The 113084-nt window shown below is 71.3% G+C and carries 111 protein-coding genes and 2 pseudogenes (2 of these 113 cut by a window edge); 50 read left to right on the top strand and 63 right to left on the bottom strand.

Features of this window, described 5'->3' with window-relative positions; genetic code table 11:
* Together C8E84_RS00830 and C8E84_RS00825 are read left to right on the top strand one after the other, a co-directional pair.
* Positions 1–624 carry the 3' portion of a lycopene cyclase family protein gene (locus C8E84_RS00830; RefSeq protein WP_159898625.1) on the top strand. Its footprint begins 591 nt before the window's first position, so 624 of the gene's 1215 nt are visible here — the last part of the coding sequence; the start codon falls outside the window, past its left edge; it ends in the stop codon at positions 622–624.
* Between the two features lie 9 nt (positions 625–633).
* Positions 634–1416 carry a tyrosine-protein phosphatase gene (locus tag C8E84_RS00825; RefSeq protein ID WP_159898623.1) on the top strand — a complete coding sequence of 261 codons (783 nt, stop codon included), beginning with the start codon at positions 634–636 and terminating at the stop codon, positions 1414–1416.
* Positions 1417–1469: 53 nt separating this feature from the next.
* On the opposite strand, the gene C8E84_RS18305 is transcribed toward C8E84_RS00825, so the two are convergent.
* The gene (locus C8E84_RS18305; RefSeq protein ID WP_281348962.1) at positions 1470–1811 is read right to left on the bottom strand and encodes an amidohydrolase family protein; all 342 of its coding nucleotides are present in this window, start codon (positions 1809–1811) and stop codon (positions 1470–1472) included.
* The gene (locus C8E84_RS00815; RefSeq protein ID WP_159898621.1) at positions 1808–2272 is read right to left on the bottom strand and encodes a hotdog fold domain-containing protein; all 465 of its coding nucleotides are present in this window, start codon (positions 2270–2272) and stop codon (positions 1808–1810) included. The genes C8E84_RS18305 and C8E84_RS00815 overlap by 4 nt, the downstream gene beginning before the upstream one ends.
* 142 nt (positions 2273–2414) lie before the next feature.
* Here C8E84_RS00815 and C8E84_RS00810 point away from each other — a divergent pair, with 142 nt between their 5' ends.
* Positions 2415–2954 carry an NUDIX hydrolase gene (locus tag C8E84_RS00810; protein ID WP_159898619.1) on the top strand — a complete coding sequence of 180 codons (540 nt, stop codon included), beginning with the start codon at positions 2415–2417 and terminating at the stop codon, positions 2952–2954.
* Between the two features lie 38 nt (positions 2955–2992).
* Positions 2993–3364 carry a mycothiol transferase gene (locus C8E84_RS00805; protein ID WP_159898607.1) on the top strand — a complete coding sequence of 124 codons (372 nt, stop codon included), beginning with the start codon at positions 2993–2995 and terminating at the stop codon, positions 3362–3364.
* Positions 3365–3768: 404 nt separating this feature from the next.
* Here C8E84_RS00805 and C8E84_RS00800 read toward each other — a convergent pair whose 3' ends face one another.
* Both C8E84_RS00800 and C8E84_RS00795 read right to left on the bottom strand, forming a co-directional pair.
* On the bottom strand, positions 3769–4113 hold the full coding sequence (locus C8E84_RS00800; protein ID WP_159898605.1) for a hypothetical protein: 345 nt from the start codon (positions 4111–4113) through the stop codon (positions 3769–3771).
* Between the two features lie 154 nt (positions 4114–4267).
* Positions 4268–4810, bottom strand: coding sequence for a hypothetical protein (locus C8E84_RS00795; RefSeq protein ID WP_159898603.1), 543 nt, complete (start codon positions 4808–4810; stop codon positions 4268–4270).
* Between the two features lie 117 nt (positions 4811–4927).
* On the opposite strand from C8E84_RS00795, the gene C8E84_RS00790 reads away from it, so the two are divergent.
* Together C8E84_RS00790 and C8E84_RS00785 are read left to right on the top strand one after the other, a co-directional pair.
* The gene (locus tag C8E84_RS00790; protein ID WP_159898601.1) at positions 4928–5686 is read left to right on the top strand and encodes a hypothetical protein; all 759 of its coding nucleotides are present in this window, start codon (positions 4928–4930) and stop codon (positions 5684–5686) included.
* A gap of 204 nt (positions 5687–5890) precedes the next feature.
* Positions 5891–6115: a mycothiol transferase gene (locus tag C8E84_RS00785; RefSeq protein WP_159898599.1), complete on the top strand. Its 225-nt coding sequence runs from the start codon at positions 5891–5893 to the stop codon at positions 6113–6115.
* 3 nt (positions 6116–6118) lie between these two features.
* On the opposite strand, the gene lepA is transcribed toward C8E84_RS00785, so the two are convergent.
* A complete protein-coding gene (gene lepA, locus C8E84_RS00780) occupies positions 6119–7975 on the bottom strand; it encodes a translation elongation factor 4 (protein WP_159898597.1) in 1857 nt (618 codons plus the stop codon).
* Positions 7976–8226: 251 nt separating this feature from the next.
* On the opposite strand from lepA, the gene C8E84_RS00775 reads away from it, so the two are divergent.
* Positions 8227–8979, top strand: coding sequence for a phosphotransferase (locus tag C8E84_RS00775; RefSeq protein ID WP_343041799.1), 753 nt, complete (start codon positions 8227–8229; stop codon positions 8977–8979).
* On the opposite strand, the gene C8E84_RS00770 is transcribed toward C8E84_RS00775, so the two are convergent.
* The 3 genes from C8E84_RS00770 to C8E84_RS00760 form a co-directional block, all read right to left on the bottom strand.
* A complete protein-coding gene (locus tag C8E84_RS00770; RefSeq protein WP_159898593.1) occupies positions 8961–10028 on the bottom strand; it encodes an ABC transporter ATP-binding protein in 1068 nt (355 codons plus the stop codon). The two genes, C8E84_RS00775 and C8E84_RS00770, sit on opposite strands and share 19 nt — an antisense overlap.
* Positions 10025–11512 (bottom strand): ABC transporter permease, encoded by a 1488-nt coding sequence (locus C8E84_RS00765; protein WP_246196704.1) that lies wholly within the window; start codon positions 11510–11512, stop codon positions 10025–10027. Before C8E84_RS00765 ends, C8E84_RS00770 begins: the two co-directional genes overlap by 4 nt.
* 101 nt (positions 11513–11613) lie before the next feature.
* Positions 11614–12654, bottom strand: coding sequence for an extracellular solute-binding protein (locus C8E84_RS00760; RefSeq protein WP_159898591.1), 1041 nt, complete (start codon positions 12652–12654; stop codon positions 11614–11616).
* Positions 12655–12748: 94 nt separating this feature from the next.
* Here C8E84_RS00760 and C8E84_RS00755 point away from each other — a divergent pair, with 94 nt between their 5' ends.
* Positions 12749–13333: a type II toxin-antitoxin system PemK/MazF family toxin gene (locus C8E84_RS00755; protein WP_425495963.1), complete on the top strand. Its 585-nt coding sequence runs from the start codon at positions 12749–12751 to the stop codon at positions 13331–13333.
* Positions 13334–13415: 82 nt separating this feature from the next.
* Here the strand turns inward: C8E84_RS00755 and rpsT are convergent, their stop codons facing one another.
* Together rpsT and holA are read right to left on the bottom strand one after the other, a co-directional pair.
* Positions 13416–13676, bottom strand: a complete 261-nt coding sequence (gene rpsT / locus C8E84_RS00750) for a 30S ribosomal protein S20 (protein WP_159898589.1) — start codon at positions 13674–13676, stop codon at positions 13416–13418.
* Between the two features lie 186 nt (positions 13677–13862).
* A complete protein-coding gene (gene holA / locus C8E84_RS00745; RefSeq protein WP_159898587.1) occupies positions 13863–14852 on the bottom strand; it encodes a DNA polymerase III subunit delta in 990 nt (329 codons plus the stop codon).
* A gap of 234 nt (positions 14853–15086) precedes the next feature.
* On the opposite strand from holA, the gene C8E84_RS00740 reads away from it, so the two are divergent.
* On the top strand, positions 15087–15512 hold the full coding sequence (locus C8E84_RS00740) for a hypothetical protein (RefSeq protein WP_159898585.1): 426 nt from the start codon (positions 15087–15089) through the stop codon (positions 15510–15512).
* A gap of 39 nt (positions 15513–15551) precedes the next feature.
* The gene (locus C8E84_RS00735) at positions 15552–16112 is read left to right on the top strand and encodes a P-loop NTPase family protein (protein WP_211675325.1); all 561 of its coding nucleotides are present in this window, start codon (positions 15552–15554) and stop codon (positions 16110–16112) included.
* Between the two features lie 12 nt (positions 16113–16124).
* Here C8E84_RS00735 and C8E84_RS00730 read toward each other — a convergent pair whose 3' ends face one another.
* Positions 16125–18407, bottom strand: coding sequence for an ATP-dependent DNA helicase (locus tag C8E84_RS00730; protein ID WP_281348896.1), 2283 nt, complete (start codon positions 18405–18407; stop codon positions 16125–16127).
* Between the two features lie 134 nt (positions 18408–18541).
* On the opposite strand from C8E84_RS00730, the gene C8E84_RS00725 reads away from it, so the two are divergent.
* Positions 18542–20245 carry a formate--tetrahydrofolate ligase gene (locus tag C8E84_RS00725; RefSeq protein ID WP_159898581.1) on the top strand — a complete coding sequence of 568 codons (1704 nt, stop codon included), beginning with the start codon at positions 18542–18544 and terminating at the stop codon, positions 20243–20245.
* On the opposite strand, the gene C8E84_RS00720 is transcribed toward C8E84_RS00725, so the two are convergent.
* Together C8E84_RS00720 and C8E84_RS00715 are read right to left on the bottom strand one after the other, a co-directional pair.
* Positions 20238–22904: an MGH1-like glycoside hydrolase domain-containing protein gene (locus tag C8E84_RS00720; RefSeq protein WP_159898579.1), complete on the bottom strand. Its 2667-nt coding sequence runs from the start codon at positions 22902–22904 to the stop codon at positions 20238–20240. The genes C8E84_RS00725 and C8E84_RS00720 overlap by 8 nt on opposite strands.
* On the bottom strand, positions 22897–23460 hold the full coding sequence (locus C8E84_RS00715) for a TIGR03086 family metal-binding protein (RefSeq protein ID WP_159898577.1): 564 nt from the start codon (positions 23458–23460) through the stop codon (positions 22897–22899). Before C8E84_RS00715 ends, C8E84_RS00720 begins: the two co-directional genes overlap by 8 nt.
* 38 nt (positions 23461–23498) lie before the next feature.
* Between C8E84_RS00715 and C8E84_RS00710 the strand changes: the two genes are divergently transcribed.
* A complete protein-coding gene (locus C8E84_RS00710; protein WP_246196702.1) occupies positions 23499–25157 on the top strand; it encodes a cation:proton antiporter family protein in 1659 nt (552 codons plus the stop codon).
* A 48-nt stretch (positions 25158–25205) separates the two neighbouring features.
* Here the strand turns inward: C8E84_RS00710 and hflX are convergent, their stop codons facing one another.
* Positions 25206–26672, bottom strand: coding sequence for a GTPase HflX (hflX, locus tag C8E84_RS00705; RefSeq protein WP_159898575.1), 1467 nt, complete (start codon positions 26670–26672; stop codon positions 25206–25208).
* A gap of 76 nt (positions 26673–26748) precedes the next feature.
* On the opposite strand from hflX, the gene C8E84_RS00700 reads away from it, so the two are divergent.
* The gene (locus C8E84_RS00700) at positions 26749–27354 is read left to right on the top strand and encodes a class I SAM-dependent methyltransferase (RefSeq protein WP_159898573.1); all 606 of its coding nucleotides are present in this window, start codon (positions 26749–26751) and stop codon (positions 27352–27354) included.
* Positions 27351–28235 carry an LLM class flavin-dependent oxidoreductase gene (locus C8E84_RS00695; protein ID WP_159898571.1) on the top strand — a complete coding sequence of 295 codons (885 nt, stop codon included), beginning with the start codon at positions 27351–27353 and terminating at the stop codon, positions 28233–28235. Before C8E84_RS00700 ends, C8E84_RS00695 begins: the two co-directional genes overlap by 4 nt.
* On the opposite strand, the gene dapF is transcribed toward C8E84_RS00695, so the two are convergent.
* From dapF to def, 3 genes are read right to left on the bottom strand one after another with little or no spacing between them, the layout of a single operon-like run.
* On the bottom strand, positions 28213–29103 hold the full coding sequence (dapF, locus tag C8E84_RS00690; RefSeq protein WP_159898569.1) for a diaminopimelate epimerase: 891 nt from the start codon (positions 29101–29103) through the stop codon (positions 28213–28215). The genes C8E84_RS00695 and dapF overlap by 23 nt on opposite strands.
* Positions 29096–30058: a tRNA (adenosine(37)-N6)-dimethylallyltransferase MiaA gene (gene miaA / locus C8E84_RS00685; protein ID WP_159898567.1), complete on the bottom strand. Its 963-nt coding sequence runs from the start codon at positions 30056–30058 to the stop codon at positions 29096–29098. Before miaA ends, dapF begins: the two co-directional genes overlap by 8 nt.
* Positions 30048–30653, bottom strand: coding sequence for a peptide deformylase (gene def, locus C8E84_RS00680; protein ID WP_159898565.1), 606 nt, complete (start codon positions 30651–30653; stop codon positions 30048–30050). The genes miaA and def overlap by 11 nt, the downstream gene beginning before the upstream one ends.
* A gap of 3 nt (positions 30654–30656) precedes the next feature.
* Here def and C8E84_RS00675 point away from each other — a divergent pair, with 3 nt between their 5' ends.
* The 3 genes from C8E84_RS00675 (at position 30657) to C8E84_RS00665 (ending at position 31765) form a co-directional block, all read left to right on the top strand.
* Positions 30657–31016: a hypothetical protein gene (locus C8E84_RS00675; protein ID WP_159898563.1), complete on the top strand. Its 360-nt coding sequence runs from the start codon at positions 30657–30659 to the stop codon at positions 31014–31016.
* A gap of 208 nt (positions 31017–31224) precedes the next feature.
* The gene (locus tag C8E84_RS00670; protein WP_159898561.1) at positions 31225–31413 is read left to right on the top strand and encodes an antitoxin; all 189 of its coding nucleotides are present in this window, start codon (positions 31225–31227) and stop codon (positions 31411–31413) included.
* 157 nt (positions 31414–31570) lie between these two features.
* Positions 31571–31765 carry a hypothetical protein gene (locus C8E84_RS00665; protein ID WP_159898559.1) on the top strand — a complete coding sequence of 65 codons (195 nt, stop codon included), beginning with the start codon at positions 31571–31573 and terminating at the stop codon, positions 31763–31765.
* Between the two features lie 5 nt (positions 31766–31770).
* Here C8E84_RS00665 and miaB read toward each other — a convergent pair whose 3' ends face one another.
* The 4 genes from miaB to C8E84_RS00645 all read right to left on the bottom strand — a co-directional run bounded on the left by miaB (position 31771) and on the right by C8E84_RS00645 (position 36799).
* Positions 31771–33285, bottom strand: a complete 1515-nt coding sequence (gene miaB, locus C8E84_RS00660) for a tRNA (N6-isopentenyl adenosine(37)-C2)-methylthiotransferase MiaB (RefSeq protein WP_159898557.1) — start codon at positions 33283–33285, stop codon at positions 31771–31773.
* Positions 33286–33409: 124 nt separating this feature from the next.
* Positions 33410–34249 carry a transglutaminase family protein gene (locus C8E84_RS00655; RefSeq protein ID WP_159898555.1) on the bottom strand — a complete coding sequence of 280 codons (840 nt, stop codon included), beginning with the start codon at positions 34247–34249 and terminating at the stop codon, positions 33410–33412.
* A 1-nt stretch (position 34250) separates the two neighbouring features.
* Positions 34251–35177 (bottom strand): alpha-E domain-containing protein, encoded by a 927-nt coding sequence (locus tag C8E84_RS00650; RefSeq protein WP_159898553.1) that lies wholly within the window; start codon positions 35175–35177, stop codon positions 34251–34253.
* A complete protein-coding gene (locus C8E84_RS00645) occupies positions 35171–36799 on the bottom strand; it encodes a circularly permuted type 2 ATP-grasp protein (protein ID WP_159904286.1) in 1629 nt (542 codons plus the stop codon). Before C8E84_RS00645 ends, C8E84_RS00650 begins: the two co-directional genes overlap by 7 nt.
* 115 nt (positions 36800–36914) lie before the next feature.
* Here C8E84_RS00645 and C8E84_RS00640 point away from each other — a divergent pair, with 115 nt between their 5' ends.
* Both C8E84_RS00640 and C8E84_RS00635 read left to right on the top strand, forming a co-directional pair.
* Entirely contained in the window at positions 36915–37373 is a 459-nt protein-coding gene (locus tag C8E84_RS00640; protein WP_159898551.1) for a GNAT family N-acetyltransferase, read from the top strand.
* Positions 37374–37541: 168 nt separating this feature from the next.
* The gene (locus C8E84_RS00635; protein WP_159898549.1) at positions 37542–37784 is read left to right on the top strand and encodes a YccF domain-containing protein; all 243 of its coding nucleotides are present in this window, start codon (positions 37542–37544) and stop codon (positions 37782–37784) included.
* Between the two features lie 16 nt (positions 37785–37800).
* On the opposite strand, the gene C8E84_RS00630 is transcribed toward C8E84_RS00635, so the two are convergent.
* On the bottom strand, positions 37801–38430 hold the full coding sequence (locus tag C8E84_RS00630; RefSeq protein WP_159898547.1) for a regulatory protein RecX: 630 nt from the start codon (positions 38428–38430) through the stop codon (positions 37801–37803).
* Positions 38431–38456: 26 nt separating this feature from the next.
* Positions 38457–39521: a recombinase RecA gene (gene recA, locus C8E84_RS00625; RefSeq protein WP_159904284.1), complete on the bottom strand. Its 1065-nt coding sequence runs from the start codon at positions 39519–39521 to the stop codon at positions 38457–38459.
* Between the two features lie 267 nt (positions 39522–39788).
* Between recA and C8E84_RS00620 the strand changes: the two genes are divergently transcribed.
* Positions 39789–41552 carry a SulP family inorganic anion transporter gene (locus C8E84_RS00620; protein ID WP_246196701.1) on the top strand — a complete coding sequence of 588 codons (1764 nt, stop codon included), beginning with the start codon at positions 39789–39791 and terminating at the stop codon, positions 41550–41552.
* 160 nt (positions 41553–41712) lie between these two features.
* Complete coding sequence (locus C8E84_RS00615) at positions 41713–43107, top strand: IS1182 family transposase (protein ID WP_425495962.1); 1395 nt, start codon at positions 41713–41715, stop codon at positions 43105–43107.
* A gap of 212 nt (positions 43108–43319) precedes the next feature.
* On the opposite strand, the gene C8E84_RS00610 is transcribed toward C8E84_RS00615, so the two are convergent.
* From C8E84_RS00610 to C8E84_RS00590, 5 genes are read right to left on the bottom strand one after another with little or no spacing between them, the layout of a single operon-like run.
* Positions 43320–44279 (bottom strand): ornithine cyclodeaminase family protein, encoded by a 960-nt coding sequence (locus C8E84_RS00610; RefSeq protein ID WP_159898545.1) that lies wholly within the window; start codon positions 44277–44279, stop codon positions 43320–43322.
* 47 nt (positions 44280–44326) lie between these two features.
* Entirely contained in the window at positions 44327–45145 is an 819-nt protein-coding gene (locus C8E84_RS00605) for an ABC transporter permease (RefSeq protein WP_159898543.1), read from the bottom strand.
* Entirely contained in the window at positions 45142–45999 is an 858-nt protein-coding gene (locus C8E84_RS00600; RefSeq protein WP_159898541.1) for an ABC transporter permease, read from the bottom strand. The genes C8E84_RS00605 and C8E84_RS00600 overlap by 4 nt, the downstream gene beginning before the upstream one ends.
* Positions 45999–46964 carry an ABC transporter ATP-binding protein gene (locus tag C8E84_RS00595; protein ID WP_159898539.1) on the bottom strand — a complete coding sequence of 322 codons (966 nt, stop codon included), beginning with the start codon at positions 46962–46964 and terminating at the stop codon, positions 45999–46001. The genes C8E84_RS00600 and C8E84_RS00595 overlap by 1 nt, the downstream gene beginning before the upstream one ends.
* Before the next feature lie 21 nt (positions 46965–46985).
* Positions 46986–47207, bottom strand: coding sequence for a DUF3046 domain-containing protein (locus tag C8E84_RS00590; protein WP_159898537.1), 222 nt, complete (start codon positions 47205–47207; stop codon positions 46986–46988).
* Positions 47208–47253: 46 nt separating this feature from the next.
* Here C8E84_RS00590 and C8E84_RS00585 point away from each other — a divergent pair, with 46 nt between their 5' ends.
* Positions 47254–48228, top strand: a complete 975-nt coding sequence (locus C8E84_RS00585) for a nitrilase-related carbon-nitrogen hydrolase (RefSeq protein ID WP_159898535.1) — start codon at positions 47254–47256, stop codon at positions 48226–48228.
* Between the two features lie 25 nt (positions 48229–48253).
* A complete protein-coding gene (locus C8E84_RS00580; protein WP_159904278.1) occupies positions 48254–49279 on the top strand; it encodes an agmatine deiminase family protein in 1026 nt (341 codons plus the stop codon).
* On the opposite strand, the gene C8E84_RS00575 is transcribed toward C8E84_RS00580, so the two are convergent.
* Entirely contained in the window at positions 49254–50126 is an 873-nt protein-coding gene (locus tag C8E84_RS00575; protein WP_159898533.1) for a LysR substrate-binding domain-containing protein, read from the bottom strand. The genes C8E84_RS00580 and C8E84_RS00575 overlap by 26 nt on opposite strands.
* Positions 50127–50210: 84 nt before the next feature.
* On the opposite strand from C8E84_RS00575, the gene C8E84_RS00570 reads away from it, so the two are divergent.
* Positions 50211–51143: an EamA family transporter gene (locus C8E84_RS00570; protein WP_159898531.1), complete on the top strand. Its 933-nt coding sequence runs from the start codon at positions 50211–50213 to the stop codon at positions 51141–51143.
* Here the strand turns inward: C8E84_RS00570 and C8E84_RS00565 are convergent.
* The gene (locus C8E84_RS00565; RefSeq protein WP_159898530.1) at positions 51048–51542 is read right to left on the bottom strand and encodes a MarR family winged helix-turn-helix transcriptional regulator; all 495 of its coding nucleotides are present in this window, start codon (positions 51540–51542) and stop codon (positions 51048–51050) included. The genes C8E84_RS00570 and C8E84_RS00565 overlap by 96 nt on opposite strands.
* A gap of 114 nt (positions 51543–51656) precedes the next feature.
* Here C8E84_RS00565 and C8E84_RS00560 point away from each other — a divergent pair, with 114 nt between their 5' ends.
* The 4 genes from C8E84_RS00560 (at position 51657) to C8E84_RS00550 (ending at position 58231) form a co-directional block, all read left to right on the top strand.
* On the top strand, positions 51657–56357 hold the full coding sequence (locus C8E84_RS00560; protein WP_159898529.1) for an ATP-dependent helicase: 4701 nt from the start codon (positions 51657–51659) through the stop codon (positions 56355–56357).
* A 23-nt stretch (positions 56358–56380) separates the two neighbouring features.
* Positions 56381–56506 (top strand): hypothetical protein, encoded by a 126-nt coding sequence (locus C8E84_RS18300; protein WP_281348895.1) that lies wholly within the window; start codon positions 56381–56383, stop codon positions 56504–56506.
* A gap of 281 nt (positions 56507–56787) precedes the next feature.
* The gene (locus C8E84_RS00555; RefSeq protein WP_159898528.1) at positions 56788–57363 is read left to right on the top strand and encodes a PadR family transcriptional regulator; all 576 of its coding nucleotides are present in this window, start codon (positions 56788–56790) and stop codon (positions 57361–57363) included.
* Positions 57350–58231: an Fpg/Nei family DNA glycosylase gene (locus C8E84_RS00550; RefSeq protein ID WP_159898527.1), complete on the top strand. Its 882-nt coding sequence runs from the start codon at positions 57350–57352 to the stop codon at positions 58229–58231. Before C8E84_RS00555 ends, C8E84_RS00550 begins: the two co-directional genes overlap by 14 nt.
* On the opposite strand, the gene C8E84_RS00545 is transcribed toward C8E84_RS00550, so the two are convergent.
* From C8E84_RS00545 to rimO, 4 genes are read right to left on the bottom strand one after another with little or no spacing between them, the layout of a single operon-like run.
* Positions 58220–58528, bottom strand: a complete 309-nt coding sequence (locus C8E84_RS00545) for a helix-turn-helix domain-containing protein (protein WP_159898526.1) — start codon at positions 58526–58528, stop codon at positions 58220–58222. The genes C8E84_RS00550 and C8E84_RS00545 overlap by 12 nt on opposite strands.
* The gene (locus tag C8E84_RS00540) at positions 58525–59115 is read right to left on the bottom strand and encodes a CinA family protein (RefSeq protein WP_246196700.1); all 591 of its coding nucleotides are present in this window, start codon (positions 59113–59115) and stop codon (positions 58525–58527) included. The genes C8E84_RS00545 and C8E84_RS00540 overlap by 4 nt, the downstream gene beginning before the upstream one ends.
* A complete protein-coding gene (gene pgsA, locus C8E84_RS00535) occupies positions 59112–59891 on the bottom strand; it encodes a CDP-diacylglycerol--glycerol-3-phosphate 3-phosphatidyltransferase (protein ID WP_159898525.1) in 780 nt (259 codons plus the stop codon). Before pgsA ends, C8E84_RS00540 begins: the two co-directional genes overlap by 4 nt.
* Entirely contained in the window at positions 59888–61309 is a 1422-nt protein-coding gene (rimO, locus tag C8E84_RS00530; RefSeq protein ID WP_159898524.1) for a 30S ribosomal protein S12 methylthiotransferase RimO, read from the bottom strand. Before rimO ends, pgsA begins: the two co-directional genes overlap by 4 nt.
* 57 nt (positions 61310–61366) lie before the next feature.
* Between rimO and C8E84_RS00525 the strand changes: the two genes are divergently transcribed.
* A complete protein-coding gene (locus C8E84_RS00525) occupies positions 61367–62476 on the top strand; it encodes a dipeptidase (protein WP_159898523.1) in 1110 nt (369 codons plus the stop codon).
* Between the two features lie 23 nt (positions 62477–62499).
* Here the strand turns inward: C8E84_RS00525 and C8E84_RS00520 are convergent, their stop codons facing one another.
* Positions 62500–63201 (bottom strand): ion channel, encoded by a 702-nt coding sequence (locus tag C8E84_RS00520; protein ID WP_159898522.1) that lies wholly within the window; start codon positions 63199–63201, stop codon positions 62500–62502.
* 37 nt (positions 63202–63238) lie between these two features.
* Here C8E84_RS00520 and C8E84_RS00515 point away from each other — a divergent pair, with 37 nt between their 5' ends.
* Complete coding sequence (locus tag C8E84_RS00515; protein ID WP_159898521.1) at positions 63239–64243, top strand: MauE/DoxX family redox-associated membrane protein; 1005 nt, start codon at positions 63239–63241, stop codon at positions 64241–64243.
* A 1-nt stretch (position 64244) separates the two neighbouring features.
* Here the strand turns inward: C8E84_RS00515 and C8E84_RS00510 are convergent, their stop codons facing one another.
* The 3 genes from C8E84_RS00510 to dapA all read right to left on the bottom strand — a co-directional run bounded on the left by C8E84_RS00510 (position 64245) and on the right by dapA (position 69625).
* On the bottom strand, positions 64245–66932 hold the full coding sequence (locus tag C8E84_RS00510) for an FtsK/SpoIIIE family DNA translocase (protein WP_159898520.1): 2688 nt from the start codon (positions 66930–66932) through the stop codon (positions 64245–64247).
* A 114-nt stretch (positions 66933–67046) separates the two neighbouring features.
* Entirely contained in the window at positions 67047–68732 is a 1686-nt protein-coding gene (locus tag C8E84_RS00505) for a ribonuclease J (RefSeq protein WP_159898519.1), read from the bottom strand.
* Entirely contained in the window at positions 68729–69625 is an 897-nt protein-coding gene (gene dapA / locus C8E84_RS00500; RefSeq protein WP_159898518.1) for a 4-hydroxy-tetrahydrodipicolinate synthase, read from the bottom strand. Before dapA ends, C8E84_RS00505 begins: the two co-directional genes overlap by 4 nt.
* Positions 69626–69805: 180 nt before the next feature.
* Between dapA and C8E84_RS00495 the strand changes: the two genes are divergently transcribed.
* Both C8E84_RS00495 and C8E84_RS00490 read left to right on the top strand, forming a co-directional pair.
* Positions 69806–70615, top strand: a complete 810-nt coding sequence (locus C8E84_RS00495; RefSeq protein WP_159898517.1) for a thymidylate synthase — start codon at positions 69806–69808, stop codon at positions 70613–70615.
* Positions 70616–70624: 9 nt separating this feature from the next.
* Positions 70625–71092, top strand: coding sequence for a dihydrofolate reductase (locus C8E84_RS00490; protein ID WP_159898516.1), 468 nt, complete (start codon positions 70625–70627; stop codon positions 71090–71092).
* On the opposite strand, the gene C8E84_RS00485 is transcribed toward C8E84_RS00490, so the two are convergent.
* The gene (locus C8E84_RS00485) at positions 71066–71662 is read right to left on the bottom strand and encodes an SMP-30/gluconolactonase/LRE family protein (RefSeq protein ID WP_211675321.1); all 597 of its coding nucleotides are present in this window, start codon (positions 71660–71662) and stop codon (positions 71066–71068) included. The two genes, C8E84_RS00490 and C8E84_RS00485, sit on opposite strands and share 27 nt — an antisense overlap.
* 129 nt (positions 71663–71791) lie before the next feature.
* Positions 71792–72220, bottom strand: a complete 429-nt coding sequence (locus C8E84_RS00480) for an OsmC family protein (protein ID WP_159898514.1) — start codon at positions 72218–72220, stop codon at positions 71792–71794.
* Between the two features lie 124 nt (positions 72221–72344).
* Here C8E84_RS00480 and C8E84_RS00475 point away from each other — a divergent pair, with 124 nt between their 5' ends.
* Genes C8E84_RS00475 through C8E84_RS00460 form a run of 4 tightly spaced genes read left to right on the top strand, consistent with a single transcriptional unit; the run spans position 72345 to position 74786 of the window.
* Positions 72345–73076 (top strand): enoyl-CoA hydratase-related protein, encoded by a 732-nt coding sequence (locus C8E84_RS00475; RefSeq protein ID WP_159898513.1) that lies wholly within the window; start codon positions 72345–72347, stop codon positions 73074–73076.
* Between the two features lie 5 nt (positions 73077–73081).
* Positions 73082–73729: a GNAT family N-acetyltransferase gene (locus C8E84_RS00470; RefSeq protein ID WP_159898512.1), complete on the top strand. Its 648-nt coding sequence runs from the start codon at positions 73082–73084 to the stop codon at positions 73727–73729.
* The gene (locus C8E84_RS00465; protein ID WP_159898511.1) at positions 73726–74475 is read left to right on the top strand and encodes an AzlC family ABC transporter permease; all 750 of its coding nucleotides are present in this window, start codon (positions 73726–73728) and stop codon (positions 74473–74475) included. The genes C8E84_RS00470 and C8E84_RS00465 overlap by 4 nt, the downstream gene beginning before the upstream one ends.
* Positions 74472–74786: an AzlD domain-containing protein gene (locus C8E84_RS00460; RefSeq protein WP_159898510.1), complete on the top strand. Its 315-nt coding sequence runs from the start codon at positions 74472–74474 to the stop codon at positions 74784–74786. The genes C8E84_RS00465 and C8E84_RS00460 overlap by 4 nt, the downstream gene beginning before the upstream one ends.
* A gap of 369 nt (positions 74787–75155) precedes the next feature.
* On the opposite strand, the pseudogene C8E84_RS18295 reads toward C8E84_RS00460, so the two are convergent.
* The 13 genes and pseudogenes from C8E84_RS18295 to C8E84_RS00395 all read right to left on the bottom strand — a co-directional run.
* Positions 75156–75461, bottom strand: a pseudogene (locus tag C8E84_RS18295) (sirohydrochlorin chelatase); the annotation flags it as partial.
* Complete coding sequence (locus tag C8E84_RS00450) at positions 75458–76594, bottom strand: uroporphyrinogen-III synthase (RefSeq protein WP_159898509.1); 1137 nt, start codon at positions 76592–76594, stop codon at positions 75458–75460. The pseudogene C8E84_RS18295 and the gene C8E84_RS00450, both read right to left, overlap by 4 nt.
* Entirely contained in the window at positions 76587–77819 is a 1233-nt protein-coding gene (gene cobA / locus C8E84_RS00445) for a uroporphyrinogen-III C-methyltransferase (RefSeq protein ID WP_159898508.1), read from the bottom strand. Before cobA ends, C8E84_RS00450 begins: the two co-directional genes overlap by 8 nt.
* A complete protein-coding gene (nirD, locus tag C8E84_RS00440; RefSeq protein ID WP_159898507.1) occupies positions 77820–78194 on the bottom strand; it encodes a nitrite reductase small subunit NirD in 375 nt (124 codons plus the stop codon).
* Positions 78191–80779 (bottom strand): nitrite reductase large subunit NirB, encoded by a 2589-nt coding sequence (gene nirB / locus C8E84_RS00435; protein ID WP_159898506.1) that lies wholly within the window; start codon positions 80777–80779, stop codon positions 78191–78193. Before nirB ends, nirD begins: the two co-directional genes overlap by 4 nt.
* Positions 80776–82272, bottom strand: a complete 1497-nt coding sequence (locus tag C8E84_RS00430; protein WP_159898505.1) for an FAD-dependent oxidoreductase — start codon at positions 82270–82272, stop codon at positions 80776–80778. Before C8E84_RS00430 ends, nirB begins: the two co-directional genes overlap by 4 nt.
* Positions 82269–84401, bottom strand: a complete 2133-nt coding sequence (locus tag C8E84_RS00425; RefSeq protein ID WP_159898504.1) for a molybdopterin oxidoreductase family protein — start codon at positions 84399–84401, stop codon at positions 82269–82271. Before C8E84_RS00425 ends, C8E84_RS00430 begins: the two co-directional genes overlap by 4 nt.
* A 7-nt stretch (positions 84402–84408) precedes the next feature.
* Complete coding sequence (locus C8E84_RS00420; RefSeq protein ID WP_246196699.1) at positions 84409–85887, bottom strand: MFS transporter; 1479 nt, start codon at positions 85885–85887, stop codon at positions 84409–84411.
* Positions 85888–86064: 177 nt separating this feature from the next.
* Positions 86065–86811: a 4-hydroxy-tetrahydrodipicolinate reductase gene (gene dapB, locus C8E84_RS00415; RefSeq protein WP_159898503.1), complete on the bottom strand. Its 747-nt coding sequence runs from the start codon at positions 86809–86811 to the stop codon at positions 86065–86067.
* A 468-nt stretch (positions 86812–87279) separates the two neighbouring features.
* A complete protein-coding gene (locus C8E84_RS00410) occupies positions 87280–88188 on the bottom strand; it encodes a glycosyltransferase family 2 protein (RefSeq protein WP_159898502.1) in 909 nt (302 codons plus the stop codon).
* Between the two features lie 103 nt (positions 88189–88291).
* Complete coding sequence (locus tag C8E84_RS00405) at positions 88292–90697, bottom strand: polyribonucleotide nucleotidyltransferase (RefSeq protein ID WP_159898501.1); 2406 nt, start codon at positions 90695–90697, stop codon at positions 88292–88294.
* Positions 90698–90846: 149 nt separating this feature from the next.
* Positions 90847–91116 (bottom strand): 30S ribosomal protein S15, encoded by a 270-nt coding sequence (gene rpsO / locus C8E84_RS00400; RefSeq protein ID WP_159898500.1) that lies wholly within the window; start codon positions 91114–91116, stop codon positions 90847–90849.
* Positions 91117–91267: 151 nt separating this feature from the next.
* The gene (locus C8E84_RS00395; RefSeq protein WP_159898499.1) at positions 91268–92083 is read right to left on the bottom strand and encodes a DeoR/GlpR family DNA-binding transcription regulator; all 816 of its coding nucleotides are present in this window, start codon (positions 92081–92083) and stop codon (positions 91268–91270) included.
* Positions 92084–92218: 135 nt separating this feature from the next.
* On the opposite strand from C8E84_RS00395, the pseudogene C8E84_RS00390 reads away from it, so the two are divergent.
* From C8E84_RS00390 to C8E84_RS00355, 8 genes and pseudogenes are all read left to right on the top strand, one after another.
* Positions 92219–92359, top strand: a pseudogene (locus tag C8E84_RS00390) (acetamidase/formamidase family protein); the annotation flags it as partial.
* A gap of 189 nt (positions 92360–92548) precedes the next feature.
* Entirely contained in the window at positions 92549–93034 is a 486-nt protein-coding gene (locus C8E84_RS00385) for an NAD(P)H-dependent oxidoreductase subunit E (RefSeq protein ID WP_159898498.1), read from the top strand.
* Positions 93031–94572, top strand: a complete 1542-nt coding sequence (locus C8E84_RS00380) for an NADH-ubiquinone oxidoreductase-F iron-sulfur binding region domain-containing protein (RefSeq protein WP_159898497.1) — start codon at positions 93031–93033, stop codon at positions 94570–94572. Before C8E84_RS00385 ends, C8E84_RS00380 begins: the two co-directional genes overlap by 4 nt.
* Positions 94569–97415 carry a formate dehydrogenase subunit alpha gene (fdhF, locus tag C8E84_RS00375; RefSeq protein ID WP_159898496.1) on the top strand — a complete coding sequence of 949 codons (2847 nt, stop codon included), beginning with the start codon at positions 94569–94571 and terminating at the stop codon, positions 97413–97415. Before C8E84_RS00380 ends, fdhF begins: the two co-directional genes overlap by 4 nt.
* Positions 97412–97669 (top strand): formate dehydrogenase subunit delta, encoded by a 258-nt coding sequence (locus tag C8E84_RS00370; protein WP_211675319.1) that lies wholly within the window; start codon positions 97412–97414, stop codon positions 97667–97669. The genes fdhF and C8E84_RS00370 overlap by 4 nt, the downstream gene beginning before the upstream one ends.
* 71 nt (positions 97670–97740) lie before the next feature.
* Entirely contained in the window at positions 97741–98301 is a 561-nt protein-coding gene (locus C8E84_RS00365; protein WP_159898495.1) for a vWA domain-containing protein, read from the top strand.
* Positions 98283–98702 carry a hypothetical protein gene (locus tag C8E84_RS00360; RefSeq protein ID WP_159898494.1) on the top strand — a complete coding sequence of 140 codons (420 nt, stop codon included), beginning with the start codon at positions 98283–98285 and terminating at the stop codon, positions 98700–98702. Before C8E84_RS00365 ends, C8E84_RS00360 begins: the two co-directional genes overlap by 19 nt.
* A gap of 111 nt (positions 98703–98813) precedes the next feature.
* Positions 98814–99044, top strand: coding sequence for a hypothetical protein (locus C8E84_RS00355; protein WP_159898493.1), 231 nt, complete (start codon positions 98814–98816; stop codon positions 99042–99044).
* Between the two features lie 377 nt (positions 99045–99421).
* On the opposite strand, the gene C8E84_RS18290 is transcribed toward C8E84_RS00355, so the two are convergent.
* Both C8E84_RS18290 and C8E84_RS00345 read right to left on the bottom strand, forming a co-directional pair.
* On the bottom strand, positions 99422–99982 hold the full coding sequence (locus C8E84_RS18290; RefSeq protein ID WP_281348960.1) for a VOC family protein: 561 nt from the start codon (positions 99980–99982) through the stop codon (positions 99422–99424).
* Positions 99983–100284: 302 nt separating this feature from the next.
* Positions 100285–100860 (bottom strand): arsenate reductase/protein-tyrosine-phosphatase family protein, encoded by a 576-nt coding sequence (locus C8E84_RS00345; protein ID WP_246196697.1) that lies wholly within the window; start codon positions 100858–100860, stop codon positions 100285–100287.
* A gap of 130 nt (positions 100861–100990) precedes the next feature.
* Here C8E84_RS00345 and C8E84_RS00340 point away from each other — a divergent pair, with 130 nt between their 5' ends.
* On the top strand, positions 100991–101398 hold the full coding sequence (locus C8E84_RS00340; protein ID WP_159898492.1) for a hypothetical protein: 408 nt from the start codon (positions 100991–100993) through the stop codon (positions 101396–101398).
* Positions 101395–101655 (top strand): hypothetical protein, encoded by a 261-nt coding sequence (locus tag C8E84_RS00335; protein ID WP_159898491.1) that lies wholly within the window; start codon positions 101395–101397, stop codon positions 101653–101655. Before C8E84_RS00340 ends, C8E84_RS00335 begins: the two co-directional genes overlap by 4 nt.
* A gap of 82 nt (positions 101656–101737) precedes the next feature.
* Here the strand turns inward: C8E84_RS00335 and C8E84_RS00330 are convergent, their stop codons facing one another.
* Both C8E84_RS00330 and C8E84_RS00325 read right to left on the bottom strand, forming a co-directional pair.
* Positions 101738–101944: a PqqD family peptide modification chaperone gene (locus tag C8E84_RS00330; protein WP_159898490.1), complete on the bottom strand. Its 207-nt coding sequence runs from the start codon at positions 101942–101944 to the stop codon at positions 101738–101740.
* 77 nt (positions 101945–102021) lie between these two features.
* Positions 102022–102942, bottom strand: coding sequence for a nucleotidyltransferase family protein (locus C8E84_RS00325; RefSeq protein WP_246196696.1), 921 nt, complete (start codon positions 102940–102942; stop codon positions 102022–102024).
* Positions 102943–103121: 179 nt separating this feature from the next.
* Here C8E84_RS00325 and C8E84_RS17950 point away from each other — a divergent pair, with 179 nt between their 5' ends.
* The 3 genes from C8E84_RS17950 (at position 103122) to C8E84_RS00310 (ending at position 105955) form a co-directional block, all read left to right on the top strand.
* A complete protein-coding gene (locus C8E84_RS17950) occupies positions 103122–103829 on the top strand; it encodes a hypothetical protein (protein ID WP_246196695.1) in 708 nt (235 codons plus the stop codon).
* A gap of 158 nt (positions 103830–103987) precedes the next feature.
* Positions 103988–104932, top strand: coding sequence for an NAD-dependent epimerase/dehydratase family protein (locus C8E84_RS00315; protein WP_159898489.1), 945 nt, complete (start codon positions 103988–103990; stop codon positions 104930–104932).
* Between the two features lie 3 nt (positions 104933–104935).
* The gene (locus C8E84_RS00310; protein ID WP_159898488.1) at positions 104936–105955 is read left to right on the top strand and encodes an O-antigen ligase family protein; all 1020 of its coding nucleotides are present in this window, start codon (positions 104936–104938) and stop codon (positions 105953–105955) included.
* On the opposite strand, the gene C8E84_RS00305 is transcribed toward C8E84_RS00310, so the two are convergent.
* Entirely contained in the window at positions 105908–106897 is a 990-nt protein-coding gene (locus C8E84_RS00305) for a GNAT family N-acetyltransferase (RefSeq protein WP_159898487.1), read from the bottom strand. The two genes, C8E84_RS00310 and C8E84_RS00305, sit on opposite strands and share 48 nt — an antisense overlap.
* The gene (asnB, locus tag C8E84_RS00300; protein ID WP_211675316.1) at positions 106894–108813 is read right to left on the bottom strand and encodes an asparagine synthase (glutamine-hydrolyzing); all 1920 of its coding nucleotides are present in this window, start codon (positions 108811–108813) and stop codon (positions 106894–106896) included. Before asnB ends, C8E84_RS00305 begins: the two co-directional genes overlap by 4 nt.
* Before the next feature lie 79 nt (positions 108814–108892).
* Between asnB and C8E84_RS00295 the strand changes: the two genes are divergently transcribed.
* Positions 108893–110026 carry a glycosyltransferase gene (locus C8E84_RS00295; protein WP_159898486.1) on the top strand — a complete coding sequence of 378 codons (1134 nt, stop codon included), beginning with the start codon at positions 108893–108895 and terminating at the stop codon, positions 110024–110026.
* On the opposite strand, the gene C8E84_RS00290 is transcribed toward C8E84_RS00295, so the two are convergent.
* From C8E84_RS00290 to C8E84_RS00275, 4 genes are all read right to left on the bottom strand, one after another.
* On the bottom strand, positions 110002–110349 hold the full coding sequence (locus tag C8E84_RS00290) for a hypothetical protein (protein WP_159898485.1): 348 nt from the start codon (positions 110347–110349) through the stop codon (positions 110002–110004). The genes C8E84_RS00295 and C8E84_RS00290 overlap by 25 nt on opposite strands.
* A 227-nt stretch (positions 110350–110576) precedes the next feature.
* Positions 110577–111431: a polysaccharide deacetylase family protein gene (locus C8E84_RS00285; RefSeq protein ID WP_246196694.1), complete on the bottom strand. Its 855-nt coding sequence runs from the start codon at positions 111429–111431 to the stop codon at positions 110577–110579.
* Positions 111409–112797: a hypothetical protein gene (locus C8E84_RS00280; protein WP_211675314.1), complete on the bottom strand. Its 1389-nt coding sequence runs from the start codon at positions 112795–112797 to the stop codon at positions 111409–111411. Before C8E84_RS00280 ends, C8E84_RS00285 begins: the two co-directional genes overlap by 23 nt.
* Before the next feature lie 10 nt (positions 112798–112807).
* On the bottom strand, positions 112808–113084 hold the 3' portion of the coding sequence (locus C8E84_RS00275) for a CpsD/CapB family tyrosine-protein kinase (protein WP_159898483.1). 1331 nt of this gene lie beyond the right edge of the window; only the last 277 of its 1608 coding nucleotides appear in the window; its start codon lies off the right edge, out of view; its stop codon occupies positions 112808–112810.

Below are 113084 nucleotides of genomic sequence, written 5' to 3'. Positions count from 1 at the left end.
CCCGTCGGGCGTGGTGAGGTGCTGCTCGAGGAGACCTCGCTGGCCCGCCGTCCGGGGCTCCCCGTCCCCGTGCTGCGGCGCCGGCTGCTGGCCCGGCTCGCGCACCACGGCGTCGCGGTGCCGGACGGGGCCCGCACGGAGACCGTGCGCTTCCCCGTCGACCGGCCACGGCACGACGTCGACGGGGTGCTCGGCTTCGGCGCGGCGGCGCCGCTCGTGCACCCCGCGACCGGCTTCAGCATCGCCGCCGCCCTCGGGCTCGCCGGGCCGGTCGCGGATGCCGTGGCGGCCCACCTCCCCGACGGCCCCGACGCCGCGCTCGCGGCCGCCCGCGCCGTCGTGTGGTCGCCGTCGGCCCGGGCGGTGCACCGGTTCCGGCGCATCGGGCTCGAGGCGCTGCTGCGGATGCCGCCCGTCGAGGTCCCCGGATTCTTCGACGTCTTCTTCGCCCTCCCGTCGCACCAACGCTGGGCCTACCTGACCGGCCGCGACGACCTCGGGGGCACCATGCGCACGATGGGCGGCCTGTTCGCTGCCGCCGACTTGCGGCTTCGCCGCCGGCTCGTGCTGCCGGCCCTGCGTCGACCCCTGCCCAGCAACGACGGCGTCGGCGCCCCGACCTAGGATGACCGGGTGACTGACCGGTGGATCGAGCTCGACGGGCTCGTCAACATGCGCGACCTCGGGGGGTTGCCGACCCGCGACGGCGGGCGGACGGCATCCGGGCGGTTGATCCGTTCCGACAACCTCCAGGACCTCACCGACGCCGACGTCACACACCTCGTCCACGCGGTCGGGGTGAGCGACATCATCGACCTGCGCACCGAGGTCGAGGTGCACCTCGAGGGCCCCGGGCCGCTGCGCCGGGTGGAGTCGCTGACCCACCACCACCACTCACTCATCGCCGCGAAGGGCGAGGAGGACCTCGACGCGTTGGCGGCCAAGGCACTGGCGGTTCCGTGGAGCCCTGACGGCACCCGCCGCGACGCGTCCTTCTGGGCCGAGCACTACCTGGGCTACCTCGCAGCCCGACCCGACTCGGTCGCCGCTGCCCTGCGGGTGATCGCCGATGCGCCGGGCGCGGCCGTGGTGCACTGCGCCGCGGGCAAGGACCGCACCGGCACGGTCGTCGCGATGGCACTCGACGTGGCGGGGGTGCCGCACGAGGAGATCGTGGCCGACTACGTGCTCACGGCCGAGCGGATCGAGGCCATCATCGGCCGCCTCATGTCACGCCCGGCGTACGGGCATGCCCTGTCGCAGCAGTCGATCGACGAGCAGTCACCCAAGCCCGAGTCGATCGAGGCGATCCTGCGCGCCGTCGACGCCGGCTGGGGCGGAGCGGCCGGGTGGCTGCGCGACCACGGGTGGACCACCTCCGACGTCGAGGGACTGCGCCACCACCTCACCCGCTGAGGCGCCTCCCTGCTCGCGAATGTGGGTGAAAATCGTCGTCCAGCCGACGATCTTCACCCACATTCGCGGGAAGGGATGCCGCGGAGCCAGGTCCGCGCGGCTCGCACCCTGGCGAGCTCGCCGGGGTCGGTCAGCGCGAACGGGTCGCGGTCGAGCAGCACGAGGTCGGCGTCGTGCCCGACCTCGAGGGTGCCTGCTCGACGCCCGGCCTGGCACGCACTTCCCGCGGTGTAGGCCGTCAGCGCCGCGGTCAGCGACAGCCGCTCGTGCGGGGTCCAGCCCGGGGGCGGTCGGCCTCGTCGATGAGCTGCACGTGCGCGAGCACCGGGCGGCGGTACGGCGGTCCCCGTGCTCCGGGCACCGGACGCGCCCGTCGACGACCGTGATCGGCTCAGCGGGCGGGGCGCTCGGAGACATAGATCGTGATGATGCCATCGACGACGACGGTGCCATCGGTGCGCACCGCCCTGACCCGCACCGGCACGTCGCCGACGTCCTCCCAGTCGGCGGGGTCGGTCTCGGCGATGCACAGCAGGTCGGTCGTCGACTTCGCCAGGTAGGAGACCGTCATCCCCTTGGGGATCCAGCGGCGGTTCGGTGGCGTCGTGGCCTCGGCGAGCAGGCCCATCGCTGCCTCGAGCCCGTTGCACACGGCGATGGCGTGCACCGTGCCGAGGTGGTTCTGCACCGCCCAGCGCTTGCGGATCGTCAGCTCGGCGCGGTGCGGGCGGACCTCACGCACCTGTGGGCGCACGGTGCGAAAGTACGGGGCCTTGAGGGCGAACAACAACGAGAAGGCGCGCGTGCCGAACGGGCGGGCGGCGGCGCGGCGGTACAGGGCGTAGGTATCGGGCACCCGTCGATGCTACTCACGGGTAGGGATTCATCTTCTCCGCCGTCACTGTGATGACGGACAAGTTTCGCCATGGCGCTGATATCTCCGCCACGGTCAAGGTTCTCCGCCACGGGTGGGGCTGACGAGTGGCTAGCGTGTGGTCATGACCACCCCACCGGCCGCACGGCCCCGGATCCAACGCCGCGCGGTGCGGGTGTTCCTGTTCGACGACGCCGACCGGCTGCTGCTCTTCCTCGACTCCGACCTCGGGCTCGACCCGGTGCCCCACTGGTGGGTGACTCCAGGCGGCGGGGTCGACCCCGGTGAGAGCGACGTCGAGGCCGCGGTGCGCGAGCTGTGGGAGGAAACCGGGCTCGTCGTGGATGCCGGGTCGCTCGTCGGTCCGCTGCTCACCCGTGACGTCGTGCACGGCTACAGCGACCAGATCACCGAGCAGACCGAGGTGTACTTCGCGCTTCGCGTGCCGGCCTTCGAGGTCGACACGGCTGCTCACACGGTCGAGGAGCAGGCGACCGTCGCCGACATCAGGTGGTGGACGCTGGCCGATCTCGAGAGCACGACCGATGACGTCTGGCCGCGCGACCTGTTCACGCTGCTGGCGCTCGTGGACCAGCCGGATGCCTGGCGCGACGGCCCGGTCATCGGTGAACCCGTGGAGGAGTCGGTCGTCCCCGCCCCGTGACCGGCAGCGGTGACACTGCCTCGTGGCAGGCTGCCCCCATGGACGTCAAGGCCACCGTGTGGCACTACCTGAAGAACGCCCGCGAGCAGGTTCTGTGGAAGGTCGAGGGGCTGCCCGAGCGCGACCAGCGAATGCCGCTCACCCCCACCGGCACGAACCTGCTCGGTGTCGTCAAGCACCTGGCTGGCGTCGAGGCCGAGTACTTCGGCGTGTGCCTGGGTCGACCGTGGCCGGAGCCGATGGCGTTCTGGGCCGACGACGCGCAGCCCAACGACGACATGTGGGCCACCGCTGACGAGTCACCGGCGCACATCCTCGACCTCTACCGCCGCGTCACGGCCTTCGCCGACGAAGCCATCGCGCAACTCCCCCTGGACGCCAAGGCCCATGTCAACGGCGAGCCATTTTGAGATTTACCCGGGAGTACGAGACGGCGTGAGACAGATCGCGACTTCAGCGGTGGACTTTGAGACACCAGCCGCAGAAATTGAGACGCGGCCGACCTGTCACATCCCCATCTGCCGGTTGATCGCGGTCGCTCCGATCTCGACAGCGAGGTCGCGACCCGCGTTGCCGAGGTAGGCGGCGGTCTTACTGAACCAGCCCTTCCTGTCGGCGGGGAGCGATTCTGGGAAATACTCGCGAGTTCGGGACAGGTGGGACAGATCGGCCACTTCAGCGGCGGATTTTGGGACGAACCCTTCCCCCAGCCTCGACTCGGCGAGGCCGGCTTCAGGTTCCTGGTTGACTCCCCCCTGGACCGATCAGCGGCAGGAGCGCCTTACCTCTCCGCGGCATGAGCGGATGTCCGGGTTTAGTCGGTAACGACGGAAGCGCGGCTCGCTCCACCCACTGTTCGACGCCGAATGAGCAGCTCGAGCAGCGCGGCGTTGATCAGGACCGAGGTGACGTAGGCAAGTCCGAACACGAGGGCCGACCCCGAGAGGAACAACGGGTCACCCGCGGCGATGTTGCCAACCAGGTAGAGCGGGACGCCGGCAACGACGAGCGACGGCAGGGCTCCAATGAGCGCGAGGACGCCAAGAACCGTCAACACCAGTTCCATGGGTTGTCCGAAGTCCGATGTTGGAAGAATGAGGCTCGGGGTCAGGGCCAGCATGACGGCTGCATAGACCCGCGTTGGCCTGCTGATGCTCACGCCATCAGTTTCGCAGACGACGTCGGTTGCCAGCGTCGTGTTGTGGCCAACTGCCTGACGGTGTCACCCTCAGGCGGCAATTGAGGACGATCTAGGGTCGCCGACCGGTTCGCCGCGGGTGGTCGATCCACGTCGAGCCAGCCACGGCGTGCTGCTAGCCCGATTGCTCCGATTGACCGAATGGGCTAGGGCCAGCCTGTCGCGCAGTCCTGTCGAGGTCATCCCAGGTGTCCACGAGCCATTCGCTCCGCTGTGGTGTGCCCCTCGCTAGTTCGTCCTCCAGGTCGATGCGCTCGATGATGGCGAGTTGGCGCGAGACCCACGGCTCCTGCAACAGTTCGGCCGAACGGCAGCCGCGCTTGGTGCCACAGGTGCACGACCCGTTGCCCGTCATCGTGTGCAAGTAGCGCACCCGCATGACGAGGCGAAGTGCCCGCTCCCGCGCCTCATAGGCGTGGTGCATCTTGCCTTTGTACCGGTCACGGTCGCGTAAGGCGTCGTCCGCTGCGGTGCGAGCCGCGCCCAGCCGCTCACGGAGCATCGCCTCGTGGGCGAGCGCTCGCTTGTCGACCTCGTTGACGCCCCGGTGCTCCGAGCAGACCTTGCAGCAGGTGCTGGTCGGCTCCCCCGGGATGGCCCACGCCTGCTGCCGAAGCTTGCAGCACTCGCAGTTGATCGTGGAGAGAAACCTCGTCATGCCAGACCGCCTTCCGCGCGTAGCGAAGTCGTTGTTTGCGGGCTCGACGCTGAGGTCCACGGAACTTCCCCTGACGGCCCGCGCGCCCTCCTGCAGGGCGCGGGCTTGAGGGCGGGGGTGAGCGAGTGGCTGGCCAAGGGCATGAACCTCCACGGTGCGAGTGCACCCGAACAGTCGTTCGAGTGTTACACCATTGTGATCTGCAAAATGGCTGAACGCAAGCAGATCGCCGAATCCGGGGTGTATAAGGCCCCGGTGGACCTATGGAGCGTGCGGAGAGTGGAAGCCATGGGCCACCCGGCAGACTTACTTGTCCGCGGCATGAGCGTGCGCGTGCCTAGAAGCCTTCCGCCTACGCTTTGGCCGGTGAGGCACGCCTACCCAATCGCCGTCACGCCAAGAGGCGTGATGCTCTCTGAGGACACCGCCGCCAGCACGTGGCTCGACCCCGAAGGACTGCACGCCTTGGGTCCAGGGGGTCCGGGGCTGGTGACGTGGTCGGAACTGACGGGCCTGCGCGTCGTCGGGCCGCAGTTCTCCGGCAGATGGTGGACAGTGGTGCAGACCGTCTTGGAGGTCGTCGCACCCGTTTCCCTGCGCTCCCGGCGGACACGCGTGGAATGGGAGACCGCACGAGACGGGTGGCGGATGTTTGAGGTAGACCCGCCGGGTCGACGGGCCTTCGCCCTGCGCGATCTCGAGGCCACCGACGCCTTGGTCGGTGCTCTTGAGGACTCGCAGCGCCTGGCGCTTCTCGGCCAAGTCTCATTCGTGCGTGAGGCACTCGACGGGCTGGCTGCTAGGACCAACTGGAACAGCCGCACAACGAACCGGCGGGTGCGGGCATTCGTCCTCGACTTGGCTCAAGGCCACTGACCAACGGCAAACCGCTCTCCGGGGACCTACCGCTCATCGGCATGTCCGGTAAGGACCGTGCCCCGCGCAGCTGCGGAGACGTCGACGTCGAGCTGCGCAGGCTGACCTCGTGATGGCCGTCTCAGAATCCCCCGCTGAAGCAGTCTCATTATCGACCGCCCAGGCAGGCGCCTGTCTCAGAGTCGTGCGCCGCTGACAGCCCACGTGCCGTGGTGGAGGGAGCCGGACACCACGCTGCACCACCTGCTGGTGCACATGGGCTTCGAGACGGCGCGGCACGCCGGGCACCTCGACATCCTGCGCGAACAGCTCGACGGGCAGGCCGGATGGTCGCCGGAGCACCCGAACCTGCCCGAGGGAGGCGCAGACCACTGGGCGGCCTACGTGGCCCGGCTGCGCGAGATCGCCGAGCGCTCACCCGGCGGCTGAGCGCTACTTCTTGGTGGCCTGGGCCCCGGCGCCGTCGGAGGCCAGCGCGGCGATGAAGGCCTCGGGCGGCACCTCGACCGAGCCGATGTTCTTCATCCGCTTCTTGCCGGCCTTCTGCTTCTCGAGCAGCTTGCGCTTGCGCGAGATGTCACCGCCGTAGCACTTGGCCAGGACGTCCTTGCGGATGGCGCGGATGTTCTCGCGGGCGATGACCCGGGCGCCGACGGCGGCCTGGATCGGCACCTCGAACTGCTGGCGCGGGATGAGCTCCTTGAGCTTGCCGGCCATCATGACGCCGTAGCCGTAGGCCTTGTCCTTGTGCACGATCGCCGAGAACGCGTCGACGGTCTCGCCCTGGAGCAGGATGTCGACCTTGACGAGGTCGGCCACCTGGTCACCGTCGGGTTCGTAGTCGAGGCTGGCGTAGCCGCGGGTACGCGACTTCAGCTGGTCGAAGAAGTCGAAGACGACCTCGGCCATCGGCAGGGTGTAGCGCATCTCGACGCGCTCCTCGGACAGGTAGTCCATGCCGAGCAGGGTTCCGCGCTTGCCCTGGCAGAGCTCCATGATCGCGCCGATGAACTCGCTCGGCGCGAGGATCGTGGCGCGGACCTTGGGCTCGCGCACCTCGGCGATCTTGCCGCCGGGGAACTCGCTGGGGTTGGTGACGGTGATATGCGTGCCGTCGTCCATCCCCACTTCGTAGACGACGTTGGGCTGCGTGGAGATCAGCTCGAGGTCGAACTCGCGCTCGAGCCGCTCGCGCACGATCTCCAGGTGCAGCAGCCCGAGGAAGCCGCACCGGAACCCGAAGCCGAGGGCCACCGAGGTCTCCGGCTCGTAGACGAGCGCGGCATCGTTGAGCTTGAGCTTGTCGAGGGCCTCGCGCAGGTCGGGGTAGTCCGAGCCGTCCAGCGGGAACAGGCCCGAGAAGACCATCGGCTTGGGGTCGCGGTACCCACCGAGCGCGTCGGTCGCGGGCTTGGCGGCGTTGGTGACGGTGTCACCGACCTTGGACTGGCGCACGTCCTTCACGCCGGTGATGAGGTAGCCGACCTCGCCGACGCCCAGGCCCTTGCCCGGCACGGGCTCGGGGCTGATGACGCCGATCTCGAGCAGCTCGTGCGTGGCCTTGGTCGACATCATGGCGATCCGCTCGCGCGGGTTGAGGTTGCCGTCGATGACCCGCACGTAGGTGACAACACCGCGGTAGGTGTCGTAGACGGAGTCGAAGATCATCGCCCGGGCGGGCGCGTTGGCATCGCCGGTCGGTGCCGGGATCTGGCGAACGATCTCGTCGAGCAGCGGCTCGACGCCCACGCCGGTCTTGCCGGAGACCTGGAAGCAGTCCTCGGGCTCGCACCCGATGAGCCCGGCGAGCTCCTCGGCGTACTTCTCCGGCTGCGCGGCCGGCAGGTCGATCTTGTTGAGCACCGGGATGATCGTGAGCTCGTTCTCCATGGCCAGGTAGAGGTTCGCCAGGGTCTGGGCCTCGATGCCCTGCGCGGCGTCGACGAGCAGCACGGCGCCCTCACAGGCGGCAAGGCTGCGGCTGACCTCGTAGGTGAAGTCGACGTGACCGGGCGTGTCGATCATGTTGAGCACGTGCGGGGACCCGTCGAGGTCCCACGGCATCCGCACCGCCTGGCTCTTGATGGTGATGCCGCGCTCGCGCTCGATGTCCATGCGGTCCAGGTACTGGGCGCGCATCGCCCGGTCGTCGACGACGCCGGTGATCTGCAGCATCCGGTCGGCCAGGGTCGACTTGCCGTGGTCGATGTGGGCGATGATGCAGAAGTTGCGGATCGCCTCCGGCGGCGTGGCGTGCGGCTGCAGCGCGGTGCGGGCACGGGGTGACACGAGCGGATGGGTCCTTGCGTTGGAGGGGTCAGGGCACTGTTCCCCAGTCTCCCACGAATCTCGGTTGCCACCGGCGCGCCCCCGCGGCGAAGGTGGACGGGTGCACCCGACATCCCTTCCCGAGGTCGACTACGGCGCCACGTCGGTGCGGCCGACCTTCGCCTCGCTGCCGCCCGAGGTTCAGGTCGCATGCGGGGATGCCGTCGGCAGCGCCGTCGTGAGCGCCTCACCTCCCGTGGGTTCGGGGTCGCATCCTTCCGCTGATCGCGCACCTGCGCTGCCCGAGCCGGCTCGCCGGAGCAGCAGAGGTGTCGACCGCGGATGGGCCGTGGCGCGTGCTCGTGCTCGATGCGATCGACGGGCGGCAACCCGGCGCACCGTGGAGCTCAGCCGACGCTGATGCCGCGGCCTCCGCCTGCCTGGAGGTGGCCGCGGTCCCGTCAGGGGTCGCGGCGGCGGTGGCGACCGGCACGTTGGCGTCCGACCTCGGGGGCGATGTCGAGGCGCTGGAGGCCCTCGAGGCGACGGCGGGCGGAACCCGGGCCTGGCCGAGCGACCTTCCCCCTCTCGACGGGAAGTGCCTTGCCGACCTCGCGGCCCTGGGCCTGCGCGCCGAGCGAGCACTGGAGGGCGAGTCCCTGGTGCATGCCGACACGCGCCCCGACAACCTCCTCATCGAACCAGCCGGAACAGTCCGCATCGTCGACTGGAACCATGCGACCCTCGGCGCGCCCTGGGTCGACCTCGTCGCCCTGTGGCCTCTCATGCGCCACCACGGCGTGGGCGTGCACCGCTTCGCAGGGGCTCCGGCCCTCGATGGCGTGCCGGAGGAGGACATCGACGCGTTCCTGGCGATCCTCGTGGGATACCTGCTGTGCGACCTCGATGCCCCACCACCACCGGGCTGCACGCCGGCGCTGCGCCGCCACCAGCTGCTCATCGCCGGTGCCAGCACCGCTCTTCTGGCGCAGCGTCGGGGCTGGGTTCAGCGCGCGCCGGGGTAGAACCGGGCCGGGCCGCTCACGCCCACGCGCACTGCACCGCGTTCGGGGATCTCCCCGAGGGTGCGCACCTGCACCTCGAGGCTCTCCTGCCCGCTCCCCTGCCCTGCGGTGACCCGCACCCGGACCAGGGCGTCGTGACCGAAGTACTCGCCGCCCACCACCTCACCCGCGGTCCCCGCGACGCCGTCCACCGGCAGGAGGCGAAGCTGTTCGGGACGCAACATGACGACCCCGCGACCGGCATCCACCTCACCACCCGCCCCGGGAGCCTCGACGACGAGGTCACCGAGGGCCGTGCGGGCCACCCCTGCGCTGACCTCGGCCGACAGCTCGACGCACTGCCCGACGAAACGGGCGACCCCGAGGCCGGTGGGGGCGCGGTAGACGTCCTGCGGGCTGGCGTGCATGAGGATGCGGCCCTCGTCGAGGATCGCGACCGAGTCGGCCACCGAGAGGGCTTCGTCCTGGTCGTGGGTGACGACGAGGGCGGTGGTCGCCGAGCGCTGGAGGGCGTCACGGACCTGGGCGCGCACCGACTCGCGCAGGCCGGCGTCCAACGCGGAGAACGGTTCGTCCAGCAACACCAGGGACGGGCTGGGCGCCAGCGCCCGCGCCAGGGCGACGCGCTGCTGCTGTCCGCCCGACAGCTCGCTGGGGCTGCGGTCCTGGAACCCACGCAGGCCCACGAGGTCGAGCACCTCCGCGACCCGCGGAGAGCGGCGGCGCTGCGCCCTCGGGAGCCCGAACGCGACGTTGTCCCCGACGCTGAGGTGCGGGAACAGGGCCCCTTCCTGAGGGACCAGCGCGATGCCGCGACGCTCGGGCGCGAGGTGGCGGCCCGGGCCGCTGACGACGGTGTCACCCACCCGGATCTCGCCACGGTCGTGGCGCACAAATCCGGCGACCGCCCGCAACAACGTCGTCTTGCCACAGCCCGACGGGCCGAGCACCGCGGTCACGGAGCCGCTGGGGACCTCGAGGTGCACGCCGCGCAGCACGGCGAGGTCACCCAGGGTGACGTCGAGGTCACGGATCGACAGCGTGTTCATGACTCGCTTCCTCGGTCGTGGGCCGATGCGCGCATCAGCCAGATGGTCGGGAGCACGGCGAGCACGACGAGTGCCAGACCGTAGGGGGCTGCTGCTCCGTAGGCTCCCACACCGGTCTGGGTCCACAGACTGGTGGCCAGGGTGTCGGTGCCGGTGGGGCGCAGGAGCAGGGTCGCGGGAAGTTCCTTCATGCAGGTGAGCAGGACCAGGGCCGCCCCTGCGCTGATGCCTGGCGCTGCCAGCGGCAGGGTGACGCGGCGCAGCACCTCGCCGGGGGCGGCTCCGAGCGAGCGGGCGACCTCTTCGCCGCGCACCGAGCTCTGGGCCACCGAGCTGCGCACGGAGCCCACGGCGGTCGGCAGGAAGAGCACGACGTAGGCCAGGACCAGCAGTGGCGCCTCCTGGTAGGCCCACGGCACCACCCGGACCCCGAGGAAGACCAGGGCGAGCGCCACGACGATTCCGGGCAGGGCGTGCCCGGCGTACGTCACCTGTTCGATGACGGTCGCGAACCGGCCCCGGTGCCGGGCCGCGAGGATGCCGACGGGCACGGCACCCAGCGTGCAGGCCACGGCCCCGAGCAACGACAGCCACGCGGTCGCCGCGATCCCGGCACCCAGACGACCGGCATCCAACCCGGCCGAGAGCCCGGTGGTGAACCAGTAGAGCAACGACGCGATCGGGAAACCGAGCGCCAGCACGACGACGACCCCGGCCCCACCGGCCATCGGCAGGCGCAGGGGGCCAAGGCGCAGCGGCTCTGGCTGGCGGGCGACCCCGGCCCCGATGCGCGCGACGTCCCGGCGGCGAACCCGCGACTCCCCCACGCTGATCGCGACGGTCAGCGCCACGAGCAGCAGGGACAACACGGCGGCCGTCGAGCGGTCGAAACTCGAGCGGTACGCGGTGTAGATCACGCGGGTGAACACGTCGTAGCGCAGGATCGACACGGCCCCGAAGTCGCTGAGCGTGTACAGCGCGACGAGGAGGCCACCGGCAGCCGCGGACGGTCGCACCTGGCGCAGCGTGACCTCGCGGAAGGTCTGCCACGGGGTGCGGCCCAAGCTGCGGGCGACCTCGTCCAGGCCCGGGTCTGCGCGACGAAGGGCCGCGAGCACGGGCAGGTAGACGTAGGGGTAGCAGCACAGGGTCAGCACGAGCACGGCCCCGGTGAGACCGGCGATCTGGGGCAGGGCCGAGATCCAGGCAAAGGCCGCGACATAGCTGGGGATCGCCAGCGGGAGCGGAGCCAGAGCAGCGAGGACCCGGCGGCCCGGGACGTCGGTGCGCGCCGCGAGGAAGGCCAACCCGACACCGATGACGACGCTCAGGGCCGTCACGAGGGTGACGAGCAGCAGGCTGCGCCCGACGAGTTCCACCGTGCGCTGGCGCGCGAGGATGGCGACGATCCGCCCCGGTCCGGCCTCGGCCGCGCGCACCACGAGGTAGCCGATCGGGATGAGGGCGATGAGCGCGACCACCACCGACGGAGCCGACAGGTACCACGGGGGCGCTGGGTCCCGGCGGCGCGCCGAAGCCCGGGCCGCCGGTGTGGCGGCCCGGGCCGTCGGTGGCGTCAGCGTGCTCAGGTCAGACCCACCTCGTCGAGCATGGCGAGGGTCTCCTCGAGGGAGTTCAGTGCGTTCAGGTCGATGGCCAGCCCTTCGAGGTCGGCAAGCGGCACGAGGTCGTGCTTGGTCGACGTGATGCCGGCGACGACCGGGTACTCGGCGGTCTCGTCCGCGAAGTACTGCTGCGCCTCGTCGGAGAGGAGGAAGTCGACGGCCTTGGTCGCGGCCTCGGACTGCTGGCTGCCCGCGAGCACGCCCGCACCGGCCACGTTGATCAGGGCGCCGGGGTCGTTGGCGTCGAGGAAGTGGATCTTGGCGTTGACCGCATCTGCGCCCTTCTCGGCGACCCGCTCGTACCAGTAGTAGTGGTTGACCAGACCGAGGGCGACCTGACCGGAGTCGACGGCGTCGAGCACGAGGATGTTGTTGTCGTAGGCCTTCGGCTCGTTGGCCTTGAAGGCTTCGAGCCAGGCCTTGGCGCCGGCCTCACCCTTGCTGACGCGCAGGGCCGTCACGAACGACTGGAACGAGGCGTTGGTCGGGGCAAAGCCCACCTTGCCCTTGTACTTCGGGTCGAGCACCGCGTCGACGGTGGTCATGGAGGTGGCTTCCGGCGCCTGGGCGGGGTCGTAGGCGATGACGCGCGCCCGGGCGGACGTGGCGACCCACAGCCCGGCGGGGTCGGCGAACCCTTCCTGGACCTTCGAGGTGGTGGCGTCCGGCAGCGCCTGGAGGCGACCGGCCTTGGCGAGCGCGCCGAGAGCGCCGGCATCCTGGCTGAAGAAGAGGTCGGCCTTGGTGCCCTCGCCCTCCTCGAGGAGCTGCGCGGCCATCTCGCTCGAACCGCCGTAGCGCACCTGGACGTCGACGCCCGTGGCGGTCTCGAGCTTGTCCAGCAGCGGGCCGACCAGGGTCTCGTTGCGGCCCGAGTAGATGACCAGGGCGTCGTCGGACAACGGCTCCTGCGCCCCGTCTCCGGAGTCCTGGCCACACGCAGCCATCGACAGGGCGAGCAGGGCTGCGGCGCTCAGGGTGAGTGTGCGGCGGGCGATCATGAGGGTGCTCCTAGGAACGGGACGGGATGCCGGAATGGTATTAGGTAAGGCTTACCTGCTCCAAACCGTGTTCCTCAGGGCGGAATAGGCTCACATCGTGGCCACTCCCTCCAACAGCACCCAAGCCCTGCTGCGCAGCGCCGCCTCGTCGATCCTGCGCTGGCTCAGCCGCCGCTCAGCAGGCTCGACCTCGACCCCCTCGACACCGGGCACGGTCCCCGGCACGGTGCCGGGCCCGCGGCCGGGTTCGCGCGAGGGCCGGTCACCGCAGGCAGGGCTGGGCTACCCCGGCGACTACCGCGGCCCGCTGACTCCTCGGTACTCCCCCAACCCCGACGGCCGGCCCGACCCCGGTGAGATCGTCTGGACGTGGGTGCCCTACGAGGAGGACCACTCCCAGGGCAAGGACCGCCCCGTGCTGCTCGTCGGCACCGATGGGCCCTGGCTGCTCGCCCTTCAGCTGACGAGCAAGGACCACGTCGGCGGGACCGGCCAGCGCTCTGGGCGGAACTGGGTGGACATCGGCACCGGAGCGTGGGACCGCAAGGGGCGACCCTCCGAGGTGCGCGTCGACCGGGTGGTGCGCGTTGATCCGGATGCCGTGCGCCGCGAGGGTGCGGTGCTCGCCCGCGAGCGGTTCGACGACGTCGCCCGTGCCGTCGCCGGCGTCCATCGCTGACGCCGACGGGGCCCGTCACCGAGATCGGTGACGGGCCCCGTCGAGGTGAGGTCGCCGCTGCGTGGCGGGCAACCTCGGCAGGTCAGAGGCGGGCAGCCTTCTTGGCCATCGCGGACTTCTTGTTCGCGGCCTGGTTCTTGTGGATGACGCCCTTGCTCGCAGCCTTGTCGAGCTTGATCGAGGCGACCCGCAGGGCCTCCTTGGTGGCGTCGACGTCGCCGGAGTCGGCGGCCTCGCGGAACTTGCGGATGGCCGTCTTGAACTCGGACTTCACTGCCTTGTTGCGCTCGGTCGCTGCGCGGTTGGTCTTGATGCGCTTGAGCTGGGACTTGATGTTCGCCACTGGTGTCGTCTGTGCTTTCTTCTGGGTCGGATGCCGTTAGAGGGCGGCAGTCGCGTGTCGGGACCGGACGTGGGGACATCCGTGGTTGACCCGCGCTGGGTGGTGCTGTCGTGCGCGCACGACCTCAAGCGCGCACGCAAGGACCAAACCTACCAGCGGTCCCGCAACGGAGCCAAAACGGCGGCGTCAGGCGTGATTGCGCGCGTGCTGCCCGGTGATCGTGAGGACCACGCGCTCCACGGCGTAGACCGGGTCGCGCCCGCCACCCTTGACCTCGAAGTCGGCCGCGGCCAGGGCCTGCAGGCTCACGGCCAGCCCTTCCGCGGTCCAGCCCCCGAGGGCCCGGCGGGCCTTGTCGACCTGCCACGGGGCCATGCCGACGTCGCGCGCCACGTCGGCCGATCGGCCCCGACCGGCAGAACCCACCTTGATGAGCTGGCGCACCTGCTGGGCCAGGACTGCGACGATCGGCACCGGGTCGACCCCGACGGCGATGGCGTGCCGCAGCAGGCGCAAGGCCTCCCCGGTGTCACCGACCATGGTGGCGTCGGCGACCCGGAAACCCGTCGCCTCGACCTTCCCCCCGTGGTAGGTCATGACGACCTTCTCGTCGATGACCCCCGTGGTGTCGTCGACGAGCTGCTGGCAGGCGGCCGCCAGCTCACGCACGTCCTTGCCGACGGCCTCGACGAGCGCGTGCACGGCCTCGGCGGTAGCCTTGCGGCGGGCGCGGCGGAACTCGTGGGCGGCGAAGTCGGCCTTGTCGCGGTCGGTCTTGATGGCCGGTGCGTCGATGACTCTCGCCCCGTTGCCGCGCAGGGTGTCGAGCACCTTCTTGCCGCGCGCGCCCCCCTTGTGGGTGACGACGAGGGTGAGGTCGGGCTCGGGTTCGCCGGCGAGGGCGGCCAGCAGATCGGTCTGGAGGTCGTCGGCGGCCTCGTCGAGGTCGTGGACCACGATGCACTTCGCGCCGCCGAACAGTGACGGGCTCGCGTGGAGCAGGAGCTCGCCGGGGGTGTAGGCCGCGGCATGGAGCCGGATCGTCTCGAGGTCGGGCGCGGTGACCTTGAGGTCGTCGATGGTCTGGGCGAGCCCGCGCTCCGCAAGCACCTGCTCGGGCCCGGCGATGAGGACGTGCGGGGGCACCCGGTGGTGCACCGCGACCTCGTCCGTCATGGGCGCCACTCTGCCACGTCGCCCCGACACCCCTCACGGCCGCGACAGCCACGACGGGGGCGTCACGACACCGGGTCGTCGCCCCACTGCTGCCGCTCGCCGAATCCGCGGTCTCCGCACTCTTGGGGTTCCGCGGTTTTCGCACCCCTGACAGCCCGGATGCCGGGCTCGGCCGTTGTTAGCGTCCGTCGAGTCACAAACCGTGACATCTCCACCACACAGGGGCTTTGCTCAATGTCCCGTCGTCCCGTCCTCTCGATCAGCACCATCGCCGCTCTCGGCCTCGCCACGCTCATCAGCGCCACACCTGCCGCCGCCGCACCCGTGACGTACACCAACGATGGGGTCCAGCTCACGTACTGCAAGGAGGTGACCAATGCCCGCAAGGGTGCCGCCACGATCTTCGTCGACGCGGTCAACACCAACGTGGCGAGCTCGACCGACAGCGGCATCCGCACTGTCGGGGCCACCGTCTCCCGACCCAAGGGCTCCAAGGCCTCGCGCATCGTGGCGCGCTGGGACGCGACGCTGGCCCCCAATCAGGCAGGCCGTGGCTCGGTCAAGGCGCAGTCGGGCGACCAGTTCTCGATCGGCGTCGGCACTCTGGACGGGGGCGGTGCGGGCGAGACCCTCGACCTTGCCGACGTCCCCACCTGCTGACCGGCCACTCGAGGAGTTGCGAGCACCTACGCTGGCGGGGTGCAGATCGACCCACCACCGCACCTGCACGACCACCGGCGCATCGTCGTCCACGGCGTCACCGGCACGGGGAAGTCGACGCTGGCCGCACGGCTGGCGACGCTGACCGGCATCCCGCACGTCCCGGTCGACGACCTCATGTGGCAACCGGGGTGGGTCCAGCGTGAACCTCACGAACAGGTGGAGACGTTGCGCCCGGTCGTCGCGCGCCCCGAGTGGATCCTGGATGCCGTGTGGTCGGCGCCACGCGATCTCGTCCTGGGCCGCACGGAACTGGTCATCGCCCTCGACCTGCCGCGGCACGTCAGCCTGTCGCGGCTCGTGCGCCGCACCACGTCGCGTCTGCTCACCCACGAGCCGATCTGCGGTGAGAACACCGAGTCGTGGCGCCAGACCTTGTCGCGCGACTCGATCATCGCGTGGCACTTCCGCTCGTTCGCTCGCAAGCGCGAGACGATCGCGGCCTGGGCGGCGGATGCCGCTGGGCCGCCGGTCGTGCGCCTCACCTCGCGGTCGCAGGTGGACGCCTGGCTCAGGACCCTCGAACTCGCCCACTCGTGAGGGGTGCCCACGTCAGTCGAAGGTGAGGGTGGCTCCCTTGCCGGCCTCCAGCCCCAGACCGGCGAGCCTGGCCGCGAGCACCTCCGTCGGGAGCTCCATCGACTCGCTGAGCTCGTCGAGGGTGAGGCCGAGCTCGATGCCGTCGCGCAGCTCCTCGTCCTCCTGCTCGGTCCAGGCGTGCCCGTGCGTGACCGCCGTGCGCGAGGACTCCGGCGGCGGCGGCGCCTCGGCCACCGGGCGATCCGCCGGCACGGGCGCCACGGCATCCGCACCCCGCGCCGTGTCGCCCACCGCAGCGGCCAGCGCGCCCGTCAGCCCGCGCAGGGCGGGCTCGGCCACCGGAAGCGGCGGGTCGGCGATCTCGTCGAGGCGCGCCAGCGCGGACAGCACCATCGCCCGGTCCGAGGTCGGCCAGAACGGCGGGAGCGAGCGCTGGAGGAACCCGGCGTAGCGAGCGGTCATCATCCGGTTGTCCAGGAACGCGACGACCCCGCGGTCGTCCGAGCGCCGGATCAGCCGCCCCGCCCCCTGGGCCAGGCGCAGCGCCGCGTGGGTCGCGGAGACCGCCATGAACCCGTTGCCACCCATCCGGGCGATGGCCTGCGAGCGGGCCGAGGCGAGCGGGTCGTCGGGACGCGGGAACGGGATGCGGTCGATGATGACGAGCTGGCACGACGAACCCGGCACGTCGACGCCCTGCCACAACGAGAGGGTGCCGAACAGGCACACTCTCGGGTCCCGGGCGAACTGCCGCACCAAGGTGCTGATCTGGTCCTCGCCCTGGCACAGGAACGCGATCTCGCCCTCCGCGTCGGCGAACCGCTCGCGCATCGCCTCGGTGGCCTCCTTGGCCGCCCGCATCGAGGAGAATAGCCCGAGGGTGCGGCCGCCCGCGGCGCGCACGAGCGCCTCGATCTCGTCGAGGGTCTGGGTGGCCAGGCCATCACGTCCCGGCGGCGGCAGGTGCTGCGCGACGTAGGCGATGCCCTGCTTGGGGTAGTCGAACGGACTCCCGACGTCGAGCCCACGCCACCTCGGGGCACCCTCGCCGCGCAGCCCGATCGTCCCGGCCACGGCATCGAAGGACCCGCCGAGCTCGAGCGTCGCCGAGGTCAGCACGACGGTGCGCTCCTGGAAGACCTTGTCGCGCACGAGCATCGCCACACTCATCGGGGCCACCCGCAGGACGGGCCCCCGGCGCGGGTCGCGGCTGAGCCAGACGACGTCGAGCTCACGCTCCTCGAGGATCCGGCAGGCGTTCTCGAACACCTCGTCGACGGCGGCGCGCGCGACCTGACGCCCGGCATCCACCTCCTCGCCCTGCTGCGGTTTGAGCTCGCTCTGCACGGTGCGCGCGGTGTCGCGCACCCTCCCGAGCGCCATGGCGAGCGAGTCGGGGATGCCGGTCAGGCGGCCTTCGGGGGCCGGCTCCAGCACCGATTCGAGCAGGTCAGCGGCCTCCTCCATCGTCGAGGACGCGTCGGCCTGGCGCCCGGCCCGCTTGGCGGCGGCTCGGATCATGCCGGGGGTCACCTCGTCGGTGATGGTGGACGTCACCCGGTCGACGAGCTCGTGTCCCTCGTCGATGACGAGGACGTCGTGCTCGGGCAGCATCTGACGGCCCTCGAAGGCGTCGATCGCCATGAACGAGTGGTTGGTGACGATGACGTCGACGTCCGCGGCGGCCGCACGGGAACGCTCGACGAAGCACTCGGCGACCATGGGGCAACGGCTGCCCAGGCACTCCTGCGCGCTGACCGACACCTGCCGCCACGCCCGCTCGGAGACTCCCGGCACGAGCTCGTCGCGGTCACCGCTCTCGGTGACCTCGGCCCACTCGCGCAGGCGCACGACCTCGGCGCCGAGCCTGGATGCCTGCTGGTCGACCATCCCGAGCGACATGAGCGAGTCGGCGTCGTCGTCGGGGAAGCCGCCCTCCACCTTGTGCGCGCACAGGTAGTTGCGTCGCCCCTTGACCAACGCGTAGGTGGGACGACGACCCAGCAGGGGCGCCACGGCATCCGCGAGACGTGGCATGTCACGGTCGACGATCTGCGCCTGGAGGGCGAGCGTCGCCGTCGCGACGACCGCGGGGATGCCGGTGTCGACGGCGTGCTGGACGGCGGGCACGAGGTAGGCCAGCGACTTCCCGGTGCCGGTGCCCGCCTGGACGAGCAGGTGGCTCTTCGTGTCGATGGCGTCCGCGACGGCCTGTGCCATCTCGACCTGACCGGGCCGCTCGGTGCCGCCCACTCCCCCGACGGCGGCATGGAGGAGGTCGGTCAACGAAGGCACCAGAGCAGGGTATGCCGTCGCGCCCAGATGGCGATCACGCCTATCCACAGGTCTGTTGCGCATCGTGCACCGGGTTGCGCCATGCGGCGCGTAGGTGATGACAGGGAAGCCCTGGTGGTGCTTGACTGGCGCCTGTGACCGCTGACACCACCGCTGCCCCCTTCCCGTCCGACATCGAGATCGCCGAGGCTGCCGAGATCACCCCGATCACGACGCTCGCGCAGGAACGGCTCGGCCTGCCCGCCGACGCGCTGATCCCCTACGGCCACACCAAGGCCAAGGTCGACCTCGCGCACATCCGCAGCCTGGCCGACCAGCCCGAGGGGACGCTGATCCTCGTCACCGCGATCTCCCCCACCCCGGCCGGCGAGGGCAAGACGACGACGAGCGTGGGCCTGGCCGACGCCCTGAGCCGGATCGGCAAGAAGTCGATGGTGGCGCTGCGTGAGCCCTCGATGGGCCCGGTGTTCGGCATCAAGGGCGGCGCCGCGGGCGGCGGATACGCCCAGGTCGTGCCGATGACCGACATCAACCTCAACTTCACCGGCGACTTCGCCTCGATCGCCGCGGCGAACAACCTGCTCTCCGCGCTCATCGACAACCACATCCACCACGGCAACGCGCTCGGCATCGACCCGCGCACCATCACGTGGAAGCGCGTCGTCGACCTCAACGACCGCGCCCTGCGCGACATCGTCGTCTCGCTCGGAGGCGTGGCGAACGGCTTCCCCCGCGAGGACGGCTTCGACATCGTCGTGGCCTCCGAGGTGATGGCGATCTTCTGCCTCGCGACGTCCCTGGCCGACCTCAAGGAGCGCCTGGGCAACATCGTCATCGGCTACACCCGCGACAAGAAGCCGGTGACGGCCCGTGACCTCAAGGCCCACGGTGCGATGACCGTCATCCTGCGCGACGCTCTGGCCCCGAACCTCGTGCAGACCCTCGAGCACACCCCGGCGATGATCCACGGCGGCCCGTTCGCCAACATCGCCCACGGCTGCAACTCGGTCATGGCCACCCGCACCGCGCTCAAGCTCGCCGACTACGTCGTGACCGAGGCCGGCTTCGGTGCCGACCTCGGCGCCGAGAAGTTCATCGACATCAAGTGCCGCACCTCCGGCCTGCGCCCGAGCGCCGTCGTCGTGGTGGCGACCATCCGTGCCCTGAAGTACCACGGCGGGGTCGCCCTGGCCGACCTGAAGACCGAGGACGTCGACGCCCTCACCCGCGGCATGGAGAACCTGCGCAAGCACCTGCGCAACGTCAAGGACGTCTACGGCCTGCCGCCCGTGGTCGCGATCAACCGCTTCCCCACCGACACCGACGCCGAGATCGCCGCCCTCATCGAGCTCGTCCGGGCCGAGGGTGCTCGCGCCTACGAGGCCACGCACTTCAGCAACGGTGGCGCCGGTGCCGAGGCGCTGGCGCACGGGGTTCTCGAGGCCATCGAGGCGGGCGAGGGTGAGATGCAGTTCGTCTACGCCGACGAGCTCTCGCTGGCCGAGAAGGCCGAGGCGATCGCCACGAAGGTCTACGGCGCCGCGGGGGTCACGTTCGACTCCAAGGCCGCCAAGCGGCTCGCGCAGATCGAGGCCGACGGCTACTCCGGCCTGCCGGTGTGTATGGCCAAGACGCAGAGCTCGTTCTCCACCGACGCCACCCGGCGCGGCGCCCCGACCGGGCACACCGTCAACATCCGCGAGGTCCGCCTTGCGGCCGGCGCGGGCTTCGTCGTGATGGTGACCGGCGACATCATGACGATGCCCGGGCTGCCCAAGGTGCCGGCATCCGACCACATCGACATCGACGAGAACGGCAACATCGTCGGTCTCAGCTGAGCGGCCTCGAACAGATCAGATGGGCGACGAGGGCGGTCCAGCCGGTCTGGTGCGATGCACCGCAGCCGCGCCCGGTGTCACCGTCGAAGTACTCGGCGAACGTCGGGTGCACGTCCCAGAGCGGCCCGCTCGGGTGGTCCCGGGGCGTGCCGGGTCGGCGCCCGTCCGCGCCGGGACGGAACAACGACACCAGCCGTTGCTCGAGGTCGTCCGCCACCTCCCCCAGGCCTCGGGTGCGCCCGGACCCGGTGGGGTACTCGACCTCGGCGCTTCCCCCGGCGGCCCGGGCGTGGCCCCGCAGCCCGTCGATGAGCAGCACGTTGATCGGGAACCACACCGGCCCACGCCAGTTCGAGTTGCCGCCGAAGAGGTTGGTCGTCGACTCCCCCGGGTCGTAGGCCACCGACATCGACACCCCGGCCACGTCGAGGGTCACCCCGCCGCGGTAGGCGGCTGACAGTGATCGGATGCCGTGGGGCCCGAGGAACTCGCCCTCGTCGAACAGCCTGGTCATCAATGCCTGCGCCCGGGCCGCGGTGAGCGGGGCGAGGCTGGTCACCACCTGACCCTCTGCGCGCGTCGTGACCAGGGCGTCGGTGAGGTCTGGTCGTCGGCGCTGGAGCCAGCGCAGCCGGGCGACGAAGTCGGGAAGCTCACGGGTGACCCAGTCGGGTGCGTGCGCGACGGCGATGAGCGGCAGCAGGCCCACCAGAGAGCGAAGGCGCACGGGTTCGGAGTGCCCGTCGGGACCGACCAGCACGTCGTAGAAGAAGCCGTCCGCCTCGTCCCAGAGCGAGACGTCGTCGGTGCCGAAGGTCTCCATGGCCTCGGCGACGGACAGGAAGTGCTCGAGGAAGGTGGTCGCCAGCCCGTCGAAGGCCTGGTCCTCGCGACTGAGCTCGAGGGCGATGCGCAGCATGCTCAGCGAGGTGAACGCCATCCAGCTCGTCGCGTCGCTCTGTTCCAGGCGCCAGCCCTGCGGAACGTCGCGCGAGCGGTCGAAGACCGAGATGTTGTCCATCCCGAGGAACCCGCCCTCGAAGAGGTTGGACCCGTCGGAGTCCTTGCGGTTCAGCCACCAGGAGAAGTTGAACATCAGCTTGGTGAAGATCCGCACGAGGAAGGCCCGGTCGGTGCCGCCGTCGAGCTGGTGGACGTGCCAGGCCGCCCACGCGTGCACCGGGGGGTTGACGTCCCCGAAGTCCCACTCGTAGGCCGGCAGCTGGCCGTTGGGGTGCTGGGCCCACTCGCGCACGAGCAGCAGCAACTGGTTCTTCGCGAACTCCGGGTCCATGTGCGCGATGGCCACGCAGTGGAAGGCGAGGTCCCACGTCGCGAACCAGGGGTACTCCCACTCGTCGGGCATCGAGATGACGTCGGCCAGGGCGAGCTGGCTCCAGGACCGGTTGCGCGCCGTGCGCGACCGACGACCCGGCGGCGCGGGCGGCCCGGCCGGGTCGCCGTCGAGCCACTCCTTGACCGAGTAGCGGTACAGCTGCTTGCCCCAGTTCAGCCCGGCGAACGCTCGGCGCGAGACGTGCCGGTCCCCGTCGCTGACGTGGCTCGGGATGACGCTCTCGTAGAACTCGTCGGCCTCGCGCCGGCGGTCCTCGAGCACCGATGCGAACGACCGACCGAACGGCCGCTCCAGCTGGTGGTCGGCCCGCAGCCGCAGCTGCAGCCGCACCGTCGCACCGGGTGCGACCGACTCGAACCGGTAGACCAACCCGACCTTCGTGCCGGTCGCGGTGGGGTTGGTGCCGCTGTCGTCGCCGTCGACGACCGCCCGCCCGATGCCGTCCTTGGGGTACGACGACAGGCTCGCCCCGGCATCCGGCCCGAACACCGCGGCCACGTTGGTCTCGTTGTCGCAGAACAGCACGTCCGGAGCACCCTCGGCGATGAGGACGTACCGCCCGAGCCAGCCGTGCTCGGCCTGGACCACCGTGGTGCCGGGGGCCAGCGTGTCGTCGGCGTCGACGAGGCGCAGGGACGGACGGCGGTCATCGCGCCCCCAGGACCACGTGTTGCGGAACCACAGCTGCGGCACGAGGTCGAGCGGGGCGGCATCCGGGCCGTGGTTGGTCGCCTCGATGACCAGGCACACGTCCTGCGGGGTGACCTTGGCGTGCGTCGTCACGATGTCGAAGAAGCGGCTCTGCCGGAGCACCCCGGTGTCGGCGAGCTGGAACTCCGGGGCGTCCGGGCCGCGCCGAGCGTTCTCCTCGACGAGCGCGGCGTACGGGAAGGCGGCCTGCGGGTAGCGGTAGAGGTACTGGGCCCACGAGTGGGTCGGGGTGGCGTCCAGCGCCCACCAGTACTCCTTGGCGTCCTCGCCGTGGTTGCCCTGGCCGTTGGTCAGGCCGAACAGGCGCTCCTTGAGCCGGTCGTCACGGTGGTTCCAGGCGGCGACCGCGAGGTTGAGGAAGCCGTACCGGTCGGTGAGGCCCGCGATGCCGTCCTCACCCCAGCGGTAGGCCCGGGCGTGCGCCTGGTCGAAGGGGAAGTGAGCCCAGGCGTCACCGTCCTCGGAGTAGTCCTCGCGCACCGTGCCCCACTGCCGAGCCGAGAGGTAGGGGCCCCAGAGCCGCCACGGGTCGTCGTCGCCGGGGCTGTGGCGCAGCCGGACCTGTTCGTCGGTGAGTGGGCCCTCAGGCACCGGGGCTCCAGTGCGGATCACGACCGAGCAGGGCGAGCAGGCGGTCCTGGATCGGGGCATCCTCACCCACCGGCTGCGGGGTGCCGAACTGGCCGGAGGCGTGCAACGCGGGGCCCATCGCCGACATCCCGTGAAAGGCGCCGGTGGCCCAGTCCTCGTCGAAGGTCACCTCCAGCCCCTGCGAGCGGGCCAGGTCCCACCCGTGGGCGATGACGTCGAAGGTGTAGAACGAGGCGATCACCTGCGCCAGCGGCATCCGACCCATCGGGCTGTCGACGTCCTGCGCCGCGGCGGGGCTCTCCAGCAACGACTGCACGGCCTGCGCCTGGGACCGCACCTGGGCGGCGAGGTCGTCGTGGTGCGGGATGTCCACGCTCACCCCCAGACCGCCGAGGAAGCCGCCGAGCCACGTGAGGTGCTCGGGGATGTCACGAGCCACCCACTCGCGCACCGGGGTCGGCGCGTCCCAGTCGCTCACCTGCTCGGCGATCGCGACCAGCTGCTCGCTGGCGACCCGGTGCTGGTCGGCCGGGGACGACTCGGTGAACTGGGACACGGCATCCTCCTGCGGGGTCGGTGGCGACCCAGCCTGCCATGCTCGGGCAGACTCACGACGGGAGCACCGCAGCGAAGGAGGCATCGATGACGCCGGATGCCGCGATCGTCCTCACCGCAGCCTTCGCGGCCGGGCTGGTCGCCCGGGTGCTGCGGCTGCCACCCCTGCTGGGTTTCCTCGCTGCTGGCTTCGCGCTGGCCGGGGCCGATGCCGTCGGTTCCGGCGCCGACCTGGGCCGGCCACCGGTGATCGACCTGCTCGCCGACCTCGGGGTCACCCTGTTGCTCTTCGCCGTCGGCCTTCACCTCGACGTCCGGCGGCTGCTGCGCCGAGAGGTGTGGCTGACCACCGGGGTGCACTCGCTGCTCATGGTCGGCATCGGCGTCGGCTTCCTCACCGCGCTGTCCGCGCTCGGCGTCGCCGAGGCGTCCGGGTTGGACCTGCGCGCCCTGGCCCTGATCGCCCTGGCCCTGTCGTTCTCGAGCACCGTGTTCGTCGTCAAGGTGCTCGACGAGCGCAACGAGTCACGTTCGCGCTACGGGCAGATCGCGATCGGCGTCCTCGTCGTGCAGGACGTCTTCGCCGTGGTCTTCGTGGCCGTGTCCCACGGCAGCCCGCCGAGCCCGTGGGCGTTCGGCCTGCTCCTGCTGATCCCCGCCCGGCGGGTGATCGTCGCGCTCTGGGAGCGAGCCGGGCGGGCCGAGCTGCAGGTGCTGTTCGGGGTGCTCATGGCCTTCGTCCCGGGGTACGCCCTCTTCGACGCGCTGGGCCTCAAGGGCGACCTCGGCGCCTTGGCCATGGGCATGTTGCTCGCCGGCGCGGCCCGCTCCGACGACCTCGCGAAGTCGATCTTCGGGGTCAAGGAGCTGCTGCTCGTCGCGTTCTTCCTGTCGATCGGGCTGCACGGCGTCCCGGACCTTCAGCAGGTCCTCACCGCCGCCCTGCTGCTACTCCTGCTGCCGGTGCAGACGCTGGCCTACGTGGTGCTCCTGTCGATGCTGCGGATGCGCCGTCGCACGGCGGTGCTCACGGCGCTCGTGCTCGCCAACAGCTCCGAGTTCGCCCTCGTCGTCATGGCGACGGCGCAGGATGCCGGTCTCGTCACCGAACGCTGGGTCACCACGACGGCCGTGACCGTGGCGCTCAGCTTCGTGCTCTCCAGTGCGGTCAATGCCAGGGCGGAGCAGATCTCCGACGCGATCGAGCGCCGCTGGCCCGACCCCGACCCGGAGTCACTCGACGAGGCGGAACGGCCGATCCCCCTGCACGACGTCGACGCCCTCGTCCTCGGGATGGGACGGGTCGGCAGCGCCGCGCACCGCCGGCTGACCGAGCGCGGCCTGCGGGTGCTCGGCATCGAGCACGACGAGGAACGGGTGGCCCGGCTGCGGGCTCGGGGCGTCGAGGTCGTGCTGGCGGATGCGACCGACAGCAGCCTGTGGCGCCGCCTGGTCGCGGTGAGGACCCTGCGCACCGTGGTGCTCGCCATGCCGTTCCACGAGGCCAACCTCGCGACCATCGAGGTCGTGCGCGCCCGCAGCTTCACCGGCACCGTCGCGGCTGTCGCCCGCTACGACGACGAGGTCACCGAACTGCACGCCAACGGTGCGGACACGGTGCTGCACGTCTACAGCGGCTCAGGCGTGGCCCTGGCCGATGCCGCGCTCGGCGGGTCTGACGAGCCGCCTGCCCCCTGACCGGCAACCCTGTGGTCCGGCAGCGGCCCGGGGCAGATCAGGCGGCGATCAGGCAGTGGTCACCAGGTCGGCGAGGTCTGCGGCGAGGTTCGCGTGCACCCGGGCGCGCACCCGCGTCCCCTCGGCCTCGTGGCGCGACTCCAGCACGTCACCCTGTTCGTGCAGCCGGCTCACGAGGTCGCCGCGGCTGTAGGGCACGAGCACCTCGACCTCGACGTCCGGGTGGGGAAGCTCCTCGCCGATGAGGGCGCGAAGCTCCTCCATGCCCTCACCGCTGCGGGCGGACACGACGATCGAATGCTTCTCGTGCCGCTGGAGGCGCGCGATGACCTCGGGGTCGGCGACGTCAGCCTTGTTGATGACGATGACCTCGCGCACGTCGGTGGCGTCGACGTCGGCCAGCACGGCGCGCACGGCCGAGATCTGGCCCTCGGGGTCGGGGTGGGAGCCGTCGACGACGTGCAGCAGCAGGTCGGCCTCGGCCACCTCCTCCAGGGTCGAGCGGAACGCCTCGACGAGCTGGTGCGGCAGCGCCCGGACAAAACCGACCGTGTCGGCCAGGGTGTAGAGCCGCCCGTCGAGCGTCTCGGCCTTGCGCACGGTCGGGTCGAGCGTCGCGAACAGCGCATTCTCGACGAGCACGCCGGCACCGGTCAGCCGGTTGAGGATGCTCGACTTGCCGGCGTTGGTGTAGCCGGCGATGGCCACGCTCGGCACGGCGTTGGCCTTGCGCGACCCCCGCTTGGTGTCACGGACGGTCTTCATCTCCTTGATCTCACGCCGCAGCTTGGCGATGCGCGTGTTGATCCGGCGACGGTCGAGCTCGATCTTGGTCTCACCCGGGCCTCGCGAGCCCATGCCCTGACCGCCGGCCGCCTGGCCACCCGCTTGCCGGGACATCGACTCACCCCAACCGCGCAGTCGCGGCAGGAGGTACTGCAGCTGGGCGAGCTCGACCTGTGCCTTGCCTTCGCGGGACTTCGCGTGCTGGGCGAAGATGTCGAGGATCAGGGCCGTGCGGTCGATGACCTTGACCTTGACGACGTCCTCGAGGGCGCGGCGCTGGCTCGGCGCGAGCTCGGTGTCGCAGACCACCGTGTCGGCACCCTCGGCAATGACGATGTCGCGCAGCTCGGCGGCCTTGCCCTTGCCGAGGTAGGTCGCTGGGTCGGGGTTGGCCCGCCGCTGGACGAGCCCGGCGAGCACCTCGGAACCGGCCGTCTCGGCGAGGGCTGCGAGCTCACGCATCGAGTTGTCGGCGTCCTCGGCGGTGCCCTCGCACCAGACCGAGGCCAGCACGACGCGCTCGAGGCGCAGCTGGCGGTACTCGACCTCGGTGACGTCCTCGAGCTCGGTCGAGAGCCCGCCGACGCGGCGCAGGGCGGCGCGCTCCTCGCGGTCGAGCTGGTCACCGTCGAACGAGGCGTCGTCGTCCAGGACGAAGCCGGACTCGTCGAAGGTCGTGTCGTCAGCGAGCGCGTTGGCTCGCCCGGAGATGCTGTGGTTCGAAGTCATGTTCTCCCTAGGGTCTCACCGGGCAACGCCCCATGGCGAACGCTTTCTTCCGACCGGCGCTAGCGTGTGCCCTGCGATGACTGAGAACGACCACTACTTCACGGCCGATCCGGCGAGCCCGAACGAGCGGCGCCGGGTGCGGGTGCGCCTTGCCGGGCGAGCCGTCGAGGTCGAGGTCGCGCCCGGCATCTTCTCCCCCGGCGGCCTGGACAAGGGCACCGCGGTGCTGCTCGACGAGGCGCCCGCTCCCCCGGCCACCGGCACCTTCCTCGACCTCGGCTGCGGTTGGGGGCCGATCGCCCTCACCCTCGCCCTGTCCTCCCCGGACGCAACCGTGCACGCCCTCGACGTCAACGAGCGTGCCCTGGACCTCACCCGCCGCAACGCCGCCGCGCTGGGACTGGGGCGGGTCACGGCGACGACGGCCGACGGCATCCCGGATGACGTGCGCTTCGACCTCATCTGGTCCAACCCGCCGATCAGGGTCGGCAAGGCCGTGCTGCACGACCTGCTGCGCACGTGGCTGTCGCGGCTCGCGCCCGGCGGTGTGGCCTACCTGGTCGTGCAGAAGAACCTCGGGTCGGACAGCCTCCAGCGCTGGATCGAGGTCGAACTGGGGATGCCGTGTGGCCGGTTCGCGTCGAGCAAGGGATTTCGGGTGCTCGAGGTGAGGGCGCCGTGACACCCGCGCTGGGGGTCGTGCTCGTCCCGACGTTGCCTCCCGAGGCGCTGCGCCCACTGGCGGCCGCCGCCGATCGTCACCTCGACGAGCTCTGGGTGTGGGAGGACTGCTTCAAGGAGTCGGGGGGCGCGGCGGCCGCGGCGGCGCTGGCCTGGACGGACCGGGTGCGGGTCGGCATCGGGTTGGCCCCGGTGCCGCTGCGCAACGTGGCCCTGCTCGCCATGGAGGTGGCGACCATCCACCGCCTCTTCCCGGGCCGCTTCCTGCCCGGCATCGGCCACGGGGTGCAGGACTGGATGGGTCAGGTCGGCGCCCGGGAACGCTCTCCGCTCACCCTGCTGCGCGAGCACGCGCAGGCCATGCGGCTGCTGCTCGACGGCCACGAGGTGAGCACCGCGGGGCGCTACGTGCACCTCGACCGCGTGAAGCTGGACTGGCCGCCGGAGCCGGGCAGCCCGCTGCTCATCGGCGGCGGCGGCCCGAAGACCCTCGAGCTCGCGGGGCGGTACGGCGACGGCATCCTCGTCGGGTCGGCCGTCTCCGAGAGCGAGCTCGAGGACTCCGTCGCCGCTGGCCGACTCGGCTGGGCGCAGGGCCGCGGCCCCGACGCCCCACCGATGCCGGTGCTCGCGCACCTCCTCACCGCCACCGGCGGCCGGGCCCACCAGCGCGTCGAGGAGGAGCTGGCGCGGTGGGGTCACACCGACGGCGCCCCCGGCCGCGGGGTCGCCGGCGACGCCGGGGCGATCGCGGATGCCGTGCGCCGGCTCGCCGCGATCGGCGCCACGACCGTGGTGTTCCAGCCGACCCGGGACGAGCCGGACCTCGACGGGTTCGTCGAGTTCCTGGGCACCGACGTCAGGGCTGCGCTCGACGGGTGAGCTGGGCGATGTCGATGACCCCGTCGGCCACGAGCGCTGCCGGGCCCGCGAGCTCGACCCCGTGGTCGGGCAGCAGTCGCACCGTGAGCCGGCCGCCCGGCACGTCGACCAGCCAGGTGGAGCCGGTGTCGAGCGAACCTGCCCAGAAGCTCGTCGCGATCGCCGCCGCGCAGGCACCGGTGCCGCAGGAGCGGGTCTCACCGACGCCGCGCTCGAAGACCCGCATCGACACGTGGCCGGGGCCGAGGGGTCGCACGATCTCGACGTTGGTGCCGTGCACCGGTTCGGGGCGCACGGCCGGGGCAGTCGTGAGATCGACCGCGTCGAGGGCGACGGCCTCCGGCAGGGCGACGACCGTGTGGGGGTTGCCGACGTCGACGGTCAGGGCCGAGAACGGCTCGAGGTCGTCGAGGTGCACCAGCGCGTCGAACCCGTCGCGCTGGGCCGTCGCGGGGTCGCCGAGGCGCCACGGGCCGAGCCCGACGGCGAACCCGTCGCCATCGACCCGCACGTGCTTGACGCCGGCGCGGGTGGCGATGGCGAACTCGTCGGCGCTCTCCAGCCCCTCGCGACGCAGGAACGCGGCGAAGACGCGGGTGCCGTTGCCGCACATCTCCGACAGGCTGCCGTCGGCGTTGCGGTAGTCCATGAACCAGCGCGCGTGCGGTGCCTGGTCGCGCACCGCCTGGTCGCTGGCCGCCTCGGTCGGCACGACGCGGATCACGCCGTCGCCGCCCACCCCGGCACGACGGTCGGCGATGGCCGCCGCCAACGGTGCGGTGAGGTCGAGGGCGCCGTCGAGATCGGGCACGAGCACGAAGTCGTTCTCCGTGCCGTGCCCCTTGGTGAAGGTCAGCCGCTCAGCCATGGGGCTCATCGTCGCACCTGACCCGCCGCGCCGTGGACGCCGCGTCCTCGATCGTTCGCGCCACCCGGTCCAGGAGGTCGGATTCGGTCGGGTCGAACCACGTGGTGCGCGGATCGGCGCCGAACCACGACTCCTGCCGCCGCACCAACCGGCGGGTCCGCAGCGCGGTGTCGGCTTCTGCCTCCTCGACCGACATGGATCCGTCGATGACCGCGAGCGCCTGGGCGTAGCCGACCGCCCGGCTCGCCGTGCGACCCTCGCGAAGTCCGACACCCAAGAGGCCTCGGGCCTCCTCGACCAGGCCAGAGACGAACATCTGGCGGGTGCGTCGCTCGATCCTGCGGTCGAGTGCCTCCCGGTCCACGCGCAGACCCACGAAGACCGTGGGGCGCAGGGTCTGCCGGGTCGGCATCGTCGCGCTGAACGGCCGCCCCGTGAGCTCGATGACCTCCAGGGCGCGCACGATCCGCCGGGTGTTGTTCGGTTCGATGGCCGCTGCGGCGACGGGGTCCAGCTCCCTCAGCTCGGCAAGGAGGGCGGTCGTGCCCTCGGCGTCTGCGCGCTCCTCGAACCGTTGCCGGACGTCGGGATCGGTCGGAGGGAGGTCGAGGTGGTCGAGCAGTGCCCGGACGTACAGACCCGAGCCACCGACGACGACAGGGACCCGCCCCCTCGCGAGGACCGCGTCGAGGTCGGCTCGTGCATGGCGCTGGAAGCCCGCGATCGTCGCCTCGTCGGTGACGTCCAGGACGTCGATCTGGTGGTGCGCGATGCCGTGCCGCTGGGCGAGGGGCACCTTGGCCGTGCCGATGTCCATGCCCCGGTAGAGCTGGCTGGCATCGGCCGAGACGACCTCGCCGTCGAGCAGCTGCGCCAGCGCGATGCCGAGGTCGGACTTGCCGGTGGCGGTCGCCCCGACGACGGCGACGACTGGGGTGTCGCCGTCAGTCGACACGCTCCTCCTCGGGCGGGTCGTCGTCGTGGCCGAAGGGGTCGCGATCCACGCCCGGAGTCCACGAGATCCCCGGCTCACCCCACCCGTTGGCCTTGACCGACTTGCGCGCCCGTCGGGCCCACTTGCCGGTGAGCCGGTCGACGTAGAGGAAACCGTTGAGGTGGTCGTACTCGTGCTGGAGCATGCGGGCGAACCAGCCGGTCGCCTCGTAGCGGATCTCGTTGCCGTCGAGGTCCTGGCCGACGAGGGAGGCGCTCTCCCCCCGACGCAGCGGGAACGACTCCCCGGGGACCGACAGGCAGCCCTCGACCTCGTCGTGGGGGTCCGGGTCGCCCACGGGCGGCTTGGCCGACGTCAGGTAGGGGTTGATGACGACGCCGCGCTCGGGGATGCCGTCGGCGTTCGCAAGCTGCCACGTGAAGATCCGCAGCCCCACACCGATCTGGGGAGCTGCCAGCCCGACTCCGCGGGCGGCATCCATCGTCTCGAACATGTCGGCCACAAGGGCACGGACCTCGTCGTCGATGACCTCGACGGGTTGGGCACGCTGGTGCAGGACTGGCTCACCGGTGACGACGACGGGACGGATCGGCATGCCGTGATTCTCTCAGACGCGCTGTCGGGTGAGCGAGCCGGACACCTGCTCCTGCGATCGTCGGGTGAACCCGACGATCGTCGTCGACGCGTTCGCCCGCTGGCGCACGGTCGACCCGACCGCCCGCCGTCTCGTGACCGTCCACTGGTCGCGCTTCCTCGAGGACTCCTCGACCCTGCGGCCGGGGCTCGGGCGGGCAAGTACGACGCGTCACTGCTCATGCCGCGCGGCGTGCGTGACGAGGAGTTCCACACCGCGGTGTGTGAGCTGCTCTCGGACTGGGGATCCACCGTCGCGACACCCGAGGTCGAGACCGACGCGACGTCCCGATCGACGGGTGGACCGACGGCATCCACCCTGTGAGCCTCGCGACGACGGTGCCCGGGGTGTGGGCGCCTCCGTGGTGCCCTTGGTGCACGCATGGCTCGACCCTGACCAGGGCTGAACCTCGCCCGGGACGAGGGCCAGCCCACCGGCTTCTCGAAAACCCTCCCGTTGCACGCCTCCCCGAACGTACTGTGAGCGCACCCCTTCGTGGGGTCTGAACTGTCACCTAGCGGAAGGAGGGCGTGTGAACATCTTTGACAGCGCCAAGGAGAAGTTGGCGGAACTGACCGAGACTCATGGCGACCAGGTCGAGAGCATCAGCGACCATGCCATCGACAAGGTCGGCGACCTCGCTGACGAGAAGACCGGCGGCCAGTTCGCCGAGCACGTCGACACCGCGCAGTCCGCGGCTGACGGCGCCATCGGCACCTGATCTCCCTCTGACGCGACCCGAGACCCTCGACCGAACGGTCGGGGGTCTCGGCCGTTCGGTCAGGGTTTGCGGGCCGAGACGCCAACTGCCAGCGAGGGGTGTGCCGCGTGCCTACCCTCGGGGGAACCCGCCTCGTCTCCCAGGAAGAGAGCCGTCCATGGCGCACAACACCTCGGGGTTGCCCCCGCTCGACATCGAGCCGTTCGACCCCGCCCCCCTGTATGCCGCGGCCAACTCACCCGAGCGCCGGGTCGACCCCGCTCGGGAACGCGCGCGTTCGCTGCGAGCGCTGGGCCTGGCCCTCGCCCTCGCGGCGGTGGGCGTGCTCGCCGCGGTTCTCGCGCTCGGGTAGTTCGCTCAGGTCGCGCAGGGCGCGGTGGGTGTCGGTGACGTCGCGGGCTTGCCGAGCGACGGCATCCCCAGGGAGACGGCCGGCTTGCCGGGCACCGGCGCATCCTGCAGCGATGCCCACGCGTCGCCACCCGCAGTGCGACGCACCGAGTAGGCACCGCCCTGCACGGCGCTGTCGGCCACGAGGTGGTGCGGCGCACCGTAGGTGACCCCCACGGTCACGACGTCACCCGGGCGCGGGCGCTCGGCGCCGTCGGGCACGGCGAAGTGCACGAGGCGGTTGTCGCGGGCCCGGCCGGACAGGCGAGCGGTCTCGCCGTCCTTGCGGCCCTCGCCGGGGGCGACGAGCACCTCGACCTCGCGGCCCTCGAGGGTGCGGTTCTCGGCCCACGAGACGCGTTCCTGGAGCTCGATGAGCCGGTCGAAGCGCTCCTGGACGACGGCCTTGGGCACCTGGTCGGGCATCGTCGCTGCCGGCGTGCCGGGGCGGATGGAGTACTGGAAGGTGAAGGCGCTGGAGAACCGGGACGCCTCGACGACGCGCAGGGTCTGCTCGAAGTCGGCCTCGGTCTCGCCGGGGAAGCCGACGATGATGTCGGTGGTGATCGCGGCATCCGGGATGGCGGTGCGGACCTTGTCGATGATGCCGAGGAACTTCTCGCTGCGGTACGAGCGACGCATCGCCTTGAGCACCGTGTCGGAGCCGGACTGCAGCGGCATGTGCAGGCTCGGCATGACGTTCGGGGTCGCGGCCATGGCCTCGATGACGTCGTCGGTGAACGCGGCCGGGTGGGGGCTGGTGAAGCGCACCCGCTCCAGGCCCGTGATCTCACCGCAGGCGCGCAGCAGCTTGCCGAAGGCGAACCGGTCGCCGAACTCGACGCCGTAGGTGTTGACGTTCTGCCCCAGCAGGGTGACCTCGATGACGCCCTGGGCGACGAGCGCCTCGACCTCGGCGAGGATCTCGCCCGGACGGCGGTCTGCCTCCTTGCCGCGCAGGCTGGGGACGATGCAGAAGGTGCAGGTGTTGTTGCACCCGACGCTGATCGACACCCAGCCGGCGAAGGCGGAGTCGCGGCGGGTCGGCAGCGTCGAGGGGAAGGTCTCGAGCGACTCGAGGATCTCGACCTCGGCGCGCTTGTTGTGCCGCGCCCGGTCGAGCAGCGCCGGCAGGCTGCCGATGTTGTGGGTGCCGAAGACGACGTCCACCCACGGGGCGCGCTTGACGATGCTCTCGCGGTCCTTCTGGGCCATGCAGCCACCGACGGCGATCTGCAGGTCGGGGTTCGCGGTCTTGGCGGGGCGGAGCTGGCCGAGGTTGCCGTAGAGCTTGTTGTCGGCGTTCTCGCGCACGGCGCAGGTGTTGAACACGACGACGTCCGCGGTCTCGGGACGCTCGGCGGCGGGCACGCTCGCGAGGTCGACGTAGCCGGCGGTCTCGAGCAGGCCGGCGAGGCGCTCGGAGTCGTGGACGTTCATCTGGCACCCGTGGGTGCGCACGTCATAGGTCTTGGGTGTCATGGCGCGTCAAGGGTATGCCGGGCGCCCCCCTGGTGCGAATGTGGGTGAAAATCGCCGCGCAGACGAAGATCTTCACCCACATTCGCAGGAGCGCCGGGGTGCAGGGGGTCGGCGCAGCGGCGGATCAGGCCAGGCGGGTGATCGCCACCACGACACCCAGGGATGCCGTGGCCCGCCCCGAGTAGATGCCCTTGAACGGGGGGACGTCCTCGTAGTCACGGCCGCGCGCCACGACGACGTGGTCGACCCCGACCTCGGTGCCGTTCGTGGGATCAAGGGGTGTCCAGCCACCGTCCCAGTACTCGACCCAGGCATGGCTCTCGCCCTTGCTCGTCTCACCGACGGCGGTGTCCCTCACCGGCACGAGGTACCCCGAGACGTACCGCGCGGGCAGGCCGAGGCTGCGCAGGGCTCCGACGGTGATGTGGGCGAAGTCCTGGCAGACACCGGAGCGCTCGGCCCAGGCGTCCTCGCCGCGACTGTGCACGCTGGTGCTGCCCGGCACGTACTTCATCTCCGCACGCACCAGGGAGGCGAGTTCCTCGGCAGCCGCGCGCGGCGTCTCCAGTCCGCGAACGGCATCCACCAGCTCGGCGATGCCGTCACCGGGGCGGGTGCGCGCCGACAGCATCAGCCACTCGTAGCTGCGGTCCTGCACGGCAGGATCACGCACGGCCGCCCAGTCCAGCGACGGCGTGGGCCGGGCGACGTCGGTGCGCTCGACGGTGGAGATGGCCTCGATCTCGAGCTGGCCGTGGCTGGCCAGGCTCTCCATCGCCATGACGTGGGTGCCCCAGTGGTCGCGGTAGACGTGGCTCCACGTCATCGGGCGGATGCGGATGCGGTTCTCGAGGGTGGTCTGACCGGCCTCGTTGACCGGGGTCATCCGCAGCTCGTTGTGGGCAGCGCGAACCTGACCGTCGTAGGTGATGGAGGTCGTGTGCACGATTCGCCAGCGGCGCATGTCAGACCACCCCGTCCCGGGTCCACGTCGTGACCTGCCCGGACTGGAAGTATCGGGACGCCACGGCCTGCGACGCCGCCATCACCGACCCCTGCACCCGCAGCATCTGGGCCGGCAGGTCGGCGATCACGTCGGAGGTCGCCCGGTACTCCAGCGAGGTGCGGATGCGGCCGAGCTGGCGCCGTGCCTCGTCGGAGATGCCGATGCGGTCCTCCTGCGGTGAGAGGGCGTCGAGCCGACGCTCGGCCTCGGAGAGGGCGAAGAAGACCGACCGGGGGAACTCGCGGTCGAGCACGAGGAAGGCCGCCGCCCGGTCGTCACTGAGCAGCCCGCGCTGGCTGCGCATGAAGGCCTGCTGGGCCCCACACGACGACAGCACCACCGACCACGGGGCGCCGCCGCGCGGCAGGCCGCCGGTGGCCACGAGCCGCGCTGTCATGTCGGCCCGCTCGAGGCTGCGACCGAGCACGAGGAAGTCCCAGGCCTCGTCGTGCGACATCGTCGAGTCGGCGATGCCGGACACCAGCGCCGCCCGTTCGCGCACCCACGACAGGTGCCGCTCGGTGGTGACGGTCCGCCCGAAGCCGTTCCAGCGGTGCCACGTCGTGTTGATGCCCTCCCACAGCTCGGTCGACAACGTCTCGCGAGCTCGCCGGGCGTTCTCGCGGGCGGCGAAGAGGGCCCCGGTGATCGAGCTGGCATTGGATCGGTCGAAGACCAGGGCGGCACCCACGTCGGCGAACCCCGGGTCGCCCTCGAACGGCATCCCCATGATCACCGACAGGACGGTGCGCGACGCCGTGACCTCGTCGGCCCCCGGGTCCTCGAGCAGCTGGAGTCGCAGCACGTCGACGATGCGCGCCGTGCCGTCGGCGCGTTCGGTGTAGCGGCCGATCCAGAACAGCGACTCGGCGATCCGGCTCAGCACGACGACTCCTCGTGGTGGATGTCAGCCGGGGCCACCGTACGGTGACCCTGCTGCTGTTGCTGCTGCTGGGCCTTCATGCTGTCCTCGTGGGATGCCGTGGGGGCACTCATGACGACGACCTCGCGGTTGTCCGGTGGCCGGCTGGAGGTGCTGGTCGCGGCCCGACGGTCCGAGAGCACCCAGGTGTCCTTGGACCCACCGCCCTGGCTGGAGTTGACGACCAGCTCCCCCTCGGGGAGGGCGACCCGGGTGAGGCCTCCCGGCAGCACCCGCACGCGCTCACCGTCGTTGACGGCGAACGGCCGCAGGTCGACGTGGCGTGGGGCGAGGCGGCCGTCGATGAAGGTCGGCACGGTCGAGAGCTGCACGACCGGCTGGCCGATCCAGCCCCGCGGATCCGCAGTCAGCTGGGCGCGCACCTGCTCGAGGGTCTCGGCGTCTGCCTTGGGCCCGACGACGAGGCCCTTGCCACCCGAGCCGTCGACGGGCTTGACGACCATGTCGTGCAGGTTCTCCAGGACGTGCCGGAGCGCCTTCGGCTCGTCGCAGCGGAACGTGTCGACGTTGCCGAGGATCGGGTCCTCGTCGAGGTAGAAGCGGATGAGGTCGGGCAGGTAGGAGTAGATGAGCTTGTCGTCGGCCACGCCGTTGCCGATGGCGTTGGCGACCGTGACCCGGCCCGCTCGCATGGAGGAGACCAGCCCCGCGACCCCGAGGATGGAGTCGCCGCGAAAGTGCACCGGGTCGAGGAACTCGTCGTCGATGCGCCGGTAGATGACGTCGACGGGGCGGTCCCCGGTGGTCGTGCGCATGCGCACCTGCCCGCCGACGCAGACGAGGTCACGGCCCTCGACGAGCTCGACCCCCATCATTCGGGCCAGCAGCGCGTGTTCGAAGTAGGCGGAGTTGAACACCCCAGGGGTCAGCACGACGACTGTGGGGTCGCTGGCCCCGTCGGGTGCAGCCGCCCGCAGCGCCGCGAGGAGCATGCGCGGGTAGTCGTGCACGGGCCGGATGCGCATCGTCGCGAACGCCTCCGGGAAGACGTTGGCCATGGCACGGCGGTTGGCGATGACGTAGCTGACGCCCGAGGGCACGCGCACGTTGTCCTCGAGCACCCGGAACGTGCCCATCTCGTCGCGGATGAGGTCGACGCCGGCGACGTGCACGCGCACGCCGTTGCTCGGGCGGATCCCCATGACGGCCCGGTGGTAGTGCTTCGAGCTCGCGATGAGGCGCCACGGGATGATGCCCTCGTGCACGGCGCGGGGGATCTCGCCCTCGCGCGAGTAGATGTCGTCGAGGAAGGACTCCAGCGCCGTGACGCGTTGCACGACCCCGGACTCGATGACCTGCCACTCGTGGGCGCTGATGACGCGGGGCACGGCATCCAGGGGAAAGGGCCGCTCCTCCCCCGCGTGGTCGAACGTCACGCCCTGGTCGAGGTAGGAACGCGCCAGCGAGTCGGCCCGCTCCTTCAGGGCCTGCCCGTTCATCCCGCGCAGCGTGTGGAACACCGGTTTGTAGGGCGTTCGGGGCGAACCGGGCTCACCGAGCATCTCGTCCCACGCCCGGCCGAGGGCGTAGTCGTCGAACAGGCCGCCTGCGGCCTCGGCCGGCATCTGCTCACTCACGTGACGAACCTATGGCCACGGCGTGAACCTGTCATCACACCCGTGTCACCCCCGTGTTTCGAAGCGCTGGTGTCCACAGGGTGGACGGCCTACTCTGGCGCGCATGACCCAGCCCGGCCCGTCGGTCTCCCTGCGTCCGGTGGATGCCGGGAGCTGGCGTGCCGTCGCCGGCCTCACCATCGTGCCCGGCCAGGACGCCTACGTCGCGGCTGCCACCCACTACCTCGCGCTCTGCGCCTACGAGGACGTGTGGAAGCCACTGGCGGTGCATGACGAGCAGGGCGCCGTGGTGGGCTTCCTCATGTGGGGCATCGACGACGAGGACGGCAGCTGCTGGCTCGGTGGGGTGATCGTCGACGCCGCGCACCAAGGTCGCGGGGTGGGTCGCGCCGCGCTGGTCCAGGCGCTGACGACCCTTCAGCCCCGGGACGACGCCGCCGGGTTCGCGCTGGCCTACCACCCGCAGAACACGGCGGCGAAGGGTCTCTACGCCAGCCTGGGCTTCTTCGAGACAGGCGAGACCGACGACGACGAGGTCGTGGCGCGGCGCCGTCCCGCCTGACCCGGGTGGTCGGGTCGAACCGAGTCGCTACGCGACGGTGCAAGCGCATGACAGGCTGGGGCCCGGTTGGCTCGACCCCGAACCAGCCCATCTCGAGGGGATCCTTCGCGTGCGCACCCTGCTCAACATCATCTGGTTCGTCTTCGGCGGGCCTTCGGGCGAGCAGTCGTGCAGCAGCCGGATGCCGGCGCCGGCTCGGTGGTGCTGAACATCCTGTGGATCGTGCTCGCGGGGTGGTGGCTCGCCCTCGAGCACGTCATCACCGCAGTGGCCCAGGCGATCACGATCATCGGCATCCCGCTGGCCATTGCCAACCTCAAGATGATCCCGATCTCGCTCTTCCCCTATGGCAAGCAGATCGTGCCGACCGATTCGCTGTCCGCGGCGCAACGGCCGCTGCACTCCTTCTGAGCGCGCGCCGAGAGGCTCAGTCGCGCTGGTTCTCGGGAGCCTCGCGCACGGCCTCACGCACCACCCGCATCGTCACGTCCGAGGGATAGCCCTTGCGGGCGAGCATGCCGGCGAGGCGGCGGGTCTGCACGAGCGGTTCCAGACCGGTCATGGACCGCATCTTCTTCGCCACGAGCGCTCGGGCTCGCTCCTCCTCGTCGTGCGGGTCGACCTCTGCCAAGGCTGCGTTGGCCGTCTCGTCGTCGACGCCCTTGCGGCGCAGCTCCTGGGCCAGTGCCCGCCGGGCGAGCCCTCGACCGGCCTGCTGGGACCGCACGAGCATGCCCGCGTAGGCGGTGTCGTCGACCAGGCCGACCTGCTCCATGCGGTCGAGCACCGCGGCGGCGACGTCGTCGGGGCAGTCCTTGCGGCGCAGCACCTGCTCGAGCTGGGCACGACTGCGCGGACCAGCGGTCAGCTGGCGCAGCACGATCTGGCGGGCCCAGTCGAGCGGGTCGGGCTCGCTGCCCCGCGTGCGCGGGTCGCTCTCCGGATCTGCGGGAGGGGGCGCAGCCGCACGTCGCGCTGGTGGTACCACGGGCTCGGGAACCGACGACGACCCCGCCGCCCACGGGGGCGGAGGGGTCGTCGAGTCGGCGAACGGCATCCGAGCGTCCGGGATCGAGCGGGGGATCAGAAGTCGACCGGGACGTCCGGCACGGCGGCCAGCATCTCCGCGCGCGGGACACCGATGCCGAGCTTCTCCTTGATCTTCTTCTCGAGCTCGTCGGCGAGGTCCGGGTTGTCCTTGAGGAAGTTGCGGGCGTTCTCCTTGCCCTGCCCCAGCTGGTCCCCGTCCATCGTGTACCAGGCACCCGCCTTGCGCACGAAGCCCTGCTCCACCCCCATGTCGATGAGGCCACCCTCGCGCGAGATGCCCTGCCCGTAGAGGATGTCGAACTCAGCCTGCTTGAACGGCGGACTGACCTTGTTCTTCACGACCTTGCACCGGGTGCGGTTGCCGACCGCGTCGGTGCCGTCCTTGAGGGTCTCGATGCGCCGCACGTCCAGACGCACCGACGCGTAGAACTTCAGCGCCTTGCCGCCGGTCGTGGTCTCGGGAGACCCAAACATGACTCCGATTTTCTCGCGGAGCTGGTTGATGAAGATCGCCGTCGTGCCGGTGCTGCTGAGGGCGCCGGTGATCTTGCGCAGCGCCTGCGACATCAGGCGGGCCTGGAGGCCGACGTGGCTGTCACCCATCTCGCCCTCGATCTCGGCACGGGGCACCAGGGCCGCCACGGAGTCGATGACGATGATGTCGAGCGCGCCGGAGCGGATGAGCATGTCGGCGATCTCGAGCGCCTGCTCCCCCGTGTCGGGCTGGGACACCAGCAGCGCGTCGGTGTCGACCCCGAGGGCCTTGGCGTAGTCGGGGTCGAGCGCGTGCTCGGCGTCGATGAACGCCGCGATGCCGCCGGCTCGCTGCGCGTTGGCGACCGCGTGCAGGGCGACGGTGGTCTTTCCCGAGCTCTCCGGTCCGTAGATCTCGACGACCCGGCCGCGCGGCAGGCCGCCGATGCCGAGTGCGACGTCGAGGGCGATGGAGCCCGTGGGGATGACCTCGATGGGGGGCCGCACGTCGTCTCCGAGGCGCATGACGGCACCCTTGCCGTGCTGCTTCTCGATCTGGGCCATCACCGAGGCGATCGCCTTGTCCTTCTCCCCACCGTTGGCCGCAGCCGTGGGGTTGGGCATCACGGGTCCGCGATTTCCTGCCATGTCACACCGTCTCTTCCTGTTCGTGCAGCGAGCGCGCCCACCGGCGACCAGCTCTCGCCATCGGTCTCGTCGCGAGGTCTGGGTCAGACGCTAGGTGGCGGTACCGACAACGGTCACGGGCTGCCGTCGAGCCTGTGGACAAGTGCCGTCGGGGACACCACCTGTGGACGACCATAGACGAACACCTGTTCGATCCTCCACATTGACGGGCGACACGCCGACGCCGTGTGGTCGAATCAGCCCGTGCCCACCGCAGACGGCCACCACCGGCCACTCAACGCCAGGAGGCCCGTGACCGTCGCGACGACGTTTCCCGGGATCACGGTGTGGCGCACCTACCAGCGCGGCTGGCTGCGCGGCGACCTGCTCGCCGGGGTGACCGTCGCCGCCTACCTCATCCCGCAGGTCATGGCCTACGCCCAGATCGCGGGGCTCCCGCCGGCCGCAGGCCTGCTCGCGATCGTCGCGCCCACCCTCGTCTACGCCGTCCTCGGCTCCTCCCGCCAGCTCTCCGTCGGCCCAGAATCCACGACGGCGCTGATGACCGCGACCGCCGTGGCCGCGGTCGGTGTCAGCGGCCCCGACGCGTACGCCGCACTCGCCGCGGCCCTCGCCGTCGTCACCGGCGCCCTGTGCCTCCTCGGTTGGGCCTTCGGACTGGGGTTCCTCGCCGACCTGTTCTCCAAACCGGTGCTCGTCGGTTACCTCGCCGGGGTTGCCGTGCTCATGGTCGTCAGCCAGATCGACAGCCTCACCAGCATCGAGGTGAGCGGCGACTCGATGCCCGCCGAGGTCTGGAGCGCCCTCACCCACCTCTCGGACGTCCACGCACCCACCCTCGTGCTCTCGAGCACCCTCCTCGTGCTGCTCCTGCTCGCTGCGCACTTCTTCCCCCGCCTGCCCAACCCCCTGCTCGCGGCACTGCTCGGCGCCGCGGCCGTCATGGTGCTGGGGCTCGACGAGCTCGGTGTGGCGGTCGTCGGCCCCCTGCCGTCGGCCCTCCCCCAGCTGAGCCTGCCGGACCTGTCGCCGGATGCCGTGGCCACCATGCTGGCGCCCGCGCTCGGCATCGCCGTCGTCGCCTACTCCGACAACGTGTTGACCGCACGAGCCTTCGCCGAGCGCTCCGGCCAGCAGGTCGACGCCAACCAGGAGTTCCTCGCGCTCGGCGCGGCCAACATCGCCGGGGGGTTGCTCTCCGGGTTCCCCGTGAGCAGCAGCGGAAGCCGCACGGCGATCGGTGCCTCGATGGGCAGCCGGACCCAGCTGTACTCGCTGGCCACCCTGGCCACCGTGCTCGTGGCCGTGCTCGCGCTCGGCCCGGTCATCGCCGCGTTCCCGAAGGCCGCCCTCGGGGCTCTCGTCGTCTACGCCGCGGTCCGGCTCGTCGACGTCGCCGAGATCCGGCGGGTGGCCCGGTTCCGCCGCAGCGAGCTCGTCCTGCTCGTCGCGACCACGCTCGGGGTGTTCGTGTTCGGCGCGCTCTACGGCATCCTGCTCGCCGTCGCGCTCTCCCTCGGCGACCTGCTGCGCCGCGTCGCCCGGCCGCACGACGGCATCCTGGGCTATGTGCGCGGCATGGCGGGCATGCACGACGTCGACGACTTCCCGGATGCCGTGCAGGTGCCGGGCCTGGTGGTCTACCGCTACGACTCGCCGCTCTTCTTCGCCAATGCCGAGGACTTCCACACCCGCGCCCTGGCCGCCGTGGACGACGCGGAGGCCCCGGTCGAGTGGCTCATCATCAACGCGGAGTCCAACGTCGAGGTCGACCTGACGAGCCTGGACGCCCTGGCCAGGCTCCACGACGAACTCGTGTCCCGAGGCATCGTGCTCGCCCTGGCCCGCGTCAAGCAGGACCTTCTCGACGACCTCGAAGCGGCCGGGCTGGACGACGCCATCGGCACCGAGCACTTCTACCCGACGCTGCCGACGGCCGTCACCGCCTACCTGTCATGGCACGCGCAGACCCACGGCAGACCGCACCCGTTCGGGCCGGTGCCCTAGGAGCGTGGGTCAGTAACACGCCAGTCGGGTTCCGCTGCTGAGGTGGGCGCTTGGGGGAGAATCTGGTGTGCCTGATGATGACGCGCGGGTGTTGTTCGAGTTGTGCGATGAGTCGACCGGTCGGGGCTCGGCGCCGGCGGAGCCGGCGGCGGGAGTGCCGGTGAGCAAGACGTTCCGGGCGTTCGCGCCGGAGCAGGACTTGTTGTTGCCGCCGTCGCTGGATGACTGGCTGCCGTCCGAGCACTTGGCTCGGTTTATCGCCGAGCTGGTTGATGAGCACCTGGACTTGTCCCGGATCCGCGCCTCGTACACCAAGGCCAAGGGCGCCCCACCGTACGACCCACGGTTGATGGTGCGGATCCTGCTGTACGGGTACACCACCGGGGTGCGCTCCTCACGCCAGTTGGAGGCGTCGTGTCAGGACGTGGTCGCGTTCCGGTGGCTCGCGGCCGGGGCGGGTCCGGACTTCCGGTCGATCGCGCGGTTTCGCAAGCGGCACCTGTCCGCATTGGGCCACCTGTTCGTGCAGGCGTTGGCGTTGTGCCAGGCCGCGGGGATGGTCAAGCTGGGCCGGGTCGCGTTGGACGGGACGAAGCTGCGCGCGAACGCCTCGCGGCGCAAGGCCATGAGCTACGCGCGGATGAGCGAGAAGGAGAAGATCCTCGCCGACGAGGTGTCCGAGTTGCTCGCGCAGGCCGAGGCGATCGACCAGAGCGAGGATGCCCGGTTCGGCAAGGACTCACGCGGGGACGAACTGCCGCAGGAGCTGCGGCGCCGCGAGTCGCGGCTGGCCAAGATCCGGGAAGCGAAGCAGGCACTCGAGGACGAGGCTCGGGAGCGCGCCGAGCAGGAGGCCCGAAAGAGGGCCGCCACGCGGGGTGAGGGCGAGGACACTACCGCGCAGCGGGTCGCCGACGCGGTCGCGGCGGCGGTGCCGAAACCGAAGGCGCAGCGCAACTTCACCGACCCGCAGTCGCGGATCATGAAGACCTCCGACGGGTCATTCCACCAGTGCTTCAACGCCCAGGCGGTCGTCGATGACGGCCATCAGGTGATCGTCGCGGCCGAGGTGAGCGACTGCGCCGCGGACGTTGCCAACCTGATGCCGATGACCGAACAAACCACCGTGAACACCGGACATGCGCCGGGTGAGGTGCTCGCCGACGCCGGGTACTGCTCGGCCGACAACCTGGAGCAGGCCGCCACGGTCAGCGCAGCGAGCGGGACCGAGTTCTTCATCGCCACCGGCCGCTCCAAGCACGACGCGCCGCTCCCGGCCGCGCCGCGAGGCCGGATCCGCAAGGACGCGACACCACGTGAACGGATGGCCCGCAAACTCACCACCAAGAAGGGCCGGACCGCCTACGCGCGACGCAAGGTCATCGTGGAACCGGTGTTCGGGCAGATGGCCACCCTGCAGAACGCGAAACACCTCCTGCTCCGCGGGATCGACGGCGCCCGCGGCGAGTGGCTCCTGCTCGCGGCCTGCCACAACCTACGCAAGCTGCACGGTCACATCGGCGTCGCTGGCCTGAACGGGCTCCGGACCGCCTGACCCGGCCCCCCGAGGTCACGAATCCGCCTGTCAGCGGACCTGACTCGCTCCTCAAAGGCCACTCAGGGGTTTCACCGGCGGGGATCACCCGCTCAGCTGCCCGAACCGGCCAAAACCGGCAGATCCCGGTCCGATTGCTCCACGGCACACCATGGTCCCCGTGACGGACCCGCTGGCGTGTTACTGACCCACGCTCCTAGGTCGCGACAGACCTACGGGAACTCGACCGTGGTCCCGACGCCGCGCTCCATCGCCCGGTCGAGCACGAGCGAGGACAACGCGATGTCGTTCATGGCGATGCCCATGTTCAGGAACATCCGCCGCCCCGTGTCGGGAACGTCGAACTCACCCGCCACGACCTGCGCCAGGTGGGTCACCGGCTCGGGGAAGTCGAAGAAGTACTTGCGCCCGGCCACCGAGCCGTACTGCCCGAGGTCGTCGACCGAGTACGTGACCGCCTCGTGGAAGGCGACGGTCGCCATGGCGTCGTCGTAGTCCACGGGCAGCAGCAGCGCGTTCTCGTCGGTGTTGCGGCAGTCGAGCTTGGGGTCCAGCGGCACCGTGATCGTCGTGATCGCGATGGTCGCCCCGTCCACGGCATCCGTCGGGGACGACGCGATGCGCGTCGCGCGATCACCGGCCATCGAGGTCAGCACCTCGGCGGCATCCTGCGAGCGGTCGAACACGACGACCTCCTCGATGTCGGGGTGCTCACTGAGGGCCACCTCGAGGTGCCTGCGCCCCTGGACGCCGCACCCGACGATCGCCAGCCGCTTCGGTGAGAGCGGCACGTGGCGCATCGTCACTCCCGAGACGGCGGGTGTGCGCATCTCGGTGATCCAGCCGCCGTCGAGCAGGGCGACCGGGCGGCCCGTCTCTGGGTCGTTCATGATGACCGAGCCGTAGATGTAGGGCAGGCCCTTGGCGTGGTTCTGCTCGTAGCCCGAGACCCACTTCAGCCCGATGCGGTCGCTACCGCCGAGGTAGGCCGGCATTGCGTGGATGAAGGCATCGTCGCGCGAGGTGACCTTGGGCTTGGGCGGGTTCGTGACGAGCCCCTGCGCCTTCTGCCGGAAAGCGTCCTCGATGACGTCCACGATCTCCGGCCACGTCAGGGCGAGACCCTCGAGATCGCGGCGGTTGAGGATGAGCAGCTCGTTGGTGGTGTTCATGTCCGCAACGTATCGCGCACCACCGGTTCGCGCTCGTCAGTGTGCCCTCAGGTGAGCAGCAGCCGCTGGATGCGCCGCGAGGTGCCCACGACGCCGACCAGGCCCATGGCGGCGAGGTACGCGGCGTGGCCGAGCAGGGACCAGCCGACGTCACCGAGCATGAGCGCGCGTTCGAGCGCCACCCCCTGGTACAGCGGGGTGGCCTGGACGATCCACTGGATCGGCCCCGGGTACGTCGACAGCGGGAAGAACGTCGCCGAGAACAGGAACATCGGCTGGATGACGAGGTTGATGTACTCGAAGTGCTGCCAGGTCTTCATGTACGTCGTCGCGAACATTCCGACCGCCCCGAAGGCCAGACCGATGAGCACCGCCCCGGGCAGGGCGAGCACCGCCCACCACGACTGGACGACGCCGGCGACGACCGCGACGAGCAGGAACAACGTCGAGTACAGCGACCCGCGCAGCAGGGACCAGGTGATCTCGCCGACGGCGATGTCGCGCGGGCCTGCGGGGGTGGCGAGGATGGCGTCGTAGAGGCGGGCGTGCTTGAGCTTGAAGAACACGTTGTACGTGCTGTCGGCGATCGCGCCGTTCATCGCGGCGACCGCGAGCAGCGCCGGGGCGACGAAGACGGCGTAGGGCACCTCGTTGCCCGCATCCGTGGTCACGGTGCGCACGAGCGCACCGAGCCCGATGCCGATGGAGAACAGGTAGAAGATCGGTTCGGCCACCCCGCTGACGAGCAGGAGCCAGGCCCGGCGGAACGCGGTGATGTTGCGCCCCACGACGAACCACGAGCGCGCCATCGCCCCCGGAAGCGGCAGTGCCCGTGAGACCTGCACCGCACCGTCGAGCACGCTCATGACGCCAGCCGCTTCGTGAAGGCGCGCCGCGCCACCAGCCACCCGATCCCGACGTACGCGAGGAGGACGGCCAGGTGCCCGAGGTCGCCCACACCGAGGTGCGGCCCGCCTGAGACCGCCCGCACGAGCTCGACCCCGTGCCCGAGCGGCAGCACCCACGCCACCGGTTGCAGCACCGACGGCAGCTGCTCGATGGGGAAGAACACGCCCGAGAAGAGCATGACCGGGGTGACGAGGAACCGGAACAGGATGGCGAAGGCGTTGTCGTTGTCGACGTGCGCCGAGAAGGCGAACATCGGCACCGCGAACGCCAACCCCACGAGGACGCAGATCGGCACGGCGAGGACCACCCACGCCGAGGTGAAGGCCCCGAAGAACGCCGCGACGACGAGGAAGATCGCGGTGGTCATCGCCAGGTGCGCCCCGACGTACACCAGGTGCCCGAGCAGCACCTCGGTCACCGACAGCGGGGTCGCGAGCATGCCCGCGTACATCTGGTTCCACCGGATGTACGTCATCACGGGGTACGTCGACTCCCCGAAGGCGAGCCACATCGCCTGCATCGCCAGGATGCCGGCCGCCACGTAGCGCAGGTACGGCACCCCGTCGACGCCCCCCGTCCGGTCGTCGACGAGCCCACCGAGCCCGAGCCCCATCGAGGCCAGGAAGAACAGCGGCGACGCGAAGCGACCGATGAGGGTGCCGCGCCACGTGCGCAGGTAGACCCGGTGGTGGTACGCGATCGCCGAGGACACCCGTTCACCGCGCGACAGCGGTGGACGAACCCCCGGGGTGAGGCGACCGGACCCGCCGGGGTGTGCCACGGCATCCTCGGCGAGGGTCGGGCTGCTCATCAGTCGACCAGCGTTCGGCCGGTGAGGTGGAGGAAGACGTCCTCCAGGGTGGAGCGGCGCACGAGCGAGGACACCGGCCGGATGCCGCGCGCGTGCACCGTCGCCAGCGCCGCGTCCCCGTCGGCGGTGTAGACGAGCACCCTGTCGGGCAGCACCTCGACGCGCTCCCCCACGTCGGCGAGGGCATCGAGGTGGCCCGCCTGCTCGTCGGGGTCGAAGCGCAGCTCGAGCACCTCGCGCGTGCTGTGCTCCTCGATGAGGCCGCGCGGGCTGCCCTGCGCGACGATGCGCCCCTTGTCCATGACCACGAGGCGGTCGCACAGCTGCTCGGCCTCGTCCATGTAGTGCGTCGTGATGATGAGGGTCACGCCCTGACGCTTGAGCCGGAAGAGCCGGTCCCACAACACGTGCCGCGCCTGCGGGTCCAGCCCGGTCGTGGGCTCGTCCAGGAGCAGCACCTCCGGATTGTTGATGAGGCTGCGGGCGATCGTCAGGCGCCGCTTCATCCCTCCCGACAACGGCTCGACCCGGTCGTGGCGGCGCTCGGTGAGCTGCGCGAAGTCCAGCAGGGCGGTGGTTCGCTCACGCACCTCGGAGCGGGAGAGCCCGAAGAACCGGCCGTACACGTGCAGGTTGTCCTCGACACTCAGGTCCTCGTCGAGGATGTCCTTCTGCGGGCACACCCCCAGGCGTGCCCGGATCGCCGGCCCGTCGGATGCCGGGTCGAGACCGAGGATTCTCAGCTCACCACCACTGGCCGGCGAGACGCAGCCGATCATCCGCATCGTGCTCGACTTGCCGGCACCGTTGGGCCCGAGGAAACCGAACGCCTCGCCGCGGCGCACCTCGACGTCGATGCCGTCGACCGCGGTGAAGTCGCCGAAGGTCTTGGTCAGCCCACGGGCGCGCAGCAGGACGTCGTCATCGCTCACCGCAGCGACGGTAGTGCAGCGGTGTGGCCGCATCGACCGTATTTCCCGCGGGCGTCAGCGCTTCGGCGGCTTGTCGAGGCCGTGCCGCCGCTCCTCGGGAACGTCCATCGCGTCGCACAGGGCGAGCCAGACCTCGCGAGGTGACTCACCGGCATCCAACGCCTCGAGCGCCGTCCGGCCGCCGAGCACGGCGAGGTGCGTCGAGCCGGCGAGCGAGTGCGCGTAGGCAGCACCGAACTCGTCCTCGGCGAGGGCCCAGAACCGGGAGATCCGCATCCGCGGATCGTATGTTGTGCCCGGGGTCAGCGGCATACTGACCCGCATGCGCCTGATCACCGCCGCTTCGGTGCCCCAGTCCCTCGCCCGCGTCACGGAGCCCACGGCTCCCCCACTTCGGGTCGGGCTGGTCCAGCACGCCTGGGACCCAGACGCCGACGCGTTGCGCGCGACCCTGACCGACGGCATCCGCACCGCCGCCGACGCCGGGGCCCAGATCGTCTTCCTGCCCGAGCTGACCCTGTCGCGCTATCCCGCCGACACGCTGCCGACGGACCGCCCGGACGCCACCGCCGAGTCCCTCACCGACGGGCCGACCATCACCTTCGCGCGCGAGGCGGCCGCGGCCACCGGGGTGCTCGTGCACGCCTCGCTGTTCGAGCGCGCGCCCGCCCCGGACGGCACCGACGACGGTCTGGGCTTCAACACCGCGATCCTCGTGGCCCCTGACGGCACGCTGCTCGCCCACACCCGCAAGACCCACATCCCCGTGACGGCTGGGTACTACGAGGACAAGTACTTCCGGCAGGGCCCGGCCGAGGGCGCCTACCCCGTGCACGAGATCACGGCCACGCAGCCGCCGCTGCGCCTGGGCATGCCGACGTGCTGGGACGAGTGGTTCCCCGAGGTGGCCCGCGCCTACGGCCTCGGCGACGCGCAGGTGCTCGTCTACCCGACCGCGATCGGCTCCGAGCCCGACCACCCCGACTTCGACACCCAGCCGCTGTGGCAGCACACCATCGTCGGGCACGCCATCGCCAACGGCCTGTTCGTCATCGTGCCGAACCGCTACGGCACCGAGGGCCTCATCACCTTCTACGGCAGTTCCTTCATCGCCGATCCCTACGGGCGGGTGCTCGTGCAGGCACCGCGCGACGAGGCAGCCGTGCTCGTCGCCGACCTCGACCTCGCACAGGGCCGCGACTGGATCGACCTGTTCCCGTTCCTCGCCACCCGCCGACCCGACTCCTACGCCGCCCTGACCGAGCCCACCCGCCCCCAGCACCGCCGGGAGGTCTGACGTGGGCGCCGCCGAGCCCTGGCGGATGCCGCCCGAGTGGGCACCGCACGAGCGCACGTGGATGGCGTGGCCGTCGTCGGGCTACACCCTCGGCGAGACCGACGCGGCCGCTGACGAGGCGCGGGCCACCTGGGCCGACGTCGCGTTCGCCGTGTCGCGCTTCGAGCCGGTCACGCTCGTCGTCGACCCGGATGCCGTCGACGTCGCCCGCCGCTGGATCGGCGAGGGTCGTCACGGCCACTACCGCGTCGACCTGCTCGAGGCGCCGCTCGACGATGCCTGGATGCGTGACATCGGGCCGACCTTCGTCGTGTCGCCCGACGGTGGGCTCGGCGCCGTCGACTGGGTGTTCAACGGGTGGGGCGCCCAGGAGTGGGCGACCTGGGAGAACGACGCCCGCATCGGCGAGTTCGTCGCCGGGCGCTCCGGTGCGACGCGGGTGGCGAGTGAGCTCGTGAACGAGGGCGGCGGCATCCACGTCGACGGTCTCGGAACGGTGCTGCTCACCGAGACGGTCCAGCTCGACCCGGGCCGCAACCCGGGGCTGACCAGGGCCGACGTCGAGGCCGAGATGGCCCGCACCATCGGCGCGACGACGTGCATCTGGCTGCCTCGCGGCCTGACCCGCGACTACGACGAGTTCGGCACCCGCGGGCACGTCGACATCGTCGCGACCTTCGCCTCCCCCGGCGTCGTGCTGCTGCACTGGCAGGGCGACCCGGCCCACCCCGACCACGAGGTGTCCGTCGAGCTCGAGGGTCTGCTCTCGTCAGCCCGCGACGCCCGCGGCGAGCGGCTCGAGGTCGTGCGCGTCCCGGCACCGCGCACCCTCGAGGACGAGGACGGCATCGTCGACTGGTCCTACATCAACCACCTGGTCGTCAACGACGGCGTCGTGGCCTGCACCTACGACGACCCGCAGGATGCCGCGTCGCTGGCCGTGCTGGAGAAGGCGTATGCCGGTCGTCAGGTCGTCGGGGTGGATGCCCGGCCGTTGTTCGCCCGCGGCGGCGGCATCCACTGCATCACCCAGCAACAGCCGCGGGTCTGAGGCGGTCGAGCACGGCACGAAGCGGCGGCCAGCTGTCCCTGCCCAACCGGGTCACGGCATGTCCCCTGAGAAGCGGCGACGGGTCGAGCGGTAGCACGCGCACCCCCGGGTGGGTGTGCCGTGCGAGCGGGAGAAGTGCCACCCCCAGGCCTGCGACGACGAGGTCGTCGACGAGCTCGAGGGCGTCGATCCGGTGGACGACGTTCGGGGTGAAGCCCGCCATCGAGGCGAGCGTGCGCAGCACCTCCTCGTCGGCGGTGTGGCGCGAGTTGACGATCCAGTCGTCACCGGAGAAGTCGGCGAGTGCCGTGCGGCGCTCGGTGACCCGGACCCCGAGTCCCCACTCGTCCTCCCAGAGCGGGCGGACGTCGTGTTCGCTTCGCCACGACGCCGGAGCCAGCGTGTAGTCGTAGACCAGCGCCAGGTCGACGTCGTCACGGGCGAGCAGGTCCAGGGCCTCGGCCGGCTCGTACTCGTGGACCCGCACCTGCACGCCCGGATGCCGGGTCGCGAGGTCGTCGATGACCGGCACGAGGGAGCGGCGGATCGCCGTCGCGAACCCGGCGACCCGGACGGCGCCGACCGGCTCGGTGCTCGGGTCGAGGTCACCGCGAGCCGCGTCGACGGCGGCGATGATCGTCACCGCGTGCTCGGCCAACCGGTGGCCGGCGGGGGTCAGCCGTACCCGTCGGCCGTCGGGCTCGATGAGCGGGGTCCCCACGTCACGGGCGAGGGCGGCGATGCCCTGCGAGACCGTCGAGGTGCTCGTGCGCAGTTCGACGGCGACCTCCTGCATGGAGCCGAGCCGCGAGAGCTCGAGGAGAAGCCGCAGCCGTGAGAAGTCCACCCACCGATTGTCGCGGCATCCGAAACGGTTTGTCCATGATTCTCACGTGGACGTGAACGGATGCCGTGTCGTTGACTGTCCGCCATGAACCTCCAGTCCGCGCGCGCCGGCGCCTCGATGGCCGTGGTCTCCATGCTGTGCGTCCAGCTGGGGCTTGCCGCCTCGGTGGGCCTGATCGACGACCTCGGATCCACCGGCGCCGCATGGCTGCGGTTGTCCTTCGCGGGCATCCTCATGCTGCTCATCGTCCGGCCTCGGCGCGCGATGTTCACCCCCGAGTCGCTGCGTGCCGGGATCGCCCTTGGCGTCGCCACCGCCGGGGTGACCGTGCTGTTCATGGCGGCGATCGCCCGGCTGCCCCTCGGGACGGCCAGCTCCATCGAGTTCCTCGGCCCGCTCGGCGTGGCGATCGCCCGCAGCCGCGGGGTCGCACGGGCCTGGGCCCTGGTGGCCTCAGCCGGCGTCCTGCTGCTCACGCAGCCCTGGGCCGGCACGGCCGACCCGGTCGGCGTGGCCTGCGCCCTCGGAGCAGCCGTGTGCTGGGCGGCCTACATCCTGCTCACCCAACGGGTGGGTGACTCGGTGAGCGGCATCGCGGGATTGGCGATCTCGATGCCGGTGGCCGCGGTCGTCGCGACGGTGGTGGCGGGTCCGGGCGTCGTCGCGAACCTCACCCCTCAGCTGCTCCTCATCGGGCTCGGGCTGGCGATCCTGCTGCCCGTCATCCCCTTCGTGCTCGAGCTGCTGGCACTGCGGCGGCTCACCACTGCCGCGTTCGGGACCCTCATGGCGCTCGAGCCGGCCTTCGCCCTGCTCATCGGGTTCCTCGCCCTGGCTCAGGTGCCGAACGCGCTGGCGGTCGTCGGGATCGCGCTCGTCGTGGCCGCCGGCATCGGTGCCGAGCGCAGCGGGGCGCGGACGTCAGTCGGTGGGTCGCTCGATGACGTGGCCGAACATGCGACCCTCGGGGTCGAGGCGGGCGAGGAGCGCGTCCCCGATCACCGTCAGCTCGCGTAGCTGCTCCCTGGTGAGGGGGTCGAGGACGAACTGGCGCACGGCATCCACGTGGCCCGGCGCGGCGGCGACGACCGTGTCCCATCCGGCGGCGGTCAGCCGAGCGTTGGTGGCCCGCCTGTCCTCGACGCTCGGGGAGCGCTCGACCAGCCCCTTGCTCTCCAGGCGCGAGATGACGTGGGACAGTCGGGGAAGCGTGGCATTGGTGCGCTGGGCGAGGGCCCCCATGCGCAGGGTGTGATCGGGGGCCTCCGACAACATCGCCAGGCTGAAGTACTCGAAGTGGCTGAGGCCGGAGTCATGGCGCAACTGGGTGTCCAGGACACCGGGGAGCAACTCGACGACACCGACGAGGCGCAGCCACGCCGCGCGTTCCTCGTCATCGAGCCACCGGGGTTGCATGCGCCAGAGCATAGAGGATTGTTGAAGCCGCAAGCGTCGTCACGGCATGCAGCCTCGTGCCCGTTGCTCTCGAGGGCCCCGCTGTCGGAGCCGGGTGAGAGGGTTGTGTCCGACATGACCGATGACGTCCTCGACCGCTTCTCCCCCGCCACGGCTGCGTGGTTCCGGGGAAGCTTCAGCGCGCCGACCGCCGCCCAGGAGGGCGCGTGGGACGCCATCAGCAGCGAGCGCCACGCCCTGGTCGTCGCACCCACCGGCTCCGGCAAGACCCTGTCCGCGTTCCTGTGGGCCCTTGACCGCCTCGCGAGCGAACCGGTGCCCGAGGAGAGGCTGCGCCGGTGCCGGGTCCTGTACGTCTCGCCCATGAAGGCGTTGGCCGTCGACGTCGAGCGAAACCTGCGCAGCCCGCTGGTCGGCATCCGCCACGCGGCGACCCGCCTGGGGTTGCCCGAACCCGACATCACCGTGGCGGTCCGCTCCGGCGACACTCCCGCCGACGAGCGCCGGGCCTTCGCACGCGCCCCCAGCGACGTGCTCATCACCACCCCCGAGTCACTCTTCCTCCTCCTCACCTCCGCAGCGCGAGAGGCCTTGGCGGGGGTGGAGACGGTCATCCTCGACGAGGTCCACGCCATCGCGGGCACCAAGCGTGGGGCTCACCTCGCCCTCAGTCTCGAACGGCTCGACGCCCTGCTCGCCCGCCCCGCACAGCGCATCGGGTTGTCGGCCACGGTTCGCCCCGTCGAGGAGGTCGCCCGGTTCCTCGCCGGCGGTCGCCCGGTCGACGTCGTCCAGCCGCCCTCGACCAAGCAGTGGGACCTCAAGGTCGTCGTGCCGGTCCCCGACCTCGCCGAGATCGGCCAGCCCAGCGGCGACCTGACCGGTGCCGCGTCGGGGCACGAGCAGCGCACGTCGATCTGGCCCCACGTCGAGGAACGCATCGTCGACCTCGTGGCCGCCCACACCTCGACCCTGGTGTTCTCCAACAGCCGCCGCCTCGCCGAGCGCCTCACGTCCCGACTCAACGAGGTCTGGCAGGAACGCACCGAGTCAGCCGCAGACCCGGGCGCGACCGACGCCGCTGGCCCTGCTCGCACGCCGGCACAGGTGATGGCCCAGGCCGGCGCCTCCGCCGGCGCTCCGGCCGTGCTGGCAAGGGCCCACCACGGCTCGGTCAGCAAGGAGCAGCGCGCGAGCATCGAGGAGGACCTCAAGTCCGGCCACCTGCCCGCGGTGGTCGCGACGAGCAGCCTCGAACTCGGGATCGACATGGGTGCGGTCGACCTCGTCGTGCAGGTCGAGTCGCCGCCGTCGGTCGCCTCGGGGCTCCAGCGCGTCGGCCGTGCCGGCCACCAGGTCGGAGCCGTGAGCCGTGGGGTGCTCTTCCCCAAGTTCCGCGGCGACCTGGTCCAGACCGCGGTCGTCGTCGAGCGCATGCTCGCCGGTGAGATCGAGGCGCTGCACGTGCCCAACACCCCCCTCGACGTCCTCGCCCAGCAGGTGGTGGCGATGTGTGCGCTCGACGAGTGGACCGTCGACGACGTCCTGGCCCTCGCACGTCGCAGCGCCCCGTACGCCACGCTCACCCGGCCCGTCCTGGAGTCGGTCCTGGACATGCTGGCGGGCCGCTACCCGAGCGAGGAGTTCGCCGAGCTTCGCGCCCGGATCACGTGGGACCGCCTCGCCGACACCCTCACCGGCCGGCGCGGCGCCCAGCGGCTCGCGGTCACCTCCGGCGGCACGATCCCCGATCGTGGCCTCTACGCCGTCTTCCTCGCCACCGGCGAGGGCCCTGGACGCCGGGTCGGTGAGCTCGACGAGGAGATGGTCTACGAGTCGCGGGTCGGTGACCTCTTCACCCTCGGGACGAGCACGTGGCGCATCGAGGACATCACCCACGACCGGGTGCTGGTCACCCCCGCGCCGGGACAGCCCGGCAAACTGCCGTTCTGGAAGGGCGACTCGATCGGCCGCCCAGCCGAACTCGGCCGCGCGGTCGGCGCCTTCGTGCGCGAGGTCGAGGCGTTGACCTCGGATGCCGCGCGCACCCGCGTCATGGCGGCCGGGCTCGACGACTGGGCAGCCGACAACCTGCTCACCTACCTGCGCGAGCAGCGCGAGGCCACGGGGCACGTCCCGGACGACCGCACCATCGTCGTCGAACGCTTCCGAGACGAGCTCGGCGACTGGCGGGTGGCGATCCACTCGCCCTTCGGCGCCCAGGTGCACGCGCCCTGGGCACTTGCCGTCAGTGCCCGGATGCGTGATCGCTTCGGCGTCGACGTGCAGGCGATGCACGGCGACGACGGCATCGTCCTGCGCCTGCCCGACCTCGAGTTCGAGGACCTCGACGGGGTGCGCGAGCGCGGTGTCGGCCGCGAGCTGCTCGACCTCGTCACCCTCGACCCCGATGACGTGCGGGCCCTGGTCACCGAGGAGATCGGCGGCTCTGCCCTGTTCGCGGCGCGCTTTCGCGAGTGCGCCGCCCGTGCGCTGCTGCTGCCCCGTCGCCAGCCGGGTCGTCGGCAACCGCTCTGGCAGCAGCGGCAGCGAGCCTCCCAGCTCCTTGAGGTCGCGAGCCAGTACCCGTCCTTTCCGATCGTGCTCGAGGCCGTGCGCGAGTGCGTCCAGGACGTGTTCGACGTGCCCGGCCTGGTCGACCTCATGCGGGACATCACCTCGCGGCGGGTCACCGTCGTCGACGTCGAGAGCTCGACCCCGTCGCCTTTCGCGAAGTCCCTGCTCTTCGGGTACGTCGCCCAGTTCCTCTACGAGGGCGACTCCCCCCTGGCCGAGCGGCGCGCAGCCGCCCTGGCCCTCGACCCGAGCCTGCTCGCCGAGCTGCTCGGCACGAGCGAGGGTCTTGCGCTGCGTGACCTGCTCGACGCCGAACAGATCGCCCGCACCGAGGCCGAGCTGCAGCGACTCACCCCCGAGCGGGCCGCCCGCGACGCCGACGACGTGCTCGATCTCCTGCGCTCCCTCGGCCCGCTGCCGACCGACGGCATCCTCCTGCGCTGTCGTGAGGGCACGACTCACGGCGACGTGACCACCTGGCTCGCCGACCTCGCGAGCGCCCGCCAGGTGATCCCCGTGCGCGTTGCCGGGGAGGACCGCTGGTCAGCGATCGAGGACGCCTCACGCCTGCGCGACGCCCTGGGGGTGTCCCTGCCACCCGGGGTTCCCCAGACCTTCCTGGAGCCGGTGAACGATCCGCTGGGTGACCTGGTGGCCCGCTACGCACGCACCCACGTGCCCTTCCACGCGGTCGAGGTGGCTCGCGCCTACGGCCTGGGCATCGCCGTCGCCACCACGGCGCTTGCCCGTCTGGTCTCCACCGGCCGGGTGGTCGAGGGCGAGCTGCTGCCCACGGGCGCAGGCGGCACGGAGTTCTGCGACGCCGAGGTGCTGCGAATGCTGCGTCGCCGCTCACTGGCCGCGCTGCGCGCCGAGGTCGAGCCGGTCACCCCGGTCGAGCTGTCCCGCTTCCTCCTGCGGTGGCAGGGGGTCGGCGGGCGCCTGCGCGGACGCGAGGGCCTCCTTCGCGTGATCGAGCAGCTGAGCGGGGCGGTGCTGCCCGCCAGCGCGGTGGAGACGCTCGTGCTCCCGTCCCGGGTCGGCGACTACTCCCCCGGGATGCTCGACGAGCTGATGGCAACCGGCGAGGTGCTGTGGTGCGGCCACGGGTCGCTGCCCGGCGACGACGGCTGGGTCTCGCTGCACCTGGCCGACTCGGCCCACCTCACCCTGCCCGGGCCGGACCCCGACCTCGTCCCTGACGAGCGAGGGCTCGCCGTGCTCGACTCCCTCGCGGGCGGCGGTGCCCACTTCTTCCGCACCCTGTCCGACCAGGTGGGCTCCACCGACGACGAGGCGCTGTCGAGCACCGTGTGGGGCCTGGTGTGGGCCGGGCGCGTCACGGGCGACACCTTCACTCCGGTGAGGGCCCTGCTCGCCGGGGGGCGCACGGCCCACAAGCGCACGGCCGCGGGCCCGCGGCGCACGAGGTATGCCGGCCGCCGCGGCCCGCTCGGCGGCCTCGGCTCCGTGCCCGCCCGTGCGTCGGTGCCCAGCCGATCCGGCCCAGCACGGGTCGCCGGCCGATGGTCCCTGCTGCCCCCGGTCGACCTCGACCCGACGCTGCGGGCCCACGCCAACGCCGAGCTGTTGCTCGACCGACACGGCATTCTCACCCGTGGTGCGACCGTGGCCGAGGACGTCCCCGGTGGCTTCGCCGCGCTCTACCGGGTGCTGGCCAGGGCCGAGGAGGCCGGTCGGGTGCGACGCGGCTACTTCGTCGAGGGGCTGGGGGCCTCCCAGTTCGGCACGACCGGCGCGGTGGACCGGCTGCGCAGCGCAACGGGCGGGGTCGGGGCGACCGGTCGCGACCGGGCCGACGCCGCGCCCACGGCGGTCGTCCTCGCGGCGAGCGACCCGGCGAACCCCTACGGCGCCGCGCTGCCCTGGCCCGAGCGGGCGCTCGACCCGGCCGATGACAGCGGGAAGGGCACCGACAAGCGGCGCCGTCACCAGCCCGGGCGCAAGGCCGGGTCGGTCGTCGTTCTCGTCGACGGTGAGCTCGTGCTCTACGTCGAAAGGGGTGGCAAGACCCTGCTCACCTCATCAGAGGACCCAGCCCTGCTGGTCGCCGCGGCTGGTGCACTGGCGGATGCCGTGCGCCGCGGCAGCCTCGGACGCATCACCGTCGAGAAGGCCGACGGCGGTCAGCTGCTGGGCTCGGAGCACCCCGTCGTCCCGGCCCTCGAGCAGGCCGGCTTCCACCTGACCCCACGGGGTCTGCGGATGCGCCGCTGACCAGGCTGCGAGACGCGCGCCACGTGAGCACCGCCACCGCCGCGGTCACCGGCGCCCAGAGGGCACGCTCGGGGAGGCTCGGCGAGGCGAGGTTGAGCGCAGCCCCGATGACGCTGGCGCCGCAGACGCCCCGTAGGAGCATCGTCTGAGCCCGGGTACTGCGTGGCCGCTGGGTCGCGACCGCCACCGTCACCGCGCCCCACAGCACCGCGGCGCCCGCCGACGCCACCCGGAGGTCGGCGGGCAGCACGCCCTCGTGGCCGCCGCCCCAGGCGAGGCGCCCCCAGGGTGCCCCGGCGGCCAGCGACACCTGGAAGGCCGTGACCCCCGCGAGCAGGAGGCCTGCGGCTCCTCGGTCGCGACCACCGGTCGACGCCGCCCACCCGTCTACATCTCTCATAGATATGTTTCTAGCAGATAGCATCAGCCCATGGCCAGACATTCACAGACCGAGGTTGCCGTCCTCGGAGCCCTGTCGACCGGCTCGATGACGGGTTACGAGGTGCGTCGAGCCATCACCGAGGTGCTCGGCCACTTCTGGCACGAGAGCTACGGGCAGATCTACCCGTGCCTGGCCGCCCTCGAGCAGTCGGGTGCGGTCCGCCGCAGCGGTCGCGGCCGCACGTCCGGGACGGTCTTCCAGATCACCCCGGCCGGGGAGGATCGGCTGCGGGCTCTCCTGGCCGAGCCACACACCTCTCCCCCGGCGCGCAACGGGCTCCTCCTTCGCCTGTTCTTCGGTGCCCACCTCGCGGACGGCGAGGCACAGCACCTCTTGCAGCAGGCTCGCGACCGGGCCAGCACAGCGCTCGACGAGTACGCCCGGATACGCGACGAGTCAGTGGTCGAGCACGGCCGTTCCCGGGAACAGGCCCTGCGCGAGGTCACCCTCTCCTTCGGCGAGCACGTGGCCCGGGCCCAGCTGACCTGGGCGCAGGAGTCCCTCGCGACCCTCGCGGCCCTGGACGCACCCCACGCCCAAGGGGCACCCCGTGCCCGAGGGTGACACCGTCCACCGCACCGCCGACCGCCTGCACCGGGCGCTCGCCGGTCGGGTCGTCCAGCGGGCCGAGCTGCGCTGGCCCCGGGTGCCCGACGTCGACCTCGCCGGCGCCCACACCCTCGAGGTCGTGGCCCGCGGCAAGCACCTGCTGCACCGCTTCGACAGCGGCATCACCCTGCACACGCACCTGCGGATGGAAGGTCAGTGGCGCATCGAGCACCCGGGGGCGGCCACGCAGCGGGCGCTGCGCCGCTCCGACCTGCGGGCCGCCGTCCTCACCGACGAGTGGTCGGCCCTGGGGCTGCGCCTCGGGATGCTCGACCTCGTCCCCACCAGCCGCGAAGGTGACCTCGTCGGGCACCTGGGCCCGGACGTGCTCGGTGCGGACTGGGACCCCGACCTCGTCGCGTCGCGACTCACGGCATCGGAGGCCTTCGTCGGTGACCTTCTGCTCGACCAGCGAGTCCTCGCCGGAGTCGGCACGTTCTGGGCCAGCGAGATCCTCTTCCTGGAGCGGGTGCTGCCGTGGACGCCCGGACGGGACCTCGGCGATACCGTGGCATCGAGGATCACCGACCGACTGCATCGGCTGATGGACCTCGCGCGGCGCACCGGGTGGCAGGCCAGCACGGGAGTGCAGCGCTCCGGCGAGGAGGCCTACGTGCACGCCCGGTCTGGGCGGCCCTGTCGGCGGTGTGGTGACACGGTGCGGGTGGCGATGACGGGGCTGGCACCTCGCCAGCGCACGCTCTTCTCGTGCCCCACCTGTCAGGGTGGGCTGGCTCCGACCGACGACGGTCGTCCGCAACGCCCACTCGGTAGTGGTGGCTCGGGCGGTGGTCGACCAGGAAGTGGCCGTTCAGGCCGCTGAGGCGGAGACCTGATCGGGGTCCACTGCCGGTGAGACCGGCAGCGACACGGGAGTCGAAAACGTCTCGACCCGCTCGACCCGGTCACGGACCAACTCGAGCACCTCGGACAGGTTCAGGCCCAGGCCTGCGCACACGGCCGCGAGCAACTCGGAGGACGCTTCCTTGGTACCCCGCTCGAGCTCGCTGAGGTAACCCAGGGACACCGCCGATGTCGACGCGACGTCGCGCAGGGTGCGGCCCTGGTCCTGACGGATCTCTCGAAGGACTTCACCGAGCTCGTGGCGCAACAGGATCACGGCGCGTCCTCTCTTTCGTTCGTGTCGACCGGCTGTTCCGGTCGGGCTCCACCGTACCCCGCGCGACCGTCAGCGTCTCGAAGGTTCTTCAGCGCCGTGCTCAGCAGGGTGAGAACTTCCCGCACGGTGGCCGCGCGGATCTGGTCCCGGTTGCCGGTCAACGACAGTTCCTCCACGAGGATTCCCCACGGACCGCAGGCACCGATGAACACCGTCCCCGGTGGGCGTCCGTCGGCCGGGTCGGGACCGGCCACGCCGGTCGTCGAGACCCCGATGTCGCAACCCAGGACGGCCCGTACCCTCGTCGCGAGCTCACCGGCGACCGCCGCGGACACTGCACCCTCACGGGCCAACACCCCAGCGTCGACGCCCACCACGGTGGCCTTGACCTCGCTGGCATAGGCGACGACCCCGCCACGCACGACGGCCGACGCGCCGGGGACGCTCGTCAGCGCGGCACAGACCAGACCACCGGTCAGCGATTCAGCCGTCGCGACGGTGAGCCCGAGGTCACGCAAGCGGGCGACGACGGCGAGCGCACCGGCATCCGGCCGCCCGGCATCCGGTCGCTCCGGCACCGCGCTCACGATGCGCCGCGCCCCTCACGGCGGGCCGCGCGGGCCGCGCGCTTGGTCGCGGCGCGCTCACTGGTCTGACGCAAGCGCAGCGCCTGGTGGAGGTAGTCGACGCCAGTGATGACCGTGATGAGCACCGCCGCACCGAGCGAGATCGCCGCCAGTGCCTCCCAGACGTCGGGGTAGGGCAGGACCCACCGTGGCATGAGGTAGAAGCCGATGCCGAACGTCTGGAGCAGGGTCTTGACCTTGCCCCCACGCCCAGCGGCCATCACGCCGTGACGGATCACCCAGAAACGCACCGCGGTGATGCCCCACTCGCGCACGAGGACCACGATCGTGACCCACCACCACACCTCGCCGATCGCGGACAGCCCGATGAGAGCCATCGTGACCAGCGCCTTGTCCGCGATGGGGTCGAGCACCTTCCCCACGTTGGTCACCAGGCCCCGGCTGCGCGCGAGGTCGCCGTCGATGCGATCGGTGACCATGGCGACGACGAAGACCGCGAACGCAGCCCAGCGGTACCCCGCACTGCGCCCGTCGTCGGCGAGGAGAAGCCAGCCGAAGACCGGGACGATGGCCAGGCGGAAGACGGTCAGGTAGTTGGCGATGTTCCACGCGCTCGGGCCGGTCGTCGGCACCGCAGGGCTGGCCGGGTCGACGCCGATCCGATAGGGGTCGGTGGCGCGCCCCTGCGCGAGCGGGCCGGGACGCACGGCCCGCAGTGGCTTGTCCCCCAGTGCCTGCTCACCGAGTGGCTGCTCCCCCGTCGGCGGCTGGCTCATCGCACATCCACGACGAGGTCGACCCCCACCGAGTCGACGACCTCACCCTCGACGAACTCACCGACCGCCGGGACGGCACCGTCGGCGGTCCGGACGAGGCACACTCCGTCGACGTCCGGCCCCTGGTGCTCGGCTCGGCCGATCGCCACCCCCTCGTCGTCCTCGTCGTGGTCCTCGACCAGGACGATCACCCGTTCCCCCACCCGCTCGCTCGCGCGCTGTGCCGTGAGCTCCTCGACGAGGCCGGTGATCCGCTCGACCCGCTCCAGGACCACGTGCTCGGGGAGCTTGTCGCCGAGCGACTCGGCCTCGGTGCCGTCCTCGTCGGAGTAGCCGAAGACACCGACGACGTCCATGCGAGCCTGCGTGAGGAAGCGTTCGAGCTCGTCGACGTCGGCCTCGGTCTCGCCCGGGAAGCCCACGATGACGTTGCTGCGGACCCCGGCGAGTGGCTGCCGGTCGCGCACTCGCCCGATGAGGTCGAGGAAGGGCTCGGTGCCCCCGAACCGGCGCATCCGGCGCAGCACCGTCTCGGAGCAGTGTTGGAAGGACAGGTCGTACCACGGCATGACGCCGGGGGTCTCCGCCATCGCCGCGAGCAGCCCCGGGCGCACCTCGGCCGGTTGCAGGTAGGACACCCGCACCCGCTCGACACCCGGCACCGCGGTCAGCTCAGGAAGCAGCTTCTCGAGCAGGCCGAGGTCACCCAGGTCCTTGCCGTAGGACGTCGAGTTCTCGCTGACGAGGAACAGCTCGCTCACGCCCTGCTCCCCGAGCCACCGTGCCTCGGCGAGGACGTCGGTGGGGCGGCGGGACACGAAGGAGCCGCGGAACATCGGGATGGCGCAGAACGAGCAGCGACGGTCGCAGCCGCTCGCGATCTTCAGCGGTGCCCACGGCCCGCCCCCGAGCCGCGAGCGCACGAAGGCCTCACCGTCCCCGTGACCGGGCAGCGCCACGGCATCCGCCGCGGCGGAGCGGTCGACCGGAGACAGCGGCAGCAGCCTGCGGCGGTCGGAGGGGACGTGGGATGCCGGTCGCTCGCCGGCCAGGATCGCCGTCAGGTGGCTCGACATGTCGCGGTAGGAGTCGAAGCCGAGCACGGCATCGGCGTCGGGCAGCTCGTCGGCGAGGGTCTGGCCGTAGCGCTCGGCCAGGCAGCCCACCGCGACGACCGCCTTGGTGCGCCGCGACTCCTTGAGGTCGGCCGCCTCCAACAGGGTGTCGATGGAGTCCTTCTTGGCCTGCTCGACGAAGCCGCAGGTGTTGACTAGGGCGACGTCGGCATCAGCCGCGTCCTCGACGAGGGTCCAGCCCTCCGCCGAGAGCCGACCGGCCAACTCCTCGGAGTCGACCTCGTTGCGGGTGCACCCGAGGGTGACCAGGGCGACGCTGCCGCGACTCGGGGTGGAGGGCATGACGCCACTGTAGTTCCCGGCGGGGGCGCTCCGGCACCGTCGCAGTAGGGTCCGGGCATGGCTTCCGAGACCGATGCCCGCGTTCACGACCTGCTCCGGCACCACCCCGTGATCGACGGGCACAACGACCTGCCGTGGGAGGCGAGGGAACGGGTCGCCTACGACTGGGCGAAGCTCGACATCGCCCTGCCGGGGCAGCCGACCCACACCGACATCCCCCGGTTGCGTGCCGGCGGCGTGGGCGCCCAGTTCTGGTCGGTGTTCGTGCCCTCCGACCTGCCCGGGAGCACGGCGGTGACGGCGACGCTCGAGCAGATCGACGCAGTGCACGCCATGATCGCGCGCTACCCCGACCACCTCATCGCCGCCCGCACGGCATCCGACGTCGAACGAGCGATCTCACGGGGGAAGATCGCCTCGCTCATCGGCGCCGAGGGTGGGCAGAGCATCGACAGCTCCCTGGGGGTGCTGCGGATGCTGTTCTCCCTCGGGGTGCGCTACCTGACCCTGACCCACAACGACAACGTGCCGTGGGCGGACTCCGCCACCGACGACCCCGTGCTCGGCGGGCTGTCGGCGTTCGGCCGCGAGGTCGTGCTCGAGATGAACCGGCTCGGCATGCTCGTCGACCTCTCCCACGTGTCGGCCGACACCATGCGGGCCGCCCTGGACACCACCCAGGCGCCGGTGATCTTCTCGCACTCCTCGGCGCGGGCGCTGTGCGACCACCCGCGCAACGTGCCCGACGACGTGCTGGCCCGCCTGGCCGACAACGACGGGGTGTGCATGGTGACCTTCGTGCCGTACTTCGTCAGCCAGGCGCTGCGCGACTGGGACCGCGAGCCCACCGACGCGCCCCGTCCCGAGGCCTCCATCGACGACGTCGTCGCGCACTGCGAGCACGTGCGGGAGGTCGCCGGCATCGAGCACATCGGCCTCGGCGGCGACTACGACGGCGTCGACCACCTCCCCACCGGCCTCGAGGACGTCAGCGGGTACCCCCGCCTGCTCGCCGCGCTCGCGGAGCGTGGCTGGAGCGACACCGACCTCGCCTCCCTGACGGGCGAGAACATCCTCCGGGTGCTGCGCGAGACCGAGGCGCGGGCTGCTGAGCTCTCCACCGCGCGCGGCCCCTGCCTGGCCCGCATCGAGGACCTCGACGGCTGAGCGGCGACGGTGGCGGCGCTTGCTCAGCTGCGCGCGCGCATGACGGTCAGCGCCACCAGGCGCGAGATGACCATGGCGACGTACATGACGCCGGCGAGCTGCTCGACGGTGCCGATGGCTCGTGCGTGCGGCCGGATCGGCCCGACGTCGGACAGGCCGACGCTGGTGAGGTTGGCCCCGGAGTAGTAGATGAGCTCGAGCAGGGTCCGTTGGCCGGGCCCGTCGAACGAGGTGAACGACCGCGGGTAGATCTCCTGGATGGCCATGAAGAGGTAGGCGAAGGCGAACACGAGCACGGTGAAGCAGGCTCCGACGGCGAACAGCTCGTCCTTGGTGACCCACGAGTCCTCGAACATGTACGAGATGAGCGCGTACGCCGTGTAGAAGTAGAAGACGGCCAGCGCCGAGTGGGCCAACGCCACCGCCGTCGAGCTGTCGTCGATCAGGCTCCAGATCTCGAAGACCGCCGCCGGCAGCGCCAGCGTTGCCGAGAGCCAGGTCAGGGCCGGTGTGCTGCGCACCGTGAACACGGCGGTGACGAGCGCTGACAGGCTGAGCAGCGAGATGACCGCAGCCCCCCAGGACGACGACTCGAGCACGGGGAGCAGGAGGATGACGAGGATCTGCACGGCGAGCAGGAACGCCGACGGCTGCTTGCGCAGCGTGGCCTTCCATCGGTCGGTGCGCGAGGGCGCCTCCTGCAGGTCCTCCCACATCAACGGCATGTCCACAGCCTAGGACCGGGTGCGAGAGAATACCGCCATGCCGAGCGCTCTCCTGCTCCCCGTCCTCACGTGTGCCGTCGTGCTCCTCGTCAGTGGTGTCGCCAAGCTGCGCGACCCGGATGCCGTCGACACGGCGTTCGTCGACCTCGACGTCCCAGCGGGGCTGCGACACCCGCTGCTGCGCCGGGCCCTCCCGTGGGTGGAGATCGCCCTCGGGGTGTGGCTCGTGCTCGCGACCGGCCCGGCCCTGGTGGTTGTCGCCGCACTGACCCTGGGGTTGTTCCTGGCCTATCTGTGGCTCGTCGTGCGGGCGGTGCGCATGCCGGAGGCGGTTGACTGCGGCTGCTTCGGCGCCCTGGGCGACACCCGGGTCACCACCGTCACCGTGTGGCGCAACATCGCCCTCGTGGCGAGCGCGGCCCTGTCGCTGGCCCTGGGGCTCAGCGGCTCCGGCGTGCTCGCGGCCCTGCTCGAGGACCCGTCACTGTGGGGGTGGCTTGCGACCGCGGCCCTGGCCGCTGCGGTGACCGGCCTGGTGCTGTACCGACCGACGGCGGATCCGGTCACCGCCGTCGACGGGGTGCTCACGGGCGAGCTGCCCGTCGACGACGACGGCGACTACCTGCCGACCCCCGCGCCCGTGGCGCAGCTGCTCGACGAGGCCGGTGCCCTCGTGCTGCTCTCCCGCGAGACGCCGGCGGCTGCGCACCTGCTCCTCTTCCTCAACCCGGGGTGCGGGTCGTGCGAGGCCGTCAAGCCCTTCGTCGCACAGTGGAGCCGGGAGCTCGCACCCGTGACGGTGCGAGCCGTGCTCATGACCGCACCGGCTGCGTTGGCGAGCACCTGGCCGGACCTGAGCGGCCTGGCCTGGTTCGACCCGAACGGTGTTGCCCGCCGCGCCTTCGGCTGCGCCACGCCCGGGGCCGTCCTCATCGGCACCGACGGCAACCTCGCCGGAGGTCCGGTCAACGGGGCACAAGCGGTCCCGGAGTTCGTCGACGAGATCGCGGAGCAGCTGCGCGCGGCGCACGTCAGCGGGTGAGTCACCGACGCCCGGTGAGCTCCCACGCATCCTGGTCGCCGTCCTCGTCGTTCCACTCGGGGGCCGCAGCGTAGGAGTCCAGCTCGGCCGCGACGGCATCCCCGCCGTACCCGAGCACGGGCACCTCGGAGGTGTCGTCGGTGGAGGTGTCAGTGAGGGCGGCCGGGGCAGCATCGAAGGTCTCGGGCACGTCGTCGCCGCGCATCAGCGCGAGCGTCGTCGGCAGGTCGTCGGGCTTGACGAGCACGTCGCGCGCCTTGGAGCCCTCGGACGGGCCGACGACCCCACGTGACTCGAGCAGGTCCATGAGGCGACCGGCCTTGGCGAAGCCGACCCGCAGCTTGCGCTGGAGCATCGAGGTCGAGCCGAACTGGGTCGTCACGACGAGTTCGGTCGCCTGGAGCAGCAGGTCGAGGTCGTCGCCGATGTCGTCGTCGACCTGCTTCTTGGGTGCTGCCACGGTGACGTCGTCGCGGTATCGCGGCTTGAGCTGGTCGGTGACGTGCTTGACGACGTCGTGGATCTCCGACTCGGTGACCCAGGCGCCCTGCACGCGCATCGGCTTGCTCGCACCCATGGGCAGGAAGAGCGCGTCGCCCTGACCGATGAGCTTCTCGGCCCCCGGCTGGTCGAGCACGACGCGCGAGTCGGTGACGCTGGAGGTCGCAAAAGCCATCCGCGAGGGGACGTTGGCCTTGATCAGGCCGGTGACGACGTCGACGCTCGGCCGCTGGGTCGCCAGGACGAGGTGGATGCCGGCCGCCCGGGCGAGCTGGGTGATGCGGACGATCGATTCCTCGACGTCACGCGGCGCGACCATCATCAGGTCCGCCAGCTCGTCGACGACGACGAGGAGGTACGGGTAGGTCGTGATGACCCGCTCGGACCCCGGCAGCGGGGTGACCTTGCCGGCCTTGACGGCCTTGTTGAACTCGTCGACGTGCTTGAAGCCGAACGCGGCGAGGTCGTCGTAGCGGGTGTCCATCTCCCGGACCACCCACTGAAGGGCCTCGGCGGCCTTCTTCGGGTTGGTGATGATCGGGGTGATGAGGTGCGGGATGCCCTCGTAGGCGGTCAGCTCGACCCGCTTGGGGTCCACGAGCACGAGCCGCACCTCGTCGGGGGTGGCGCGCATCAGGATCGAGGTGATCATCGAGTTGACGAAGCTCGACTTGCCCGCGCCGGTGGCTCCGGCGACGAGCAGGTGGGGCATCTTCGCGAGGTTGGCGATGACGTAGCCGCCCTCGACGTCCTTGCCGACACCCATCACCATCGGGTGCTCGCTCGTGCGCGCCACCTGGCTGCGCAGCACGTCGCCGAGGCTGACCTTCTCGCGGTCGGTGTTCGGGATCTCGATGCCGATCGCGGACTTGCCGGGGATCGGGCTGAGGATGCGGACGTCGGCCGAGGCGACGGCATACGCGATGTTCTTGGAGAGGGCGGTGACCCTCTCGACCTTGATGCCGGGGCCGAGCTCGACCTCGTAGCGGGTGACCGTCGGGCCACGGCTGAAGCCGGTGACCTGGGCATCGATCTCGAACTGGTCGAGAACCGTGGTCAGCGCCTCCACGATGGCGTCGTTCGCTGCGCTGCGGGCCTTGTGCGGGCTCCCGGGTTCCAGGAGCGCGCTGTCGGGGAGGGTGTAGGTGATGTCGCCGGCGAGGGAGAGCTGCTCGACCCGCTGGGGCAGCGGTGTGGTCGGGGGTGCCTCGAGAGGGACCTTGTCGACCACGGGGACGCGGGCGACTGCCGGGGTCGGCGTGGCGGCGGCCGGGGCGTTCGTGCCGACGGCGGAGGCCGGGGCGGCCGCGGGCCGGCGCTGACCGGGGCGCAGTCGCTTGCCGGTGACCGGGTCGACGACGGCGGCCTGCTCGAACGCCTCGTCGCCGGGCAGGGTGCCGTCGGCCTCGAGGTCGGCGCGGCTGCGGCGCCGCCGTGGTGCCGGGGCAGCGACCTCGTCGGGGTCGGACGGGTGGTGGCCGGTGAGCCGGTCGAGGGTGTCCCGAAGGCGCTCGGGCACCTGGTGCAGCGGGGTCGCGGTGATGACGAGCACCCCGAACAGGCCGAGGAGGAGGAGCAGGGGCACGGTGCCGTACACGGAGACGGCTGCTTCCAGCGGGCTGGAGGCGAGGAAGCCGATGATGCCGCCAGCGGCTCGCATGCCGTCAGCGCCCTCGGGCGGCGTCGGGATGCCCGCCGCGACGTGGGCGAGCCCGCACGCCGCGAAGGCCAGCGCCGTGGTGCCAACGGCGGCCCGCGAGGTCGCCGGGTCGTCCTTGGGTGCGCGCAGCATCCGGATGCCGAACAGCAGCAGCACGATCGGCACCGCGTACCCGATCTTGCCGAACGTGCCGGCCACGACGGCGTGCACGACGGTGCCCACGGCGCCGGTCATCCCCCACCACTCGCGGGCAGCGACGACCACGGCGAGCGCGATGAGCAGGAGGCCGAGGCCGTCGCGACGGTGTTCGGGCTCGAGATCACGACCCGAGGCGCCCACCTTGCGGGCAACCGATCCGGTGGCGCTCGCCAGCCCCATCCACGTGGCCTGCACGGCGCGCAGGGGCAGGGGCAGGCCACCCGAGCGGGCAGTTCCGCTTCCCTTGCGGGATCGGGGCGCCGGGCGGCGGGTTGCGGGGCGCGACGCCGATGTTCGGCCGCGCGCGGAGGAGGACGTACGAGTCGCCATGGTCGCAGGCTACGCGACGGTCACACGAGACACACGTGTCACACGCGGCACTCCCACGACATTCACTCTCGTTCGCGCAGCGCCCTCCTCGTCGATCTGCGGACGCTGTGCGGTTCAGGACTCGATGACGACGGGGATGATCATCGGCCGGCGCCGGATCGTGCGGCCCATCCAGCCCCCGACGCACCGCCGGATCACCTGCTGGAGCTGATAGGTGTCGACGACCCCGTCCGCCGTGGCCTTGGCCAGCGCCTCGACGAGCTGCGGCACGACCTCGTCGAACCGCGTCTGCGCCTCGATGAACCCCCGCGCCGTGATCTCCGGACCGGCCACGACCGCGCCCGTGCTCGCGTCGATGACGACGATCACCGAGACGAACCCCTCGTCCCGCAGGATCCGGCGATCCTTCAGCAGTGCGTCATCGGCCTCGCCGACCGATGCCCCGTCCACGTAGACGTACCCGCAGGGAACCGCCCCGGCGATCGAGGCGATCCCGTCGACGAGATCCACCGCGACCCCGTCCTCCGCGACGACGACGCGATCGCGCGGCACCCCGGTGGCGATCGCCAACTCGGCGTTGGCGGTGAGGTGACGCCACTCCCCGTGCACCGGCATCACGTTGCGCGGCCGCACGATGTTGTAGCAGTAGAGCAGCTCCCCCGCGCTGGCGTGCCCGGAGACGTGCACGTTCGCGTTCCCCTTGTGCACGACGTTGGCGCCCAACCGCATCAGCCCGTTGATCACCCGGTAGACCGCGTTCTCATTGCCCGGGATGAGTGAGGAGGCCAGCAGCACGGTGTCACCGGGGCCGACGCCGATGCGGTGGTCCCGGTTGGCCATGCGTGAGAGGGCAGCCATCGGCTCCCCCTGGCTGCCGGTGCACACGAGGACGACCTGGTCGTCGGGCAGGTCCGCGAGCGCCTTGACGTCCACGAGGATGCCGTCCGGCACCCGCAGGTAGCCCAGGTCGGCCGCGATCGCCATGTTGCGCAGCATGGACCGACCGACCATGGCGACCTTGCGTCCGGCCTTCTCGGCGGCGTCGAGCACCTGCTGCACGCGGTGCACGTGCGAGGAGAAGCACGCGACGATGATCCGCCGTTCGGCGTGCCTGAACACCTTGTCGATCGCCGAGGAGATGTCCCGCTCGGGCGTGGTGAACCCGGGCACCTCAGCGTTCGTGGAGTCGGTGAGGAAGAGGTCGATTCCCTCCTCCCCCAGCCGGGCGAACGCGCGCAGGTCGGTCAGCCGACCGTCCAGGGGCAGCTGGTCCATCTTGAAGTCCCCGGTGTGCAGCAGCATCCCGCCGCTGGTGCGCACCGCGACGGCGAGGGCGTCGGGGATCGAGTGGTTGACGGCGACGAACTCGCAGTCGAACTCGCCGAACTGGGCGCGCTCCCCCTCCCGGACCACGCGCAGCACCGGGGTGATTCGGTGTTCCTTGAGCTTGGCCTCGACGAGCGCGAGGGTCAGCGTCGAGCCGACGACCGGGAGGTCCGGGCGCAGCCGCAACAGGTACGGAACCGCCCCGATGTGGTCCTCGTGACCGTGGGTGAGCACAAGCGCCTGGAGGTCGTCGAGTCGGTCCCGCAGGTACTCGAAGTCGGGCAGGATCACGTCGATGCCGGGGTGGTGCTCGTCGGGGAAGAGCACCCCGCAGTCGATGACGAGCACCTGGCCGCGGTGCTCGACCACGGTCATGTTGCGACCGATCTCGCCGAGCCCACCGAGCGGCAGGACACGCACCCCGCCGTCGACGAGAGGGCCGGGGGCCTCGAGTTCGGGGTGCGGGTGGCTCATCGATCCAGGATGCCGGGAAGCGTCGCCAGGGCGGCGCGCAGCGCCTCGAGGTGCTCGACGGGGCTCTGAACCAGCGGCAGTCGAACGGCCGCCGACCCGATGACCCCGAGCTCGACCAGGGCCGCCTTGGCCATGATCGCCCCCTGACTGGGCGTCATGATGGCATCGACGATGGGCACGAGCGCCTCGTGGATGCGGCGCGCCTCGACCATGTCGCCACGGTCGACGGCGGCGATCATGGCGGCGTACTCCGAGCCGGCGACGTGCCCCACGACCGAGACGGTGCCGACCGCGCCGATCGCGAGCAGCGGCAGCGTCAGGGCGTCCTCGCCGCTGAACCAGAGCAGGTCGGTCGCCGCCATGACGTGGGTGGATGCCGCGAGGTCACCCTTGGCGTCCTTGACCGCGACGATGCGCGGGTGGTCGGCGAGGGCGACGAGCGTCTCGGTGGTGAAGGGGATGCCGGTGCGCCCCGGGATGTCATAGAGCACGACGGGCAGGTCGGTGGCGTCGGCGACGGCGTGGCAGTGGGCGATCAGACCTGGCTGGGTGGGCTTGTTGTAGTAGGGGCTGACGAGCAGCAGCGCGTTGGCACCGACGTCGGCGGCCCGGCGGGCCATGTGGATCGCGTGCCGGGTGTCGTTGGAACCGACGCCCGCGACCATCGCCGCCCGGTCTCCGGCGCGGGCCTTGACCCGGGCCATCGTCTCGATGCTCTCGTCATCGGTCAGCGTGGATGCCTCACCGGTCGTGCCGTTGACGACGATGCCGTCGTGACCAGTGGCCAGCAGGTGCTCGACGAGGGCGTCGGTGGCCGCCGGGTCGACCTCACCGTCCGCCGTCATCGGGGTGACCATCGCGGTCAGGACACGGCCGAAGGGAGAGCTCGTCATGCGGCAAGGGTAGTGGTCGACGAGGGTGCGGTGTCGGCGCGGAACGCCGTCATGGGCTGATGAGCATCACGGGCGATGGACCGAAATCGACCAATAGGGCGATGTGGGTACGGTGCCAGGCGTCGGGCCACACGACAACCGAGCAGGGGGTGCGAGGGTGCGCCGAGTATCGTCACCCCCGTGCGCCAGTACCTCGACCTCATCGACCACGTGATGACCCACGGGGTCGACAAGAGCGACCGCACGGGCACCGGCACCCGCAGCGTCTTCGGGTACCAGATGCGCTTCGACCTCGCCGAAGGCTTCCCTGTCGTCACGACCAAGCGCCTGCACCTGCGCTCGATCATCGGTGAGCTCGTGTGGTTCCTGCGCGGCGACACCAACGTGCGCTGGTTGCAGGAGCGCGGCATCTCGATCTGGGACGAGTGGGCCGACGAGAACGGCGACCTCGGCCCGGTCTACGGCCACCAGTGGCGTTCCTGGCCCACACCCGACGGCCGCTCCGTCGACCAGATCAGCGCGGTCATCGAGTCGATCCGCACGTCCCCCGACTCACGCCGCCACATCGTGTCGGCCTGGAACGTCGCGGAGGTCAACGACATGGCACTGCCTCCGTGCCACACAATGTTCCAGTTCTACGTCAGGCCTGCCGCCGACGGGGGCCCGGCCCACCTGGACTGCCAGCTCTACCAGCGATCGGCCGACGTCTTCCTCGGCGTCCCGTTCAACATCGCGTCCTACGCCCTGCTGACGATGATGGTCGCCCAGCAGACCCACCTGCGCCCCGGACACTTCATCCACACCCTGGGCGACGCCCACCTGTACTCCAACCACCTCGATCAGGCCCGCCTCCAGCTCAGCCGCGAGCCGTTCCCCCTCCCGAGGATGCACATCACCCGCCGGGGCGGCATCGACGACTACGACCTCGGGGACTTCGAGCTCGAGGGCTATCAGGCCCATCCGTCGATCAAGGCGCCCATCGCCGTCTGAGGAGCACCGATGACCCGCCTGAGCATCATCGCCGCCGTCGCCCGCAACGGCGTCATCGGGCACCGCGGGGGGATGCCGTGGCACCTGCCCGGCGAACTGGCCCAGTTCAAGGCGACGACGCTCGGCCACACCCTGGTGATGGGGCGTGCGACGTTCGACTCCATCGGCCGTGCCCTTCCCGGCCGCCGCACCATCGTCATCACCCGCAACCCGGCCTGGCAGCACCCCGGGGTGGAGACGGCGCACTCGTTCGCCGACGCGCTCTCACTGGCGGGGCCCGCAGACGAGGTGTTCGCCGCCGGCGGAGCCCAGATCTACGAGCTCGCCCTTCCCTTTGCGCAGCGACTGGTCATCACCGAGGTCGACGCCGAGCCCGAGGGTGACACGTGGTTCCCCTCGTGGGCCCGAGCCGACTGGGTCGAGGTCAGCCGAGAGGCGCATGACGGCTGGTCACGGGTGGTCCACGAGCGCGTCTGACCACGCGATCGCGGGCTCGACGAGGCTGCCGAGCCACACCCGGCCGTCGTGCTCGCGAACTCCCGTCGCCAGGTGCCAGCGCGTGGCGTCGAAGGCCAGGTCCTCGGCCCAGGTCGTCGTCGCCCGGGGTGAGCCGTCCGCGCCCAGAGCGACCCGGCGGATGGTGCGGGTCCCCGTCTCGGCGACGAGCACGGCATCCATCTCGGCGGTGAGGGCGACCCCGTTGGCGAAGCACAACCGGTCCACCACCGTCGTGACCATGCCGTCAGGGGTTCGCCGCAGGAGCCGACCGGTGCACGTGTGCTCGATGAGGTCGTTCTTCCACTCCTCGATCGGCCAGACCCGGCTGGAGTCCGAGAACCAGATCGTGCCGTCCGGCATCACGGCGGCGTTGTTCGTGAAGAGCAGCCGGTCACCGTCGACCTCGGTGAGCAGGGTCTCGAGCTCGCCAGTGGCGGGGTCGAGTGCCAGCAGGCCACGGTGGGCGTCACAGACGAGGATGCGCCCGTCGGGGGCCACGAGCACGTCCTCGGCACCCGGGCCGGGAAACCGGGACGGTCGTGAGCGCACGCAGCATGACCCCACAGTAGGGCGGGAGCGCGGCCGGAGCCGGAGTCGAGAGGAGGCAACACGCGCGGGATCGAGCCCTGAGCCCTGCGTGTTGCCCCTCTCGACGGAGCGGTCAGCCGGTGCAGCGGGTCAGCCCGCGAAGGTTGCCTCGAGCGTGATCGGCACCGCAGCCAGGGCCTGGCTGACGGGGCAGCCGGCCTTGGCGGCCTCGGCGGCCGTCTGGAACTGCTCCGCGGTGATGCCGGGCACGTCACCGACGACCTTGAGCACGATTCCGGTGATGCCTGTGCCGGGCTGGAAGGTCACGTCGGCCGTGGTGTCGATCGTCGTCGGCGGCGTACCGGCCTGGGCGAGCCCGTGCGAGAGCGCCATCGAGAAGCAGGTCGAGTGCGCGGCGGCGATGAGCTCCTCGGGGCTCGTGACGCCGTTCGCGGCCTCGGCCCGCGAGGGCCAGTTGACGTCGAAGGTGCCGACCTCGGAGGACTCCAGGGAGACCTGACCGGCCCCTTCCATGAGCGAGCCCTCCCAGTGGGCCGATGCGGTGCGAGTCGTCGCCATCAGTGTTCTCCTCGTGTCGTTGCGTGGTGGGTGGTGTCTGCCGCGGGTGCAACACACCCGGCCCGGCGATCCATCCACCCGGGTGCCGCGAGTCTGCCAGTCCCCGGCTGGGTAGGGTCGGGCGGTGACCATCCATCTCGAGCGCGGTGAACAGATCGCCACCATCACCATCGATCGCACCCACCGGCGCAACGCCCTGGACCTCGCCACGCTCGAGGACCTGCACCAGGCCGTGGTCCGCTGCGTCGCCGACGGCGCACGGGCCATCGTGCTCACCGGTGCCGATGGGCACTTCTGCGCCGGGGCCGACCTCACCGAACTCGAGGACGTCTCGTTCACCACCCGCCTGGCCCAGGTGCTCGCCCACCTGGCCGCGGTGCCCGTGACGACCGTGGCCGCGATCGACGGCTCGTGCATGGGTCTCGGGATGCAGCTCGCGCTCGCCTGCGACGTGCGCGTCGTCGGTGCGAGCGCTCGCTTCGCCGTGCCGGTCGCTCGGCTGGGGCTCATGGTCGACCACTGGACCCTCACCCGACTGGCCCGGCTCTGGGGTGAGGGCAACGCCCGGCACCTCGTGCTGACCGGCGCCGTCCTGGATGCCGAGGACGCCTGGCGTCTGGGCTTCGCCTCGCAGCAGGGGTCGCTGGCCGCCGCCCAGGCCCTCGCCGGTCGCGCCGCCGCCCTCGCCCCGCTCACCCAGGCCGGCTCCAAGCTCGGCTTCGACGCCGAGCCGCACGACCCCGAGGCGGTCGGGCGCTACGAGGCGGCCTTCGCCAGGGCTTGGGCCAGTGACGACCTCGCCGAGGGACGCCGTGCCTTCACCGAGCGCCGCGAGCCCAGCTTCCGAGGAAAGTGACCGTCATGTCCGAACCACACCAGCACCACCACGGCGGCCACGACCACGACCACGACGTCCGTGCTCATGGCGGCCACGACCACCCGTCCGCTGCCGGTCCCGGCCCACTCGCCGACGCCAGCGTCCGACGCGCCAGGGTGAACGACGCCCCCGCGGTCGGCCTGGTGCAGGCAGTGGTGTTCCGCGAGGCGTACTCCGGCCGTGTTCCGGACGAGGTCGTCGCCCAGTTCGAGCCTGATGCGTTCGCGCGCTCGTGGCGCGAGAGCCTCGCGGCGCCGCCCGGCGGCATCCACCGCCTGCTCGTCGCGTGTGCCGGTGACCAGGTCGTCGGACTGTGCGCGATCGGACCCTCGCAGGACCCGGATGCCGGCGGCGCCACCGGCGAGGTCACCGTCCTCGGCGTGCACCCCGACGCACGTCGTCAGGGGCACGGGTCACGCCTGCTCAACGCCGGCGCCGACCTGCTGCGCGAGGCCGGGGCCGACACGGTGAGCCTGTGGCTACTCGCCCACGACGAGAACGCCCGCGAGTTCGCCGCCGCATCCGGCTTCGCGCCCGATGGTGCGTACCGCGACCGGGTCGTCTCCCCCGACGGGCAGTCCTTGCGCGAGGTCCGGTTGTCGGCGAGCCTGCTGGACGCCGAGCCCGCGTGAGCGCTGACGAACCGCTCTCCCCCGCCCGCCGACGTGAGGTCGTGCGTCAGGCGTGGTCGGTCGGTGTAGCGAGCGGCACGTACGGCGTCAGCTTCGGAGCCCTGGCGGTGGCAGCCGGTCTGGACATCTGGCAGGCCCAGGTGCTCTCGCTCGTCATGTTCACCGGCGGCTCGCAGTTCGCCTTCGTCGGCATCGTCGCCGCGGGCGGCCTGGCAGCGGCGCCCGCTGCCATCGGAACCGCGACCATGCTCGGCATCCGCAACGGCCTCTACGGGTTGCAGACCTCGCAGCTGTTGCGGGTCACCGGAGTCAAGCTCCTGGCCGCGGCCCAGCTGACCATCGACGAGTCGACGGCCGTCGGCATCGCCCAGCCGGAGCCGCAGGCGGGCCGGCTGGGCTTCTGGCAGACCGGGATCGCCGTGTTCGTGCTGTGGAACTCCTCGACCCTGCTCGGCGCCCTGCTCGGCAACGCCCTCGGAGACCCGCGCCGGCTCGGTCTGGATGCCGCTGCCGCAGCCGCCTTCGTCGCCCTGCTCTGGCCGCGCCTGAAGAGCCGCGACGCGACCGCGACCGCGGTTCTCGCGATCGCGATCGCGCTGCTCGCCTCCCCCCTGCTGCCCGCCGGGGTCCCGGTCATCCTCGCCGCCACCGCGGCCCTGGTCGTCGGCCTCCGTCACCCGGGACGCCATGAAGGACCGCTCGAGGGTGCTGACGGAACCCTGCCCGGATCGGACCCGACCCCATGAGCCTGTGGGGTGCCGTCCTCCTCGCGTGCGCGTTGTCCTTCGCGGTCAAGCTCGCGGGGTACCTCGTGCCCGAGAGCCTGATGGCCGGGGAGCGCACCCAGCGGGTGACGACCCTGCTGCCCGTGGCGCTCCTCGCGGCGCTCGTCGTCGTCCAGACCGTGACCGGGGATGCCGGGTCACTCGTCGTCGACGCCCGTCTCGTCGCGGTCGCGGCGGCGGTGGTGCTGCTCCTGCTGCGCGCCAACTTCCTCGTCGTCGTCCTCGCCGCGGGTGCCCTCGCCGCCCTGCTGCGGGCCCTCGGCTGGGGCTGACCCCGTGGCGGAGCGGTAGCGGTCGATGACGATGTCGACGATCCGCTCGTCAGGAGCCAGGGGCCCCGTGACGACCGCGGCACCGGCGTCCTCGAGCCGGCGCTGGAAGAAGCCGGGGGCGAGCAGGTACGACGCCAGGGCCACCGGACCGCGGCTCGACCCGCGAGCCAGGGCCACGGCATCCGCGGCGGAGGGCTGCGGGCCCGCTGCGAACCCGAGGGACACCGGGCCGCTCCATCGCCGGGCCAGTGCCTCGACGACGACGGCGCTGTCGGCCTGGGCGCGCGCGTCACTGGAACCGGCCGGCACGAGCACGACCGGCATCCCCGGGTTGGCCCCGGCCGCGCGCAGGCGGTCGAGCACGATGTCGACGAGTCGCTCGTCGGGCCCGAGCGCGGCCGTGGCGAGCACGTCGGGGCGAGCGGCAACGGCCTGTGCGATGTCGACGTGCACGTGGTAGCCACCAGCGAGCAGGAGCGGCACCACGACGCCACCCTCCCCCTCCGGCAGCCCGTCCACGACCTCGACGACGTCCGGGCCGTGCACGTCGACGTAGGCCTCGAGCACCCGCACGTCGGGAAGTCGCGCGGCCACCGCAGCGACGACCGCAGAGATCGTCGCGCGACCCGCGGGGTCTCGGGTACCGTGCGCGCAGACGACGAGCGCCGCGCTCACGACGGAGGCGCCAGGGCCAGGGCGTACCCGCGCTTGACCACGGTGCGCACGACGTCCTTGGACCCGCAGGACTCGCGCAGCCGGGCCATGGCCGTCTCGACGGCGTGGCCGTCGCTGGACCCGCCGGGGAGCAGGGCCTGCAGCCGCTCGCGCGGGACGACCGCCCCCTCGGCGCGAGCGAGCTCGGCGAGGATGCTGGCCCCCGCGGGCGTCAGGGAGAGCGCCCGACCGTCGAGCACAGCCCCGCGGGCGCGCACGGCGAGCGGTCCGGCCACCGTCTCGAGCGTGGGCTGCAGCGCGTAGTGGGTCACGAGCTCACGCACCACCGCCCCGAGTCGCCAACGGCCCGGGACGAGCGGAACCATCCCGGCTGCCGACAGCGGGGCTGCCGTGATCGGCCCCACCGTGGCGAGCACGAGACGTCCGCTCACGTTGTGCGCGCGGATCGCGTCGAGCTGAGCGGCGGATGCCGTGTCGAGCCAGGCGTGCACGCCCGGCGCCGACGTGAAGACGACGGCGTCGTGCAGGCCGTCCGCGGTGCGCGCCACCGAGGCCGCCAGCACCTCGGGGTCCGAGGCGCCCCAGCTGTAGACGACGACGCTGTTCACCGCGGCCCCACCCGCCGCGAAGGCCTCGTCGAGGCCGTCGGCGCCGCTCCCGTGGTGCTGGACGGCGATCCGCACCCCGTCCACCCCCTCGGCGAGCAGGAACTCCTCGATCTCGGCGGCGGTCTCGGACTGGGCCACCCAGTCGGCCGTCAGCCCAGCGGCCTCGATGGCACCGCGCGCCTTGGGCCCCCGGGCGATGAGGCGAGCAGCCGCGAAGACGTCGAGCAGGTCCTCGGCCAGCCCAGCGGCATCCGCCGCCTCGATCCAGCCGCGAAAGCCGATCCCGGTGGTGGCGACGACGACGTCCGGCGGGTCGGCGATGATCACCCGCGTGTGCTCCACGAGGCTCTCGTCGTCGAGGTTGGGCACGACGACGAGCGCCGGGGCGTGCTCGACGCTCGCTCCGCGGCGTTCAAGGGCGTTGGCGAGCTCCTTGAACCGGCGGTCCGCGGTCACCGCGATGACGCAGCCGGCAAGGGCCGGCCCGGTGACCGGGACGTTCGTCGTGCGCACCGGCTCAGTCATCGTCGGACACCCCCGTCGTCGCGCACACGGGGTCGTCGAGGAACCCCGGTGCGGCGACCCGACCCATGACGATGATCGCCGGGGCCCTGACACCCGCCGTGCTCGCGACCTGCGCCGCGGTGCCGACGGTCGCACGGGTCACCCGCTCGGTGGCGGTCGACCCCTGCTCGATCATCGCGACCGGCAGGTCGGCAGCCACACCCTGCTCGAGCGCCGCGGCGCAGATGCCCGGCAGGGCGGAGACACCCATGAGGAAGACGACGGTGGCGCCGGCCGCGAGCGCGGCCAGCGCCGCGGCATCCGCCCCGACGTGCCCTGACGTGACGTGCACCGAGGTGGCGACGCCCCGCTGCGTGACCGGGATGCCGGCCAGCGCCGGCACGCTGAACGCGGAGGTGATGCCGGGCACCACGGAGACCTCCACGCCGGCCCGCCGACAGGCGTGCACCTCCTCGCCCCCGCGGCCGAAGACGTACGGGTCGCCGCCCTTGAAGCGCACGACGGTCAGGCCGCGGAGCGCTCGGTCGACGAGGATCGCGTTGATCTCGGCCTGCGGCACCGGGTGGTTGGTCGGGCTCTTGCCCACGTTGACGATCTCGACGTCGGCGGGCAGCCGGTCGAGCAGCGCCGTGGCGCCGAGCCGGTCGGTGACCACGACGTCGGCGGTGGCGAGCGCCTCGAGGCCGGCCACCGGCACCAGGCCCGGGTCACCGGGGCCGCTGCCGACGAGCACGACCCTCCCCCGCCGCTTGCGTCGGCGCCGCAGGTCGACCGCACCCGACTCCACGTGGGACGCCAGGGCGTCGCGCACGGTCGCGACCCGACGGGGGTCGGGGTCGCCAGCGGACACCACGCCGACGGTGAGGTCGCCGTGGGTGCTCGACGCCGCCACACGGGCCGTTCCAGCGCGGAAGCCGGAGGCGTTGACGCACCACGTCCGGCCCGCCAGGCACCACCGGGCGACCTCGGCGTTCAGGGCGGGGTCGTCCGTCGCGGCGACCACGAGCCAGGCCCCGTCGAGGTCCGAGGCCACCACGGCCCGCTCCACGACCTCGACGTCGCCGTGGCTGGCCATCCGCCGGGCGTCCTCGCTCGGGCTCGGGTCGACGAGCACGACGCGTGCACCGTCCTCGATCAGCCGGCGGGCGCGGCGCGTGCCGACGACACCGGCGCCGACGACGACGACGCGGCGTCCGGTGAGGTCCAGGCCGACGAGCGTCGTCACCTAGGAACCCAAGAGGTCGATGGTCACCCGACCATCGTCAACGCTCACGGTGTGTACCACCAAGTCCGGTCCATGACCTGGCAGCGGAGACTTGTCCACGGTGTCCAGGCACCGACCGTCCACCAGGGAGAAGACCTGCTTGTAGACGGGCGACGAGATCGTCGGTACGTCCCCGCGGGAGCCTGTGATGCCCCGGGAGATCACCGCGGCCCCGGAGAACGGGCACAGGTTCGACACGGCGAACACCCTGCCATCGGCGAGGCGGAAGACGGCGACCTGCTCGCCGCCGACGATCGCGGCGACGCCGAGCTCGGGTGTGAGGTCGTCGTACGAGCAGATGTGCACACGGGTCAGGCGGTCTGCGACGGCAGTCATGAGCGAACCTCCAAGGTGGTCGGGGCGATGAGGACGGGTCCGGATGACGTGCCGCCGGCGGCGCGCTCGGCTGCGGTCGCGGGGCGGCGCTGACCGCGTTCGGTGACGTACGCGAGCGTGGGGTCGGCGGCATCCGGCGCGTTGACGAAGGACGAGAACTGGCGCAGCCGCACCGGGTCGCGCAGCACCGCGGCCCACTCGTCCTCGTAGTCGTCGACGTGGCGGGCCATGTGCGCCTCGAGGTCGGCGGCGATCCCCAGGGCGTCGTCGACGACGATCTCGCGGATGCGGTCGAGTCCGCCCTCGTGCTCCTGCTGCCACGGGGCCGTGCGCTGGAGGCGGTCGGCGGTGCGCACGTAGTAGACGAGGTAGCGGTCGATGATCGCGATAGCGGTCGCGTCGTCGACGTCCTCGACGAGCAGCTCGGCGTGCCGGGGGGTGAACCCCCCGTTGCCCCCCACGTAGATGTTCCAGCCGTTCTCGGTGGCGATCAGGCCGACGTCCTTTCCGCGCGCCTCGGCGCACTCGCGGGCGCACCCGGAGACCCCGAGCTTGATCTTGTGCGGGCTGCGCAGCCCGCGGTAGCGCAGCTCGAGGAGCACGGCCATCCCGACCGAGTCCTGCACCCCGAAGCGGCACCAGGACGAGCCGACGCACGACTTCACGGTGCGCAGGGACTTGCCGTAGGCGTGCCCCGACTCCATCCCGCCGTCGACGAGCCGCTGCCAGATGCCGGGCAGCTGCTCGAGCCGGGCCCCGAAGAGGTCGATGCGCTGGCCACCGGTGATCTTCGTGTAGAGCCCGTAGTCCTGGGCGATCCGGCCGATGAGCACGAGCTGCTCCGGGAGGATCTCGCCACCCGGCACCCGTGGCACCACGGAGTACGTGCCGTCCTTCTGCAGGTTGGCCATGTACCGGTCGTTGGTGTCCTGCAGGGCGGCCCGGTCACCGGCGAGCACGTGCTCGTCGTAGAGCGACGCCAGGATCGAGGCGATGACCGGCTTGCAGATGTCGCAGCCGCGACCGGTGCCGAACCGGGTGAGGATCTCGCTGAAGGTTCGCAGCTCGCTGACCATGACGGCGTTGAAGAGCTCGGCCCGCGACAGCCCGACGTGCTCGCACAGGGCGGTGGAGACGATGACCCCGGCCTTGGCCATCTCGGCACCCATGATCTTCTTCACGAGCGGGATGCACGAACCGCAGGACGTCCCGGCCCGGGTGCAGGCCTTGACCGCGGCGACGTCGTGGCACTGGTGGTCGGTGACCGCGTCACGCACTGCCCCCACCGTGACGTTGTTGCACGAGCAGACGGCGGCCTCGGCCGGCAGGTCCACCTGCGGCCGCGCGGCGCCGGCGTTCTCGGGCAGCAGCCACAGCCCCGGGTCGGCTCCGAGCTCGGCCCCGACCATCGGGCGCAGCGAGGCGTACGCGGACGCGTCGCCGACGAGGACACCGCCGAGGAGGGTTCGGGCGTCGTCGGTGACGACGAGCTTCTTGTAGACCCCGGCCACCGGGTCGGAGTGCACGAGCTCGAGTGCGCCGGGCGTCGTCGCGAAGGCGTCCCCGAAGGACGCGACGTCGACCCCGAGCAGCTTGAGCTTGGTGGACAGGTCGGCCCCGGGGAACGTCGCGTCGCCCCCGAGCAGCCGGTCGACGGCGATCTCGGCCATCGTGTAGCCGGGCGCGACGAGACCCAGGCAGCGACCCTCGATGCAGGCGACTTCGCCGATCGCCCAGATCAGGGGGTCCGGCGTGCGGCAACCCTCGTCGACGACCACTCCGCCCCGGGCACCCGTCGGCAGGCCCGCAGCCCCGGCGAGCTCGTCGCGCGGCCGCACGCCGGTCGCGAAGACGACGACGTCGACCGGCAGCGGGTCCTCCTCCCCGGAGAGTCGCAGCCCGGCGACACGCCCGTCGGCATCCGCCTCGATCCGCTCCGACGCGGTGCCGAGCCGGACATCGACCCCCATCGCCTCGATGGTGCGCCGCAACGCGTGGCCACCGCCCTCGTCGACCTGGAGCGCCATCAGCCGCGGCGCGAACTCGACCACGGTGCACTCCGCACCCAGGCCGACCACGGCCCCGGCCGCCTCCAGACCGAGCAGCCCTCCCCCGATGACGGCACCGCGCACCGGTCGCCCCAGCTCGGCCGCCCGACGTACGACCCAGTCCCGCAGCGCGATGACGTCGTCGATCGTGCGGTAGACGAAGACCCCCGCGAGGTCGGCGCCGGGCACTGGGGGCACCCAGGCGTAGGAGCCGGTCGCGAGCACGAGGTGGTCGTAGGCCAGCCTCGTGCCGTCCGCGGTCGTCACGCACTGCCCCTCGCGGTCGAGCGAGACCGCACGCGACCCCGTGCGCAGGGTGGTCCCCGGCGACTCCCACAGTCCCGGCGCACCGAGCGTGAGGTCCTCGGGCGTCGACCCGGAGAAGAAGGCGCTGAGGCCGACCCGGTCGTACGGCGCCCGGTCCTCCTCGGCGACGACGGTGACGTGGAAGGCCGACCCGGTGTCCCGGGCGGTCAGCGCCTCCACGAAGCGGTGGGCGACCATGCCCCCACCGACGACGACGACGTGCTCGCTCATGGCTGGCTCCTCACCAGGGCCTTGGTCCCGGTCTCGGTGGTGCTGTCGGTGACGATCTCGGTCGGGGTCCCACTGCTGATCAGGGCCTGCACCACGGAGGCGCAGTCGCCGCACCCGGTGCTGGCCCGCGTCGCTGCGGCCACGTCGGCGACGGACGCGCAGCCGCCGCGCACGGCATCCCGGATCCGCCCCGCGGTGACGCTGTTGCACGTGCAGACGCGGTCGGCGTCATCGAGCTCGTCGGGTCGCTTCGCCGCGGATGCCGGGCCGCCGCCCGCGAGTGCCCGTACCAGGAGCAGGGCCGGGTCCTCGGGCACCGGGAGCGACCGGGTGTACAGCGCCGACAGGGTCGTCGCGACGTCGGCGTCGCCGATGCACGTGGCACCGACGAGGGCCCCGGCGGAGACGACGACCTCGACGTAGCGCCCGTGCTCGGGATCCTTCAGCGACAGCACCCGGTAGCGCGGGTCGTCACGGTCGAAGTCGCCGCAGACGCCCATGCTCACCATCGACATGCCGGACGCCTTGACCCGCACCACGTCGTGGGTCGCGCACTCAGCCGACGTCACCGACCGTGCCGTGAGCCGGGCGACGAGGCGGCTGGCCTGCTGCCACCCCTGGGCGACGAGGCCACTGGCGCCGCCCGGAGGCTGGGCGCAGTCGCCGATGGCGTGCACGTGCGGGTCGTCCGGGCTCGTGAGGTCGTCCCCGACGACGATGCCCCGGTCGACCGAGAGCCCGGCCCGCCGGGCGAGCATGCTCTCGGGCACCGTCCCCGTGCACATGACGAAGAGGTCGGTGGCAGCCTCGATGCCGTCGGCGAACCGCACGCTCTCCAGGCGTCCCCGCCGGGTGCGGACCCCGACGACCGAGGCGCCGACGTGGGTGGTGATGCCCAGCCGCTCGAGGCTGGCCACGGCCACCTGCGAGGCCTCCCACCCGAGCTGGCGCTCCATGAGCCTCTCGGCGACGTGCACGACGCGCACCGCGAGTCCGCGCTGGGCCAGGCCCGTGGCGACCTCGATGCCGAGCACCCCCGCGCCGAGCACCACGGCCCGCCGGCCGCTCTCGGCGGCCGCGACGATGCCCGTGGCGTCGGCCATGTCCTTGAGCACGAAGACCCCGTCGACCAGGCCCTCGTCGTAGGCGACGCCCTGGATCGCCGGCACGCGCGCGGCAGAACCGGTGGCGAGCACGAGCTCGTCGTAGCCGTGGGAGGTGCCGCGGTCGTCCACGACGACCGCGCGCTCGCGGTCGATCCGGGTTGCCGTGACACCGGTGAGCACCTCGACCCGCGGGTGCCACGGAGCGGCGAGCCCGAGCACCTGGGGGCTCTTGGACCCCGCGACGACGCTGGACAGGAGCACCCGGTTGTAGGCCGCCAGGGGCTCCTTCCCGAGCACGGTCACCACGACCCGGGGGTCGGCCTCGACGAGCTCCTCGACGAACCTGGCGCCGACCATCCCGTGGCCGACGACGACGACGCGCCTCATGCGAGGACCTCCTGAAGGTGACGGACCCGCTCCAGGCGCACGGCGCAGACCTTGAACTCCGGCATCCCGGAGACGGGGTCGGTGGCGTCGTTGGTCAGCAGGTTGGCGCTGAGGTCCCCGGCCCAGTGGAACGGCAGGAAGACGGTGTCGGGGCGGATGGCGTCGGTCACCGACGCCGTCGCGACCATCTCGCCGCGCGCCGAGGTGACGCGCACGGCATCCCCCTCGCTGACGCCGTGCGTGTCGGCGAGCACTGGGTGGATCTCCAGCACCGGCCCCGGCGCCGCCTCGACGAGCTCGGCGACCCGGCGGGTCTGCGCCCCCGACTGGTAGTGGTGCAGCACCCGACCGGTGACGAGGTGCACCGGCGTCCCGGCGGTGACGTCGTCGGCCGGACCGTGGTGGTTGACCGCGACGAGGTGGGCGCGGCCGTCGTCCGTCGCGAAGGTGTCGAGGAACATCCTCGGGGTCCCGTCGGGGGCTGCGGCCGAGCACGGCCAGAACAGGGACTCCCCCGCGTCGAGCCGGTCGTAGGTGATCGCGGAGTAGTCGGCGCGCCCGCCTGCCGAGGCACGGGCCAGCTCGTCGAAGACCTCGCGGGCGTCCACGGCGAGGTGGTGGCCGAATCGCTCGGCGAGCTCGGCCCACACCCACAGCTCGGAGCGGGCCCCGGCCGGCGGGTCGATCGCCTTGCGTCGGCGCACGACCCGGCCCTCGAGCGTGGTCATCGTGCCCTCCTCCTCCGCCCACTGCGTCACGGGGAGCACGACGTCGGCGAGCTGGGCCGTCTCCGAGGGCACGAAGTCGCTGACGACGAGCAGGTCGAGGCGTCCGAGCGCGGCCCGCACCGCCGAGACGTTGGGGGCCGAGACCGCGGGGTTGGCGCCGTGCACGAGCAGCGCCTTCGCCCCGCCCGGCGTGCCGAGCCGAGACAGCAGCTCGACGGCCGGGATGCCGGGCCCGGGCAGGCTGGCCGGGTCGACACCCCACACGGCGGCGACGTGGGCGCGCGCCGCCGGGTCGCTGATCACCCGGTAGCCCGGGAGCTGGTCGCTCTTGAGGCCGTGCTCGCGTCCCCCCTGCCCGTTGCCCTGTCCCGTCAGCGGGCCGTAGCCGGAGCCGGGCCGGCCGGGAAGGCCGAGGGCCACCGCGAGGTTGATCGCGGCCGACACCCCATCGGTGCCCTGGGTCGACTGCTCCAGCCCGCGCCCGGTCAGGACGTACGCGCCCCGGCCGCCGTGCACCGGCGCCGCGGCCGCGAGCAGCCGCGCCGTGGCGCGCAGGGTGTCCGCCGGGATGCCGCACACCGCCTCCGCGCGCTCGGGCCACCACCGCGCGACGGAGGCGCGCACGGCATCCCAGCCGGTGGTGCGGGTATCCACGTAGTTCGCGTCGACGAGCGCTTCGTCGATGAGGACGTGGGTGAGCGCGAGCAGGACGACGAGGTCGCTCCCCGGCACGGCGGCGAGGTGGATGCCGCCGCCGCCGTCGGTCAGGCGCGCGGTCGCCGAGGCCCGCGGGTCGATGACGACCAGGCCCCCGCGCTCGCGAGCGCCCGCGAGGTGCTGCACGAGGGGCGGCATCGTGGCCGCAGGGTTCGAGCCGACGACGAGGACGGCATCCGCGCCACCGAGGTCAGCGAGCGGGAAGGCCAGTCCCCGGTCGATGCCGAGGGTGCGGTTGGCGCCGGCCGCTGCCGAGGACATGCAGAACCGCCCGTTGTAGTCGATGTACGGCGTCCCGAGCACCACTCGCGCGAACTTGCCCAGGGTGTAGGCCTTCTCGTTGGTCAGGCCACCGCCGCCGAACACCGCCACGGCGTCGCGGCCGTGGAGGTCCTGGATGCCGGTGAGCCGGGTGTAGATGACATCGAGCGCCTCGTCCCACGTCGCCGGCTCGAGCGGCCCCTTCTCACCACCGGGGCCCGTGCGCCGCACGAGCGGCGTGGTGAGCCGGTCCGACGCCGTGAGCACCTCGGCCGAGCTCCACCCCTTCTGGCACATGCCACCCCGGTTCGTGGGGAAGTCGCGCGCCTCGACGCGAACCGGTGCCACGGCATCCGGGGTCGCGTGGAGGGTCTGCGCGCACTGGAGGGCGCAGTAGGGGCAGTGGGTCGAGGTGGCGGGCATCGTGGCCTCAGACCTTGGCCATCGTCGCGCCGCGACGCACGTAGACGGCCCAGGTGAGCACCGCCAGTGCGAGGAAGACGAGCACGTAGGCCTGCAGGGCGGGGACGATCGAGCCGTACTCCTCGCGGGCGAACTTGTAGACGAACGGGATGACGAACCCGCCGAAGGCCCCGACCGCCGAGATGATGCCGACGGCGCCGGCTGCGCGGCGACGGTACTCCAGGGCGCTGCCCTCGCTGCCGTCCCTGGCCGCGAGGCGGGTGAAGATGGCCGGGATCATCCGGTAGGTCGAGCCGTTGCCGACTCCCGTGGCCACGAACAGCGCCATGAAGCTCGCGAAGAAGATCGGCAGGCTCTTCTGCTGCACGCCGATCACGGCGACGACCCCCGCGACGGCCATCGCCACGAAGGCGACGAACGTCACGACCGAGCCGCCGAGGCGGTCGGAGAGCCGACCGCCGAGGGGACGGGACAGCGAACCGACCAGGGCCCCGAGGAACCCGTAGGCCAGGGCGATGTCAGGTCGCTCGAAGACGACCTTGAGCAGGGTCGGGAAGGCCGCCGAGTAGCCGATGAACGAGCCAAAGGTGCCGATGTAGAGCAGGGCCATGAGCCAGGTGTGCAGGTGGCCGGTGGCGCGGACCGTGGGGCCCGGGTCGGCCTTGGCCTCGCGGAGGTTGTCCATGAAGTAGTAGGCGAGCACGGCCGAGGCGATGGCGAAGGGCACGTAGAGGAAGCCCGCGTTGGACAGGCCCGCTGCGACGCCGCCGAGGCCGATCGCGAGCGGCACGAGCTTCTGCGCGACCGCGACGCCGATGTTGCCGCCGGCGGCATTGAGGCCGAGGGCCCAGCCCTTCTCCTTCTCCGGGTAGAAGAAGGTGATGTTGGCCATCGAGGAGGCGAAGTTGCCTCCGCCGAAGCCCGCGGTCGCGGCCACGAGCAGGAGGACCCAGAACGGCAGCTCGGGGTGCTGGACGACCCACGCCAGGCCGAGCGTCGGCACGAGCAGGAGCAGCGCGGAGACGACGGTCCAGTTGCGGCCGCCGAAGACCGGCACCGCGAAGGTGTAGGGGATGCGCAGCACCGCGCCGACACCCGAGGCGACGCCGATGACGGTCAGCGCCTGGCCGGCGGTGAGCGCCCAGCCGTTGGCGCCGGTCGCCACGAGGGCTCCCGACGCGTCGAAGGTCCCCGACATCGCCACGACGACGATCGACCACAACATCCAGACGGAGAAGCCGATGTGCTCGGCGAAGATCGAGAAGCCGAGGTTGCGTCGAGCGATGGCCCGGCCGCGGTCGGCCCAGAAGTGGTCGTCGTTGGCGTCCCACCTCTCGATCCAGCGACCGGGCCCGACGACGCCGAGGTCTGACTCCGGCGCGGTGCTGCTCGCGCCCGGGGTGATGGTGGTGGTCATGGTCGCCTTCCCGAAGTACGTGTACGGGGGGACGACGTCGAGGCCGCCCACCTCGTTGTCGGACAGCACCGACGCTAGGGAAGCGGTGTTTCGAGGGCCTGTGGCGCGTGTGAATGGGTCGCAACATCGTGCGCACCCGACGGCGGTCTGGCAGCGTGAGAAGTTGGAAACACAGCCGTCACACGTGCAGGTGGGACGGGGTGTGGAGCACCCCGGGCGGGGTCAGTCGGTCAGCCGGCCAGCCGGTCAGCCGAGGCCGAGGTAGTGCTCGAGGCCGACCGTGACCCCGGGGTGCTCGTCGACCGCACGGACCGCGGCCAGGACACCCGGCATGAACGACACCCGGTCGAAGGAGTCGTGGCGGATCGTGAGCATCTCCCCCGGCGCACCGAGCAGCACCTCCTGGTGTGCCACGAGCCCCCGCAACCGCACGGAGTGGACCGGGATGCCGTTAACCCGCGCCCCACGGGCGCCTTCCGGGTCGTGCGTCGTCGCGTCGGGGACGGGCCCGAGCCCGGCGGACGCGCGGGCCTCGCCGATGAGGGATGCCGTGCGCGCTGCGGTCCCCGAGGGCGCGTCGACCTTGTCGGGGTGGTGCAGCTCGATGACCTCGACGGACTCGTAGTAGCCGGCCGCCTTGGCGGCGAAGGCCATCATGAGCACCGCGCCGAGGGCGAAGTTCGGAGCGATGAGCACACCGACACCTTGGGTCCGCGCCACCTGCTCGCGCAGGGTCGCCAGCCGCTCGTCGGACCAGCCGGTGGTGCCGACGACAACGTGCACGCCGCGCGACACGCAGTGGGCGACGTTCGCGGGTGAAGCGTCCGGCACGGAGAACTCGACGACCACGTCGGCCCCGGCGAGGTCACCCAGCTCGTCGCCGACGTCGAACCGACCGGCGAGCTCGAGGTCGTCGGCCCCCTCGACGGCGGCGCACACCGTGGCGCCCATCCGCCCGCTCGCACCGATGACGGCCACCCGTGTCGCACCCATGGCCAGCACTGTAGTGGCGACGCAGCGGCGCCCGGCCCCCGCTCACCCGTCCCCAGATCGACCAATAGGTCACTGGAGGGACGCCCGGCCCCTTCTTGCAGCGACCTGTTGGTCGATTCAAGGACGCAGCGACTGGCGCCAGGGCGCGCGGTTGGCACCCCGGGCTCAACCGCCGACACGCCGTCTCGTTCACCTTTTGTTCATCTTGCGTCCATCTTCGGTTACCCTTGTGCGAACACACGGTGAACAACCCCGAGAGGAGGGCCCCATGAAGAAGCTCGTTCCGCCCATGACGCGGACCGGATTGGCGATGCGCTGGGTCCCGGTGACCACGACCGACGGCCGAGTGCGGATGGAGATGCGCTGGAGCGCGCCACCAAAGGTTCGACGGCAGTCCGCCTGACCGACGGCACCACTGCATGCGCGAGGGCCCGCACCGGTCGGTGCGCGCCCTCGCGCGTGCTGCCGTCAGTCCGACGGCGGTTCCGACGTCAGCGACAGGTCCGGCTCCTCACCGCGGGATCGGGCCGCGGCCCGCTGGCGCCACACCCGCCCGAGGTAGGCCTGGTCGGGGGCGATGTCGAGGCGGTAACGGGTGTACTCCGGGTCGAAGGGGGTGCGGGCGTGGTAAGCCCGGATGGCGGGGTCGAGGACGACGACGATCTCCCCGGCAGCTCGGCTGAAGAAGTCAGCATGGTCGACCATCCGGATCTGCGGGTCCCAGCGCACCCGACGGATCGCCTCGGTGCGGGCGAGGTAGGTCTGCTCGATCTTGAGCCGAACCGGCAGGCCGCCGACGAGCTCACCCCAGGGTCGCAGCGGCTCCCGGTGTCCTCCGAACAGCGCGTCCGGCCCGAAGTCGTGCGCCATCCAGCGCGGCAGCTCGACGCGCACGAAGCCGACGACGTCGATCTCGGGGCACTCCTGCAGCCGGCGGCGCGCGGCATCCACGTCGGTGGCTGAGGTGAAGACGAGGTCGTCGTCGGTCACGAGCACGAACTCGGTGTCGACGGCGTCGAGGGCGGCGTTGCGCCCGACCGAGACACCCGAGTTGAACGGCATCGCGATGACGTCGACCAACGGGTCCGCGAAGGACATCGGCACCGGGGAGTCATCGGCCACCACGATGCGACCGTCGAAGACCTTTCGTGCCGAACGCACGAGACGCCGCGCGACGTCGGGGCGCTTGAAGGTCTTGACGGCCATGGTCACCGTCCGCGCGGACTCGGCCCGCTCCCCCGGGTCCGGACGGTCGGCCGCGAGCCGGTCGACACCGCGGACCCCGACCAGGGCTGCGGCCGTCGCCACCCGGTAGGCGGCCCGCAGCGGGCCACCGCCGCGGCCGTCCATGGCCCGCTTGATGCGTCGAACGTCCACGACACCTCCTTGAGGCAAGCACCCTACCGACCACCACCAAAGGCCGGGGGCGGCATCCGAAGATCTCGGATGCCGCCCGCAGAACCTCTGTGCGAGAGAGGACTCAGCCCTCGGTGGACTCTCCACCCTCACGAGCACCGCGACCGCGGTTGCCACCACGGCGACGGTTGCGCGGACGGCGCTCGCCACGCTCCTCGCCGCCCTCGGCGGGAACGTCCGCCTCGGCGGCGTCGCTGTCGGTCTCCGAGGCCTCAGCCGCCGGAGCGTCCTCGGCAGGAGCAGCAGCCGGCGCTGCGGGGGCCTCGGCGGCCTCCTCGCCGGTCTCGCCCTCGGGCAGCACGGCCGCCAGGCTGAGCTTGCCGCGGGGGTCGATCTCCTTGAGCTCGACCTGGACCTTCTGGCCCACCGCGAGCACGTCGTCGACGTTGTCGATCCGCTTGCCACCGACGAGCTTGCGCACCTCGGAGATGTGCAGCAGGCCGTCCTTGCCCGGCAGGAGGGAGATGAACGCCCCGAAGGTCGTCGTCTTGACGACGGTGCCCAGGAAGCGCTCGCCGATCTCCGGCATCTGCGGGTTGGCGATGGCGTTGACCATCGCGCGGGCCGCCTCGGCCGACGGGCCGTCGGTCGCACCGATGTAGACGGTGCCGTCGTCCTCGATGGAGATCTGCGCGCCGGTCTCGTCCTGGATCTGGTTGATCATCTTGCCCTTCGGGCCGATGACCTCACCGATCTTGTCGACCGGGACGGTCACCGCGATGACGCGAGGAGCGAACGGGCTCATCTCGTCGGGCGCGTCGATCGCCTCGTTCATGACGTCGAGGATGTGCAGGCGTGCGTCGCGGGCCTGGGTCAGCGCACCGGCGAGCACGTCGGCGGGGATGCCGTCGAGCTTGGTGTCGAGCTGGATGGCCGTGACGAACTCACGGGTACCGGCGACCTTGAAGTCCATGTCGCCGAACGCGTCCTCGGCACCGAGGATGTCGGTCAGCGCCGCGTACTCGGTCCTGCCGTCGACCTCGGCCGAGACCAGGCCCATGGCGATGCCGGCGACCGGGGCGCGCAGCGGCACACCGGCGTTGAGCATCGACAGGGTGGACGCGCAGACCGAGCCCATCGAGGTCGAGCCGTTGGAGCCCAGGGCCTCGGAGACCTGACGGATCGCGTAGGGGAACTCCTCGCGGGTCGGCAGGACCGGCATCAGGGCGCGCTCGGCGAGCGCACCGTGGCCGATCTCGCGACGCTTGGGCGAGCCCACGCGCCCGGTCTCACCGGTGCTGTAGGGCGGGAAGTTGTAGTTGTGCATGTAGCGCTTGCGCGTGACCGGCGACAACGTGTCGAGCTGCTGCTCCATGCGGAGCATGTTCAGCGTCGTGACGCCCATGATCTGGGTCTCGCCACGCTCGAAGATCGCCGAGCCGTGCACGCGCGGGAGCACCTCGACCTCGGCCGAGAGGGCGCGGATGTCCGCGAGCCCACGGCCGTCGATGCGCACCTTGTCCTTGAGGATGCGCTGACGGATCAGCTGCTTCTGCACCGAGCGGTAGGCAGCCGAGAGCTCCTTGTCGCGACCCTCGAACTGGGCCCCGAGGGACTCCTTCATCGCGTCCTTGATGGCGTCGATGCGCTCCTCGCGCTCCGCCTTGCCGGCGATCTGCAGGGCAGCGGCGAGGTCGGATGCCGTGGCCGCCTCGACGGCCGCGTAGACGTCGTCCTGGTAGTCCAGGAAGATCGGGAACTCCTGCACCGGCTTGGCAGCCTTGGCGGCGAGCTCGGCCTGGGCCTCGCACAGCACCTTGATGAAGCCCTTGGCGGCCTCGAGGCCCTGGGCCACGACCTCCTCGGTGGGGGCGGTCTTGCCCGCGGTCTTCACGAGGTCCCACGTATACTCGGTGGACTCGGCCTCGACCATCATGATCGCGACGTCGTCACCGGCGATGCGGCCGGCGACGACCATGTCGAACGTCGAGCGCTCGATGTCGCTGAAGTTCGGGAACGCGACCCACTGGTCGTCGATGAGGCTGACGCGCACACCGCCGATGGGGCCCGAGAACGGCAGACCGGAGATCTGGGTCGACGCGCTGGCGGCGTTGATCGCGAGGACGTCGTACTGGACGTCCGGGTTGAGCGCCAGGACGGTGATGACGACCTGGACCTCGTTGCGCAGGCCCTTGGTGAAGGTCGGGCGCAGCGGGCGGTCGATGAGGCGGCAGGTGAGGATGGCGTCGGTGGACGGGCGACCCTCGCGGCGGAAGAACGAGCCGGGGATCTTGCCCGCGGCGTACATGCGCTCCTCGACGTCGACGGTCAGGGGGAAGAAGTCGAACCCCTCGCGCGGGCTACGGCCCGCGGTGGTCGTGGACAGCAACATCGTGTCCTCGTCCAGGTAGGCCGCGACGGCGCCGCCGGCCTGCTTCGCAAGGCGCCCGGTCTCGAACCGGACGGTGCGGGTGCCGAACGTGCCGTTGTCGATGACGGCTTCGGCGGACGTGATCTCAGGACCCTCCATGGGTCCTCCTTTTCTCTTGTACTGAAAGCCGGCGTGCATCGTCGTTGTGCACGGGCTTGTCCAACAGGCGGACGGTGCCGTGAACGGCATCCACCTCTCACGCGAAGGGGCGGCCCTCACGGTGTGAAGGCCGCCCTCGCGGAAGTGTGTTATCGGCGCAGGCCGAGGCGCTTGATCAGCGAGCGGTAACGCTCGACGTCGACGCTCTCCAGATAACGCAGGAGACGGCGGCGCTGGCCGACCAGGAGCAGCAGGCCGCGCCGGCTGTGGTGGTCGTGCTTGTGCTGGCGCGAGTGCTCGGTGAGGTCCTTGATGCGCTGGGTGAGCAGCGCGATCTGCACCTCCGGGGAGCCGGTGTCGCCCTCGGTGGTGGCGTACTCGGTCATGATCTGCTTCTTGACGTCAGTGCTCAGAGGCATGGGGCGACGACTCTCTTCCTGTGGTTTCGCTGCGCGGCGCTCCCGGGCTGGTTCACCGGGGCTCTCTGGAATCCGCGGCCGGTTCTCACGGCAGTGCTCAAGGCTACCAGCGCCCGGACCAGCCCCCTAATCGCGCCGGCGCGCTCACTGATCAGGTGCGGACCACGTCCGTCCCCGCCGCGTCGAGCTGCTCCGCGGTCTCGTCGTCGAGCTGGGTGTCGGTGACGAGGAGGTCGACCTCCTCGGGTCGGGCGAACCGGTGGAAGTGGTCGACGCCCGCCTTCGTGGAGTCGGTCACGATGATGGTGCGGCGAGCGGCCTGGCACATGGCCCGCTTCGCCATCGCCTCCGACTGGTCGGGGGTCGTCATGCCCCGCGCCACCGAGAAGCCGTTGGTGCCGAGGAACGCGAGGTCCACGCAGACGTCGGCGAGCGCGGACTCGAGCCACTGGCCGACCGCTGCCCCGGTGCGCTCACGTACCCGACCGCCGAGCACGTAGAGCTCGATGGTGTCCAAGGGGTGCAGCGTCGCCGCGATGGCCACCGAGTTCGTGACCACGGTGAGCCGGCGGTCGGTGGGGAACTGCTCGGCGATGGCCAGGGTCGTCGACCCCGAGTCGAGCAGCACCGTCCCCTCGGCCGGCAGCTCCTGGATCGCCCGCGCGGCGATGCGCTGCTTCTGGGTGCTCGCCTGGGTGCGTCGTGAGGCTAGCGTCGGCTCGACCTCGAGCCGCTCGATGGGCAGGGCACCGCCGTGGACGCGGCGCACCAAGCCCCGTCGCTCGAGAGCGGTGAGGTCACGGCGCACCGTCTCGGCGGTGACCGCGAGCTCCTCCGCGAGCGTGGCGACCTCGACCCGCCCGCGGGCCCGGGCCCACTGCAGGATCAGCTGCTGGCGCTCAGCGGCATAGCGGTGCACCGGGAGCACGGCGGGTGCCGACGGCGGGGCGACCTGAGACGAGTCCATACCGCCCATTGTCCTTCAGGGCGGTCGTCGTGGTCCGATCCCGTCAGGTCCCGGGTGCCGGCCATGGTCTGACCACGCACCTCCCATCCACTCCCGCGGCGCCCAGCGCCGCCGCCACTGCACAGGAGCGCACCGATGCCAGAACTGATCTTCCCCCTCGACTCGACCAAGTAGTTCACCGACCAGAAGTACGTCGGCCACAACCGCTGGCACCCCGAGGTGCCGGCCGCCGTCCACGTCAAGCCCGGGGACTCTTTCCGGATGCACTGCCGCGAGTGATTCGACGGGGCGATCGTCAACGACGACTCGGCCGACGGGGTCTTCGCCGCGAGTGCCCATGTCGTCGTTCTGAGCGAACCACGAGTGTGGCGTGCACCCCTCCTCCGCGGGGTGCACGCCACACTCCGCCCGAGCCGCGCGTACAGTTGCGACCCAGATCACACTCATCGTTGAGGAGTCGACGTCGTGCGTCAACGAGGCCCCGCGCCAGCCGCGGCACCCACCCCGGCTGACCCCGCCCGGGCGGCATCCGTGCGAGCCCTCGCCGAGCAGTTCACCGACCTGCGCGGCCCCCTGCTCCCGATCCTCCACGCGGTCGTCGCGGCGCACGGCCACGTCCACGACGACGACATCCCCGTCATCGCCGACGTCCTCAACCTCTCGCGGGCCGACGTGCACGGGGTTGTGACCTTTTACCACGACTTCCGGCGCACTCCCCCGGTCGCCCACCGCGTCAGCCTGTGCCGCGGCGAGGCCTGCCAGGCCCGCGGGGCGCAGACGTCCTACACGGCAGCCACCGACCGCTGGAGCGCCTCCGACGACGTCGAGGTCGCCGAGGTGTTCTGCCTGGGCCTGTGCGCCCAGGGCCCGTCGGGGCAGATCGACGGCACCCTGCACACCGCCCTCACCCCCGAGCGCATCGAGGCCCTCACCACGGGGTGGCAGGCATGAGCACCGCGTGGGTCTCCTGCGACAGCGCGGCCGTCGCCGCTGGCGCCGACGCCGTGGCCGAGGCGATCGCGGCCGCCGGGATCACGGTGCGGCGCCACGGCTCTCGCGGGATGCTGTGGCTCGAGCCGCTCGTCGAGCTCGAGACCGAGGGCGGTCGGGTCGGGTACGGCAACATCACCGAGGCCGAGGTGGGGCCGCTGCTCGACGGGGCCCTGGACGACACCGACCGGTGCATCGGGGCCGTCGACGACCACCCGTGGATGGCCCGCCAGCACCGGGTGTCCTGCGCCCGGGTCGGGGTCATCGAGCCGACCGACCTCGCCGCCTACCGGGAGCACGGCGGCCTCGCTGGGCTCCTGCGCGCCATCGAGCTCACCCCCGAGGCGGTCGTGGCCGAGGTCACGGCCTCCGGGCTGCGCGGGCGCGGTGGCGCCGGGTTCCCGGCCGGCATCAAGTGGGAGACGGTGCGCACGGCATCCGCCGACGTGAAGTTCGTCTGCTGCAACGCCGACGAGGGCGACAGCGGCACGTTCGCCGACCGCATGCTCATCGAGGGCGACCCGTTCACCCTCATCGAGGGCATGGCCATCGCTGCCCTGGCCGTCGGTGCGACGGAGGGGTTCGTCTACCTGCGCAGCGAGTACCCGCTCGCCATCACCACCCTGCGCCGCGCCATCGAGATCTGCTACGCCCACGGCATCCTCGGTGAGTCCGTGCTCGGCAGCGGGCGCCGCTTCGACCTCGACGTGCGGGTGGGTGCTGGTGCCTACATCTGCGGCGAGGAGACCTCGATGCTCGAGTCCCTCGAGGGCAAGCGCGGCGAGGTGCGGGCCAAACCCCCGATCCCGGCGCTCGAGGGGCTCTTCGGGCGCCCCACGGTCGTCAACAACGTGCTGACGCTCTCGGCCGTGCCGATGGTGCTCGCCGACGGCGGTGAGGCCTACGCGGCCCTGGGCACGGGCCGCTCGCGCGGCACGCAGGTGTTCCAGCTCGCGGGGAACGTCGCCCGCGGCGGCATCGTCGAGGCCGACTTCGGCATCACCCTCGACACCCTGGTCAACGACTTCGGTGGGGGCACGGCATCCGGGCGTCCCGTGAAGGCGGTGCAGGTCGGCGGCCCCCTCGGCGCCTACCTTCCCCCGTCGCAGTTCGCCCTGCCGATGGACTATGAGGCGTTCGCGGAGGCCGGGGCGATGGTCGGGCACGGCGGCATCGTCGTGTGGGACGACACCCTCGACGCCGCGGCCATGGCCCGCTTCGCCATGGAGTTCTGCGCCAAGGAGTCCTGCGGCAAGTGCACGCCCTGCCGCGTCGGGTCGATTCGCGGGGTCGAGGTCATCGACCGCGTCATCGCCGCACCCGATGACGGCGTGCGCCGCACCCAGCTCACCCTCCTCGAGGATCTCTGCACGACGATGACCAAGGGCTCGCTGTGCGCCATGGGTGGCCTCACCCCCATGCCGGTACGCAGCGCCATCGAGTACTTCCCGCAGGACTTCGGCATCCCGGACGACACCACGCAAGGAGCGCGTTCATGACGGTCATCGACGAGCCTGCCCTCGAGACCCCCGACCACGGCACACCCCCGGTCTGGGGGGAACCGAGCGCGCACGTCACCATCGACGGCATCACGGTCATGGTGCCGCCGGGCACGTCGGTGATGCGCGCCGCGAAGATCGCCGGCATCGACGTGCCAAAGCTGTGCGCGACCGACTCGCTGAAGGCCTTCGGCTCCTGCCGCCTGTGCCTCGTCGAGGTCGAGGGGATGCGGGGCACGCCCGCGTCCTGCACGACCCCGTGCACCGACGGCATGGTGGTCTCGACCCGCACCGAGCAGGTGCAGCAGCTGCGTCGCGGTGTCATGGAGCTCTACCTGTCCGACCACCCCACCGACTGCGCCGGCTGCGCGCGCGGCAACTGCGAGATGCAGGGGCTGGCACACGACGTCGGCCTGACCGAGGTGCGCTACGGCCTCGGAGGCGCCTCGCACCTCGACGAGGCGGTCGATGAGTCCAACCCGTACTTCGCCTACGACCCGAAGGCCTGCATCGTCTGCTCCCGCTGCGTGCGCGCCTGCTCCGAGACCCAGGGCACCTTCGCCCTCACCGTGCAGGGGCGCGGCTTCGACTCGCGGATCACCGCCGGCGGCACCGACTTCCTGTCCTCGGAATGCGTCTCCTGCGGCGCCTGCGTCCAGGCGTGCCCGACCGACGCGCTCACCGAGAAGTCGGTCGTCGAGCTCGGGATGCCGTCACGCACCGTCATCACGACGTGCGCCTACTGCGGGGTCGGGTGCTCCTTCAAGGCCGAGGTGCAGGGCAGCGGCGACGACACCCGGGTCGTGCGGATGGTGCCGTGGAAGGACGGCGGCGCCAACGAGGGCCACAGCTGCGTCAAGGGGCGCTTCGCGTACGGGTACGCCTCGCACCGCGACCGGCAACTGTCGCCGATGGTCCGTGACTCCATCGACGACGAGTGGCAGGTCGTGACGTGGGAGGAGGCCATCGCCCGCGTCGCCGAGGGTTTCCTCGCCCTGCGCGAGAAGTACGGCACCGGCTCGATCGGCGGCATCTCCTCGTCGCGGTGCACGAACGAAGAGGTCTACGTCGTCCAGAAGATGGTGCGGGCGGCGTTCGGCAACAACAACATCGACACCTGTGCGCGGGTGTGCCACTCCCCCACCGGCTACGGGCTCAACCACGCCTTCGGCACCTCCGCCGGCACGCAGGACTTCGCCTCGGTCGAGCAGGCCGACGTCATGCTCGTCATCGGCGCCAACCCCACCGACGCCCACCCGGTGTTCGCGTCGCGGATGAAGAAGCGGCTGCGTGCGGGCGCCAAGGCCATCGTCGCCGACCCGCGACGCATCGACCTCGTGCGTTCCCCGCACGTCGAGGCCGCGCTGCACCTGCCCGTGCGCCCCGGCACCAACGTCGCCTTCGTCAACGCGATGTGCCACGTCATCGTCACCGAGGGTCTGTGGAACGAACCGTTCGTGCGCGAGCGGTGCGAGAACGCCGACGCCTACCTGGCGTTCATCGCCCGGCCCGAGCACTCGCCCGAGGCGACGCAGGACGTGACCGGCATCCCGGCATCCGACCTGCGTGCCGCGGCGCGGCTGTTCGCCGCCGGGCCGAACTCGGCGATCTACTACGGGCTCGGCGTCACCGAGCACAGCCAGGGCTCGACGATGGTCATGGGCTTGGCCAACCTCGCGATGCTCACCGGCAACCTCGGGCGCGAGGGTGTGGGCGTGAACCCGCTGCGCGGGCAGAACAACGTCCAGGGCTCGTGCGACATGGGGTCCTTCCCCCACGAGCTGCCCGGTTACCGGCACGTGTCGCGGCCCGAGGTGCGCGAGATCTACGAGTCGCTGTGGGGGGTGACCCTCCAGGCCGAGCCGGGGCTGCGGATCCCGAACATGTTCGACTCCGCGATCGGCGGCTCGTTCAAGGGGCTGTACGTGCAGGGCGAGGACATCGCCCAGAGCGACCCCAACACGAGCCACGTCGAAGCGGCCTTGCGCGCGATGGACCTCGTCGTCGTGCACGACCTGTTCCTCAACGAGACCGCCCGCTTCGCGCACGTGTTCCTGCCTGGGGCCTCGTTCCTGGAGAAGGACGGCACGTTCACCAACGCCGAGCGGCGAATCAACCGGGTGCGGCCGGTCATGCCGAGCCGGGTCGGCAGGGACGAGTGGCAGGTCGTGTGCGAGATCGCGACGGCGATGGGCTACCCCATGTCGTATGCCGACCCCTCACACATCATGGACGAGATCGCCGCGACGACCCCGACGTTCGCCGGGGTCTCGTTCGCCCGCCTCGACGCGCAGGGGTCGATGCAGTGGCCGGTCACCGATGCCGCCCCGCACGGCACGCCGACGATGCACGTCGGGTCGTTCGTGCGCGGCCTGGGACAGCTCACCGAGACCGTGTACGTGCCGACGACCGAGCGGGCCAACCGGCGCTTCCCCCTGGTGCTCACGACCGGGCGCATCCTCTCGCAGTACAACGTCGGTGCGCAGACCCGGCGCACCCCGAACTCCACGTGGCACCCCGAAGACGTCCTGGAGATCCATCCCTCCGACGCCGAGCTGCGCGGCATCGTCCCGGGTGACGTCGTCGAGCTCTCGTCGAGGGTCGGCACGACGCGCCTGACGGCGCAGGTCTCGGACCGGATGCCGGCCGGCGTCGTCTACACGACGTTCCACCACCCCGTGACCGGCGCCAACGTCGTGACGACGGAGAACTCGGACTGGGCGACGAACTGCCCCGAGTACAAGGTGACGGCGGTGCAGGTCGAGGTCGTGACCGAGGCGGCGCGGGCGCAGGCCGGCGCGGGCGCCCACGTCCCGGCGGATGCCGTCGCGGGTCGCCCGTGAGCACCGCCGAGCCCGCGGTCGTGCGGATGGGGCACGACCTCGTCCGCCACCTCGAGCACCTGCCCGGGGACGAGGCGGCGATGGAGATCGCGACCCACATCCGAAAGTTCTGGGAGCCACGGATGCGCCACGAGCTGCTCGCCCGCATCCGGTGGGGCGACACGACCCTGCACCCGCTGCTCGTCGCGGCGGCCGGTGACCTCGTCGACGGTGAGGTCGACCGCGCCGAGATCAGGGAGCCCTCCGGCGGCTGAGTCGTGCGCCATGGCTCGATCGGGCCAGTTACGGCTCCCGGGTCGCGGTCCTACCGTGGAAAGGTTCACCCGTGGCACAGGTTCTTGCCATCCGGGCGCCACCACGAGCGATCCTCAAGGATCGAGGGCACGTCACAAAGATCATCACCACCCCGGAGATCCCACCGAAGCCGGACATCGTCCTGCTCGTGGACCACGCCGGAAGCATGATCGCGCCGATCGCCAGCGCCAAGGCGGAGATGGGCAACATCATCTCCACCGTCAAGGCCGCTCAGCCCGGCGCGCAGTTCGCCGTCGCGCAGTACTGCGACCCACCGGAAGATCCCTTCGATGTGCTCCAGGACCTCACGGCCAGTGACGCCGTCGCGCAGGCTGCGGTCGACGGTATCACCCTCTGCGACGGCGGAGACGAGCCCGAGGCCCAGCTCAACGCGCTGTGGGAGATCGGTGACGGCGGCGTGTCGGAGCCAACGGGCTCGACGTCACCGGTCAGGCGACGCGGATCACCGCTGCGACCAGCGGTACCTTCGTCTCCGGCATCCCCGGCGGAGGGCTCGGCGCCGCGATCCTCGCCGGCCTGCAGAACCTGCCCGCCGAGGTCAGGGCGAACCTCGTGTGCGACACCGGGCTGAGCATCGCCTTCGACCCGGCGCTGCCCCAGGCGGTGCCCAGTGGCGAGGACGTCGTGCTCGACGAGGCGATCACCGTCGCCTGCGGCACTGGTGTCAACCCGGACGGCAGCGTGGTGCCAGGCGACAAGAAGTCCGGCCTCTACCAGCTCGTGGCGCCCGACAACCTGCCCGGCGTCATGGTGACGGTCTCCGACACGGTTCCCTCGGCCAGCTTCGAGCCCTACGCGCCCGGCACGTACGTCAAGCTGACCCAGGCGCCGGTTTCCACCCCGTCGGCCGTTCCGTTCTCCGGCGCCGTGGCCTGGCAGATCACCCTCAAGGGCGACGCGCTGCTCACCGCCACCGACGCGGCGGGCAACCCGGCGATGGCGACCTGCACGGTTCCGCCGAAGAAGAAGTGACCCGTCGTTCGACGAGTGCTTGAAGTGGGCCCGGCCACGGCCGGGGCCCTCGTGCGTACCAGTTCCGATACGGCGGAGAGCATCAAGACGCGCATCACCTATGATGCAGGAATGCGCACGACCGTCGACCTCCCCCCCGCGGTTCACCGCCGCGCCCGCGAGCTGGCGAAGGAGCGGGGCCAGTCGCTCTCGTCGGTCATTGCCGATCTCACGGTGCGCGGCCTCGCGCAGTTCGACACCCCCGTCCTGCTCGCCACCGACGAACGCACCGGGCTGCCCACGCTGTCCGTCGGCCGTCGGATCACGGATTCCGACGTCGCGGATGCCGTGGACGAGCAGTGACGACGTTCCTGCTTGACGCCAACACCCTCATCGCACTGACCGTCATCGAGCACGAGCACCACGATGCGGCGGCCACCTGGCTCGCGGGAACCGAGCGCTTCGCCATCTGCCCGGTCGTCGAAGGCGCCCTCGTTCGCTTCCTGCTGCGACTCGGCGAGACCGGTGACACGGCGGCCGCGGTGCTGCGTAACGTCCGCGCGCACCCCGCGCTCGGTTCTGGCCCGGTCGGCTCTCGTACGTCGACGTCGACCTCGGTGACGTCCGCGGCCACCGGCAGGTCACCGACGTCTACCTGGCCGCGCTCGCCGCGTCCGAGGGCGCCCGCCTCGCCACCTTCGACCGAGCCCTGGCCGCCCTGCGCCCGTCACAGACCTACCTCATCGCGACCTGAGCCCGACCCAATCCGCAAACGTCAGAACGTGCCCTTGATGACGACCTGCAGTACAGCCAGCCGCACTCCTGGCACACCTTGATCCGGCGCCCGATCCGGATGCACCCGACGGTGATCCCGAGCGCGTTCGGGTTGCCGGGATGCACGATGGACATGCCGACACGGTCGCCGAGGAGGAAACGGCGACCAGGTCGACGTGCACCCGGTTCTTGCCGGCCTGGGGCTCGGGCACCCGCTGGAAGAAGAGGTGCGGCTGGCCCTCGGCCTCGAGCGTCGATGCGTCGTTCCAGTGCTCCTCGGGCACCCCCTGGGCCGCGAGGAAGGCCGGCCAGTCGGGAAGCCGCCGGGCGGCGCCGGCACCGCGTAGCCGCGTGGGGCAGCGCCTCGGCCCAGAACCGCACGAGGGCGGCCGGGTCGACGGTGTCGGACACGACCTGGATGGGAGCAGTCGACCGGTCCATCCGAGCAGTCTGCCGGGAGGCCCCGAACCAGCACGTCGACCAGGTGCGGCACCTCGTCGGCGGCGACCTGGATGGTGGCGGCACACGTGGTGCCGCGCCACACCGACAGGACGACCACATCGTGCTCGGGGTGCCACGAGAGCCGCATCGCCCGCCCGGCGCCGCGGGCGTCGAGCACCACCTCACCACGCAGCGGGAGAGGGGACACGGCGGCCATGGTCCATCGTCGCCGCTCCGGCGGCCGAGCGCCACACCCTGCCGACGGCCACCGCCGCCGCGGATCAGCGTGGCGGCTGCTCGACGTCCTGGATGACCTCGTTGTGGCGGAGGAACCGCGGAGTGAACGGTGGGTCGAAGCGCGCAAACCTGTGAGCGCGGCCGGGCGGGCTCAGCGCGCGGCCGGCGCCGGAGCGGTGAGCGCCGGGACGATGACCGCGAGCGCCGCGTCGACCTCGTCGGCGCACACCCGGGCGGCTGCGGCGCCGCGCCGGTAGGGGTCCGCGACGTCGTGGTTGATGCCGTCGGGGCGGGCGGTGCCGTAGACCTCGTCGAGCAGGGCCAGGCCCCGGGCCTGCGACCCGACCCGGCCGAGCGCCTCGGTGAATTGGTGCAGACCAAACACCTTGATCGCCTGGTCGGGCCACCTCTCGACGATACGGATCCGCTGAGCGAACTCGAAGGTGAGCACGACGTCCGCGCCGTCGAGGATCTCGCGGGTCAGGCAGCGGCTGACGTGCCCCAACGGGTCACCACCACGGGCCCGCAGCTCCTCCGCCATGGCGGGGTCCATGCCGCGGCCCGGGAAGCCCGGAACACCCGCGCTGGCCGTCCGCAGTTGGTCGGTTGATGCCGTGGCCGAGAGGAGGGCAGCCTGGCGCTCGGCGTACGGGGAACGCGAGATGTTCGCGGTGCAGACGAAGAGCACGCGCAGGGGGCCGTCGGGGACCGGCGAGCGAGGTCTCACGACGATCAGGCTAGCGGGGCCGGTCCCCGGCTCCCAGCAGCACGGGTCGATAGGGTGAGACCCGCAGACCCGTCCGTGAGGCTCGCCCCGGCGAGCACCGGCCCGAACCACGACCTTTAGGCCAGGCCCGATGACCCCCGCTCTCCGGCTGCACGGCCTCGGCGCGGTCGTCGAGGTGAGGTGCGCCGGGGCCAGCCTCGTCTACGTCGCTCCCGGGGGCACCGGCAAGACGACCCTGAGCCGGCTACTCGGACGGCGGTTCGGTGACCTCACCGACGAGACGGTGGGAGTCGACGAGGCGGGCATGGTCGTCCTCGTCCGCGACACCGTAGGCGGATCCGCCGATATGGAAGAACTCTCCGTCATGGACGCGGTGTTCGCCGTGGTCGAAGAGACGTCCTCTCTCCCCCGCCTGGAAGGGCCCGTGCACCGTCTGGCCGACCTGCTCGACCGAGGTGGGCCGGTGCTCCGGGTCCGGTACTCCGAGGCCCCGGACTTCGAGGATGGGCTCGCGCGCCTCATTGGAGGTGGGGTGTGAAGGTACAGCGACGTGACGCGACCGACGTCCTCACGCGCGACGGCGAGACCGCGGTGCTCATCGAGGGAACCGTCCTTCGTCTCAGTGAGCTCAGCGCGGCCGTCTACTCCCTCACGGCACACGCCGTCGAGGTGAGTCGACTCGCGGGCGAGCTGGAGAGGCGATTTGGCGCGCCGGCAGGGTGCTCAGCCCTGGAGGCGACGGAGGCCGCAGTGGCTGAGCTCGTTCGCCGAGGAGTGCTGGACGCAGTTCAGTAGCGGGCCTTACGGCCGAATGCCCTCGGCCGACCCCGCGATCCCCGGACCCGGCCATGTCCTGCGGGCGGTGTTGCGGCCACGCTCAGCGCCGCGGCGCCGACTCCTCCAAGAGCCCCATCCCGACGAGCTCTTCGAGGAAGGCCTCGACGTCGGGAGCCACCTCCTCCTGGACCCGTCCCGCGAGGTGCGCGACGGAGGCCGCCACATCGGGCTCGCCCTCCACGGCAACCAGCCAGATCCACGCCGCCGAGTTCTGCAGCACTCGAGGGGTCCCATCGGGGACCTGCATCAGGAACACGGTCGCTGGAGGGTCGGGCTCGTCGTCCGGAACCACGTACGCGACCCGCGGTGGCATGCGGTAGGAGGTCATCGGCGTTGTCCGGGCTCGGTTCGCCCCGACCGGACCAGGCGCGCCATCTCGTTGAGACCCGCCCGAGCACGCGTCGCGTACGCGCCCGCCACCTCCGCGAGCGTGGGACGACGCCCCAGAACCGTGTGCATTCTACGTCGGTTGGGAAGGACGAGGCGCACCGCTCTGCGCAGCTTGGTACTCGTCGTCGGTTCGGACTTCACTCGGGCCAGCCAGAGGCGTACGCGGGACCGCTCCCCGGTGGAGAGTGCCCGCCACAATTCGTACCCACGACGTCCTTCGTACTCGTCCAGCCGCCCGGTCCCTGCGGCCAACGCCACCTCGGCGCCGAGCGCGCGCGCCAGGTGCTGGACCTCATCGCGCGCTTCCTCCGTGGCCTCGGTCCAGCTGCGCAGGATGTCCGAGTGCTGGAGCGCGCCTCCTCGTGCCGCATGGACGATGAGGAGCAGGCGCTGCGCCGTCAACGACGGCACGAGGCACGGGATGCCGGCGACGAGGGCCGTCCGTCGCTCGCGCCACAACCGCTCGAACGCCGTCGACGCGTCGGCCTCGATACCGGGGAACTGCCGGTGCACGTCTGCCGGTGACAGGAACGGGTGGGTGAACGTGGCCGCGTGCTCGAAGGCCGACCCGTCCGCGAAGTCGTACGCCGTCACCCATCCGTGTCGGTGCATCACCTCGAACAGCCGCGCTACGTGCGCCGGTCGCACGAGGACATCGGCGTCGACGCTCTGGCGAGGAATCGGCCTCGGCGTCGAGGACGGGGGATCACCCGGCGGTCCCACCGCCAGCAGGCGGTCGTCGACCGCGGGGCCCTTGATGTGCAGCAGGTCGATGCCGTGGTCCGAAGCCAGCACCTGCAGGACAGCGTGCGTGAAGCGTGTGCCCACGTATCTGGGCATGATGATCGTCTTCACGGGGAGAGAGTATCCGCCGCAGGCCTTCGCACATCGGCCCCCCCGCCGTAACATCCTCACCAGCGCCCGGTTGTTGGGATGCACCCTCCTCGGCACGCCCTGCGGCGCCTTGCTGCGCCCGGGCATGTACCCTAGGCTTCGATTGCTCCACGAAACCGCAGGCCAGACAAAGGGACATCATGACCGAATCCAACCGCACCGCGAGCCGCCGCACCTTGGCCAAGGGCATCGCCTGGAGCATCCCTGTGGTCGTGGCCGCGGCCCCCACCCATGCTGCCGCAGCCAGCCGCTTCTGCGTGGGCAGCCTCTGCTTCGGTAGCGTCGAAGTGCACAAGTGCTGCAACCAAGGGCCCAACTTCTACTGGGTGGTCGTGACGTTCACGAACGCCGGAGGCGTCCCCGTCAACGCGACGTTCAACTTCACCCTTACCCCCTCGGCAAGTGCTGCTGTCAGTTTCAGCGGCGGCGGCACGGTCGCAGCCGGTGCGACGGCGTCGTTCAGGGTGAGGGGAAGCACGACGCCCAACAACTGCTCGAATGCGACCTACCCTGCCTTCACCATCACGTTCAGCGACGGCACCAACACGGGATTCGCCCAGGTCCCCGGTGGATCCACCGGAGGCAACTTCTGCGCGGGCGCGCCGGGTGCTAGGTCCGCGCGGTCCACCAGCGAGACCGCACCGACGGAGACCGCACCGACGGAGACGACACCGACGGAGACGACACCGACGGAGACGACACCGACGGAGACCGCTCCGACGGAGACCGCTCCGACGGAGACCGCTCCGACGGAGACCGCACCGACGGAGACCGCACCGACGGAGACGACACCGACGGAGACCGCACCGACGGAGACGACACCGACGCAGACCACACCGACGGAGTAGTCAGGAGCCGTCTTGGCTCCATGGAGTGCATCCGGTGCCCCACGGCTCAACCACTCGCGTGGTCGCGAGCGACCGACGCCGGGTACCTGCTGGGTGCAGTTTTGCTGCGTGCGGCATTCTGACGCTTCACGCCCTTGGACCGCATGGTGGAAGCGAGCATGAAGGTCATCATCACCGGCGGAGCCGGTTTCATCGGGTCGAACCTCGGTCGTGAGCTGTTGCGGCGGCCGGAGGTCATGGAGGTGGTCGCGCTCGATGACCTCTCCACCGGCTCCCGCGTGAACCTCGACGGCACCGGCGTACGGCTCATCGAGGGCTCCATCCTCGACCGCGAAGCGTTGGACACGGCCTGCCAAGCAGCTGATGCCGTGGTGCACCTTGCCGCCCTCCCCTCCGTCCCCCGGTCGGTCATCGACCCGGTCGCCTCGCACCACGCCAACGCGACCGGCACCCTCGAGGTGCTCCAAGCCGCCCGCCGGGCAGGCGGCATCCAGGTGGTCGTCGCGTCGTCGTCATCGGTGTATGGGGCAAACCGCGAACTGCCCAAGCGCGAGGGCATGCGCACGGCGCCCATCTCCCCCTACGCGGTGAGCAAGCAGGCCACCGAGGCCTACGCCATGTCGTTCGGCCACACCTACGGACTGCCCACGCTGGCCTTCCGGTTCTTCAACGTCTACGGCCCGCTCCAGGCCGCCGGCCACGCCTATGCAGCCGTGGTCCCGGCATTTGTCGACGCCGCCCTGCGTGGGGAGCCCCTCACGATCCACGGTGACGGCGAGCAGACCCGCGACTTCACCTACGTGGGCACGGTCACCCGCATCCTCGCCGACGCCGTGACCCGCACGGTCACCGACCTGGAGCCGGTGAACCTCGCCTTCGGTACCCGGACCTCGCTCAACGCCCTCGTCGGCCAGCTCGCCGACCTCCTCGGGCACCGGCCGGCGGTCGATCACGTGGCACCGCGTGCGGGAGACGTTCGCGACTCACAGGCCGACAACGCACGGCTCCTCCACCACTTCCCCGACGTCGAGCCCGTGCCCCTGCGCGAGGGCCTGGAGCAGACCCTCGACTGGTTCCGGACCCTGCCCGAGTACCAGGCGTAGCCGATGCGAAGGCTCCTCGACAGGGCTGGGTGGCCGGAGCGTGCAGCCCTGGCCCTTCTGGCCCTCTGGGTGGTGTGGGCGTGGGTCGCCGCTCTCCTCGCCGACCGGATGCCGTCGCTCACCTCCCCGTACGTCCTCTCGCCAGTCGTCCTGGCCGCCGGGGTGGCGCTTGGCCACCTCGTGGCAACCCGCCTGGAAAGGAACGTCGTCGTGGCCGGCCTCGTCGTCGTGACGACCGTGCTGTTCCTGGGCGTGATCTGGACCGACGGCCCCGCGAAACGGCCCACCGCCTACGCGAACGCGAACGCCGCCGTGGCCGTGCAGGTGATCGCCCTCGCAGGGTTGGCGATGCTCGGGTCCGACCGTTTGCGACGCGTCATCCTCTGGTTCACGGTGGCGGGTGCTCTCGCGGTCATCGCGGCGAACGCCTCGAAGGCCGCATTTGTCGTGGCCGTACCCCTGCTCGCGGCGATCGCCCTCATGCTCTGGCGGCCGGCGGCTCGCGCCGGGTGGGCCGTTCTCGTGGGATCGGTGTCGATCGTCGTGTCTGCAGGGGCGGTCGTCCACCTCGCTGCTCGGGACCAGTGGCCACCGAGGGTCATGGATGCTCTGGACCCGGCCCGGCAGTCCCTGTGGAGCGACGCGCTGTCGCTGTGGGCAACCCACCCGGTCAGCGGTGGCGGACCCGGCTCGCTGGAGGAGTTCAGCACCCTGGGTGGCGACCCCGACACGGCATCCGCCCACTCCTCGCTGCTCCAGATCGGCGCCGAGACAGGCCTGGTCGGCGCCGCCCTCTTCGGCCTGATCGTCCTCGGCGGTCTGCTCTGGGCGGCGCGGGGCGGGGCACCCTGGGCGGTCGTCGGGGCTGCCGCCTGGACGGCGCTCCTCGTGCACTCGCTCAGCGACCACCTGCTCGAGTACTCGGTCGTCGTCCTTGCCGCAGGGCTCACCATCGGGTGTGCCTTCGCCACTCGCTCAGAAGAGCTCGACGTCCCCGAGGGTGAGGGTCCAGTCCCGGGGTGACGGAGGGGAGGCCGCGAGCGGCCGCGTCGTCAGCAGCGGCCCCTGGCCCGGCAGCGGGAGGAGCCCTGCCGAGGGCCCGGTCCTCAAGCCGATCGCGTAGTCCGCGCCCGTGTGCTTGAGCATGCGGCGCACCAACGCCATTCCCGTGCGGCGGTCGGGGACCAGCTGCTCGATGACCGCGGCCTCCACGGCATCCCCACGCCGACGGAGCCGGAAGACGAGGCCACCCTCGGCAGGGTCGTGGGGCGAGGCGAGCAGCAGTCGGTACTGCAGCGGCGCGAAGGACGTGCGCCAGGCCATGTACTCGGGCGTGCGGTGCGTGCGGAACCCCGTCGTGGGCGCGTGCTCCAGCAGTGCTGCGGCGACCGCACCGTCGGCAAGGGCCTCCCCGGCGTCGAGCCCGGCGGATGTCACCTGAGACCACAGGTCCGCGGGAACCCGCGAGGCGATCATCGGCGCGAGCGACCGGGGCCCTGCGGGCAGCACCCCCACCGGGAGCCGCCGGGCCAGGCTCCAGCCCATCTTGAGGTATCCCGGACGGCTCTGGTCATTGGGGGTATTGAAGACGAGCCCGTCACCCGCAAGGGTCAGCTCGGCCACCCCACGAAGGGTGAGCCTGCGGAAGATGCCCTGACCTTGGTATGCCGGGTCGGTCGCCGTGTCGACGGCCCTCACCGCGCGCACCTCGCGACCCGCGTCGTCGAGGAACCTCCAGCGCAGGAACGTCCGGTACCCGACCACCGAGCCCCGGTGTACCGCCACCCATGCGGGAGACACCCCGAAGGCGTTCTCGTGGTGCTTCCAGCGGAAGAACTCCTCGTTCGGGTCCTCGTCGCGCCAGCCCAGCGAGGCCCGCATCAGGCGCAGGACGGCCGGCTCGTCGGCCGGGTGGGCCGCACGCAGCTCGAGGTCGAGGGGCTTGGTGGGCACGGGGGGCGTCATGGTGTGGCTCCGTCCAGCCAGGTCTGCAGCATGAGCACCGTCCAGAGCGCGTAGTCGTGGTTGCGACGGCCCGAGTCGTGCTCCGCCAGCGCGCGGGCGATCGGTTCGGGACGCAGTAGCCCTTGCCGTCGCAACCGGTCCGGGGCCAGCAGGTCGTGTGACCACTCCCGCAGCGGCCCGCGCAGCCAGTCGGCCACGGGCGGGTCGAAGCCCACCTTCGGTCGGTCCCAGAGCTCGTGGGGCACGTACTGGCCCAACACCTGCCGGACCACCCACTTCCCGTGGCCGTCGCGCACCTTGGCGCGCTCCGGCATCCGCCAGGTCAGCTCGACGAACCGGTGATCGAGGAAGGGCACACGCACCTCGAGCGCGACCGCCATGCTCGCGCGATCCACCTTGACAAGCATGTCGTCGGGCAGGGTGCGCTGCTGGTCGGCCAACAGCATCCGGTCCAGGGGCAGGGCCGCGTCCAGGCCCGGCACGGCCGTCGCTGATGGGGGCGGTGGATTCGTCATCAGCGTCGCGGGGTCCCACCTGGTGGCCAGCACCGCGTAGGCGGCCATGTGGTCGTCCGCGGCGAGCACACCGGCCAGCTTGTGGGCCTTCGTGCCGATCGCAGAGGTGCGGCCGGGGAGGACTCGGGCCAGCCGGTCCCAGCCGACCGGGCTGGGCGTCGTCAGCGCGCGGGACGCACCGCGACGCAGCGGACCCGGCAGGGCGAGCAGCCGGGAGAGCCCTCCGTGCGCCACCCGATACCGGTTGTACCCCCCGAGCAGCTCGTCGGCGCCGTCCCCGCTGAGGCAGACCGTCACGTGTTGGCGGGCCGCCGCGCAGAGCAGGGCGGTCGGCACGCCCGAGGGGTCGGCGAACGGCTCGTCATAGAGGGATGACGCCCGCGACGCCAGGTCGATCGGGTCGAAATCGCCCAAGGGCAGCGTGGTGTGCTCGGTGCCCAGGTGCCGGGCGACCCCGGCAGCGGTCATCGACTCGTCTCCCTCACCACCCACGGCGACCGTGAAGGTGCGCACCGGTTGGGTGCTCACGGCCTGCGCCAGCGCCGCGATCGTGGAGGAGTCGACACCCCCGGACAGGAAGGTCCCGACTGGCACGTCGGCCTCGAGCCTGCGGCGTACGGACGCGCGCAGGGCCGTGTCGGCCAGCTGCACCAGTTCGCGGTCGTCGAGTGCCAGGGGGTCGGCGAGACCGGCGGCGGCCACCGATGCCAGCGACCAGTAGGGCACGGGCTCGGAGAACGTCGTCGGGCTCGTGACCCGCACGACACAACCCGCCCGGAGCTTGTCGATCCCCGGGACGATCGAGTGCGGTGCCGGGACGAAGCCGTACCGCAGGTAGTCAGCCAGGGCTTGCAGGTCCGGGCTGGTGCTCGTGTGCGAGAGCCGACGGACGGCCCCGAGCTCGGAGGCGAACGCGAAAGCGTCGCCCACCTGGCCGTAGTACAACGGCTTCTCCCCCACCCGGTCCCGGGCGAGAACGAGGACGCGGTCTCGGCGGTCCCAGACTGCCAGCGCGAACATCCCGTCGACGGCCGCGACGGCGGCTTCCGGGCCCCTCCGGGCGATCAGCTCGACGAGGACTTCTGTGTCCGAGTGCCCGCGAAACGCGACGCCGTCGCCCTCCAGTCGGTGACGATGGTCGGCGTGGTCGTAGATCTCGCCGTTCAGCACGAGGACCCAGCGGCCGTCCGCCGAGGTCATGGGCTGGTGTCCCGCCACCGAGAGGTCGACGATCGCCAGCCGGCGGTGGCCGAGGGCGACGCCGGCATCCGGGTCGAGCCAGCGTCCGACATCGTCCGGGCCTCGGTGCGCGACGGCTGCTGACATCGCGTCGAGGTCCGCTCCCAGGTCACCGCCTCCGTGAGTCAGGAGCCCGACCACACCGCACATCTGGTTGTCCACCCCTCGCGTCGTCCGGGCAGCCCTGACGGCGGGCCGGACCGCTGAGTATACGGAATGGAGGATGCGGAAGACTCGGCTCATGTCCCCCTCCGAAGTTGCGCCGGTCTCAAGGATCCGGGTCCTCTGGCTCATCAAGGGACTGGGTCCGGGTGGGGCCGAACAACTCCTCGTCTCCTCGGCTCGTGTCGCCGACCATGACCGGTTCGACTACCGGGCGGCATACGTTCGTTCGGACAAGGACCAGCTCGTCCCTCGGCTGACAGCCTGCGGCGTGCCCGCCACCCTGCTCGGGGGCGGCCGGCAGGGTCGGCTGTGGTGGCCGTGGCGCCTGCGCCGCCTGATGCGGGATGTGGACATCGTCCACGCACACTCCCCGCTCCTCGCCGGCGTGGCACGACTGGCAGCGCGGACGATCCCGGTCCGCGAACGGCCAGTGACGGTGTCGACGGAGCACAACGTGTGGGGCAACTTCTCGCTGCCCACCCGACTCCTGAATGCCACGACGGCCGGCTTGGACCGCCGCCGCTGGGCGGTGTCGCTCGAGGTGCGCAGGTCGATGTGGCGCCGGCGCCAGCAAGGGTCCGCGGTTCTGGTGCATGGAATCGTGCAGGGCGATGACCACCCCCCCGCCGGGACGCGGGGACGGGTTCGGCGCGAGCTCGGGATCCCGGAGGATGCCGTCGTGGCCATCACGGTGGCCAACCTGCGTCGCGAGAAGGACTACCCCAACCTGCTGCACGCCGCCCAGATCGCACTGCGTGAGGAGCCGAGTCTGGTCGTCCTCGCCGTGGGTCAGGGGCCCCTGGAGGATGAGGTTCGTGAGCTCCACGAGAGCCTCGGCCTGGGGGATCGCGTCATGCTCTTGGGTTACCGGACCGACGTCTCTGATCTGCTGGCGGCATCCGACCTGTTTGTCCTCGCGTCGGCCCACGAGGGGCTGCCCGTCTCGATCATGGAGGCGATGACGGCCGGTCTTCCGGTCGTCGCGACCGCCGTCGGGGGGGTGCCGGAGGCTGTGGTGACCGGGAAGACGGGGATCCTCCTGCCACCCCACGACCCGGAGGCCCTCGCGAGGGCACTGGTGACGGTGGCGCGCGACCGACCGCTGCGGGACGAGATGGCGGAGGCTGCCCGCGAGCGGAGCACGGTGTTCGACATCCGGTCCGCGGTCGGGGTGCAGCAGCGGGCCTACGCGGAGCTGGTCAGGTCCTGACTGCCGTCGTGGAACCCACGCCCGTCCAGTGAAACGTGCTCAGGCCCACTTCTGGGCGCGGTAGGACGATCGGCGACCACGTCGCGCCGGAAGGCCTGGTAGGGGGCGTTGAACTCCGGCTGGGCGTGCAGGCAGGTGAACTGCCGGTCGAAGACGGTCAGGTGGATGCCGTAGGCGGGTGAGGAAGTCGTTGTGGTCCACGCGCTTGAGGCGGTCGTCCCACCGGACGAGGCGAATGCGGTCGGCGAGGGCCGCGTTCCGTCCAGCGGCCACTCGGTGTCGACGGGGAGGACGACGACCGCGATGCCCGGATCCTCGAACAACTGGGGGGTGCGTGAGTCATCTGCGACGGTGACCGGACCGTCGAAGACGCGCCGTAGGGTCGAGACCGTGCGTCTGGCGTTGGCTGGGCGATCAAGAGGGCCGGCGCCGCAGGCGGGCCAAGGCGGTCGCACCAGCGATCTCGACCTCCGACACAGCCGTGTATCCCCACCGCAGTGGCGCACCCGCCGGCCCGCGCCCGAGCCTGACGAGGTCCGCCCTGACGTGCCTAGCCACGCAGGCCGACCGTCTTGGCCAGGCGCACGATCCCGGCATAAGCGCGCTCCGGGGCCAGGTTGCCCACGAGCTTCGCGGCGAAGAACGCCTCGGGGTCGCTCTGCCGCACCGGCACCCGCTTGAGGCGCACCCGCTCGGTGCCGGGCACGTTGCGCCCGAGCTCGCCGGAGGAGGCGCTGCGGAACCGCTCCCGGAGGGCCGCCTCCATCTCGTTGACACGCACGCCCCACGGGTAGGTGAAGTGCCTCGGCCTCACCCCCAGGTGCCGCTCCACTGAGGCGGTGCAGGTGTCCACCTCCTCCTCCGTCAGGGCCTCCGGACGGACGTGACGGTGCGTGTGGTTGCCAACGGTGCACAGGCCCGAGTCGACCATCTCGGCGAGCTGCGCCCACGACATGCCCCTGCCCGTGGACCCCTTGGCCGTGGAGCCCTCCCACACCATCGGCTGCGACACGTACCCGGAGGCCAGGTAGACGGTGAAGGGCAGCCCGCGCTCCCTGAGCAGCGGCCAGGCATGTGCGTGGACGTCCTCGAAGCCGTCGTCGAAGGTGAGGACCACGCTGGGCCTGGTGTCGCCTGAGTCGAGGCGGTCCAGCGCCGTGTCGAGAGCCACCACGTCGTGCCTCTCGAGCTGTTCGAGCTGTCGGGCGAAGGCCGGCACCGGCAGGTCGAGCTCGTCGCGGGTCCCTCCCCCGACCCGGTGATAGATGAGGAGGGTCGCACCCTGAGCGAGCGAGTCACGCCCGATCCCGGCCAGACCCGACTTCAGACGGGCCCGAGGGCCGCTCGGCGGGAGGGCGCCCCGGTCGTCCTCGTCGCTGCGCTCAGCGTCTGCGGACCTCGCCAAGGCTCGCCACCTCCCGGTGGTGCGCAAATTCCGGCTCCTCGCCCCCGAAACCCTCATCATCGAGGTCGGTCCGGCGGCGGACGACTGGGAGGGCGAGCAGCACGAGGAAGAACGGAAGCATGAGCACCCGCTGTCGAGCCAGGATGCCGAAGTTGGCGAATCCCGAGAAGGCGACGACGAACGAGATGGGATAGACGAGGGCGAACACCACGTAGGGGTTGCGCCTGAGGATGCCGGTGAGCCGGCGCAGCCGCGGCCACGACGCCACCGTCAGCGCGAGGAGGAAGAGCCCTTCGAGGCTCTGGACGAGCATCTGGGCGTTGTCTGCCTCCCATGGGAAGGGCCGAAAGAGCACGGTCAGTGCTGCGGCCAGGAACCCGAGTGGGGACTCGACCGGGACGGGCGTGAACTCAGAGCCCCCGACCGTCGTTCGGCCCCCCGCCATGTCGAGGGATTCCGACACGGCCTGCCAGCTGAAGTCGTCCGTCCCGAGGAACTCGGCCGACTGGGTGGCGAGCACCCACGCTGCCGCCCCCATCACGAGGATGCCGCCGAACTTGCTCAGGATCCCCGTCACCTGGGTCGAGGCCGGCCGGAACAGCTGAGCGACGAGCAGTGCCGCGAACAGCAGGACGGCGATGTGCGGCCGGATCAGCGCCGTGCCGACGGCCCCGGTCGCGAGCAGCGCCAGCGCGCCGTGCTGGCCGGCGAAGAACTTCGCGGCGCCCAAGGCCGTCACGCCGACGAAGAGCATCAGCCATGACTCCTTGCCGATGGAGGACGGCCAGTACAGCATCGAGGGCAGGAGGAAAACGAGCAGGGCATAGCGCCGGTGCTCACCGTCGGGCAACGCGATCCGGAAGGCGCGGTACAGCAGGTACGCCCCCCAGAACGCGAAGGCCCCGTAGACCATGAACGCCGCCAGCGTGGTGGGGCCGATCACGGTGTAGATGGCCGTGGTGATCAGCTCCATGTACTGGGTACCGCGAGCGGTCTCCAGGTCCCACGTCACGACTCCCTGCCGCCAGCTCCGGTACTGGAACGCGGCCGCGAGGTTGTAGCGCTCCGCGTCGGAGGCCCCGTCGTAGACGACATAGGCCACGTAGTAGCGCACCATCGTGCCGACCATTTTGGCGAGGAAGGCGAACCCGATGAGCCGACCGAACCACGGGCTCGGCTCCCGGACCGCGACCCGCCAGATGAGGAGAGCGTTCACGGCAATGAAGAACGGCGCGACGAGCAGGGCCCCCCACACGTTGTAGGACTGCAGGCCGATCGCCCACGCCCAGACGACGGCGAAGCCCGCGCCGACGAACCCTGCCAGGGTCAGACCGACGGCCCACGGCCGAACGGAGGTGGAGAACACGAGAAAAGGGTTACGCGGACGAGGAGGTGCGGCGAGCACGCCTGCTGAGCGCCGCGTCATCGGGCGCGCCATCAGCCTGCGGGGAGAACGGCCACGCACCATCCTTCGAGCCCGCGAACTGGGTCGAGGCATCTGCCCGCGTCGAACGGGGCGACCGGTCCGCCTCGACACGAGCGGATCGCTCGCGCTTGCGCTTCTTGGTGTCTCCGTGGCCGTACCCGTGCCCGGAGCCGTAGCCGTAGCCGTCAGCGCGCCGGCCACGGGCACCAACGAGCACGACGCCGCTG

This window comes from Ornithinibacter aureus (genome assembly GCF_009858245.1).
Lineage (GTDB): Bacteria > Actinomycetota > Actinomycetes > Actinomycetales > Dermatophilaceae > Fodinibacter > Fodinibacter aureus.
Note: the sequence above shows the minus strand (reverse complement) of the source record. Positions and strands in the feature narration are given on the sequence as shown.

What these genes read in the sequence shown, in the direction of transcription:
- C8E84_RS00600 (WP_159898541.1), bottom strand. Translation starts at nt 45,999, where the DNA reads ATGAGCAGCCCGACCCTCGCCGAGGATGCCGTGGCACACCCCGGCGGG.
- C8E84_RS00740 (WP_159898585.1), top strand. Translation starts at nt 15,087, where the DNA reads ATGTCCCGTCGTCCCGTCCTCTCGATCAGCACCATCGCCGCTCTCGGC.
- fdhF (WP_159898496.1), top strand. Translation starts at nt 94,569, where the DNA reads ATGACGGTCATCGACGAGCCTGCCCTCGAGACCCCCGACCACGGCACA.
- holA (WP_159898587.1), bottom strand. Translation starts at nt 14,852, where the DNA reads ATGACGGACGAGGTCGCGGTGCACCACCGGGTGCCCCCGCACGTCCTC.
- C8E84_RS00305 (WP_159898487.1), bottom strand. Translation starts at nt 106,897, where the DNA reads ATGACGCCCCCCGTGCCCACCAAGCCCCTCGACCTCGAGCTGCGTGCG.
- dapB (WP_159898503.1), bottom strand. Translation starts at nt 86,811, where the DNA reads ATGGGTGCGACACGGGTGGCCGTCATCGGTGCGAGCGGGCGGATGGGC.
- C8E84_RS00795 (WP_159898603.1), bottom strand. Translation starts at nt 4,810, where the DNA reads ATGACGAGGTTTCTCTCCACGATCAACTGCGAGTGCTGCAAGCTTCGG.
- C8E84_RS00555 (WP_159898528.1), top strand. Translation starts at nt 56,788, where the DNA reads ATGGCCAGACATTCACAGACCGAGGTTGCCGTCCTCGGAGCCCTGTCG.
- recA (WP_159904284.1), bottom strand. Translation starts at nt 39,521, where the DNA reads ATGCCCAACCCCACGGCTGCGGCCAACGGTGGGGAGAAGGACAAGGCG.
- C8E84_RS00570 (WP_159898531.1), top strand. Translation starts at nt 50,211, where the DNA reads ATGAACCTCCAGTCCGCGCGCGCCGGCGCCTCGATGGCCGTGGTCTCC.
- C8E84_RS00760 (WP_159898591.1), bottom strand. Translation starts at nt 12,654, where the DNA reads ATGATCGCCCGCCGCACACTCACCCTGAGCGCCGCAGCCCTGCTCGCC.
- C8E84_RS00665 (WP_159898559.1), top strand. Translation starts at nt 31,571, where the DNA reads ATGGCGCACAACACCTCGGGGTTGCCCCCGCTCGACATCGAGCCGTTC.
- C8E84_RS00805 (WP_159898607.1), top strand. Translation starts at nt 2,993, where the DNA reads ATGGACGTCAAGGCCACCGTGTGGCACTACCTGAAGAACGCCCGCGAG.
- C8E84_RS00655 (WP_159898555.1), bottom strand. Translation starts at nt 34,249, where the DNA reads ATGCGCCGCTGGCGAATCGTGCACACGACCTCCATCACCTACGACGGT.
- C8E84_RS00630 (WP_159898547.1), bottom strand. Translation starts at nt 38,430, where the DNA reads ATGCCGTTCGCCGACTCGACGACCCCTCCGCCCCCGTGGGCGGCGGGG.
- hflX (WP_159898575.1), bottom strand. Translation starts at nt 26,672, where the DNA reads ATGACTTCGAACCACAGCATCTCCGGGCGAGCCAACGCGCTCGCTGAC.
- C8E84_RS00330 (WP_159898490.1), bottom strand. Translation starts at nt 101,944, where the DNA reads ATGCAGGTCCCCGATGGGACCCCTCGAGTGCTGCAGAACTCGGCGGCG.
- rpsO (WP_159898500.1), bottom strand. Translation starts at nt 91,116, where the DNA reads ATGCCTCTGAGCACTGACGTCAAGAAGCAGATCATGACCGAGTACGCC.
- C8E84_RS00460 (WP_159898510.1), top strand. Translation starts at nt 74,472, where the DNA reads ATGAGCCTGTGGGGTGCCGTCCTCCTCGCGTGCGCGTTGTCCTTCGCG.
- dapA (WP_159898518.1), bottom strand. Translation starts at nt 69,625, where the DNA reads ATGACGAGCTCTCCCTTCGGCCGTGTCCTGACCGCGATGGTCACCCCG.
- nirD (WP_159898507.1), bottom strand. Translation starts at nt 78,194, where the DNA reads ATGACTGCCGTCGCAGACCGCCTGACCCGTGTGCACATCTGCTCGTAC.
- C8E84_RS17950 (WP_246196695.1), top strand. Translation starts at nt 103,122, where the DNA reads ATGACCGAATCCAACCGCACCGCGAGCCGCCGCACCTTGGCCAAGGGC.
- C8E84_RS00645 (WP_159904286.1), bottom strand. Translation starts at nt 36,799, where the DNA reads ATGCCGGCCGAGGCCGCAGGCGGCCTGTTCGACGACTACGCCCTCGGC.
- C8E84_RS00480 (WP_159898514.1), bottom strand. Translation starts at nt 72,220, where the DNA reads ATGGCGACGACTCGCACCGCATCGGCCCACTGGGAGGGCTCGCTCATG.
- C8E84_RS00810 (WP_159898619.1), top strand. Translation starts at nt 2,415, where the DNA reads ATGACCACCCCACCGGCCGCACGGCCCCGGATCCAACGCCGCGCGGTG.
- miaB (WP_159898557.1), bottom strand. Translation starts at nt 33,285, where the DNA reads ATGACACCCAAGACCTATGACGTGCGCACCCACGGGTGCCAGATGAAC.
- C8E84_RS00380 (WP_159898497.1), top strand. Translation starts at nt 93,031, where the DNA reads ATGAGCACCGCGTGGGTCTCCTGCGACAGCGCGGCCGTCGCCGCTGGC.
- C8E84_RS00310 (WP_159898488.1), top strand. Translation starts at nt 104,936, where the DNA reads ATGCGAAGGCTCCTCGACAGGGCTGGGTGGCCGGAGCGTGCAGCCCTG.
- C8E84_RS00585 (WP_159898535.1), top strand. Translation starts at nt 47,254, where the DNA reads ATGCGCCTGATCACCGCCGCTTCGGTGCCCCAGTCCCTCGCCCGCGTC.
- C8E84_RS00560 (WP_159898529.1), top strand. Translation starts at nt 51,657, where the DNA reads ATGACCGATGACGTCCTCGACCGCTTCTCCCCCGCCACGGCTGCGTGG.
- C8E84_RS00770 (WP_159898593.1), bottom strand. Translation starts at nt 10,028, where the DNA reads ATGAACACGCTGTCGATCCGTGACCTCGACGTCACCCTGGGTGACCTC.
- C8E84_RS00425 (WP_159898504.1), bottom strand. Translation starts at nt 84,401, where the DNA reads ATGCCCGCCACCTCGACCCACTGCCCCTACTGCGCCCTCCAGTGCGCG.
- C8E84_RS00525 (WP_159898523.1), top strand. Translation starts at nt 61,367, where the DNA reads ATGGCTTCCGAGACCGATGCCCGCGTTCACGACCTGCTCCGGCACCAC.
- C8E84_RS00590 (WP_159898537.1), bottom strand. Translation starts at nt 47,207, where the DNA reads ATGCGGATCTCCCGGTTCTGGGCCCTCGCCGAGGACGAGTTCGGTGCT.
- C8E84_RS00450 (WP_159898509.1), bottom strand. Translation starts at nt 76,594, where the DNA reads ATGACTGAGCCGGTGCGCACGACGAACGTCCCGGTCACCGGGCCGGCC.
- C8E84_RS00610 (WP_159898545.1), bottom strand. Translation starts at nt 44,279, where the DNA reads ATGAACACCACCAACGAGCTGCTCATCCTCAACCGCCGCGATCTCGAG.
- C8E84_RS00340 (WP_159898492.1), top strand. Translation starts at nt 100,991, where the DNA reads ATGACCCCCGCTCTCCGGCTGCACGGCCTCGGCGCGGTCGTCGAGGTG.
- C8E84_RS00520 (WP_159898522.1), bottom strand. Translation starts at nt 63,201, where the DNA reads ATGCCGTTGATGTGGGAGGACCTGCAGGAGGCGCCCTCGCGCACCGAC.
- C8E84_RS00565 (WP_159898530.1), bottom strand. Translation starts at nt 51,542, where the DNA reads ATGCAACCCCGGTGGCTCGATGACGAGGAACGCGCGGCGTGGCTGCGC.
- C8E84_RS00700 (WP_159898573.1), top strand. Translation starts at nt 26,749, where the DNA reads ATGACTGAGAACGACCACTACTTCACGGCCGATCCGGCGAGCCCGAAC.
- C8E84_RS00505 (WP_159898519.1), bottom strand. Translation starts at nt 68,732, where the DNA reads ATGAGCCACCCGCACCCCGAACTCGAGGCCCCCGGCCCTCTCGTCGAC.
- C8E84_RS00430 (WP_159898505.1), bottom strand. Translation starts at nt 82,272, where the DNA reads ATGAGGCGCGTCGTCGTCGTCGGCCACGGGATGGTCGGCGCCAGGTTC.
- C8E84_RS00640 (WP_159898551.1), top strand. Translation starts at nt 36,915, where the DNA reads ATGACCCAGCCCGGCCCGTCGGTCTCCCTGCGTCCGGTGGATGCCGGG.
- C8E84_RS00470 (WP_159898512.1), top strand. Translation starts at nt 73,082, where the DNA reads ATGTCCGAACCACACCAGCACCACCACGGCGGCCACGACCACGACCAC.
- def (WP_159898565.1), bottom strand. Translation starts at nt 30,653, where the DNA reads ATGCCGATCCGTCCCGTCGTCGTCACCGGTGAGCCAGTCCTGCACCAG.
- dapF (WP_159898569.1), bottom strand. Translation starts at nt 29,103, where the DNA reads ATGGCTGAGCGGCTGACCTTCACCAAGGGGCACGGCACGGAGAACGAC.
- C8E84_RS00315 (WP_159898489.1), top strand. Translation starts at nt 103,988, where the DNA reads ATGAAGGTCATCATCACCGGCGGAGCCGGTTTCATCGGGTCGAACCTC.
- C8E84_RS00710 (WP_246196702.1), top strand. Translation starts at nt 23,499, where the DNA reads ATGCTCGGGCAGACTCACGACGGGAGCACCGCAGCGAAGGAGGCATCG.
- C8E84_RS00355 (WP_159898493.1), top strand. Translation starts at nt 98,814, where the DNA reads ATGCGCACGACCGTCGACCTCCCCCCCGCGGTTCACCGCCGCGCCCGC.
- nirB (WP_159898506.1), bottom strand. Translation starts at nt 80,779, where the DNA reads ATGAGCGAGCACGTCGTCGTCGTCGGTGGGGGCATGGTCGCCCACCGC.
- C8E84_RS00510 (WP_159898520.1), bottom strand. Translation starts at nt 66,932, where the DNA reads ATGGCGACTCGTACGTCCTCCTCCGCGCGCGGCCGAACATCGGCGTCG.
- C8E84_RS00295 (WP_159898486.1), top strand. Translation starts at nt 108,893, where the DNA reads ATGTCCCCCTCCGAAGTTGCGCCGGTCTCAAGGATCCGGGTCCTCTGG.
- C8E84_RS00605 (WP_159898543.1), bottom strand. Translation starts at nt 45,145, where the DNA reads ATGAGCGTGCTCGACGGTGCGGTGCAGGTCTCACGGGCACTGCCGCTT.
- C8E84_RS00395 (WP_159898499.1), bottom strand. Translation starts at nt 92,083, where the DNA reads ATGGACTCGTCTCAGGTCGCCCCGCCGTCGGCACCCGCCGTGCTCCCG.
- C8E84_RS00490 (WP_159898516.1), top strand. Translation starts at nt 70,625, where the DNA reads ATGACCCGCCTGAGCATCATCGCCGCCGTCGCCCGCAACGGCGTCATC.
- pgsA (WP_159898525.1), bottom strand. Translation starts at nt 59,891, where the DNA reads ATGAGCCAGCCGCCGACGGGGGAGCAGCCACTCGGTGAGCAGGCACTG.
- C8E84_RS00515 (WP_159898521.1), top strand. Translation starts at nt 63,239, where the DNA reads ATGCCGAGCGCTCTCCTGCTCCCCGTCCTCACGTGTGCCGTCGTGCTC.
- C8E84_RS00405 (WP_159898501.1), bottom strand. Translation starts at nt 90,697, where the DNA reads ATGGAGGGTCCTGAGATCACGTCCGCCGAAGCCGTCATCGACAACGGC.
- C8E84_RS00595 (WP_159898539.1), bottom strand. Translation starts at nt 46,964, where the DNA reads ATGCGGCCACACCGCTGCACTACCGTCGCTGCGGTGAGCGATGACGAC.
- C8E84_RS00580 (WP_159904278.1), top strand. Translation starts at nt 48,254, where the DNA reads ATGCCGCCCGAGTGGGCACCGCACGAGCGCACGTGGATGGCGTGGCCG.
- rimO (WP_159898524.1), bottom strand. Translation starts at nt 61,309, where the DNA reads ATGCCCTCCACCCCGAGTCGCGGCAGCGTCGCCCTGGTCACCCTCGGG.